The 115,343-nt window shown below is 41.3% G+C and carries 84 protein-coding genes, 2 tRNA genes and 1 pseudogene (2 of these 87 running past the window's edge); 56 read left to right on the top strand and 31 right to left on the bottom strand.

Annotated elements, in window-relative coordinates; all coding sequences use genetic code 11:
* The 7 genes from AK823_RS04435 to carA form a co-directional block, all read right to left on the bottom strand.
* On the bottom strand, positions 1–173 hold the 5' end (the start) of the coding sequence (locus tag AK823_RS04435; protein WP_082785634.1) for a glycosyltransferase family 4 protein. The gene continues 1,168 nt to the left of window position 1, outside the view; only the first 173 of its 1,341 coding nucleotides appear in the window; it begins with the start codon at positions 171–173; its stop codon lies beyond the left edge, outside the window.
* Between the two features lie 149 nt (positions 174–322).
* On the bottom strand, positions 323–1,195 hold the full coding sequence (locus AK823_RS04440; RefSeq protein WP_068326596.1) for a TIGR03915 family putative DNA repair protein: 873 nt from the start codon (positions 1,193–1,195) through the stop codon (positions 323–325).
* Positions 1,196–1,260: 65 nt separating this feature from the next.
* Positions 1,261–2,529, bottom strand: a complete 1,269-nt coding sequence (locus tag AK823_RS04445; protein ID WP_068326599.1) for a putative DNA modification/repair radical SAM protein — start codon at positions 2,527–2,529, stop codon at positions 1,261–1,263.
* Positions 2,530–2,802: 273 nt separating this feature from the next.
* Entirely contained in the window at positions 2,803–3,741 is a 939-nt protein-coding gene (locus tag AK823_RS04450; RefSeq protein WP_068326602.1) for a hypothetical protein, read from the bottom strand.
* A 281-nt stretch (positions 3,742–4,022) separates the two neighbouring features.
* Positions 4,023–4,499, bottom strand: a complete 477-nt coding sequence (greA, locus tag AK823_RS04455; RefSeq protein ID WP_068034942.1) for a transcription elongation factor GreA — start codon at positions 4,497–4,499, stop codon at positions 4,023–4,025.
* Between the two features lie 305 nt (positions 4,500–4,804).
* Positions 4,805–8,068: a carbamoyl-phosphate synthase large subunit gene (gene carB, locus AK823_RS04460; protein ID WP_068326605.1), complete on the bottom strand. Its 3,264-nt coding sequence runs from the start codon at positions 8,066–8,068 to the stop codon at positions 4,805–4,807.
* Between the two features lie 156 nt (positions 8,069–8,224).
* On the bottom strand, positions 8,225–9,457 hold the full coding sequence (gene carA, locus AK823_RS04465; RefSeq protein WP_068326607.1) for a glutamine-hydrolyzing carbamoyl-phosphate synthase small subunit: 1,233 nt from the start codon (positions 9,455–9,457) through the stop codon (positions 8,225–8,227).
* A gap of 408 nt (positions 9,458–9,865) precedes the next feature.
* On the opposite strand from carA, the gene AK823_RS04470 reads away from it, so the two are divergent.
* The 4 genes from AK823_RS04470 to AK823_RS04485 all read left to right on the top strand — a co-directional run bounded on the left by AK823_RS04470 (position 9,866) and on the right by AK823_RS04485 (position 13,062).
* A complete protein-coding gene (locus AK823_RS04470) occupies positions 9,866–10,402 on the top strand; it encodes a gamma carbonic anhydrase family protein (RefSeq protein ID WP_068326610.1) in 537 nt (178 codons plus the stop codon).
* A 261-nt stretch (positions 10,403–10,663) separates the two neighbouring features.
* Positions 10,664–11,371, top strand: a complete 708-nt coding sequence (locus AK823_RS04475) for an HAD family hydrolase (RefSeq protein WP_068326613.1) — start codon at positions 10,664–10,666, stop codon at positions 11,369–11,371.
* 134 nt (positions 11,372–11,505) lie between these two features.
* Positions 11,506–12,601, top strand: a protein-coding gene (prfB, locus tag AK823_RS04480; RefSeq protein ID WP_149031842.1) for a peptide chain release factor 2 whose coding sequence is annotated in 2 segments (ribosomal slippage) — positions 11,506–11,577 and positions 11,579–12,601 — 1,095 coding nt in all. Because the reading frame shifts where the segments join, the coding sequence is not laid out codon by codon here.
* 176 nt (positions 12,602–12,777) lie between these two features.
* The gene (locus AK823_RS04485) at positions 12,778–13,062 is read left to right on the top strand and encodes a pyrimidine/purine nucleoside phosphorylase (RefSeq protein ID WP_068326619.1); all 285 of its coding nucleotides are present in this window, start codon (positions 12,778–12,780) and stop codon (positions 13,060–13,062) included.
* Between the two features lie 114 nt (positions 13,063–13,176).
* Here AK823_RS04485 and AK823_RS04490 read toward each other — a convergent pair whose 3' ends face one another.
* On the bottom strand, positions 13,177–13,632 hold the full coding sequence (locus AK823_RS04490) for a GNAT family N-acetyltransferase (protein WP_068326622.1): 456 nt from the start codon (positions 13,630–13,632) through the stop codon (positions 13,177–13,179).
* A 451-nt stretch (positions 13,633–14,083) separates the two neighbouring features.
* Between AK823_RS04490 and AK823_RS04495 the strand changes: the two genes are divergently transcribed.
* The 11 genes and pseudogenes from AK823_RS04495 (at position 14,084) to AK823_RS04540 (ending at position 31,202) form a co-directional block, all read left to right on the top strand.
* Positions 14,084–15,202: a DNA topoisomerase IB gene (locus tag AK823_RS04495; protein ID WP_068326624.1), complete on the top strand. Its 1,119-nt coding sequence runs from the start codon at positions 14,084–14,086 to the stop codon at positions 15,200–15,202.
* Positions 15,203–15,407: 205 nt separating this feature from the next.
* Complete coding sequence (locus tag AK823_RS04500; RefSeq protein WP_068326627.1) at positions 15,408–17,153, top strand: AMP-binding protein; 1,746 nt, start codon at positions 15,408–15,410, stop codon at positions 17,151–17,153.
* A gap of 95 nt (positions 17,154–17,248) precedes the next feature.
* Positions 17,249–18,040, top strand: coding sequence for an SDR family NAD(P)-dependent oxidoreductase (locus AK823_RS04505; RefSeq protein ID WP_068326631.1), 792 nt, complete (start codon positions 17,249–17,251; stop codon positions 18,038–18,040).
* 159 nt (positions 18,041–18,199) lie between these two features.
* Positions 18,200–18,478, top strand: a complete 279-nt coding sequence (locus AK823_RS14225) for a L,D-transpeptidase (RefSeq protein ID WP_228138911.1) — start codon at positions 18,200–18,202, stop codon at positions 18,476–18,478.
* A gap of 15 nt (positions 18,479–18,493) precedes the next feature.
* Positions 18,494–18,781: pseudogene (locus AK823_RS14230) on the top strand (L,D-transpeptidase family protein); the annotation flags it as partial.
* Positions 18,782–19,037: 256 nt separating this feature from the next.
* Complete coding sequence (locus AK823_RS04515; RefSeq protein ID WP_068326634.1) at positions 19,038–21,011, top strand: acyltransferase family protein; 1,974 nt, start codon at positions 19,038–19,040, stop codon at positions 21,009–21,011.
* Between the two features lie 397 nt (positions 21,012–21,408).
* The gene (gene clpB, locus AK823_RS04520) at positions 21,409–24,006 is read left to right on the top strand and encodes an ATP-dependent chaperone ClpB (RefSeq protein ID WP_068326636.1); all 2,598 of its coding nucleotides are present in this window, start codon (positions 21,409–21,411) and stop codon (positions 24,004–24,006) included.
* Between the two features lie 162 nt (positions 24,007–24,168).
* Positions 24,169–25,404, top strand: a complete 1,236-nt coding sequence (locus AK823_RS04525) for a PQQ-dependent sugar dehydrogenase (protein WP_203226575.1) — start codon at positions 24,169–24,171, stop codon at positions 25,402–25,404.
* A gap of 315 nt (positions 25,405–25,719) precedes the next feature.
* Positions 25,720–27,369, top strand: a complete 1,650-nt coding sequence (locus AK823_RS04530) for a BCCT family transporter (RefSeq protein WP_068326640.1) — start codon at positions 25,720–25,722, stop codon at positions 27,367–27,369.
* A gap of 297 nt (positions 27,370–27,666) precedes the next feature.
* Positions 27,667–29,295, top strand: a complete 1,629-nt coding sequence (locus tag AK823_RS04535; protein ID WP_068326643.1) for a BCCT family transporter — start codon at positions 27,667–27,669, stop codon at positions 29,293–29,295.
* A 248-nt stretch (positions 29,296–29,543) separates the two neighbouring features.
* A complete protein-coding gene (locus AK823_RS04540) occupies positions 29,544–31,202 on the top strand; it encodes a BCCT family transporter (RefSeq protein WP_068034956.1) in 1,659 nt (552 codons plus the stop codon).
* A gap of 125 nt (positions 31,203–31,327) precedes the next feature.
* Here the strand turns inward: AK823_RS04540 and AK823_RS04545 are convergent, their stop codons facing one another.
* The 9 genes from AK823_RS04545 to dnaQ all read right to left on the bottom strand — a co-directional run bounded on the left by AK823_RS04545 (position 31,328) and on the right by dnaQ (position 40,662).
* The gene (locus AK823_RS04545) at positions 31,328–31,669 is read right to left on the bottom strand and encodes a hypothetical protein (protein ID WP_068034957.1); all 342 of its coding nucleotides are present in this window, start codon (positions 31,667–31,669) and stop codon (positions 31,328–31,330) included.
* A 276-nt stretch (positions 31,670–31,945) separates the two neighbouring features.
* On the bottom strand, positions 31,946–32,263 hold the full coding sequence (locus AK823_RS04550) for a DUF3144 domain-containing protein (RefSeq protein ID WP_149031886.1): 318 nt from the start codon (positions 32,261–32,263) through the stop codon (positions 31,946–31,948).
* A 94-nt stretch (positions 32,264–32,357) separates the two neighbouring features.
* Positions 32,358–33,524: a methionine adenosyltransferase gene (metK, locus tag AK823_RS04555; protein ID WP_068034959.1), complete on the bottom strand. Its 1,167-nt coding sequence runs from the start codon at positions 33,522–33,524 to the stop codon at positions 32,358–32,360.
* A 144-nt stretch (positions 33,525–33,668) separates the two neighbouring features.
* Positions 33,669–34,265 (bottom strand): DJ-1/PfpI family protein, encoded by a 597-nt coding sequence (locus tag AK823_RS04560; RefSeq protein ID WP_068326649.1) that lies wholly within the window; start codon positions 34,263–34,265, stop codon positions 33,669–33,671.
* 81 nt (positions 34,266–34,346) lie between these two features.
* A complete protein-coding gene (gene nth, locus AK823_RS04565; protein WP_068034961.1) occupies positions 34,347–35,042 on the bottom strand; it encodes an endonuclease III in 696 nt (231 codons plus the stop codon).
* Positions 35,043–35,129: 87 nt separating this feature from the next.
* Positions 35,130–36,020, bottom strand: a complete 891-nt coding sequence (locus AK823_RS04570; protein ID WP_068326652.1) for an RnfABCDGE type electron transport complex subunit B — start codon at positions 36,018–36,020, stop codon at positions 35,130–35,132.
* Positions 36,021–36,131: 111 nt separating this feature from the next.
* Complete coding sequence (nudC, locus tag AK823_RS04575) at positions 36,132–37,130, bottom strand: NAD(+) diphosphatase (protein ID WP_068326655.1); 999 nt, start codon at positions 37,128–37,130, stop codon at positions 36,132–36,134.
* A gap of 57 nt (positions 37,131–37,187) precedes the next feature.
* Complete coding sequence (locus AK823_RS04580; RefSeq protein ID WP_068326658.1) at positions 37,188–38,870, bottom strand: hypothetical protein; 1,683 nt, start codon at positions 38,868–38,870, stop codon at positions 37,188–37,190.
* A gap of 145 nt (positions 38,871–39,015) precedes the next feature.
* The gene (dnaQ, locus tag AK823_RS04585) at positions 39,016–40,662 is read right to left on the bottom strand and encodes a DNA polymerase III subunit epsilon (RefSeq protein ID WP_068326660.1); all 1,647 of its coding nucleotides are present in this window, start codon (positions 40,660–40,662) and stop codon (positions 39,016–39,018) included.
* 298 nt (positions 40,663–40,960) lie between these two features.
* Between dnaQ and AK823_RS04590 the strand changes: the two genes are divergently transcribed.
* Positions 40,961–41,560 (top strand): hypothetical protein, encoded by a 600-nt coding sequence (locus AK823_RS04590; protein WP_228138912.1) that lies wholly within the window; start codon positions 40,961–40,963, stop codon positions 41,558–41,560.
* Between the two features lie 76 nt (positions 41,561–41,636).
* On the top strand, positions 41,637–41,942 hold the full coding sequence (locus AK823_RS04595; protein WP_068326668.1) for a hypothetical protein: 306 nt from the start codon (positions 41,637–41,639) through the stop codon (positions 41,940–41,942).
* 127 nt (positions 41,943–42,069) lie between these two features.
* Here AK823_RS04595 and AK823_RS04600 read toward each other — a convergent pair whose 3' ends face one another.
* Positions 42,070–42,510, bottom strand: coding sequence for a YkvA family protein (locus AK823_RS04600; RefSeq protein WP_068326671.1), 441 nt, complete (start codon positions 42,508–42,510; stop codon positions 42,070–42,072).
* Between the two features lie 260 nt (positions 42,511–42,770).
* Between AK823_RS04600 and AK823_RS04605 the strand changes: the two genes are divergently transcribed.
* The 4 genes from AK823_RS04605 to AK823_RS13925 all read left to right on the top strand — a co-directional run bounded on the left by AK823_RS04605 (position 42,771) and on the right by AK823_RS13925 (position 46,739).
* Complete coding sequence (locus tag AK823_RS04605; protein ID WP_082785635.1) at positions 42,771–44,030, top strand: LD-carboxypeptidase; 1,260 nt, start codon at positions 42,771–42,773, stop codon at positions 44,028–44,030.
* A 424-nt stretch (positions 44,031–44,454) separates the two neighbouring features.
* Positions 44,455–44,709, top strand: coding sequence for a hypothetical protein (locus AK823_RS04610; RefSeq protein WP_068326674.1), 255 nt, complete (start codon positions 44,455–44,457; stop codon positions 44,707–44,709).
* A 156-nt stretch (positions 44,710–44,865) separates the two neighbouring features.
* On the top strand, positions 44,866–46,494 hold the full coding sequence (locus AK823_RS04615; RefSeq protein ID WP_068326677.1) for a long-chain-fatty-acid--CoA ligase: 1,629 nt from the start codon (positions 44,866–44,868) through the stop codon (positions 46,492–46,494).
* Between the two features lie 14 nt (positions 46,495–46,508).
* Entirely contained in the window at positions 46,509–46,739 is a 231-nt protein-coding gene (locus tag AK823_RS13925; protein WP_082785636.1) for an SDR family NAD(P)-dependent oxidoreductase, read from the top strand.
* Between the two features lie 177 nt (positions 46,740–46,916).
* Here the strand turns inward: AK823_RS13925 and AK823_RS04620 are convergent, their stop codons facing one another.
* On the bottom strand, positions 46,917–48,548 hold the full coding sequence (locus AK823_RS04620; protein ID WP_068326680.1) for a hypothetical protein: 1,632 nt from the start codon (positions 48,546–48,548) through the stop codon (positions 46,917–46,919).
* A gap of 407 nt (positions 48,549–48,955) precedes the next feature.
* Here AK823_RS04620 and AK823_RS04625 point away from each other — a divergent pair, with 407 nt between their 5' ends.
* From AK823_RS04625 to AK823_RS04675, 11 genes are all read left to right on the top strand, one after another.
* Entirely contained in the window at positions 48,956–49,891 is a 936-nt protein-coding gene (locus tag AK823_RS04625) for an inovirus-type Gp2 protein (RefSeq protein ID WP_068326683.1), read from the top strand.
* Between the two features lie 126 nt (positions 49,892–50,017).
* Positions 50,018–50,308 carry a hypothetical protein gene (locus tag AK823_RS04630; protein ID WP_068326686.1) on the top strand — a complete coding sequence of 97 codons (291 nt, stop codon included), beginning with the start codon at positions 50,018–50,020 and terminating at the stop codon, positions 50,306–50,308.
* A 49-nt stretch (positions 50,309–50,357) separates the two neighbouring features.
* A complete protein-coding gene (locus AK823_RS04635) occupies positions 50,358–51,350 on the top strand; it encodes a DUF932 domain-containing protein (protein ID WP_068326689.1) in 993 nt (330 codons plus the stop codon).
* A gap of 109 nt (positions 51,351–51,459) precedes the next feature.
* Complete coding sequence (locus AK823_RS04640; protein ID WP_068326692.1) at positions 51,460–52,557, top strand: lambda-exonuclease family protein; 1,098 nt, start codon at positions 51,460–51,462, stop codon at positions 52,555–52,557.
* A gap of 107 nt (positions 52,558–52,664) precedes the next feature.
* Complete coding sequence (locus AK823_RS04645; protein WP_068326695.1) at positions 52,665–53,576, top strand: hydrolase or metal-binding protein; 912 nt, start codon at positions 52,665–52,667, stop codon at positions 53,574–53,576.
* Positions 53,577–53,762: 186 nt separating this feature from the next.
* Positions 53,763–54,221: a hypothetical protein gene (locus AK823_RS04650; protein ID WP_068326698.1), complete on the top strand. Its 459-nt coding sequence runs from the start codon at positions 53,763–53,765 to the stop codon at positions 54,219–54,221.
* Positions 54,222–54,404: 183 nt separating this feature from the next.
* Complete coding sequence (locus AK823_RS04655; RefSeq protein WP_068326701.1) at positions 54,405–54,656, top strand: AlpA family phage regulatory protein; 252 nt, start codon at positions 54,405–54,407, stop codon at positions 54,654–54,656.
* A 686-nt stretch (positions 54,657–55,342) separates the two neighbouring features.
* A complete protein-coding gene (locus AK823_RS04660; RefSeq protein ID WP_068326704.1) occupies positions 55,343–57,040 on the top strand; it encodes a DUF262 domain-containing protein in 1,698 nt (565 codons plus the stop codon).
* A 36-nt stretch (positions 57,041–57,076) separates the two neighbouring features.
* Positions 57,077–59,929 carry an SNF2-related protein gene (locus AK823_RS04665; RefSeq protein WP_068326707.1) on the top strand — a complete coding sequence of 951 codons (2,853 nt, stop codon included), beginning with the start codon at positions 57,077–57,079 and terminating at the stop codon, positions 59,927–59,929.
* 185 nt (positions 59,930–60,114) lie between these two features.
* Complete coding sequence (locus AK823_RS04670) at positions 60,115–63,243, top strand: site-specific DNA-methyltransferase (RefSeq protein WP_068326710.1); 3,129 nt, start codon at positions 60,115–60,117, stop codon at positions 63,241–63,243.
* Positions 63,244–63,246: 3 nt separating this feature from the next.
* Positions 63,247–66,648 (top strand): DEAD/DEAH box helicase family protein, encoded by a 3,402-nt coding sequence (locus tag AK823_RS04675; RefSeq protein ID WP_068326713.1) that lies wholly within the window; start codon positions 63,247–63,249, stop codon positions 66,646–66,648.
* Positions 66,649–66,774: 126 nt separating this feature from the next.
* On the opposite strand, the gene AK823_RS04680 is transcribed toward AK823_RS04675, so the two are convergent.
* From AK823_RS04680 to AK823_RS04700, 6 genes are all read right to left on the bottom strand, one after another.
* On the bottom strand, positions 66,775–67,110 hold the full coding sequence (locus tag AK823_RS04680; protein WP_068326716.1) for a hypothetical protein: 336 nt from the start codon (positions 67,108–67,110) through the stop codon (positions 66,775–66,777).
* 219 nt (positions 67,111–67,329) lie between these two features.
* Entirely contained in the window at positions 67,330–68,691 is a 1,362-nt protein-coding gene (locus AK823_RS04685; protein WP_068326718.1) for a tyrosine-type recombinase/integrase, read from the bottom strand.
* Between the two features lie 164 nt (positions 68,692–68,855).
* Positions 68,856–68,942, bottom strand: a tRNA-Leu gene (locus tag AK823_RS04690).
* Positions 68,943–69,053: 111 nt separating this feature from the next.
* A tRNA-Cys gene (locus AK823_RS04695) sits at positions 69,054–69,127 on the bottom strand.
* A 296-nt stretch (positions 69,128–69,423) separates the two neighbouring features.
* Positions 69,424–69,558 (bottom strand): putative transporter small subunit, encoded by a 135-nt coding sequence (locus AK823_RS14235; RefSeq protein ID WP_227514116.1) that lies wholly within the window; start codon positions 69,556–69,558, stop codon positions 69,424–69,426.
* Between the two features lie 34 nt (positions 69,559–69,592).
* Positions 69,593–71,242: a sodium:solute symporter family protein gene (locus tag AK823_RS04700; protein WP_203226594.1), complete on the bottom strand. Its 1,650-nt coding sequence runs from the start codon at positions 71,240–71,242 to the stop codon at positions 69,593–69,595.
* Positions 71,243–72,117: 875 nt separating this feature from the next.
* On the opposite strand from AK823_RS04700, the gene folD reads away from it, so the two are divergent.
* Entirely contained in the window at positions 72,118–73,002 is an 885-nt protein-coding gene (gene folD, locus AK823_RS04705) for a bifunctional methylenetetrahydrofolate dehydrogenase/methenyltetrahydrofolate cyclohydrolase FolD (RefSeq protein ID WP_149031887.1), read from the top strand.
* The gene (locus AK823_RS04710) at positions 72,995–73,549 is read left to right on the top strand and encodes a phosphate-starvation-inducible PsiE family protein (RefSeq protein ID WP_228138913.1); all 555 of its coding nucleotides are present in this window, start codon (positions 72,995–72,997) and stop codon (positions 73,547–73,549) included. Before folD ends, AK823_RS04710 begins: the two co-directional genes overlap by 8 nt.
* 129 nt (positions 73,550–73,678) lie before the next feature.
* On the opposite strand, the gene corA is transcribed toward AK823_RS04710, so the two are convergent.
* Positions 73,679–74,893: a magnesium/cobalt transporter CorA gene (gene corA / locus AK823_RS04715; protein ID WP_068034990.1), complete on the bottom strand. Its 1,215-nt coding sequence runs from the start codon at positions 74,891–74,893 to the stop codon at positions 73,679–73,681.
* 182 nt (positions 74,894–75,075) lie between these two features.
* Entirely contained in the window at positions 75,076–75,465 is a 390-nt protein-coding gene (locus AK823_RS04720; RefSeq protein WP_068034991.1) for a DUF2237 domain-containing protein, read from the bottom strand.
* 699 nt (positions 75,466–76,164) lie between these two features.
* Here AK823_RS04720 and AK823_RS04725 point away from each other — a divergent pair.
* The 12 genes from AK823_RS04725 (at position 76,165) to AK823_RS04780 (ending at position 92,164) form a co-directional block, all read left to right on the top strand.
* Complete coding sequence (locus AK823_RS04725) at positions 76,165–77,472, top strand: ATP phosphoribosyltransferase regulatory subunit (protein ID WP_068326726.1); 1,308 nt, start codon at positions 76,165–76,167, stop codon at positions 77,470–77,472.
* Between the two features lie 147 nt (positions 77,473–77,619).
* Positions 77,620–78,909: an adenylosuccinate synthase gene (locus AK823_RS04730; protein ID WP_068326729.1), complete on the top strand. Its 1,290-nt coding sequence runs from the start codon at positions 77,620–77,622 to the stop codon at positions 78,907–78,909.
* A gap of 340 nt (positions 78,910–79,249) precedes the next feature.
* Positions 79,250–79,681 (top strand): nucleoside-diphosphate kinase, encoded by a 432-nt coding sequence (ndk, locus tag AK823_RS04735; protein ID WP_068034994.1) that lies wholly within the window; start codon positions 79,250–79,252, stop codon positions 79,679–79,681.
* Between the two features lie 484 nt (positions 79,682–80,165).
* Positions 80,166–81,410: a 23S rRNA (adenine(2503)-C(2))-methyltransferase RlmN gene (rlmN, locus tag AK823_RS04740; RefSeq protein WP_068326732.1), complete on the top strand. Its 1,245-nt coding sequence runs from the start codon at positions 80,166–80,168 to the stop codon at positions 81,408–81,410.
* 216 nt (positions 81,411–81,626) lie between these two features.
* The gene (gene pilW, locus AK823_RS04745) at positions 81,627–82,583 is read left to right on the top strand and encodes a type IV pilus biogenesis/stability protein PilW (RefSeq protein WP_228138914.1); all 957 of its coding nucleotides are present in this window, start codon (positions 81,627–81,629) and stop codon (positions 82,581–82,583) included.
* Positions 82,574–83,410, top strand: coding sequence for a RodZ domain-containing protein (locus AK823_RS04750; protein ID WP_343286416.1), 837 nt, complete (start codon positions 82,574–82,576; stop codon positions 83,408–83,410). The genes pilW and AK823_RS04750 overlap by 10 nt, the downstream gene beginning before the upstream one ends.
* 112 nt (positions 83,411–83,522) lie before the next feature.
* Positions 83,523–84,638 (top strand): flavodoxin-dependent (E)-4-hydroxy-3-methylbut-2-enyl-diphosphate synthase, encoded by a 1,116-nt coding sequence (gene ispG / locus AK823_RS04755; protein WP_068034998.1) that lies wholly within the window; start codon positions 83,523–83,525, stop codon positions 84,636–84,638.
* Positions 84,639–84,739: 101 nt separating this feature from the next.
* Positions 84,740–86,041 carry a histidine--tRNA ligase gene (hisS, locus tag AK823_RS04760; protein ID WP_068326741.1) on the top strand — a complete coding sequence of 434 codons (1,302 nt, stop codon included), beginning with the start codon at positions 84,740–84,742 and terminating at the stop codon, positions 86,039–86,041.
* Between the two features lie 93 nt (positions 86,042–86,134).
* Positions 86,135–86,953 (top strand): tetratricopeptide repeat protein, encoded by an 819-nt coding sequence (locus tag AK823_RS04765; protein WP_068326744.1) that lies wholly within the window; start codon positions 86,135–86,137, stop codon positions 86,951–86,953.
* Between the two features lie 175 nt (positions 86,954–87,128).
* Entirely contained in the window at positions 87,129–88,277 is a 1,149-nt protein-coding gene (gene bamB / locus AK823_RS04770) for an outer membrane protein assembly factor BamB (protein ID WP_228138915.1), read from the top strand.
* Positions 88,278–88,622: 345 nt separating this feature from the next.
* Positions 88,623–90,053, top strand: a complete 1,431-nt coding sequence (der, locus tag AK823_RS04775; RefSeq protein ID WP_068326750.1) for a ribosome biogenesis GTPase Der — start codon at positions 88,623–88,625, stop codon at positions 90,051–90,053.
* Between the two features lie 164 nt (positions 90,054–90,217).
* Positions 90,218–92,164 (top strand): HAMP domain-containing sensor histidine kinase, encoded by a 1,947-nt coding sequence (locus AK823_RS04780; RefSeq protein ID WP_068326753.1) that lies wholly within the window; start codon positions 90,218–90,220, stop codon positions 92,162–92,164.
* A gap of 135 nt (positions 92,165–92,299) precedes the next feature.
* Here the strand turns inward: AK823_RS04780 and AK823_RS04785 are convergent, their stop codons facing one another.
* Positions 92,300–93,466 (bottom strand): D-alanyl-D-alanine carboxypeptidase family protein, encoded by a 1,167-nt coding sequence (locus AK823_RS04785; protein ID WP_068035003.1) that lies wholly within the window; start codon positions 93,464–93,466, stop codon positions 92,300–92,302.
* A gap of 514 nt (positions 93,467–93,980) precedes the next feature.
* Positions 93,981–94,325 (bottom strand): hypothetical protein, encoded by a 345-nt coding sequence (locus AK823_RS04790; protein WP_227514120.1) that lies wholly within the window; start codon positions 94,323–94,325, stop codon positions 93,981–93,983.
* A gap of 838 nt (positions 94,326–95,163) precedes the next feature.
* Between AK823_RS04790 and surE the strand changes: the two genes are divergently transcribed.
* From surE to AK823_RS04805, 3 genes are all read left to right on the top strand, one after another.
* Positions 95,164–96,069 carry a 5'/3'-nucleotidase SurE gene (gene surE / locus AK823_RS04795; protein WP_068326759.1) on the top strand — a complete coding sequence of 302 codons (906 nt, stop codon included), beginning with the start codon at positions 95,164–95,166 and terminating at the stop codon, positions 96,067–96,069.
* Positions 96,070–96,235: 166 nt separating this feature from the next.
* Positions 96,236–97,033 (top strand): M23 family metallopeptidase, encoded by a 798-nt coding sequence (locus AK823_RS04800; RefSeq protein WP_068326762.1) that lies wholly within the window; start codon positions 96,236–96,238, stop codon positions 97,031–97,033.
* 240 nt (positions 97,034–97,273) lie between these two features.
* Positions 97,274–99,460: a UvrD-helicase domain-containing protein gene (locus AK823_RS04805; RefSeq protein ID WP_068326765.1), complete on the top strand. Its 2,187-nt coding sequence runs from the start codon at positions 97,274–97,276 to the stop codon at positions 99,458–99,460.
* A gap of 53 nt (positions 99,461–99,513) precedes the next feature.
* Here AK823_RS04805 and AK823_RS04810 read toward each other — a convergent pair whose 3' ends face one another.
* Positions 99,514–104,178, bottom strand: a complete 4,665-nt coding sequence (locus tag AK823_RS04810; RefSeq protein ID WP_068326768.1) for an AAA domain-containing protein — start codon at positions 104,176–104,178, stop codon at positions 99,514–99,516.
* 222 nt (positions 104,179–104,400) lie between these two features.
* Between AK823_RS04810 and AK823_RS04815 the strand changes: the two genes are divergently transcribed.
* The 3 genes from AK823_RS04815 (at position 104,401) to AK823_RS04825 (ending at position 108,016) form a co-directional block, all read left to right on the top strand.
* On the top strand, positions 104,401–106,158 hold the full coding sequence (locus tag AK823_RS04815) for a contractile injection system protein, VgrG/Pvc8 family (protein ID WP_228138916.1): 1,758 nt from the start codon (positions 104,401–104,403) through the stop codon (positions 106,156–106,158).
* A 207-nt stretch (positions 106,159–106,365) separates the two neighbouring features.
* Positions 106,366–107,613: an FAD-dependent oxidoreductase gene (locus AK823_RS04820; protein ID WP_068326775.1), complete on the top strand. Its 1,248-nt coding sequence runs from the start codon at positions 106,366–106,368 to the stop codon at positions 107,611–107,613.
* A gap of 64 nt (positions 107,614–107,677) precedes the next feature.
* Positions 107,678–108,016: a RidA family protein gene (locus tag AK823_RS04825; RefSeq protein WP_068035018.1), complete on the top strand. Its 339-nt coding sequence runs from the start codon at positions 107,678–107,680 to the stop codon at positions 108,014–108,016.
* 137 nt (positions 108,017–108,153) lie between these two features.
* On the opposite strand, the gene AK823_RS04830 is transcribed toward AK823_RS04825, so the two are convergent.
* On the bottom strand, positions 108,154–109,068 hold the full coding sequence (locus tag AK823_RS04830; protein ID WP_068326778.1) for a LysR family transcriptional regulator: 915 nt from the start codon (positions 109,066–109,068) through the stop codon (positions 108,154–108,156).
* Between the two features lie 329 nt (positions 109,069–109,397).
* Here AK823_RS04830 and speB point away from each other — a divergent pair, with 329 nt between their 5' ends.
* The 4 genes from speB to AK823_RS04850 form a co-directional block, all read left to right on the top strand.
* The gene (speB, locus tag AK823_RS04835) at positions 109,398–110,366 is read left to right on the top strand and encodes an agmatinase (RefSeq protein ID WP_068035022.1); all 969 of its coding nucleotides are present in this window, start codon (positions 109,398–109,400) and stop codon (positions 110,364–110,366) included.
* 114 nt (positions 110,367–110,480) lie between these two features.
* Positions 110,481–112,214 carry a 5-guanidino-2-oxopentanoate decarboxylase gene (locus AK823_RS04840; RefSeq protein ID WP_068326781.1) on the top strand — a complete coding sequence of 578 codons (1,734 nt, stop codon included), beginning with the start codon at positions 110,481–110,483 and terminating at the stop codon, positions 112,212–112,214.
* Positions 112,215–112,264: 50 nt separating this feature from the next.
* Positions 112,265–114,034, top strand: coding sequence for a D-lactate dehydrogenase (gene dld, locus AK823_RS04845; protein ID WP_068326784.1), 1,770 nt, complete (start codon positions 112,265–112,267; stop codon positions 114,032–114,034).
* On the top strand, positions 114,024–115,343 hold the 5' portion of the coding sequence (locus tag AK823_RS04850) for a YjiH family protein (protein ID WP_068326787.1). It continues 87 nt past the right edge of the window; only the first 1,320 of its 1,407 coding nucleotides appear in the window; the start codon lies at positions 114,024–114,026; the stop codon falls past the right edge of the window. The genes dld and AK823_RS04850 overlap by 11 nt, the downstream gene beginning before the upstream one ends.

The raw sequence follows: 115,343 nt of genomic DNA on the forward strand, positions 1-115,343 counted from the left end.
TGATGGTATATATTGCCATCACGCTCTAAACGTTTGACCAAATCGTTATCATCATTAGCGCTAGAGATAATAATGGAGGTATGTCCATTTTTGACCAAGGCACGCCCAAGATGAAAAATACCGCGTTCGGATTCATCATGCTTTAAAGACGACAGTAAGCGCATAACTTTCATAATAGCGTTGGTCACCAGTTAAAATATCAAGCTGCTATTGTCAGTTAAAAGCGCTAAAAACTCAACCATGAAGGCTAATTAGAGGTTACAAATAATTTTAGCAGTTATGTTTTTATAATAAATGTAATTATAGAATGTTTGATCAAAAGTCAGCGCCGTTTTTGCAGGTGCTCAGCATTAGGCAATACTTGTTTTTCACTTAAATATTTCCAGTAGCGCTGCGGTAAATATTGCTTATGCAAACGCGGGTTTTTACGCTCTTTGATATTGACGTTGGTAAAGTAACCTTGCCAAAATTTCTGATAGCGCTGTTCATCCTCACTATGAATACTGGCAGGATTACGTAGTACGGCATCATCAAGGTCAGTAATGGTCTGCAAGGCTGCAGGGCGCGAAGGTGTACTTTGGCTCTTGTCATAATAAATACCATAACCACGAGCCAAATCATAAATCGCCCAGTGCTGATCTTGGTAACGCTGCCGAAAATGCTCACCAATCAAGGGCAAAACATTAAAATCAGGCTCAACGCGAGCAAAGTAGATATCATCAGTCGTATGCTCAAAACGCACAAACGCTTCCATGCGATGCTTCTCACGACCGACAGACTTTACCGTCTGTACCAACTCCAGCACATCTAAATTACCCAAATCTTCCATAATATGACGGCTAGGGTAATCAATAGCGTATTTAATCACCTGAAATAAAGTGGTGCCGATGTTGTCTTTTTCAGACAAAAATCCCCATAAAATATTGCGCATACCTGAACGACCTAATAGCTTATTCAGTTTTATCAGTACGCGTTCGGCTTTATCTTCATCAATACTAACATTAGCTGCTTGAGCTATTAGTGAAGGTACGTAACAGTCCTGAGCGGTCAGTTGTAACGATTCATCGTCTTGTAATCGGTTGGCATATACGTAAAATACGGCGCTTAGCCAACCCTCAAAACTTGGCTCATAAAGCACAATACTGGGCGTTAAGTGACCGATAGCGTACGTTGTGTGTTGCGCAAGTTGCGACATCGTCTATCCTAAGATAACATTTAGAATGTAGTGGCTTATTTTATAAATAATTTTTAACACTATATTTAAAATAATGCCAACTGCCCACTGCGCTGATCTTTAAACTTGGTCTGCGTTTGGGCAAGTACATATTGGCGGAAGTTGTCACGCGTTAAATGCGCAAGGTGCTCGTTTTTACCTGTAGTAGCAATGAAGTATTTGGCACGATTGACCGCTGCGCCCATCTTTTTTAAATGATAAAGCGTTAACTGATTAAACTTGCGTGCCTTCACTATCTTTTTAGCTGTCTTAGTACCGATACCTGGAATGCGCACAATCATCTCGTAGCTCGCCGTTTGAATATTGACAGGAAAGTGTTCGCGATGGCGAATAGCCCAAGCCAGTTTTGGATCGCAATCTAAATCTAAAAATGGTGATTCAGGTTCAACAATTTCATGTGCGCCAAAACCATAAAAACGCATCAGCCAATCGGCTTGATATAGGCGGTTTTCACGTACCATCGGTACTGGTGTGCCAATCGCTGGCAGGCGACTATCGGATAGCATTGGTACGTAACCAGAATAGTAAACGCGCTTAAGGTCATACTGTTTATAAAAATGACTCGATAACTGGATCACCTGTAAGTCGGTTTCGTTACTAGCACCGACTATCATCTGGCTGGTTTGACCAGCAGGTACAAACTTAGGGGCTTTTTTATGAGTTTTACGGCTTTCACGAATAGTGATGATTTCTTCTTTTACCGTTTCCATCGGTGCTTTTAATTGCTCGTGCGACTTCTCTGGTGCGAGCAAAGCTAGACCAGACTTGGTGGGAATCTCGATATTAACGCTGAGACGGTCTGCATATAATCCAGCTTCTAACAGTAATTCTTTTGAAGCGCCCGGAATGGTTTTTAAGTGAATATAACCGTTAAAGCGCTCACGGGTACGTAATATCTTAGCGACTTCTACCAAGCGCTCCATCGTATGGTCGCCACTTTTAAAGATATCTGAGCTAAGAAACAGCCCTTCGATATAGTTGCGACGATAAAACTGCATGGTTAGATCAACGACTTCCTCGACACTAAAAGCCGCGCGCGGGGTGTCATTGCTTTTGCGGGAGGTGCAGTACGCGCAATCATAGATACAGTGATTGGTCAGCAGAATTTTAAGCAAGCTGACACAGCGACCATCTTCGGTATAGCTGTGACAGATACCTGTTGCTGAGGCGTCACCGAGACCACCGCCTTGGTTTTTGCGAGTGCCAGCGGATGAGGAGCAAGAGACATCATACTTAGCGGCATCCGCTAAAATGTTGAGCTTACCTTGCAGTCGTTCATAATTGATGGTTGCCATAAGTGGTAGTTACCAATGAATTAATGAAAGACTATTTTATCAAATTTGTAGTTAAGTCATTGTATTTATAGGATTATTTATAAAACAACACGACAGGTAGTGTCGTACTGCAAATAAATGATATTACTGGTAAAAACTGCTCAAATGATTGTATGAAAAATTAATTAAAAAATTTCACCAACTAAAAAAGGCCTTGCCAACTATAAAACTAGTCCGCAAGACCTTTTATCAACTTTAGTATTTATTAAGTAATAATACTCTAAAATCTAATTTTTATTGAACCTTAGCGCGTATAACCACGGTTTGTGGAGTATTGGCATCAAGATTGACCAAATTCCATTTTAGACCAGAATAGTTCTCTTTGATAACAACAGTGTTGCCAACTTGTTGAATGGTTTGATAGCTGTCACCGCCAGTAGTAGCGAGCGTCGGTAGTGGGCTATTTAGCGATACTAATTTGACGCCAGTTGGTAATGAAACCATGGCATTAATATCATTCACCGGTTGTGCAGTAGTATTAGTATAAGTGGTGTGATATTCAATGACATCACCGGGTGCAACATGATTAGCAGGCACCGCAAGCTCACGACCATCACTGTTTTTTAGAATTTTCATAATTTTGGTTTGCGCGCCAACGATATCAGGCGTACTAAAAGTCGGTTGTAATTGCAAGGTATCCAAAGATGTCGTTGCAGAGACTATTTGGCTGGTCATCGGTTGGCTGCTAATCACTTGGGTCGTTGCTGTTTGATTGATAACAGGCAGCGATACATTGGTAGCGACAGGCAGCACTTGGGCCACTGTATTTACAGGAGTGGTCAACACACCTGCTCGGGTAACTTGGTTGGTCACCGGTATGGTATTGAGGGGTATGGTATTAACGGGGACTGTAGTGATAGTTGTACTGCCCTGAGTAGTGCCTTGATGAATAGTATAACGTGGCACATTAGAGATTTGAGTGACTGCAAACGGTAGGCCGTCTTGCATCGTAATACTATTAGGCGTGGCAGTGATGGTAGCGGTTTTGCCATCAGAGTACTGCTCAACGACGGTAGTACTACCAGTCGTAGGCTGGCTAATCACAATTTCAGGAGCAGCATTTGCTGTAGAAGTAGCAAGAATACAACCAGTAAGAACACCAATAATAGCAGTGCTAATGCACACCGGTTGAGTTTTGTTAAGTATTTTTGGCATATTAAGATTGATGGTCATAACAGAGTCCTTTCAGATAATGATAAATGAAGCTAAGATAATTAAATACATAGATATAAAAAACCCTCGTGGGTTGACAATCTAAATCATGTCAACCCACGAGGGTAGGAACCTTAATGGAAACCAGCAATTCGACCGACACCATTTACAAGATACGTATTAATTTAAACCCAAACAATTATGCACTAAAAAAATTATATTAGAAAAGCACAATTGTGTAATTTATAAAATATTAAGTAGCTGTAAGAAGGTTCTATAGTCAGTAGCTATAAATATCTATACTAACCGTAGATGATTTTCATCACTTCATACTCAACCACACCTTTTGGTGTTTCAATACGGGCTTCATCACCTTCAAACTTACCGATAAGACCACGAGCGATAGGCGAGTTGACAGAGATTTTGCCTGCTTTAAAGTCAGCCTCGTCATCACCAACGATCTGGTAATGTTTTTCTTCTTCAGTTTCCATGTTTTCAATAACGACGGTCACGCCAAATACTACACGACCTTCTTGTTTTAAAGTCGCAGTATCAATCACTTGTGCTCCACCAAGTTTTGCTTCGATGTCACGAATACGTGCTTCACAAAACCCTTGCTGCTCACGGGCGGCATGGTATTCAGCGTTCTCTTTTAGGTCGCCGTGTTCGCGAGCTTCAGCAATAGAAGCAGTGATGCGCGGACGGTCGATACTTTTTAACTGTTTTAATTCGGCTTCTAAAGCCGCATGTCCTTGCGGAGTCATGGGATAACGTTGCATGTTTTTTTCCTTAAACCAATAACATCACACCACCTCATAAGAGATGGTGTCAGCGTTATTGCAATGAATGTGAATATAAAAAAGGCGGTGTTTGCGTTATGTGATCTTTAGATCGTCAATAATTTATTGGTTTGTTCAGTAGCTCACGATAAGCTTACGTAATAAAAAGCATAGTCGCAGGTAGGCCACTATGCTTTTCAAAATGATTACGACATTAAGGTTACGACTATAATTCTAAACACTGTAATTTTGAACTAAGAAATATGTGTTAAGTCGTCATTACTATTATGCTTAATCTACTGAAGTTATTCAACCAAGTCAATAGACTTTGCTTGCTCATGCAAATCTTGTAGCTTATACACATCAAACGGTAAGTCGATAGCATAAGATTTACAGACTGCATCTGCTGCACCTAAGGTAGTAACGTAGAATACTTTACCTTGTAGCGCACTACGGCGAATAGAAAATGAGTCCTCTTGCGCCTGTTTGCCTTCGGTCGTATTGATAATAAGGTCAATCTTGCCGTTTTTCAAGGCATCAACGATATGCGGGCGACCTTCAGTGACTTTGTTGATTTTCTTACATTCAATACCGTTATCGCTCAGCACTTTTTGCGTACCAGTGGTAGCGACAATGTTAAAGCCAAAGTCTACCAATTGACGAGCGATGGGAGTAACTTGTTCTTTATCGCTATCACGTACTGAGATAAAGACCGTTTTGGTTTCGCCTTCAGTTGGTAAGCCAGGCAAGCGCTCATTGCTACCGATAACCGCTTTATAGAAGGCTTCGCCAAAGGTTTTGCCAACGCCCATGACCTCACCCGTTGATTTCATCTCAGGGCTCAAGATTGGATCGACGCCAGGGAATTTAGCAAATGGGAATACTGCTTCTTTTACGGCATAAAATGCAGGAACAATCTCTTTAGTAAAGCCTTGATCTTTTAGCGAGGTTCCAGCCATACAGCGCGCCGCAATTTGCGCTAATGACGTACCGATACATTTGGAGACAAAAGGCACGGTACGAGCGGCACGAGGGTTGACCTCAAGAATATAAACCGTTTCACCTTTTACCGCGAACTGTACGTTCATCAGACCGATAACGCCAAGCTCTTTTGCCATGGCAACGGTTTGAGCGCGCATCACATCACATAATTCTTTAGATAGTGAGTAAGGTGGTAATGAACACGCTGAGTCACCAGAGTGGACGCCTGCCTGTTCAATATGCTGCATGATACCGCCAATCACCACGTCAGTACCATCGCAGACACAGTCAACATCGACTTCGATGGCATCATCCAAAAAGCGGTCTAACAATACTGGCGCTTCGTTTGAAGCTTGTACCGCTGTGCGCAAGTAATGTCTGAGCTCGTCTTCGTTATAGACGATTTCCATCGCACGGCCACCTAAGACGTATGATGGGCGCACTACCAATGGATAACCAACGTCTTTTGCTTTAACCAAGCCGTCTTCCAAACTAGTTGCTAGAGCGTTTGAAGGTTGAATTAGGTCTAATTGATGAATCATATGTTGGAAGCGTTCACGATCTTCAGCACGATCAATGGCGTCAGGGCTAGTACCAATGATTTTTACGCCAGCAGATTCTAAAGCGCGGGCAAGTTTCAATGGGGTTTGACCGCCGAATTGTACGATAACGCCATCAGGATTTTCGATACGCACGATTTCAAGCACGTCTTCTAAGGTAATTGGTTCAAAATATAGACGGTCTGAGGTGTCATAATCGGTTGAAACTGTTTCAGGGTTACAGTTAACCATGATGGTTTCGTAACCATCTTCGCGCATCGCAAGGGCAGCGTGTACACAGCAATAGTCAAACTCGATACCTTGGCCAATACGGTTAGGACCGCCACCGATCACCATGATTTTCTTGTTATCAGTTGGATTGGCTTCACATTCGCTGTCATACGTTGAGTACATATAAGCGGTGCTAGTGGCAAACTCTGCCGCACAAGTATCGACGCGCTTATAAACGGGGTAAACGTTTAAATCCCAGCGTTTCGTACGTAGCTGCTTTTGTGAGACGCCAAGCAGTTTCGCCAAACGTAAATCTGATAAACCTTTACGTTTAAAGCTACGCAAATTCTGTTCGGTTAGGCCACCGAAGCCTAAGGTTTTAACTTGTGCTTCGGTTTTAACGATGTCTTCGATTTGCACCAAGAACCATGGGTCGATTTTGGTAAAGTTAAACACTTCGTCGACGCTCATCCCAACGCGGAAAGCATCTGCGACATAATAGATACGCTCAGGAGTAGGGATGGTCAAGCGATTGGTAATCTCGCTACGGGCTTTCTCAACGCTGACTTTTGATAAATCAATTTGCTCATCAAAACCATCATTGCCTGTTTCCATGCCGCGCAAGGCTTTTTGCATTGATTCTTGGAAGTTACGGCCAATCGCCATGACTTCGCCGACTGATTTCATCTGCGTCGATAGGATATTGTCCGCTTGCGGGAATTTTTCAAAGTTAAATCTCGGTATCTTAGTAACGACATAATCAAGCGCAGGCTCAAAGCTTGCTGGCGTTTTGCCACCAGTGATGTCGTTTTGCAACTCATCTAACGTATAACCAATAGCAAGTTTTGCCGCGATTTTCGCAATCGGGAAGCCAGTGGCTTTTGATGCTAATGCTGATGAGCGTGATACGCGCGGGTTCATCTCGATGACGACCATACGACCCGTGTCAGGGTTGATACCGAACTGGACGTTTGAGCCGCCTGTTTCCACACCAATCTCACGCAGTACGGCTAATGAAGCATTACGCATGATTTGGTATTCTTTGTCGGTCAAGGTTTGTGCTGGTGCAACCGTGATCGAATCGCCAGTGTGTACGCCCATTGGGTCAAAGTTTTCAATGGTACAGATAATGATGCAGTTGTCGTTTTTGTCACGAACCACTTCCATCTCATATTCTTTCCAACCGATTAGCGATTCATCGATAAGTAATTGATGGTTCGGCGATAAGTCAAAACCGCGCTCACAAATCTCGATAAACTCATCGCGATTATAAGCGATACCGCCGCCTGAGCCGCCCATCGTAAATGATGGACGAATGATACAGGGATAGCCCATTTTCTCTTGGGTCGCAAAAGCTTCTTCCATGGTCTCAGCAGTTTCAGCGCGAGGACATTCAAGGCCGATACGCTTCATGGCTTTATCGAATAAGTTGCGGTCTTCTGCCATCTCAATCGAGTCTTTGGTCGCGCCAATTAGCTCGCAATTGTATTTGGTCAATACGCCGTGTTTGTCTAATTCTAAGGCACAGTTTAGAGCAGTCTGTCCGCCCATAGTTGGCAAGATGGCATCAGGACGTTCTTTGGCAATGATTTGCTCAACCGTCTGCCAAGTAATTGGCTCGATATACGTCGCATCCGCCATGGTAGGGTCGGTCATGATGGTCGCAGGGTTTGAGTTGACCAAGATGACGCGGTAGCCTTCTTCTTTTAGCGCTTTACACGCCTGCGCGCCTGAATAGTCAAACTCACATGCTTGGCCGATGACGATAGGGCCTGCGCCAATGATAAGAATGCTTTTTATGTCGGTACGTTTTGGCATAGTTAGGGCTACCTTCGTTTGGGTGATATTTTAAGTAATCTATATTTTAACAATATTCTAAATAATGCTTATCATATTTGGTATGCTGCAGCTTGAACCACCGCTAGTGATTCAAGCTTTATATTGATTATTTGCTTGCGGTTAATCATGGATAACTTAAGCTTTCACTGCTGCCATCATTTCTGCAAACTTATCAAACAGTGGCGCAGCATCATGCGGGCCAGGGCTGGCTTCTGGGTGACCTTGGAAGCTAAAGACGGGCTTATTGGTCAGCTCAATCCCTTGGTTAGTACCGTCAAATAATGAACGATGGGTAGATTTAACGTTGTCAGGCAGTGTGTCTTCGTCAACGGCAAAACCATGGTTTTGACTGGTAATCATGACCGTACCAGTCGCTAAGTCTTGTACCGGATGATTAGCACCATGATGACCAGTTTTCATTTTAATGGTGTTTGCACCGCTGGCAAGACCAATCAGCTGATGACCTAGGCAAATACCAAAAGTTGGAATCTCTGTTTGTTCAATGATATGACGTACCGCGTCGATAGCGTAATCACAGGCAGCAGGGTCACCAGGGCCATTTGATAAGAAAATACCGTCTGGGTTCATCGCGAGCACGTCTGCGATAGGCGTTTGCGCTGGGACAACGGTCACATGACAGCCACGGTCTACTAGCATACGCAAGATATTGGTCTTGCTACCAAAGTCGTAGGCAACAACGTTAAATTTTGCTTCAACATGCGTACCCAAGTGCTTAAAAAAGCCGCCCGTGCCACTGTCATGACTACCAGGCACGTCACGGTTGAGTAAGGTGTCTGATAAATCCCAGCTACCCGCTGTCCATTCAAAGGTCGTCGGCGTACAGCATTCTTTTGCCAAGTCCATGCCTTCAATACCAGCAAATTCTTGCGCCAATTTAATCGCTTGCTGCTCGTCGTCGCTGCTAATCGTTGCGCCGTTAGAGGCCGTCATGATACAACCGTTCTGAGCCCCTTTATCACGTAGTAGGCGGGTCAACTGGCGCGTATCAATTTCAGCGATGGCAACGGTATCGTGGTTCTGTAGGTAATCGCTTAATGATTCAGAGTTGCGGAAGTTTGAAGTAACCAGCGTTGCATCACGAATGATAAGGCCTTCTGCCCATACTTGATGTCCATTACCAGACTCGACATCTTCAGCGTTGGTACCGGTATTGCCAATGTGTGGATAGGTGAGGGTCACTAGCTGGCGCGCGTAGCTTGGGTCGGTCAGGATTTCTTGATACCCTGTCATGGCTGTATTAAAGACCACCTCACCGACACGATGACCTTCACTACCGATACTAACACCGCGAAAAATCGTACCGTCTGCTAGTGCCAAAATTGCTTGTATTTCTGCCGATGAATTCAAGGGTTGCCTCCGCTATTATTTGTGAGTGCCACGATAATGTGATGGTTCAAATATTGACCTATAATCGCTATCTATACTGTTATAACTGCCGTCAAAACCAGAATAAAAAAGGGCTAAAGCCAAAAATTTTCCACAAAAAAGCGAGAAGACATTATTGATGGAAACTACAAAACTCACTAGGTAGTGAATAGGTAACTTGCATCATGTCCGCTCGCTTAGGCACAGATTTTGCGCATTATATACAATATATGCTGATATAGCCAGCCGATTCTCTAGGTTAATGGCTACACTATAAATTTACTACCAAAACGGCTGGATTTTAAAACATAGCTTTGCCACAATGGACGGCATTTAATTATATCTACTAAATAATAAAGTCAACACGTACAACTAAAACAAGGATTCGTTATGATTTATCAATATTTAGACAAAGTGCCTGAGTTTGCTAGTCCTTTCAACGGTTGGGTCGCAGATTCAGCGCGCGTCATCGGTGATGTTTATTTGGGACATCAAGCCAACGTTTGGTTCGGTGCTGTGCTGCGCGGTGACAATGAGCGCATTTATATTGGTGATTACAGCAACGTGCAAGAAAACAGCGTCATTCATACCGATGAAGGCATTGAAGTCAAAATCGGCAATCATGTCACTATTGGTCATTTAGCCATGTTGCATGGCTGCGAAGTAGGTGATAATAGTCTCATTGGTATCGGTGCAGTTATTTTGAATAATGCCAAAATTGGTAAAAATTGCATCATTGGTGCTAAAGCCTTAGTCACTGAAGGCAAAGGGATTCCAGATAATTCGCTCGTGATGGGTGCCCCTGCAAAAGTGGTCAAAACTCTGACTGATGAGCAAGCGGCTATGATAAAAGAGTCTGCTATGCATTATGCGGCGCGTTGCCAGAAGTTTAAAACTGGTCTAAAAGAGATTAAGCAGCCAGAATAAGATAACTTTAACAACACTGAGTTAATAGCGATAAAAAGCATAGTGAGTTCAATATAAAAAAGATACAGCGGGACTGGGATGCTTAGTTTTTAATGTTGGTTTTTGTATCCTCTGTCGGCGTCGGCACAGCAAGCCAGAAAAACTTATACCAGTCGCGCGTCACAACCTAACGTATCCATTTTATTTAGTATTGGCTATATCAACCAATTCAACGATATAAAAACATCTTAACCAACACTTATTTCTAATGAGCAATTTAATATGAGCACCAAAAACATCGACACTGCTTCCGTAGCACGCACCCTAGCGTTATTTGACTTAGACCACACTTTACTCGATGTCGACAGCGATTACCTATGGGGCGAATATATCGTCAAGCACGACCTCGTCGATGAAGCCGAATATCGGACTGCCAACCAAAAGTTTTATCAGGACTATATCGAAGGCACCCTTGATGCAACGGAGTATAATGAATTTGTTGCGCAGTTTTTGAGCAGCTTGCCGATGGATAGACTCCATGAGTTACGAGAAGATTATATTAAAAGTGAAATCGAGCCTCATATCCGCCCCAAAGCGATGGAAGTACTGTGTCAGCATATTGAACAGGGTCATGATGTCGTGATTATTTCTGCGACCAATGACTTTGTGGTGTCTGCTATTGCTAAGCGGTTTGGCATCACAGAGGCCAATGTGCTTGCTACACCGCTTGAAATCAAAGATGAGCGCTATACTGGCAAATTGACTGATAAGCCAAACTTTCAAGCGGGTAAGATTTATCATCTTGATAAATGGCTTGATAAGCAGCAAATAGCAGGGGTTAAGTTTGAGAAAACTTACGCATATTCAGACTCCAAAAATGACATACCACTATTAAATTGGGCGGATGTGGCTATCTGTGTGTCGCCTGATGATGCACTGCATGCGCATGCGCTCGCCCATCGCTGGGCAGTCGAGGATTGGTCGATTTAGGCTGTGTAAAACTTCTTAATATAAAGACAGTTTAATAGAAAGGTAGTAATAATTAGCCAGACATTGTATTCCAATCTCATTTAATATAACGCCATATCAGTTAGATATTTAATATTAACGAAACAGGAAAACCTATGGAAATCAATCCGTATCAAGAACAAATCAAAGATCTATCTGAGCGTGGACAGGACTTACGGAGGTATCTTTGACTTCGATGGTAAGCAAGAACGCTTAGAAGAAGTCAATTTAGAATTAGAAAATCCCGAGCTATGGAATGATCCAGAGCGTGCGACCAAGATTAATAAAGAAAAAAGCCAGCTTGATGGGGTTATCGACGTAGTCGTCTCGCTTGAGACCACCTTAGAAGATGCGTCTGCCATGCTGGAGCTGGCGGTAGAGGCAGAAGACGAATCGTTGCTTGCTGATGTACAAGCCGAGCTCGACGATGCGGAAAAGCGCGTTGCGGACTTAGAGTTTCGTCGCATGTTTAGCGGTGAGATGGATCCGAACAATTGCTACTTGGATATCCAGTCAGGCAGCGGCGGCACAGAAGCGCAAGATTGGGCAGAAATGCTGCTGCGTATGTATACGCGTTGGGCAGAAGCGCATGGTTTCAAAGTTGAAGTGATTGAAGTATCATCAGGTAGCGTCGCTGGTATCAAATCGGCCACGATTGAGATTAAGGGTGACTATGCTTTTGGCTGGTTACGTACCGAAATTGGTGTGCATCGCCTAGTCCGTAAATCGCCATTTGATAGTAATAATGGCCGTCATACCTCATTTGCGGCCGTTTTTGTCTCGCCTGAAATCGATGATAATATCGAGATTGATATCAATCCAGCGGATTTGCGTATTGATACTTATCGTTCATCGGGCGCGGGTGGTCAGCACGTTAACACGACTGACTCTGCGGTGCGTATTACTCACGAACCAAGTGGCGTGGTGGTAACTTGCCAGAACGAGCGTAGCCAACATGGTAACAAAGCCACTGCAATGAAAATGCTACGTGCTAAGCTTTATGAGCTTGAGATGCAAAAACGTATGGAAAGCCAGCAAGCGGTTGAAGATGGTAAATCTGATGTCGGTTGGGGCAGTCAAATTCGCTCATATGTACTGGATGACTCACGTATCAAAGACTTGCGTACGGGTGTTGAGACCTTTAACACCGGTGCAGTATTAGACGGTGACCTCGATCAATTTATCGAAGCGAGCCTAAAAGCTGGACTGTAGGGGTGTTTTTAAGAATAAATCCCTACTCTTAATTCTTGAATCTTTTTGAAGTAGGCTGTGGCTTTAGCCCAGCTTAAACCTTTGCCGAAGCAAAATGCTGGGCTAAAGCCACAGCCTACAGCAGTCCATAAGGTTGATAGTTGGGTAACAAAGCAAAAATTACTTAAGGAAAAATTATGTTAAGCGTAAATAATTATTTTGATGATAAAGTAACTTCTATTGCTTTTCAGACAGCGACTAAGCCAGCTACTGTCGGTGTCATGAGCATTGGTGAATATGAGTTTGGCACTAGCGAATTTGAAACCATGACAGTCGTTAGTGGAGCGTTAACGGTAAAATTGCCAGAGAGCGATGAATGGCAAACCTTTAATGCTGGCGAGCAATTTACTATTGAAGCCAATAAGAAGTTTAATGTCAAAGTTGACGTAGAAACGGCTTATTTATGCACTTATGGTAAATAGTCGGTTTTAACTTATAGACATATTAGCTAAATTAACGCCAAGTGTTTAACGCTTGGCGTTTTTTTTATAAATGTTTTTTGAATTAGGTATGATTCATAAAATATTTGGCAATCGTTATAAGTTTTTACGATACTGCACCATATCCGTCTGAGTTGCGATTGCTTCATAAAGTTTGCGAGCCGTCGTGTTTCCTTCTTGCGTCGTCCAATAAACACGGTTGCAATCTTTACTACGAGCGAAATCGTATACCTGTTCAATCAGTGCACGTCCTACACCTTGCCCACGAACAGATTCACTAACATACAGATCCTCTAAATAACAACACTCGGTCGTATTCCAAGTATTGAGATGTAGCACCACATGCGTGATACCTACCAAAGTATCGTCTTGCCAAGCTCCAAAGCCATAAATCGGTGCGTTATTATCAAGTAGTTTGTGCCACGTTGTATTAGTCGTACTCAGTGGCAAACTGGTTTCATAAAATGCCAAATAACGTTGCCACAAGTCTAACCAACTATCGTAATCAGTATTGGATAATGTAGCGGTTTTTATCGAAATATTTTTTGTCATATTTGGCTCACTCTTAATGGATATTTAACGTTAGACGAATTTTATAACTTTCGTAGCAGTTTAGGGTCTGTTGAACATTCAAATATTAGGACTGCTGATAGCTAAAATCACCCCAAACATCTTATCAAATCAGGCGTAAACCGACGATAATGTCGAGACCTTAGCTAGGTTTATAACAACGTTTGGGGTGGTTTTAGCATCAGCCTTTCAGGGCAGGGCTATTTTTTGCCAATACATGGCGAAATTGTCTAACCTAGAATGACTAGGCGTCAAAAATTTCACTGCGTATTGTCTAAAAAATAGCCACTGCCAGTACCACATTTGAATAATCAAACAGACCCTAATAAGTTAGATTTTACACAGCATTACACTTTATCTGTGGCAAGTAAACAGCAAAAATAATGACAGTTAATTATGCTAAAACAATAACTTTCAATAGGCGTACTGTTTTATGGCAAAGGCAAATCAGCAAGCAATTACAGAAGATACGCGTCATGATTACGAGCATTTAGCGCGCCGTGCCAATCTACGCTACGTGAGCGACGATGAACCTGGATTTACACGTAGACGTTGGGGGCGCGGGTTTACTTATCGTGATGCGACTGGCAAGACTGTGAAAGATAAAGCTTTGCGCAAGCGTTTTGATGCTTTGGTTATTCCACCGATGTGGTCAGAGGTTTGGATATGCCAAGATGACAAAGGCCACTTGCAGTCAACGGGTCGCGATGACAAAGCACGCAAACAGTATTTGTATCATCCATCATGGAACAATATCCGTGATCAGGCTAAGTTTGATGCCATGATAGGTTTTGCAGAAGCCCTACCAAATCTACGCGCACAAGTCGAAAAAGATTTAGAAGCTGAGTCATTATCGCGTGAAAATGTACTGGCTGCAGTCGTCAAGTTGCTTGAGACTACTTTGATTCGTATTGGTAACAGCCGCTATGCTAAACTCAATAAAAGCTACGGCCTTAGCACTTTAAGAAGCAAACATGTCAGCGAAACAGACAAGGGTTTGGCTTTTGATTTTGTTGGTAAAAGTTCGAAGGAGCATCATACTGAACTGCAGGACAAGCGTTTAATTGACATTGTGCAGGCATGTAGTGAGCTGCCCGGTTATCAGATTTTCAAATATTTGGATGGCAATGGTGACAAGCAAGTCGTTGATAGTGCAGATATTAATGACTATTTGCGAATGCACACTTGCGGCAACGATTGTGAAAGCAAGATGTATAGTGCAAAGGATTTTCGTACATGGATGGCGAGTGTGCTGGCGGCCGGCTACCTCTACGATGAGCTGCAAACGTCAGTAGGGAAAGAGATATTGGCAAGTGCGCCTGAGAGCAACGAGCGCCAACAGCTCATCACGGATATGGTCAAAGATGTAGCAAATGAGCTGGGCAATACACCTGCCGTGTGCCGAGCCTCCTATATTCACCCCGTTATTATTGAGAAGTTCTTAGTAGGTGAGTTTTTTGAGCCTTACAAACAAGCACGTCGTGGACGTACTAAAGAATATCAACGCTGTGAAGAGAAAGCGTTACTTGGGTTTTTAAGCACATTAGAATGAATTTACATCTATGAGAAGATTTGCATTTAACTATAAAAATGATACGTTATGTATTGAAATAAATATAAAAATGCGTTACTAATAGGTTATCTTAAATATAAGAATTTCAAACGGTCTATAGGATATGACCGTTTTGCTATTGAAACTAACACATATCCGACTTGAGCCGTTGCTCTCTATTTATAAAATGCTAAAGGATTAGCTCATGACTATCTCATCTTCAAATACCAATTCATCTCAAAACACCACGCAAACTGCTTCCGATAATTCAAATACTCTAACAAGCTATGCCGATTACTATAATAATTTCGATATGGATGCATTGTTAACAGAGATCTTTGGTGAGCATTTAGATGATCGCCTTAACGCTTATATGGCTTGCTGTGGCCGTCATGTGCGTGACGGTCGTGCTGATAATATCGCGCTGGTACACGAAGATACTGTGGGTAATGTAACGCGTATGAGTTTTGGTGAATTAGATAAAGCCAGCGCACAGGTAGCCAGGTTATTACAGTCTTATGGCGTGCAAGTCGGTGACCAAGTAGCGACCATGCTACCGCGTACGCCTGAGTTATTAATCATTGTATTGGCAACTTGGAGAATTGGAGCGGTTTATCAGCCTTTATTTACCGCTTTTGGCTATGATTCAATCAAGTACCGGATGGACAAAGCTAACACTAAAGTAGTCTTCACTAACCAAGAAAATCGTAGCAAGTTCGAAGATTTGGCTAAGCAAACGAAAATGGTCGTAGTTGGTAGTACAGCGGATGGTGCGGCTTGGGGTGATGACAATTATGCTGAGATGACTGAAAAGATGGCAACGCAAGTGCAGAGTCAACATTCACAAACAATGACGTCAGTACTATTAGACAGTGATTCGTCATTTTTGCAAATGTTTACCTCAGGGACCGTTGGCAAGTCAAAAGGTGTCAGTGTTCCATTAGCTGCGCTGCCAGCTTTTTATCTATATATGCGCTATGCGATTGATCTACGCGAGAGTGATAAGTATTGGAATATGGCAGATCCAGGCTGGGCATACGGTTTATATTATGCGATTACCGGACCTTTATTATTAGGTGTCACGACTTATTTTAATGAAGCGGGTTTTGATGCTACCAACACGCGCGACTTTATGGTGCGTCATAAGATTACCAATTTAGCCTCTTCACCAACGGCATTTCGCATGATGAAATCCAGCGGTGTCTTTGAAGAAATTACTGTAAATACTCCTTCGAAATTATCATTGCGCTGTGCTAATTCAGCAGGTGAAACTTTGAATACTGAAGTAGTAAGCTGGATTGAAAGTCACTTAGGTTGCAAAGTCTGTGATCAGTATGGACAGACAGAGACCGGAATGACCTGCTGTGAGCATCATGCGTTAGAACATGAATGTCCCGTCGGCTCGATGGGCATGGCGTTGCCAGGGCACACCCTCGTCGTATTGGGTGATGATATGCAAGTATTGCCTGATGGCGAGCAAGGCCAGCTGGCAGTTGTAGTCAGTCAATCGCCAGCGTTTTATTTCCGTGGTTATAGCTGGAACGAAAAACAGGCTTTCTTTGAAGATTATTATCTGACAGGAGATGTGGTTGAGCGCCATAGTGACGGCAGTTATTGGTTCTCAGGTCGTGATGATGACATCATTACTACGGCAGGTTACCGTGTCGGTCCAACTGATGTTGAAAACACTGTATTAGAACATGAGGCTGTTGCTGAATCGGCTGCCGTCGGTGTCCCTGACGAGGTGCGCGGACATAATATCAAATCTTATGTGGTGCTAAAAGATGGCATCGAAGGCAGTGACGAGATTGCCCAGCAAATTAAAGACTTGGTACGTAAGCGTTTATCGACCCATGCTTATCCACGCGAGATTGAGTTTGTTGCAGCATTACCAAAGACGCCAAGTGGTAAGATTCAACGCTTTTTATTACGAAGTCTGACGACTGAATAAATAGGCTTAATTGTCAAAATTTTTAATGCTTTCAACTAAAAATTTTCCAACATTTTAACTAAAAATACTAAATCTTAAATGGTTAAGGAATAATCATGCAAATTCAACAACACAGCTTTTTGGTTACCGGTGGTGCATCAGGATTGGGTGAGTCAGTCGTTCGTGCCATCGTTAGTGAAGGCGGCAAAGTCGTCATCGCTGATTTGAATGAGTCAACTGGACAAGCATTGGTCGATGAACTGGGTGACAATGCTCGCTTTGTACGCTGTGATGTCACCAGTGGCAAAGAGGTACAAGCGGCTGTTGATAAGGCTGAAAAAGAGTTTGGCGGTCTGCAAGGTTCAATTAACTGCGCAGGTATCGCTGTCGTACAAAAGCTACTCGATCGCGAAAACAATCCAGCGGACCTTGATGCCTTTAGTCGCGGGGTTAATATTAATCTTGTTGGCTCTTTTAACGTAGCGCGTTTGGTCGCAGCTTCCATTGCTAAGCGCATAGCGAACAACAGTAATACAGAGGGCGCTGCAGAGAAGAACACTGATAATGGTGTCATTATTAACACTGCTTCTATCGCTGCTTTTGATGGGCAAGTAGGACAGGCAAGCTATGCATCGTCCAAAGCTGGCGTGGTCGGTTTAACTTTGCCATTAGCGCGTGAGCTGGCACGTCATGGTATACGCGTCATGACTATCGCACCTGGGGTGTTTGCGACTCCAATGATGGAGACTATCCCTGAAAAAGCTCGTGAGCAGTTAGAGGCTAGCGTTCCTTATCCTAAGCGTTTGGGCAATCCTGATGAATTTGCCAAATTGGTGACTCAGATTATTGATAATGCCTACTTAAATGGAGAAGTCATTCGCCTAGATGGTGCCATTCGTATGGTCTAACTTATACCAGCTAGTTGGAAAATATCTTTAACAATTGAGTCTTATTCATAAAATTTTCACAAAATTTGGCATAGCGCTTTGATACATTAGGCAGATTCATTATCAGATTGGTACATTGTGATTTAGTTCTCCAATAGTCAATCATAAGGATCAAAGCCTATGTCGTTTTCTCCCATGGATTTCAGCAAACATTGGCTAATTATTTCTATTGGACTTGCGATTGCTGTCGTTAGTACAAGTGCGATAGCTCATATAAAAAAAGTATCGGTCGATACGCAAGCTCTCTTTCATAACCCCAAAGCCATTCCTAATACGGTAATTATTGATAAAGTCTTTGTCGATAAATCTGCGCGCGCGTTACAGTTACTCAGCAATAACGAAGTGATTAAATCCTATCGTATTGCGCTAGGAGATAGTCCAGTAGGTCATAAGCAGTAAGAAGGTGATCAGCGTACGCCAGTAGGCATCTATAACTTAGATTATAAGAATGAAAACCCTATCGCCTATCGTTCTATCCATATCAGTTATCCTAATGCCGCTGACAAGGCCCAAGCTGAAGCACTCGGTATTAATCCGAGCGGGGATATTATGATTCATGGGCAAATGAATGGCTTTGGTCATCTAGCGTGGATTAATCAAAAAAGCGACTGGACTGATGGTTGTATCGCTGTCACCAACAATGAGATGGATGAGATTATAGATGCCGTTGCGCTTGGTATTCCGATTGAAATAGTAGAGTAATGAGCACTTTTCTTTTCTGTTGCATTAATAATGAACGTTAATTATAATTTTTCACTCTCAAGCACTAGGGCGTGTCCTCAATTTGAAAGAACCTCTTTACCTATAAAAAGTGAATTGAATATTATTACTAGGTTATAACAACACCGTATATCGTGGTTATAAGACCGTATATCAATTATGTTTTATGTTGCTAGTTTTCTTTTAATGTTTCTATGCTATTGTCTATAATCGTTTATACGAATGTAAGGGGAAAACTGTGTTTGATAAATATACTCACCACGAGTATAGAAATGACATCCAAGGGTTAAGAGCAGTAGGCGCCATTATTATTATGGTTTTCCATATATGGTTCAATAAGGTATCAGGCGGAGTTGATGTCTTTTTCGTCGTTTCTGGGTTTTTGATGGCTTCAATTGTATTGAAGAGTTATTTTTTAAACGGTACATTTAGCCCATTTCCTTTCTGGGGAGGGGTGATAAAGAGAGTGGCACCATCAGCATATATCGTGCTTGCAGCCACATTAATTGCTAGCTACTTTATTTCATCTCCAGTCCTTATATATACTGTGCTACATGAGATAATTGCCAGCGCCTTACATCTTGAAAATATACAACTGATCAGACTTTCTGTCGATTATTTATCTTCTGGTAGTCCGCCTAGTCCTGTACAACAGTTTTGGGCGCTATCTATCCAGATGCAGTTTTATGTGGTTTTCCCGCTAATTCTAATTCCTCTAGCTTATATCGCTAAGAAAAAACAAACCTCAGCGCCTTTATTTTTAGGAGTAATTTTCGTCATATTGGCGTCTTTTGCATATGCTACGGTGTTGGTTAAAGACGATCCAGCGATGAGTTACTTTAATCCGCTATCAAGGATTTGGGAGTTTTTCTTTGGATCACTCGCATTTCTTTTAATCTCAAATGCTAAAAAAATAAAATATAGACAAGCATTGGGGATTGTAGGTATTGCTCTGATTGTTGGTGGAGCTATATTGATTCCTAGAGGGGCAAGTTTTTCAGGTCCTGTATCATTGATTCCGGTACTTGGTGCAGTTTTTATTATCATGTCTGGCATTGGTGGTAAGGGCGTAGTAAACAACCTATTATCAAATAAATTCTTAGTGTTTTTAGGCGGTATATCTTTTACTATTTACCTTTGGCACTGGCCTATCTTAGTATTTTATAAAGAATATTTTGGTTATGAATCTGTTAGTCTGTTGCAAGGACTAATGATTATGATTGCCTCTACAGTTTTGGCATACTTCACCAGTAAAAAAATAGAATCTCCTTTTAGAAAAATACCAAGAGAAAAAGTACTTGTTAACTTCTCAATCGGAGTCCTGTTTTTCTTACCGGTGATGGTAGCGGCTTTCGCATTTAGACATGAAGTAGTATCTACCACCGAAAGTGCAAAGACAGCGTTGGAAAGTAAGTCTGTTGAACCCTTTAAGGGCGACAGTATCTACGTAGAAGATCGAGCCTTCAAACCAGATCGCGATCGGCTGCTTACGATAAAACAAAGAGTTCCTGCTGCCTATGCTCCTGGCTGTAATCAATCTATGGATGGAGAGGAGGTCACTACTTGCGAATTTGGAGACCTGAGTTCTGATAAAGAAATTGTACTAGCAGGAGGATCTCATGCCGTACAATGGATTACAGCGCTAGATACCATTGGACAAGATAATAATTTTAAAGTTATCAATATGACTAAGGCCGGATGCCCTTTAGGAGCACTTGAAGAGTCGAATGAATCTTGTCAAAAATGGAACGAAGCCGCCATTGAAAAAATTATAGATATAAACCCTTATGCAGTCATTACAAACTCTACTAGAGTGAACTTAGAGAAAGGCGAATTTATTCCTCCATCATATGTTGATAGCTGGAAAGTGCTTGCTGATAACAAAATCGATGTTATCGGTATAAGAGATAATCCACGTTTCGACTTTGATGTACCGGACTGTCTACATAGGAATAGAAACGGGTCAGACGCAGATGCTTGTACCATAGATCGTGCAGATGCTTTACTACCGACTGATCCTACTTTAGAGTATCAAGACATTATTACGGGCATTGATATGTCAGATATGTTCTGTACCGCCGAAAAATGTCTGACTACTTTTTCTGAAAAAATAATGTACCGTGATGCTGAACATATCAGCATAGAGTATGCTCATTTTATAAAAGATAAATTTGAGGATAAGCTAAAAGGCGCATTATCCACTCTCAGTTAAATAGAGTTTATAGTCGTATATAAGCAAATCAAGATAGCACCAAAATTAGGAAGTAGGGTAATGGATATACGACAAGTATAACTGTTAGCCTACTTCCTTTTTTGCTTAAAAATATTGTCTTTTGTCTTGAGATTTTGCACTTGAAATATATTCTAAAAATACCAATTAATAGTCAATATTAATATCAATACTAGTGGTAAGGTTTAATCTTTGCAGAGGTTGTAATCAGTCTGTCTTATGTATATACCAGAAAGTCATTATCTATTATTGACACGGTATACTTTTTAGTTGAAATACAATTCAACATACCGCATATATATAACAGTTGAACAAAAGGGTTACACTATAAATCCACTACAAAGACTATTGATAAATACTAATTATAAAAGGTGAGAATATGAGGTTTGAAAAATTTACGCAGAAGCTACAGGCCGCCATTCAAGAGGCGCAAAGTCTAGCACTAGGTCGTGATAATACTGGGATTGATCCGGTGCATTTACTGGCAGTTTTATTACAGGATGAGTCTAACTTGTCTATCTGTCAGCAAGCAGGTGCATCTATTCCAGCATTAAAGAATGGCGTGGCGAAGGCATTGGACAATCAAGCTAAGATTGCTGAACCTACCGGTGATGTAAATCTAAATCCAAACGCAGTTAAAATTCTAAATTTGGCCGATCGCCAAGCGCAAAAAGCTGGTGATGATTTTATTGCAACAGAATGGGTTATATTGGCACTGGCTGAACAAGGCGAGACTAAAAAAATATTTGAAAGTGCAGGAGTGACTGCTGCTAAGTTAAAAGTAGTAATCGAGCAGCTACGTGGTAATGAGAAGGTAGACAATCAAAACGCTGAAGATCAGCGTGATGCACTGAATAAGTATACGATTAACTTAACTGAGCAAGCAGAACTCGGTAAGCTTGATCCAGTCATTGGCCGTGATGAAGAGATTCGCCGTACCATTCAGGTACTGTCACGTCGTACTAAGAATAACCCAGTACTAATTGGTGAGCCAGGTGTTGGTAAGACTGCTATTGTCGAAGGCTTGGCGCAAAAAATTATCAACGGTGATGTACCAGAAGGTCTACGCCGCAAAGAAGTGCTATCGCTAGATTTAGGTGCATTGATTGCCGGTGCAAAATTCCGTGGCGAGTTTGAAGAGCGTCTCAAAAGTGTGCTTAGTGATTTAGCCAAGCAAGAAGGTAATGTCATCTTATTCATTGATGAGCTGCATACCATGGTTGGGGCGGGTAAATCGGAAGGTGCGATGGATGCAGGTAACATGTTAAAACCTGCGCTGGCACGTGGTGAGCTACATTGCGTCGGTGCCACTACTTTGGATGAGTATCGTCAGTATATCGAAAAGGATGCGGCGCTTGAGCGTCGTTTCCAAAAAGTCTTGGTCGATGAGCCGACAGTTGAAGATACTATTGCTATTCTGCGTGGTCTCAAAGACCGTTATGAGCTGCATCATGGGGTCGTTATTCAAGATAGCGCTATCATTGCGGCTGCGCGTATGAGTCATCGCTATATTACTGATCGTAAACTGCCGGATAAGGCGATTGATCTCATTGACGAAGCAGCCAGTCGTCTGCGGATGGAGATGGACAGTAAGCCTGAGGCATTAGGTAAGCTCGATAGCCGTCTGATTCAGTTAAAAATGCAGCGCGAAGTGTTGAAAAACGAAGAAGATGCGGGTGCGAAAGCAGAGCTCAAAATACTAGATACACAGATTGAAGAAGTTGAAAAAGAGTCTGCTGACCTCAATGAGATTTGGCAGGCTGAAAAGGCTTTAGTTGAAGGTAGTAAACAACATAAAGAAAACTTGGATAAAGCACGTATTCAGCTAGAAAAAGCCTCGCGTGATGGCGATTATGCAGAAATGTCTCGATTACAATATGGTGTGATACCCGAACTTGAAAAACAAATTGCCGAGATTGATTTGGCTGAGCAAAAGGAGCAAGCAGGCGAGCCAATATCCGTCAAATTATTGCGGAATAAAGTAACTGACAATGAGGTTGCAGAAGTCGTTGCGGCAGCCACAGGGATTCCTGTCAGTAAAATGATGCAAGGTGAACGCGATAAGATGCTGGCGATGGAAGACAAGCTCCACGAACGCGTCATTGGTCAAGATGAAGCAGTTGAGTCGGTTGCCAATGCGGTGCGCCGTAGTCGTGCAGGCTTATCTGACCCGAATCGTCCTTCTGGCTCGTTCTTATTTCTAGGGCCAACAGGCGTAGGTAAGACTGAGCTGACCAAATCTTTGGCAAACTTCTTGTTTGATAGTGAAGATGCGATGGTGCGTATCGACATGAGTGAGTTCATGGAAAAGCACAGTGTCAGTCGCTTGGTAGGTGCGCCTCCTGGTTATGTCGGCTACGAAGAGGGTGGTACATTGACAGAAGCGGTACGCCGCAAGCCTTATAGTGTCGTGCTGTTCGATGAGGTAGAAAAAGCGCACCCTGATGTGTTCAATATCTTGTTGCAAGTATTGGACGATGGGCGCTTGACTGACTCGCAAGGTCGCGTAGTAGACTTTAAGAATACCGTTATCATTATGACCAGTAACTTGGGTTCACATAAAATCCAAGAAATGGTTGGCGACGATTACAAAGACATCAAAGCGGCAGTGATGGATTCAGTTGGCGAGCATTTCCGTCCTGAGTTTGTGAACCGTATTGATGAGATTGTAGTGTTCCATGCGCTGGGTCAAGAACAAATGGCCGGTATTGCTGATATTCAGCTAGAGCGTCTGCGCCATCGCTTGCAAGAGCGTGAGCTAGACATTACGCTATCTGATGAAGCAATGAGTCAGCTGGTCGCAGTTGGTTATGATCCTGTATACGGTGCGCGTCCGCTCAAGCGTGCTATCCAACAAGAGATTGAAAACCCGCTATCATTGAAATTGCTGGCAGGTGACTTTGTCGCGGGTGACATCATTAAAGTCGATGTTGGCCTAGATGATAAGCTGACTTTCGATAAGCTTAGAATGAGCTAATAAAGTCAAAATGATCCTATATTAGAATATTAGTTTGGCAATAAACCAACCCCTTATTTGCAATAGCAGGTAAGGGGTTTTTCTATACAAAAACATAATCTGTACCAGAGCGTGCGTTATGCTTGTTATATTAGAGGAAAGCGGACTTAAAGGAATAATATTATGATAACGAATACTAAGCTTATAAAAGTACCTTTGACCATAATAGCGCTATTATTTAGCGCCTCTGCTTGCTCTAATCCATCTACAGTGAATAATGACACAGCCACTGTGCAATCAGAAGCGTCCGACAGCTCTGCTACCGAGGTAAAAGCCGATGGCGACGAACCTGAATTCACGACTAAGACTCTAACCAGCTTTGATGAGCCATGGGCGATGACAGCGCTACCTAAAAGCGATAATGAGTCACGTAAACTACTAGTGACTCAAAAAGCAGGTGAGCTGTTTATTGTCGATACCGCAACAGGGAACAAGACAAAAGTAAACGATGTACCCAAGGTCGCTTATGGTGGGCAGGGGGGACTCGGTGATTTAATTCTTGCGCCAGACTTTGCTACTACCAACATGGTATATCTTAGCTACGTTGAAGCAGGAAGTGGCGCAGATAGCAATCAATTTGGGGCTAAGGTTATCAAAGCCAAACTTGCAGGATTAGATACTGATGCGCCAAGCTTGCAAGATATTACGCCAATTTGGCAGCAAACGCCAAAAGTTAAAGGTCAAGGCCATTATAGCCATCGTTTACTATTCTCTCCTGATGGACAGTACTTATATATCAGCTCAGGTGAACGTCAGAAAAAAGACCCTGCACAAGATATGACGGTCAATTTGGGCAAGATAATACGGCTAAACGCTGATGGCTCTGTACCAAAAGACAATCCATTTGTAGGCAATGCTAACGATATCGCCTCGCAGTTTTGGACGATAGGTCATCGTAACGTACTCGGTATGACGTTTGATGATAGTGGTAGACTCTGGGCGCACGAGATGGGTCCAAAAGGCGGTGATGAATTTAACCTGATTAAAAAAGGTAGCAATTATGGTTGGCCTATCGTCTCTAATGGGCGTAACTATTCAGGCACTGATATTCCTGATCATAATACTCGTCATGAATTTGAAGCGCCTAAAATCACTTGGACACCAGTGATATCACCGTCGTCTATGAGTATATATTCTTCTGGTACTCAAAACGATTTTCCAGCATGGCAAAGCAGTGCACTTATCAGTGGTCTATCATCCAAAGCATTGATAGTGGTAAGTTTGGATGAGAATGACGCAGCTCATGAACGTTACCGTTATGATATGGGTGAGCGTATTCGTAGCGTGCTGGCAGTAGATGGAGAAGTATGGCTACTAGAAGATGGTGATAATGGTAAGTTGCTAAAATTGCTACCTTAATCGGGTGATTGCATTAGACAGCATTGATAGATGAGCTGACTAATTATTCTATACCTCAACCTCACATTTGTACGAAATGTGAGGTTTTTCAACATTTGACTATTAAAAATATTGAGTAAAAATATTGGTTTTTTTAAATCAATTTGGATTAGAGCGAGTGGTTTATCTAATGATACATTGGCATTAAGACAAACTTAGTAGTAGTTAAACACAGAGATAACGGAAGTATTTTTATTGAGTTTTATTTTGTAATTAATTGATAATTAAGGATTAGTTTGTTAAGGTGACATTCCTTAGATTACGAGATTTTAACCCATGAACGAAGTAAAAGTAGAAAGATTGGGTCCATTCCCAAGGGTTAATAAGCCTGTTTTTATTACCTCAGGTGTTTTAATTGTTGGTTTCATTATTTTTGGTGCTTTTTTTACTGAAACTGCATCCGCACTTTTTAGTTTTTTACAAAGTTTTATTGCTGATAAGTTTGGCTGGCTGTTCATTATATTAATGAACGTGGCATTAGTCTTTTGTATCTATCTAGCAGCGAGTCGCTACGGTGACATTCGTTTAGGTAAACAGACAGAGCGACCACAATATAGTCTTGTCTCTTGGATAGGTATGTTGTTCTCAGCTGGTATTGGTATTGGGCTGGTATACTGGGGCACAGCGGAGCCCTTGTACCACTTCATGGCACCACCAATGGGTGAAGCAGAAACAGTAGAAGCCGCCAAACAAGCGATGAATATCTCATTTGTACATTGGGGATTGCATGCTTGGGCAATTTATACCATCGTAGCGCTCTCCTTAGCTTATTTTCATTTTCGCCGTGGTCTGCCTCTATCCATTCGCTCAACACTATATCCATTATTGGGTCAAAGGATTTATGGCGGTTGGGGACATACTGTCGATATTTTGGCGGTATTTGGTACGATGTTTGGTGTCGTAACTTCGCTAGGTTTGGGAGTTATGCAGATCAACTCAGGCCTTGAGGGTTTGTTTGGCATACCAAACAGCTTACCTGTGCAGTTTCTCATTATTGCCTTTGTGACTGCATTAGCCTGCGTATCTCTTATGTTGGGTCTTGATAAAGGTATCAAGCGCTTAAGTGATATCAATATGGGCCTTACTGGTGTGCTGTTAGCCTTTATAGTGATTTTAGGTCCAACACTATTTATTTTTGATAGTTTCATTGAAAATATTGGTAACTATCTAATGTCTGTCATTCCATTAGGTTTTTGGGGTGAGGCTTACAGTAATACCGATTGGCAGTCGTCATGGACAATTTTCTATTGGGCATGGTGGGTAAGTTGGGCGCCATTTGTAGGTGTATTTATTGCCCGTATTAGCCGTGGTCGTACCATCCGTGAGTTTGTATTGGGTGTGCTATTAATCCCAATGACCATTTTATTCTTCTGGTTTACTGCCTTCGGTGGTGTTGCTATTCATATGGAGCTGTTGGCAGCTCTTGATCCAGCCTTGGTTAGCCCAGGATTGGTCGAAGCCGTACAAGCAGATACTGGTAGCGCAATCTTTAAATTGGTCGAGTACTATCCACTTACCAAACCTATTACTTTGTTGATCGTCATTATGATTGTACTTTGGTTTGTGACCTCATCAGACTCCGCAAGCTTTGTTATCGATATGTTGACGGCTGGTGGTGATACCAATCCACCAAAGATTCAGCGTTTATTTTGGGCAACGATGGAAGGTCTGATTGCGGCTATATTATTAGCAGCAGGTGGATTAGGTGCACTGCAAGCAGCAGCTATTGTGGCAGGACTACCGTTTGCCTTAGTGATATTTGTAATGATGTATGCACTTTTACGTGGTCTGGGTCGAGATCGTTTGATACTTTATCGCGCTCAACAACAATTTATTACTGATGAATCTGCGGATCATAACTCAGCCAATGAATTTATTGATGAAAAACTGCTAAAGGGACCACCTAAAATTGTAAAAGGTGACTAATTTTTAGTGTTTAAGTTCTAGTGATTAAGTTCTATAAGAAAGCCCAACTCTGTATGAGTTGGGCTTTTTTTGAGAGCGAGTTTGTAATGATAAAGGCTTAGCGATATATGTACTCTGAAGGTAGCTTTTTAATCATTCATATTTAAAATCAATACGTTACTTAAGCAAAAAATAAACTATAACTTAAATCAATAACTCCTTTTTTATTGCAAACTTTTTTTACAATAAAATCCCATTAAATTGATAATTGGGTAACATCTTGTTATGGTAGCAACCCCTTAGATTTTGGAAAGCATAATGAGCGAACTCAAAATTGGCCGTTTAGGGCCTTTTCCACGAGTAAACAAACCTGTATTTATTGCTTCAGCAGTACTGATCTTAGGTTTTATTATATTTGGTGCTTTGTTTCAAGAGCTGGCAAGCACTCTATTTAGTACCATGCAGACTTTTATTACCCAACGTTTTGGCTGGCTATTTGTCATACTGATGAACGTTGCCGTATTTTTATGTTTGTATTTAATATTTAGTAAATATGGTGATATCCGTTTAGGTCATCAAACCGAAACGCCGCAATACAGTTTGCCCTCTTGGATTGGCATGTTGTTTTCAGCCGGTATTGGTATTGGCATTATGTATTGGGGTACAGCTGAGCCTGTTTATCACTTTATGTCACCGCCACTGGGTGAAGCGGAAACAGTAGAAGCTGCCAAACAAGCGATGAATATCTCCTTTTTACATTATGGGATACACGCTTGGGCAATTTATGCTGTGGTTGCATTGTCATTAGCCTATTTTCATTTTCGCCGTGGCTTACCTCTCGCTATTCGTTCTAGCCTATATCCGATATTAGGTCAGAAGATTTATGGCAAATGGGGACATACTGTTGATACGTTGGCAGTATTTGGTACGATGTTTGGTGTGGTGACCACGTTAGGTTTTGGCGTGTTGCAGATTAACTCTGGATTAGAAGGGTTGTTTGGACTGCCTAATACAGTAACGATGCAAGTTATCTTAATCGCTTTGATTACTATGCTTGCGTGTGGCTCATTAATGATGGGTTTAGATAAAGGTATCAAGCGCTTAAGTGATACTAATATTATTTTGACATTTGTGTTGTTGGGCTTTGCCTTTATCATGGGTCCTACTCAATACATCATGGATAGTTTGGTAGAAAATACTGGTAACTATCTACAAAACCTTGTCCAGCTTGGTTTTTGGAGTGAGGCTTATAGCAAAGGTGATTGGCAGTCATCATGGACGATATTTTACTGGGCATGGTGGGTCAGTTGGTCACCATTTGTAGGTGTATTCATCGCCCGCATTAGCCGTGGTCGTACTATCCGTGAATTTTTGCTAGGTGTTTTATTTGTACCTATGATTATTCTGTTTTTCTGGTTCACGACCTTTGGTGGTGTGGCAGTAAATATGGAATTAATTGGTAATCCTGGATTTATCGAAGTAGTACAGAATGATTATGGTAGTGCTATCTTTAAGTTGATGGAGTTCTATCCATTGACCAAAGCCACTACGATGTTGATTGTCATTATGATTGTACTGTGGTTTGTGACTTCATCAGATTCAGCCAGTTTTGTCATCGATATGTTGACGTCTGGCGGTGAAACCAACCCACCTAAAATTCAGCGTTTATTTTGGGCTATTCTGCAGGGTTTGGTTGCAGCTATCTTGTTGGCGGCTGGTGGCTTAGGTGCTCTACAGGCGGCAGCTATCGTCGCTGGATTTCCATTCGCTATCGTTGTCTTCGTCATGCTATACGCTATGTTGCGAGGGTTTAGTCGTGATGAGCTGATACTGTATCGAGCAGAACAACGATTTATCACTGATGAGTCAGTTCAGCACAATACGGCCAATGAATTCACTGATGAAGAGTTTTTAGAAGGCCCCCCTGAAGTTGCCAAAGGTGACTAAAAAACAGCGTTAAATCTATGGTTGATAAACGAACCCCCAGTCTCTTCGTAGACTGGGGTTTTACTTATTAAGATAGTTAATAAAGTAACGAACGTAAAAAAGCTATTCCAAAGAAGTACTTATAAACAAAAAATAGTCCCAAAATTTTTAGGTTCGTTTCTTATATTAGAGTTAAGCATAACGACTTTATATTTGATAATTGATTGATATCTTGATATTGTGACGCTATTTTGTCTCTAGGAAGCTCTATGGATCATGTCAAAGTTGGCAGAGTGGGCCCTTTTCCACGGGTAAGTAAACCGGTTTTTTTAACCTCGGTAATTTTGATTACCTTGTTTATTATCTTTGGCGCTTTTTTTAATGAACAAGCAGAAATAGTATTTGGCCAAGCAAAAGAATTTGTTTCTTTGCGCTTTGGCTGGTTCTTTATTGTGGTTATTAATGCCACCGTGATGATGAGTATCTATATGATATTTAGTCGTTACGGCGATATCAGGCTTGGTCATCAGACAGAAAAACCTGAATATAAATTGCTTTCTTGGATTGGTATGCTGTTCTCCGCCGGTATCGGTATCGGACTGTTGTACTGGGGAACGGCTGAGCCGCTTTATCACTATATGGCACCGCCACTTGGTGAGGGAGAGACTGTCGCATCTGCTAAGCTTGCGATGAACATCTCATTCTTGCATTATGGTTTCCATGTGTGGGCACTGTATGGCATGGTCGCTTTGGCTTTGGCCTACTTTCACTATCGCCGTGGTTTGCCACTAGCTATTCGCTCAACGCTATATCCCATATTAGGTAAAAAGATATACGGTGGTTGGGGTCATACGGTCGATACGCTAGCGGTATTTGGTACGATGTTTGGGGTGGTGACCACCTTAGGTCTTGGGGTGTTACAGATTAACTCTGGTCTTGAGAGTGTATTCGGTATCCCTAACAATATTACCGTGCAGATTATCTTGATTGCATTTATCACTGTGCTGGCAGGATTGTCCTTGTTTATGGGACTAGATAAAGGTATCAAGCGCTTAAGCGATATCAATATCTTTTTGACTATTGTGCTATTGAGCTTTGTGATTATTTTGGGCCCTACGCAGTTTATTTTTAATAGCTTTGTAGAAAACATTGGTAATTATCTACATCAAGTGATTCCTTTAGGTACGTGGACAGAGTCTTATGAAGGTCAAGAAAACTGGCAGTCATCGTGGACTATTTTCTATTGGGCATGGTGGATTAGCTGGTCACCATTCGTTGGGGTATTCGTGGCCCGTATCTCTCGTGGTCGTACCATTCGTGAGTTCACGTTAGGGGTGTTATTAATCCCTATTACTATTTTATTCTTATGGTTTACTGCTTTTGGTGGATCAGCTGTACATATGGAACTCATGGCTGCAGCTGATCCAAATATGGCAAGTCCTGGGTTGGTTGAAGCTGTTAGAGCAGATACGGGTAGTGCTATCTTTAAGCTGATGGAGTCTTATCCATTAACGACCGTATTCAACTTGCTGATTGTGCTGATGATTGTGCTTTGGTTCGTCACCTCATCAGATTCTGCTAGTTTTGTTATTGATATGCTGACCTCAGGTGGTGATACTGATCCACCAAAGATTCAGCGTCTATTCTGGGCAGGAACTGAAGGCGTCATTGCTGCAGTACTATTAGCAGCAGGCGGGTTAGGGGCATTGCAGGCAGCTTCTATTGTGTCGGGCTTTCCCTTCGCTGTTGTGATACTAGTGATGATGTATTCTCTATTACGGGGTTTGAGTCGAGATCACTTGATCCTTTATCGTCAGCAGCAATGGTTTACGACTGAAGAGTCAGCAGAGCATAACTCAGCAAACGAGTTCCGCGATGAGGATCTGTTAGAGGGTCCGCCTGATATCGTTGTAAAACCTAACAAGTAAAAACCTAGTAAGTAAATAGACAGAATATCTTTAAAAAGCAATATTGATAAAAACCCCAACTGATATCAAGTTGGGGTTTTTTATTATTAGGATATTAAATGTTTTTGGTTCGAGCTATTGAAAGATTAGATACATTTGCCTGGTACATAACCTATTGCTGCAGTGGTGCCACAGGCTGAGCAGGCATTACCCGCCGTACGATAACTCACTACCGAACCAACTTTAGTAGTAACGCAAACAGGGTCATATTGCATAGTACACATGTTTTGCTCTGGATTGTGAGGCGGGCACTTAGTAAACAAATTATCACTGGGTGCTGGTTGATTAGTGGCTGGTGTGTGAATCGGAGTGGTATCAGGCTCGGTACCACTCGGTATATTACTACAGCCTGCTAACGTCATTGCTACGGATATTCCTAGTAACGACAAGCATGAACGCCAAGATGTCCAAAAATTATTGTTAAACATAAGATGTCCTTATCTATTAGAGTCACGATTTATGAAGGTCGCAATTTATGAAAACTATAACGTCCTATTGTAGGGAATGAGCTAATAATCGGTTGCGTAGCAGACTCTTCTGCTATATCTGCTTTTGTAAGTTAATGATAGCCTAAGCTCGAAGAGCTTGAACTTCTTTTAATATCAATCTAATTGTAGTCAGTCATCTGCTAAAAAGATAGCCAATAAAAAACCCCAGTCTATGAATAGGCTGAGGTTTTGTTTTAAGACTGAATAATAAAGCACTTATTTAGCCGGTTTATCATCTTGATTAAGCTGAACATATTTATCGAAGTTCTGTGCATAATCGGTTAAATTGTCACTCAGCATCTGACGGTACTGCTTAACGTAAAACTCTACGATATCGTCTTTTTCTTTTGCAAAGTCATCACCCTTTATGAAGCCAATAGAGGCAACCGAAGCGCTATAACGAGCTGCAGCATAAAGTAGTGAAGCACCGACTTGCCCTGAATGAGCATCAGGACCTAATTGGCTATTCGCGATACCAATGATAGCATCGGCACGCTGATAAAACGCCTGCATTTCAGGGGTGATTTCAGCCATTGCTTCAGCATTGTCGTTTACGTTAGCGTTAACATTGTTATCGATATTGTCTTGAGACATAAGCTACTCCTATTGAGTGTATTTGAATATAGATTTATAGACCTGCATCTGCTTTTAAAATCTCAGCTTTGTCTGTTTTTTCCCAAGTAAAGGCAGTTTCAGAACCTTCGCGACCAAAGTGTCCAAAGGTCGCCGTTCGTTGATACATAGGCTGGAGTAAGTTGAGCATTTGCGTAATGCCATAAGGACGCAGGTCAAAATGAGTGCGAATCAGGCGAATGATTTCTTCAGAGCTGATTTTACTCGTACCAAAAGTATTGACCGAAATAGAGGTTGGTTCAGCGACCCCAATTGCGTAGCTAACTTGCACTTCACAGCGCTCAGCCAATCCAGCTGCGACGATGTTTTTGGCGACATAACGTACCGCGTAAGCAGCGCTACGGTCAACTTTTGAGGGATCTTTACCACTGAATGCGCCGCCACCATGACGAGCCATACCGCCGTAAGTGTCGACAATGATTTTACGTCCGGTTAAGCCTGCATCACCAACGGGACCACCAATGACAAACTTGCCAGTTGGGTTGATGTGGTAGCGAGTACCAGCATGTAACAGATCGGCTGGCAGTACTTCTTTAATGATAGATTCCATAATCGCTTCTTGCAGATCTTTCTGCGAGATACTGGGATCATGTTGAGTAGAGAGCACCACTGCATCAATCGCAGTTGGACGATTGCCATCATATCTTAGTGTCACTTGCGCTTTGGCATCTGGACGTAACCAAGGTAGATCGCCTGCACGGCGCAGCTCAGACTGGCGCTCCATAAGACGATGTGCAAACTCGATAGGGGCAGGCATCAAGACTTCTGTTTCATTACTAGCATAGCCAAACATCAAGCCTTGGTCACCAGCGCCTTGCTCTTCTGGACTACTGCGATCAACGCCTTGAGCAATCTCAGGTGATTGTTTGCCAAGCATATTAATAACCGCGCAAGTCTCGCCATCAAAGCCGAGATCTGAATGATGATAGCCGATACCGTTGACTGTATCACGTACAATGCGTTCTACGTCGATGTTAGCAGTAGTTGTCACTTCGCCTGCTAGTATGACTGCACCAGTTTTAACCAGCGTTTCACACGCTACACGTGCTTGTAGGTCTTCACGTAAGATGGCATCAAGGATAGCGTCTGAGATTTGGTCAGCCATTTTATCAGGATGGCCTTCGCTCACGGATTCAGATGTAAATAAGTTGTATTCACGCATAGTTGGATCGCTTAATTGCAAGGACTGTTATTAATAAAATCAGTCATAATTGAATGTTAACGGAAAATAAGAGGCAAAAGTGAATCAAAAAATTAGCACATTTTACCGTGAATCGAGTTAAAACTCTAGTGTCAGCTATTGTTGCTAACAATCGTAGAAATCATCAAGCTGGCTATCTTCTTGCCAGCGATACTCTGTATAGTTAGCGATTTGTCGCACAGTAGCAATATCATGTCTATCAGCAATAAAACCAAGCGTCATATCCATTCCAGCACTGACGCCTGAGGAAGTATAGAACTTGCTGTCTACTACCCAGCGTGCTTGCTGTACCCAATTAACTTTGTCTGATTGCTCAATAACCCATTGCCAAGAAAGCTTATTAGAAGTTGCGCGCTTACCATCCAAGATATTAGCCTTGGCTAATAACGCACTGCCAGTACAGACGCTGAGCACCCAGTCAGCGTTATCAGAGAGTTTGGTAAGAGTCTGCAAAAACTGGCTGTCCTCGATTACTTGACGCGTACCTTTACCACCGACAATTAATAAAATATTAGTTTGATGCTCTAACTCTGCTACTGCAACAGTTTGCAACGCGACACCATGATGATTATGAATAATACCACCTGCTATAGAAGCAAATTGGATACTATAATGCTCAGGTAGGCAGCCGAACATCTCTATTGGTCCAAACAGGTCTAGCGTCTCAAAATTATCAAATACTAGGGCAGTGAGCGTTTGCATTATTTTTCCTCAAGTTGAGACAGCTATAATCAGATAGCTATTAAGGTAGCTATAAAAGGTCGTGCTAACTGTATAGAATTTTTAAATCTCTACAAACGCTGCTTTATCTTTAAACATGCATTCTTCATAGACTGGACAGGCACCGCATTTGGGGGTGCGCGCTTGACAAGTATAGCGCCCATGCAAAATTAGATAGTGATGAGCGTCAACTAAGAGATCTTCTGGAATACGCTCGACCAAATTTTTTTCTACTATTAATACGTTCTTACCAGTGGCCAGCCCCGTGCGATTGCCTACACGGAAGATATGCGTATCAACAGCCATTGTTGGTTGTCCAAAGGCAGTGTTCAAGACCACATTAGCGGTTTTGCGTCCGACCCCAGCGAGCGACTCTAAGTCTTTACGGTTATCGGGTACGATGCTATCAAACTTTTCTATTAAGTCGCGACAGGTTTTGATTACATTTTTGGCTTTGGCATTATATAAGCCAATATTTTTGATATAGGATTTCAGCCCTTCTTCACCTAATGCCAATATAGCCTCAGGGGTGTTCGCGACTGGATACAGCTGCTGAGTGGCAATGTTGACGCTCACATCAGTCGCTTGTGCCGAGAGTATTACTGCAATAAGCAGCTCAAAGTTACTACTATAGTTTAATTCAGTGACAGGCTCGTCAATAGTAGCAGCCAGCTTTTCAAAGAACGGTCGCACGTCACGATTGGGCATGCGTCTTGATGGTGGCGTATTGGCAGTTTTATGTTTAACAGTTTTACTCATGGTATTCAGGTAATCATTTCAGCTGTTGATGTTAGTGAGAGCAGATATTGAGTTAGATTGAATCAAACAGTGAAGCACTCTCTAAAACTATATCTGAGACAGTTGTGCTTGTAATGCGGCTAATTCAGCACTTTTTTCTGGATTAGGACGGACGCTTAGCCGTTTTTCTAGCTTTTTAATTTTACTACGTAGTTTGGCGGCAGCAATAGTATCTTTTGCTTGCTGCTCATTGATATCAATAGTTTGGGCACTGGCATTATTGAGCTTGGCTTCTACCATACTCACGACAGGTCTGCTATTGCTGCTATCTGAAAGCTGTTCGGTGACGCGTCTAAGGTGAGTATGATAACGTTGGCGTAGCTCGTTTTGCTCTTGAACGCGCTCAGCGGCTGACAATTCACGCTCAATAGGAACAAGATCAATGCAATCAACAGGGCAAGGCGCAATGCATAGCTCACAACCTGTACATAGGTCGGTAAAAATCGTATGCATATGCTTGCCCGTACCGACGATGGCATCGACTGGGCAGGCTGGGATACATTTTGTGCAACCAATACAATCATCTTCCTGAATAATAGCACGTACTTCATGCGGACGTTCGGTCACAGGGTCTATCGACCACTTTGATGGTACGGCAATCAGCCCTCCATGATCATTACTGGATGCTATACTTTCTGAGAAAACATTATCTAAAGTGACATTATCTGCGCTCAAAATAAGGGCAATCGCATCACTGACAGGTTGACCACCAGGCACACACTTATTATACGGCTCACCGTCTACAACGATAGCAGTGGCGTAGGGTAAACAACCATCTGGATGCTCGCAGAGACCACATTGAGTCTGAGGCAGGCACGAATCGACATATGCAATCCGCTGTTGTATATCAGCAGATTGCGTCTCTAAGGTTAACGTATCAAATAGTATAGGCAGATTCGTTAAACGGGCATGGGTAAGGGAATGGACATTACTGGGCATTTAATTCATGGCCTTAAAACTGGCTTAAAAAATTGGAGATAAATAATAGTCGGTGTAAAAAGTTATATATAGCGGAAAACTATACTTTAAACGCTAACATATCATATAAAGCTAAAGTATTATGCCTTGCTCATGAGCAATCTGTGCGATTAAATCGTAAGCAATACTGCCTTTAAAAGGTATCTTCGGTAAGTTTGAGATATCAAAAAAGTCAGCGTGTGATAACTCATCTTCTTGTATGACTATCTCGCCGCTTGCATAAGAGGCTCGAAATCCTAACATCAAATTAGAGGGAAATGGCCATGGCTGACTACTAACATAGCGAATATCAGTCAAACGAATACCGACTTCCTCTTCTACTTCACGCACTACCGCATGCTCCAAGCTTTCACCTACTTCTACAAAGCCTGCAATCAGTCCATATAGTAGCTGCGTGCTTGGCTGACCATAGCGATGGTGATGCGCTAATAGTATTTGCATCTCACCTGTTTGCGGGTTTGGGCGAGTGATCGCTGTGATGACACAAGGTTGCACACGTGGATATTGACGCAAACGGCAGACCGGACAGACCATCGCTCGCTCACCGAATTTAGTAGTGGTCACTGATGCACTGCAACGACTACAAAACTGAGTATCTGCCTGCCAGCGCAGCAATTGAATAGCTTGGCTCAGCTGCGTGGAAAGGGCAGCAGGAAGTTGTGTTATAAGCTGTCGATAAGTGATGAAATCAACGTTTTCAGTATGTTCGGATGATGAAAGTAACGTGGCTAACTCATGAGAGTTTTTAGTCAACTCAGGGGTAGCAATGCCATGAGTTTGTGCATAATGATAAGTGATAGCATTGTTAACTGGTACATCATCATTGTTTGTAGGCTCCTGATGGGTAGCAAATGCTTGCGACTCATCAGGCTTCCAATGGCTTGCTGCTAAGCTTGCCAGCAACTTAACACGTCCGACTTGATACATATCATCTGATAAGTCTTCTTCCGCTACGCCTTGCTCAACTATATTATTTTCAATAGCTGAAAGGGAGACTTGTAAGGGCCACCAGCCCTTTGCTGTATAGCGGCAGAGTATCGTTTCATTATCAAGTACAAACGCGGTGGTCATAAATGGCTATCCAAAGCAGCAATAAGCTTGCTTAAAAGTTGTTTATATTAATCTTATTTAAGCGGCAATTAATTGACTTAGACTATGTTGACCGGCATCAAGTGACTGTTTGCTTACAGGGTGATTATTCTCAAAACCCTCTAAGCGATAGTCTACTGCCATTAACACATCAGCAATATGAGCAAGCGTGCGATCATCTATATTTCGACCACTTGCAAGGCGCTCTTGCATATTAGTAGTCAATTGGCTAAGCATATTGGCAGCGGTAGGTAATTGTAAAAAACGGACTGCCCCAGCGACTTGGTGCATCATATCAGGTATGTTCTGAATATTGAGTAGGTCGCGCTTGTCATCTGCTAAATAGTCGTTAATCGCTTGCTCTGCACTCGATATCGCCATACGGCTTTCTTGTACTAAAGTGTTGTAGGCAGTATCAATTTGGTGTAGTGAGATATGTTGACTATGCGCAGATAGATGAATGGCACCTGGGGTATGCATTTTTGCCATCGCAATTGAAGCGTTCTCTGCATGCATAAGTGCTAATAATAGACTATCGAATTCTTCAGGTGTTGGGGTCTGCCAAGTTAATACGGCATCTGCGGCAGTTTTTAATGACGCTGCAGCATCTGTTAAGCATAATAACCGTAATACTGAGCTAAGTTCTGTGAGGTCAGCGGCTATTGAGTTCACTTGCAGAGCAGTAGAGCTAAGCGTATCACCACGTGCATAACTATCGACTTTTTCTTTAATTGTGCTAATTTGATTTTGAATAATATCGTTTAGAGTATCAGTAATGGCGCGGTTTGGACCAAATAAGAAGCGTTGCATTTGTTCGCGTTGTGGCGAATCTATCTGATTGCTCGCATATTGGATGCGTAGCTTTTGCGCTTGTTCGTTATCACGCTGGCAGGCAAAACTCACTAAGTCAGCAAAACGTGCATCCATCACTGGAAGGTAGCTATGGAACTGCTGTTCTAAGTAAATAAGGGTATGCTTTTGACTAAGGCTCAATGGCAAAATAGTTTGGATATCTGTAACAGCGGCGGTTGCTGCTTGCCAAAATAGGCTACTAGTATGCGCGGCAATCATCGCACAGGCAGCACTCATAGCATCAAGCTTCTGCTGATCATCTGCTGTTAGTGGGGCATTTTGTTGGGTAAGTACCACACTCAGACCACTACGGTAAGCATTGGTCAGTAACTTACTATCCAGATTTAACTCACTTAATGGCTGAAAGTTTTGTTCAGGATTAGCGATAATCACGCTGCTGCTACCAAAATCGGAGAAGTAACTGGCATCGATTGCATCTTGCTGACTATAAGCATGCAGTTTATTAATGATTGGCAGTAGCAGTGTAGGCTCTACCGTCTCAGTTAATAGTACGAATTCAATATAGCGATCAAGCGTCATGATTGCTTCTGATAAATCCATAATCAGCGCTGTATCGTTATTATTGCTATCATCATGAAGCTGTTGTAAGCCTTGTGCGATAGCGGCGCTCAATAATTGGCCACCAGCCAATGCAATTAGCTCAAAAATACGAGACAGTTGGGTTAAGACGCTGATGGAATCTAATAATAAAGGTGCTTGCTCTTTATCGTCGTTGAATTCACTCAGATGGTTTTCAGTATCTTTGAGAATAACAGTGATTTCATTATGAAGCAGATGCAACGAAGGTAGTTTAAAGTTAGTAATACTAAGGGTAGGAGTGGTTAACGTTGTTTGCTCAGATTGGCTCATAGTTATTTTTCCATAAATAAAGTATTGATAGAGTCGACTCTAACAGCAGATATTGATTTATAAAAGTTGGTATTTTAATATATTGTTAGACTTTTCAATGTATTACACTAAGTTAAGTCAACTTAGTTATGCACTTTAATGTGTTTTACCACTGCGATAGTCTGGTTTTCAAATCAGGATAATCTTCTGCTAAACCTGCGAACCAATTTTGATTGGCTTGGTTATCTACGGTTGACTCTAGCAATAAAGATGCCAAATTAGCAAAATTAGCATGAGCGGTATGCCCGCCATCTGCTTGGCTGTCCTCTTCGATCGCTAGCGTCACCTGTCCACCGGTCATTGCCAGATAAACTTCCGCTAAAATCTCCGAATCTAGTAATGCTCCGTGAAAAGTACGATCTTGTTTACCAACATCTAATCGGCGAACCAAAGCATCCAAGGTATTCTTTTGCCCAGGATATTGCTGCTTTGCCATTACTAATGAGTCGGTGACTTGAACACGTTCCGCAAAGTCTGTCATACCAACTTTGCTAAATTCCATATTTAAAAAGTTCATATCAAACGTGGCGTTGTGAGCGATGATTTCTGCACCATCCATGAACTCATATAGCGACTGAGCAACCTGATCAAAGGTAGGTTTATCTGTCAAAAAGGCCTCAGAGATACCGTGAATACGGATGACTTCTTCATCCATGCCGCGCTGCGGGTTGATATAAACGTGCAGCTTTTCACCGGTGAATTTACGACCGATCATCTCAACGATACCGACTTCAATGATTCGATCGCCTTTTAGTGGATCAAGTCCCGTAGTCTCCGTATCCATAATCAGCTGGCGATTAGGTTCATGCCGATGGATAGGCTTGGGTAACAAAGGACGAAAGTGTGGGTTCGCACGACTGGTATCGCCATCGAATTTTGGTAATTCTGCAGATGCGTCTAGTGTATTGCTGTCTGCCGTCGTCTCGTTTACTGTCATGTCATCTGATATCATGGCATTGGTACTCATAGGGTGTGTAGCATTATTCGGTTTGCTGCTGACTTGAATAGGAATTGAATCATCATTATCTGGCGTTTCATCTAAATCGCTTTCATCTAATAACTCTTCATCGAAATCTTCATCCATCATGTTAAAGCCTAATGGATCGTCATTTAGCCAGTCATTAGCGGCTATTTTATCTTTTTTTTTAGCAATATCAGTGTTAATAGTGGCAGGACTATCTACAGAGTTAGATGCAGATAGATGCTCGCTACTAGAAGTCACGCCTAGATTGGCCAGCTCATCAGCTTTTTCGTTGCCTGCGTGCCCAGCATGACCTTTAACCCAATGCCAATCAACGTCGCGTGCTTGACGAAGCTCATCCAATTGTTGCCATAAGTCTTGATTGGCAACAGGCTTTTTGCTGGCAGTTTTCCAGCCACGTTTTTTCCAATTGGCAATCCATTCGGTAATGCCATTTTTAACGTAGCTGGAGTCAGTCCAAATCTCAAGCTTCAAGTCGCGTGGACTGTACTCTAGGGCTTTTATTGCGCCCGTTAGCTCCATACGATTATTGGTGGTTTCTTTATCACTACCGTACAAATCTTGCGTACGTCCATCACTGAATATCAGATGTGCGCCCCAACCACCAGCGCCAGGATTACCTTTACAAGCACCATCAGTATAAGCGACGGTAGTATTTGCTTTCACTGCTAGCGGATCAGCTGCATTTTGCTGACTTGCGCTAAAAACATTTGCAGTTGTGCCAACAGATGCACTAGAAGTATGGAATGATAGAGCAGGGTTGTCTGACATAAAAATCTAATGGCCTAATAGATAGTTAACGTACGATAAACAGATATATTATTCGCTTCGCAAGCTCATTTCTGTAGAGCCTCTGCGCTATTTATTTATATCTATACTATCGATATTGACTATAGTGTAACTGAAAGTTTAACTGGAATTAATGCGCTTGATTATAGCAAATCCATTGGCAACATGCGCCATCGCTAAGCACAAAACTGTAAAACTAAATATCAAAACAGAAAGGGGATTGTTTTCTGTTAAAATGAGCCTGATGAGAGCACAGGTTTTCAGTTGAAACTGATTGCACATGCCTCAGTCCCTTTTAACGCAGGATGACATTATCATGCTCAAGCGCTCAGACGTTATTTGCAAAAGACTTACCTTGTTAGCAGTTAGCGGTATCACTTGTAGTGCGCTATTGCTAGCAGGTTGTGATGATAGCAGCACGACCGCGGTAGAAGATGTGGCGAAGACCGAGACGGATTTATCCATATTTGAAGGTTGCTATACGGTTAGTAATGACGAGCCTGCGCAGATCAAAGTTAGTCAGCAGGCAGGTAAGTGGGTCATGCAGATGAAAGAGCCGGCAAGTGCCAAGCGTGTCTGGGATACTGCTGAGCCATTAGAAGTGCTTGATAACAGTGAGATACCCAATTTTTTCTCTATCGATCCTGACAATGTCGATGCAGTTATTGGACGTCCTGATAGAGTGCTGGTCATGGCGCATGTCAAACCTGTTTACGCCAATATCGATCCACTACTTGATAGTGAGTATTTGTCTTATATCTATAAAGGCGCAAATACTATTTATCGGGTAGAGTGTGATGAGGTCAATACTGATATTTTGGCCAATCCACATGCCAGTATTATTATTGATAATGTTGGGCCGAGTAATGAAAGTCTTTGATAGAAAACAGTATTTATTATAGGTTTATTGGACAGCAATATGTTCTGCCAGTCATTTAGTAATAGAGTCAGATAATATGAATTTTTTGAGTTATGTCGTGTTAGGCGGATTATCCTATGCAGCTGGTTGGGCCATACGTATGTACGTGCTCGACAAGCAACCTGCACCAGAGCAACCTTATAACTTAAAGCATCCTGCCATCCTAGGATATTTAGGCGCATTTTTCATTATTATGCTCATTATTTCATGGTTGATTGGACGCTATTTACTTGGGCACGTCACCATTGATTTACCGTTTATTATCATTAACAGTATCGTTGCGACCTTTGTTTATTCATTCGGTCTGAACCCAGAAAAAGCGCGTTATGATGTGCCTGATTGATTGCTAGTTATCATTTACTAATGATGGTTTACTAATTTTTAGCTTAATGCGCACAAAAACACGGTCATGATGAACTCATTGACCGTGTTTTTGTGATTAAAGATATTATTAACGACTATTTTAGTCATTAAGGTTTTTTCTTAGCTTTGGCATTTTTGTCTTCAGTATCAGAAGCTTTATCTTCAGACTTTGCATCATCTTTAGACGTTGACTGCTCGTTTTTCCAAGTTTTATACTTGTTTAAGTCTTTTTCCATCAGTTTTAAGCAAAACCCTAGTACCAAGGCATCATCAACTTGACCAATAAAGGGTATAAAATCTGGAATAATATCAATAGGGTTTAATACGTACAACAACCCAACCACTGCCGCTGAAATGGTTTTGTAAGGTATATTGCGATAATTACCTTGGTAATAATCTTTTACCAAACTCATAAGCAACATCAAGTCTTTAGCGTAACGCTCAAGACCGCGATCCTTGTCGACTTGATTCTTTATTCTGTCTTCTTTGCTTAAGATGAGTTTGATATTGTCTAGAAGAGACTTATCATCTTTTTCTTTATCAGCCATACTAGCGTTCCTTTCATTATTAGTGAATCATTCATTACTATTTACTATAACAAGAGTAATGGTAAGTACCAAACATGGTTGTTTAACAATTTGTTGTCGTTGTAATAAGCAATAGTTATAAGGTTATGCAATCATTATCGTAATAGAAGGCGAAACACTGTGATGTCTCTATCAAACTACGATGCTTGTATAAAGTTAATGTTAAAAACGTTGATAATTAAATCATTATTCTAAAATAAGTTTTGAGGTAATAGTTCAGTATGCTTACAAAAAATCCGACTCTTTTACAGCAAGCTGATATAAACACTGCGGCTAATAAGGAGCTTAATCGTCGCCAATTCTTATGTCGACTAGGGGTGAGTACAGGTGCTGGACTACTTGCAACTCAAGGTATTGCTCAAGGCTTGACCGTTAAAACTAACGGTAAAAATCATAGCATGCAGTTGACCAAAGATGATCTGCCAACTGCGCTGACAGACAGTAATCAGTCAATAGCGTCCAACTCACGTTGCATTAATCCTACTATTGAGACGCGTCTATTCGCCAGCTCCAACGTTGGCGGTAGTAACGAGCGTAACCAATTGGCATTAGAGCGTATGGCTTGCGCAGGTTTTGAAGTGCAGAATCCTACTATTACTGAGCGACAATATTTGCGCTTTGCAGGAACGGACACGCAGCGGGCGAGTGATCTACAAAATATCGCGACTGGCGCGATTGCTGCACCCAAACTGTTTATGGGTGTACGCGGTGGCTATGGCGCAATGCGTCTATTGCCGCTGATTGATTGGCAAACGCTGGGACGCATTATGAACGAGCGGGGCACGATATTGACAGGCTTTAGTGACGTCACTGCCATTCAATGTGCACTGCTGGCGAAAGGGCAAATGAGTTCGCTCGCTGGCCCCATGCTCTATAGCGAATTTGGTAAAACGACCCCTGATGAGATTAGTTGTAGGCAGTTTGCAGAAGCGCTTACTAACCCTAATTTGAGCATTGCTGTTCAAAATGCCGATTTGACCAGTAAGCAATTACCAGCGATTCTAGCGACTGATAATACTCAAACAGTCACGGGAACGATTTGGGGCGGTAATCTGAGTGTGGTATCAGCGCTGGCAGGTAGCGAGTATTTGCCGAGTATTGATGGTGGCATTGTGTTTTTAGAAGATGTGGGTGAGCAGGCTTATCGTATTGAGCGCATGCTTTATGATTTATATTTGGCAGGTGTGTTCAAGCGTCAGCAAGCAATTGTGTTTGGCTCACTGTCTGGCACGGGTGAAGATAGCTACGATAAGCGTTACGATGTCGCGATGGTCATTCGCCAGTTGCATAAGCTGACTGGATTATCTATCTATAATGGCATGAGCTTTGGGCATATCAGTAAAAAACATAGCTTTCCACTGGGTGCGACCTGTCAGATTACACCAGCCAGTAATGCAGAAGACGGCTATACATTGAACTTTACGGATTATCCGACTATTGAGGCAAATAAGATGAATGTCGAAGGGTTGTGGCAGGGGTAATGTAGGGTAATTAAAATGCTTTAAGCTATTGAATTAACAATTAAATTACGGAAGATATGATTAATATCTGCCAAGATTGATTACTAATCGTTCTATTATGAATAAGGATTTATTATGATGTTGACCTCTAAAAAAACGAAATTATCATTACCTTCTATTCATTGTAATTCTAGCTGCAGCTGCAAGAAATGTGGATGTACGAGTCCTTCCACTTGTGAAAAATGTGACATGTGCTCAAAGTGTTGCCAATGTGACCAAACTTAATAAGACCGAGCTTAACAAACAGCTGCTAATTAATTAATAGTTACTTAAAAGAAGCCTTCTAAATTTTTCTAGAAGGCTTCTTTTTTGGTTCTGATATATCGATGCGCGTTTAATACATTGGTCTCAGTAATTTTGATAGTACCTTCCTCATTATTAGATCGTGACTTATCAAGTAGTTGAGCATTATTCCCATAATAATTTTTTGCATAGCAAGTATGCTTATAAGCATGGTGCTGAAGGCGCGAATATTAACTTTAATGAAGATGGTTCACTGATGTTCATTATGGACTCAGGGTGGATTGAACAAACGCTACATGCGGTAGCGAAAGCCACTGGTCAAAAGATGCCTCGCTATATCAAGCCAAACGCTAATAATGACTTTAGTGAGAAAGCCAGTAATAATCCTACGGTTTAAGAGTCAGTTTATGTTATTTTAAAATTAACTCAGACAAACTCAATAGCTTGTCTGAATTAATAATTCTTATTATTCATAGCCGTAGCAGGTGCTTGGCATTCAAGGATACTTTAAATAAGAATAATCTTACTTTTAAATAAATACAGGGAATGTATTATGTTAGGAAAAATGATGTATCAGCCATTGCTGATTAGTAGCCTCATCGAGCATGCTGCTCGCTATCATGGCGACACCGCTGTGTTGTCTAAAGAAGTCGATGGGCAAATTACCCATAGTGATTGGCTTACCATCTCTAACAATTCAAAACGTTTGGCAAATGCATTAGCATCTCTAGGTTTAAAATCATCAGAGCGTATAGCTACATTGGCTTGGAATAACCGTCGCCACTTAGAAGCTTGGTACGCTATTTCAGGCAGTGGCATGATTTGTCATACCATCAATCCGCGTCTGTTTCCTGAGCAGCTCAGCTACATTATTAATGATGCTGATGATCGAGTATTATTTTTTGATGTGACCTTCCTACCACTGATTCTGGCAATTAAAGATCAAATCGATAATATTAAGCATTTCATCTGTTTGGGCGCTCGAGAAAATAAAGTATTAGAACAACTGCCTGAGGTTTTGTTTTTTGATGAATTACTAGCAGATCATTCTACTGACTTTGAGTGGCCTCAATTTGATGAAACGACGGCCAGCTCCTTATGCTATACCTCGGGAACGACTGGCAACCCCAAAGGAATTTTATACACTCATCGTTCCTCTGTGCTTCATGCCATTGCATTATCCATGCCTGACATCTCAGCACTATCCGCAAAAGACGTTTTGCTACCGGTAGTGCCTATGTTCCATGTCAATGCATGGGGTACGCCCTATGCTGCTGCCCTGACAGGTTGCTCTTTGATATTACCTGGCCCTAATCTTGATGGTGACAGCTTAGTGTCTTTAATTGATGATTATAAGGTCACTGTTGCTTTAGGTGTTCCTACGATTTGGCAAAGCCTACTAACGGCTGCCAAAGCTCGTGGCAGCAAACTTGAGAGCATGACTCGAACCATTGTCGGTGGCGCTGCTTGTCCGCCATCGGTGATCAAAACCTTTAGAGAGGATTTTGATTGCGATGCGATACACGGTTGGGGTATGACGGAGACCAGTCCGCTTGGCACGATGAATCAGATCAAGGCCAAGCACAAATCGCTTAGCAAAGATGAGATTAACGAATTGCGCAAATCTCAAGGTCGTCCACCTTACGGCGTTGAGATACGGCTTATGGACACCGATCAACCACTGGAGCCAGTTGAAGAGGATGGGGTATCTCAGGGACGTCTACAAATTCGGGGTCACTGGATTATTAACGACTATTACAATCATAATCCTGACGCTATTACTGAAGACGGTTGGTTTGATACCGGTGATATAGCCACCATCGATTCAGATGGCTATATGAATATTCGTGATCGCTCAAAAGACTTGATTAAATCTGGTGGCGAATGGATATCTTCAGTGGAGCTTGAGAATATTGCCGCCGCGCATCCACAGATAACAATGGCAGCTGCCATTGCTGCAGCCCATAAGAAATGGGGCGAGCGCCCAGTGTTGATTGTGGTTAAAGAGCAAAATTCAGAACTGACTGAGGCACAAGTGCTTGCATTTTACGAAGAGAAAATTGCCAGTTGGCAAATACCTGATAAAGTTATTTTTGTAGAAAGTATCTTGTTAAATGGGGCGGGGAAAATGGTGAAAAAGGATTTACGTGATGAATATGGCGATGTGCTGCTGAGTGCCTGATATTATATTTGAAAATGAGTACCACACCTTACTTAAAGGATACTAGAAACAAACAGCATCCTAAATTGGTACTGATATCTTCCATGGCTGGATTAATGGGGTGCTACGGATACGCAGGATATTGTGCTTCCAAGTTTGGTGTTGTTGGTTTAGCAGATGTACTTGGGATAGATAGAACAGGACAGAATATCAGACATAAAAAAACCGCAAATCATTATGATTTGCGGTTTTTCGTACTACTGTAATGGTACCCGGAGCCGGAACGGTTAATTATTGTTAAGTATTTGATATATATGGATAAATATATAAGATTATAATTCGGTACACTTGTGAGTATACTTAAGATTTGTTTTTCAGTTTTATGGTAATTTGGTAACAGAGAACTGATAGCTTCAATCAGTACTGAGCTACCAGTTGGTTTTTTATGCTCTTCCAACCTTTTGCTTTATCAGCTTGGCATTTATCGAAAAAGGATCGTCATCAACTATTTTATCATCAATGTTGTGAAGATTCTCATCTGTAGCTAAAGTACCTTCAATAGCATGCGAGCTAACCACAGGTTTTACATTTTCAATCGTAATGATGTCTACAGTTGTATCAATGTTTTTGCGGGGAGTCATAGCAAGAATGAGTTCATCTGTTAAGTTGCCACTAGCGCTATTATCAGCGTCTTCCAAGTTTTTACATCGATTATCAAACTCTTTTGGTTCAGTATTTTTGACTTGCTCATCATTCTCGATTTGCTCATCATTCTTAATGCATTCGTCGGTCTCAGTATATTCAACACATTTACGGTTTTCACATTCAAAGCCTGTTGCTGGTTCTAATATATCAGTTCCAGAAACTACATCTGTATCCTCCTCACTATCAACCAGCATAGTCTCAGAGCTAGCCTGTTTAGCTTTAAAGCTTTGCTGCGTTTCAAATGTATCTATATACGGTTTTCCATAATCACCCACTATATAAGTACCAGTAGCTGTAGTGGTTTTAGGTACTTCGGAGAAAAAAGTTTGATTGTAGCTGGCAACGATATCGTTAAGCATTTGCGTACGAGTTTTACCCTGTCTTTTAGCAATCAGACTGAGGGTTTTCTTGTTTGCACTGGTAAGTACTAGACCTTTTTCTTTTATGTTTTTATTACTAAGACGGTTAGCCTTTGAATTTGAGACGTTCTTCATCATCTCTATAAATGTAATTCTATTATTGGCTTTGTCTCCTTTTACCGCCACACCCTCTCCATCAAACCAATAAGTATCAAACATCCAATAATCGAGTGAAGCCAGCATATGGTTAAGCCTACTGACCCTATCTGATTCTTTTATGACAATAGTATCAGCACAAATCAAAGCTTGATTAGGATTAGACGTAACGCCCTCCAGCTTAATAAGGGTATTAGCTTTTTTATTTATTTTATTTACATAAAGGTTATTAAGATCGCAAGGTTTTTGCATATATTGGTATAAGTGATTAACCTGAATATTATTGCGACTATCCAGCCATTTTGTTTTCCCTAAGCCAACCTTACTACGAACGTAAGCTTGTTCTAAAAAACCTAAAACTTGTTTTTTATTCAGTACTAAAGAGTCGTTGTAAGAATCAGATCCTATGTGAATATTTTTTCCTGAAATACGAATATTTGCATTGAAAATAAGGTTATGAGCAAAAATCGTGATGTCTGATTTCGTTTGTATATAATCGCTTGCTACATTATATTTTTTCAAAACCATATTTATCCACAAAGCCGCTCTATCGTCTTCATAAAACCATCTAACGTAGGATAGAGGTACGCTTTCGTCAGCACTTATCTGTAAGATTTCATCCAAATTCTTAGGGCTATAATTTACCTTTTTTAAGATACGAATCAACTTTGATTTAACGTTAGTGTCGTCTCTTAAAATCTGTCTATCAAGGAATTTATTTAGAGATCGCAATGTAAATAAACACCAATAAGCGCTATACACACTAAGACTGTTGATCTTCTTTTCGATATATTCTGCATTTTTTTGAGTCTGACTTAACTGATTAAATTCAGTTCGGGCCTCAGCTTCACTCATCTTTATATCTCCAAAATTAAAAAAACAGACTTAAGTTTGCTAAATAATCATGATAAAAACGTTATTAAAACGTTATTAAAACGTATTTAATTATCTGAGTATACTACCACATAATGAGACATGAGCTTACGAAATACACTCAAATTATTGTAGATATCAAAGTGCTAACTCCACTTTAACCATTTGTCTTTAAAGTCCTATAATCCACTGCTACCTATCACCATAATTTCTAGAGCGCGCCTACACAAAGCTGCACTACGGCAGCTCATCCTTAGTGGGTTATTTATATTATTATTTAAACACAGCAGCTACATGTTCTACTGCTGAGGGCATAACCCTCAGCGACCATTATTATAAAAATACGGACTGATCCCACCCTATGAAACTAACTTCATAGGAATACCATAATGTCTTACTCACACTTAAACCAACCGCTAGCTGCTGCAAACGTCCATAGTCTGGTTACGGATATACTAGCGAACACTATCTGTTTTAATGAGGTCTTAAATAAACTGAACGGATTTTATTATCCGTTCATGAATCATCTTAATACAGAGTTATCTTATTCAGAGCCAGCTTTAGCATTTTTTAATAGCACTCAAGCAATCGTTGGTGACATCTATCCAGAAAATGTGATTTGGGATCATGATAAAACTCAGCGTTTTATCGACATACTGCCATGCTATAAAAATGATATTGAAAATGAACGTAATGCATTCATTTACCAAGAATCTCAAAATAAAAATGAACTAGGGTGCTATATTAATAATCTAATCGGGCATTATTCAAGACTGCTCTTTATTCGTGTGGACTTAAAATACGCTCAAGAAATGAGTCACCTTGTTAGTATTGAAGATTTTTATAATCATATGAGCAAGCTTCGAGGTTTGATTGGTAAAGCGAATGATCCTAAAATAAAGAACTGCTTTGATGATTTGCAAGGTAATGCTTGGGCTATTGAGCAAGGAGGGGTCAACGGTGGATTACACTGCCATTTACTGCTTATGTATGATGGAGCGAGGCGACAGAATGATTGGTATATTGCTAAAGAGGTGGGTGAGAAATGGAAAATGATTACTGGAGGCTTAGGCGAGTACTATAGCTACCACGATAAAGAACGCAAGCAGCAGTATAGTCAATACGGTAAATTGGGTATCGGTATGATTCATCGAAATAATCCACAAGAAGTGGAAAATGCAGTGCGCTCAGCTTTATACTTAACCGATCCCAATAAACATGAGCAGCAGCTCAAATTATGGATATCTGGTAAACGTACTTTTGGTCATGGTAAGTTTCGTACAGAAAACCGTAGAGGCCTACCGCCTATATCAAAACAATTTTAGATATACAGTATCATCATGAGATAAAACAGGAAGCCTAGCTACCTGTCTACTAACCTCGATCCACACTAATTAAAGGTCTGCTTAATCGCAGGCCTTTTTTATGCGCAATCGAAAAAGGAGCAATTTATGAGACCGATCTGCCCACACTGTCATTCAGCGAACGTAAAAAGCAATACCGATACTGACAGCCCCTTTAATATCTTCGAGCAACTGTGTTCACAATCTGCCTTATCAGGTCTTGGTGTGAGTATCTGTAAGTACTACAAAATCAATTCAGCAATCGGTGTGGTGGTAGGAACGGCACTGGCTTCTGCGATTAGCTTGGCTAAAGACAAACTACAACAGCCACCCTTACTCGTTTTGGCAGCAAAGCCCAGTTATACCTGCAATACCTGCTCAAGAACTTTCAGCATTTAACCTATCCATATAACCCATAATTCTAATCAAATCTAAAAGGACAATGATCATGGCACATTTAATCGAATCAATGGCATACGTTGGCGAAACCCCTTGGCATGGCTTAGGTAATGAGCTGGCTCCCAAGCAGCCTATCGAGATCTGGGCAAAGCAAGCGGGTATGGATTGGCGTATAGAATCCTCAGACGTTAGCTACATGGCGAATAATGATAAAGGGCACAATCTGATTTTGCCCTTTGCTGAGCAAAAGGTGTTGTACCGTAGCGATAACTTTGAGCCGCTATCGGTGGTCAGTCAACGCTATCAGGAAGTACAGCCGCGTGAGATCTTAGAATTCTATCGTGATCTTACCGAGCAATCCGACTTTGAATTAGAGACCGCAGGCGTCTTAAAAGGAGGGCGTAAGCTATGGGCATTGGCTCGTACAGGGCAGTCAGCAACGCTTAAGGGTAAAGATGTCAGTAATGGCTACTTGCTTCTTGCAACCGCTTGTGATGGCACGCTAGCGACCACAGCACAGTTCACATCAATCCGTGTGGTCTGTAATAACACGCTTGCTATTAGCTTAGCTAACGGAAGCGGAGGCGTAGTAAAAGTACCGCACAGCACATCCTTTGATGCTGACAAAGTCAAGCAGCAATTAGGTGTATCCGTCAAACAATGGGATGAGCACAGCTATGAGATGAAGCAGCTATCAGAGCGCCGTGTCACCCAAGCAGAAGCAGCCAATTATTTAAGCCGTGTATTCAATGATCAGGACAATGACATCATTCTGTTTAACAGCGCTAAGAAAGAGAAAGACGCTGTGCCCAATGCTCGTGCCATGAATCAGGTCATGAACATGTTTAACGGTCAAGGTCGCGGAGCCGATCTAGATGCTGCCAAAGATACTGCTTACGGTCTGCTGTGCAGTATTACTGAATACGTCGATCACGAACGTAGGGCGATGTCTAGAGACCATCGATTAGATGGCGCTTGGTTTGGCTCTGGCGCTAAGCTTAAACAAAAGGGTTTAGAAGAATCGCTACTGATGCTGGCTTAACTAGCCACATTTAAAACCTGACAATACAATCAACCACGCCTTCGAGCGTGGTTTTTTATGCCGCTTATTTCATTTAATACCAATAATCAATTTATCGAAGGAGTTTGTCATGAACATGATCGCATTAAACAGCACTACTCAGCCGAGACAAACCAAACGTGCAACCGTTAGGCTTAAACCATCAGTAGTGAAAACCAAGCAAAATGATACTGCTGATAAACCTGCCCAATCTAATACTTCAAAGACTGCCAAGCGTTTAATTAATACTAAAGATTTAAGCCGTGAGGACTGGCTACAAGTACGCAAGCAAGGCATTGGCAGCTCTGACGCAGCAGCTGCTTGTGGTATTCATCCGTATCTCTCTATGCTGGAATTATGGATGATTAAGACAGGACGCATGAGCTCCGACATCGATGAGAGCATTGAGGGTTATTCACCCCTCTATTGGGGCAATACCTTAGAGCCGATGGTCGCTAAATACTATCAAGAACATACCGGCAATAAGGTACGCCGCGTGAATGCTATCTTACAGCATCCTGAGCAGCCATTCATGCTAGCAAATTTAGACTATGCCATTACTGGTAGTGGTGAGGTACAGATTTTAGAGTGCAAAACCGCTGGTGAACATGGTGCCAAGCTCTGGAAGCATGGCGTGCCGTTATACGTCACCTGCCAAGTGCAGCATCAGCTGGCGGTCACTGGTAAAACTGCTGCGCACATCTGTGTCCTGCTTTGTGGACACGAGGCTAAGATATACAAGGTTGAGCGGGATGAGCGCTTGATTGAGTCCATCATGGAGCATGAGCGTCTGTTCTGGCAATACGTGCAGACCGACACCCCACCAACGCCTGATCATTCAGAATCCGCAGCTCGAGCATTAAAGCAGCTTTATCCAACGCCCAAACCCTCAAGCAAGGTTGATCTACGAGATGACGATGGTGCCAATAAGTTATTTGAGCAACTACTGAGTTATCGTGATTACATGCAAGAGTTAGAGCAGCGCCATGATCAGGTTAAGCACCAGCTGCAAACACTGATTGCCGATAATGAAGTCGCTGTGTTTGAAAAAGGCGCAATTTCTTGGAAGCGCTCGAAAGATAGTATCGGTCTGGATAGCAAAGCCGTTATCAAAGCGCATCCTGAGCTGTTAGCTAAATTTAGTAAAACCAAGCAAGGTAGTCGCCGCTTCGTCATCTTAAACGACTAAGCCGAAACCTACTACACTTAACCAAAACAAGCGCATAACTGCCCACCCTAATCGGTGGGCTTTTTTATGGCTAAACACATTTTATTAAACCCATAAGGAATATCACCATGATTAAAGGTCTAACCATAACCCCACCAGTTTTAGGTCGTATCAGTATTGGACGTGTCATTCAAAAAGATGGCAAGCGTTTGCCTGCTAAAGACGATCAATTCACTATCACCAGCCAAGTTCAAAATAAGGATGGCTGGATTAACCATCCACTCGATGCAAAGCTACGCGAAAAGAATGACGGTAAGCTGAGACACATACCGGTACGCATGTTGTTTAACGATCCTGAGCTAAACCTGCGAGCTGAGTACACCTTGTTCGATAGACAAACCGGACGGCCACTATGCGTGGGTGACGGTGAGCAGTGTCAACGCCGTACAAACAATGGCGTGGAAACGTTGCTTTGCCCGTCACCTGATCGTTGCCCATTAGCGCAAGGCGGTGCTTGTAAGCCGTATGGCAGACTTTACGCAAATCTGAGTGAAGACGACGAGTTAGGCACGTTTATCTTTCGCACCACAGGCTTTAACAGTATTCGCACGCTTGCCGCACGGCTGAGCTACTTTGCTGCGGTATCAGGCAATAAGCTGTCCTGCTTACCACTGCAATTAACCCTAAGAGGCAAAAGCACCACGCAAAGCTATCGTACGCCGATTTACTTTGTGGATTTGACACTACGTGATGGGGTGACACTAAAGCAAGCAGTGCAAGATGCGCAGGCAATTGATGCGGAGCTTAGCGAACACGGCTTTGATCAAGCAGCGCTAGAAGAGGCTGCAAAACAGGGTTACGTCAATTCATCCTTTGAAATTGATAACGATGGTTTGTTAGACGTGGCTGAAGAGTTTTATCCCATGGAGACAGATGACGTTAGCAATAGTCAGCAGGGGAATTATCAGAACGGGTTAGCCACTCATAACGTGACTAGCATAGAGCAAGGGCTACGGCAAAGCGTGACGGCGGTGAGCTAAAGTAATTGAGGAAGATATGCGGCGTAAATTAGTTAGGTTGAAACAAGCGATTTTAGGTCGCTTGTTTTATTTCTTATCGGTTTATTTTTAGTGGCTTAATACCTAGGTTAAGTCTTACAATGTGCTAGTTCTTCATAACGGCATATTAAAAACAGATTATTACTGTTTAACGTAAGGATAGCTAAAATGGATTTAGAAAAGACAATGGCATTAAGTAATTCAGTACAACTGTCTAAGAAAATATCTAAAAGAATTGCCAATCAGACTGAACGTTATTTACAGAGCTTTGGTGAAGATACGGTAACCACAAAACCTCTTAAAAATGTATGGGATGATATTTGCTATAAGTTCCAAACAGAAGAATTTTGCGGCAAGGTTTACGAGTCCATGGTTGTAGAATATGTTGGTTCACTGGTCGATGCTTTAGAAGACTATGAATTTAATGCCCTCTACCTTCAAATTGAAAGCCTGCGTACGATCCTAGCTGATTCAGCTAAGAGTACGCCATCAGATATAGATGAACACAGTCTTATCAGCATGCGTTTTTTCAAAGATCGAGTTATTTTATATCTCATTGAAGAGTATATTTATAAACGGGCTAAAGGCTACACAAACAAAAGGCTTAGGAAAGCTCTAAATAGTTAAGATAGTCGTGTATGTAACTTATTATTAAAAGTATTTTTAACACAGAAAAAGGAGCTGATGATTCAGCTCCTTTTTATTACTCTATGCATAAGGTCTATCGGACGATATAAGTCTCATAAAAAAATACAGGACTCCCTGACTGTATGAGAACAGATGTTCCCATACAATAATTCGGAGATAATCATGGAAAATTCAAACGCAGCACAGCCAGTAATTGAGCAATGTAATCACATACCACAGCTATTGAGTATTAAAGATGTTGGTAGCTATACTGGTCTTAGTCGTTCTACGATTTATGAGATGGTTAATGAAAATTCTGATCGTTATGATCCAACATTCCCTAAGAAGGTACAACTGACACAGGTAAGGGTGGTGTGGGTAGCAAGCGAGATTGCAGAATGGATTAATACGAAGATTGCAGAACGTTCAGTATAGATTTATCTGACCGTCCTAACTTTAAAAGTAGGGCGGTTTATTTTTTTTGTATTATGAGAGGTTTCTTAATCTAATACACTAAGTAATATACTTTAGGCAGAAGAAAAGGCCTCAGCCACTTTGTGTTTACAATCAAAGTTTTATCGCAATTAAAAGGCTATTTCATGCGCAAAATCTTGTTAGGGAAAAATTGTGTAGGGTGGTACTTGGCGTTCATAGAAATAGGCAAATAGTCTTTCGAATAAAAGACTATTTAAACAGGCTAAAAGACTATTTAAAGATTCTTTAAAGGCTATTTTTCACTATTAAACATATATAAAACAAGGGCTTAAGGGTCTCTCCAGAGAAATGATAAAAGTATTTATCTTGTTAATAATCATCTATCACTATCTTGATCAAAAGCAGCCGCTAGTAGGGCGCTGTAAGGGGTCGCCTCATTCTCATGCATATAGATTTAATAGGATGACGTTGAATGGCTATATCTAAGCTTAGCAGGCTATCCGACAGATTACAGCTTAAACGTTTGGAAGTAGGGCAATATCAAGAATCGTGAGCTGTTAAATATGTCAGACAGAAGTATATCCTTAGAAGGATATTTCAAGCTCGTATGGTAGACTACTTCGAATAATATAATCACAAAACAATAATCATCATGTATAAGTTAATCTTTAATAGAGAGTTTACGAATGAGCAAAAACCTTAGCGGTGCGGACTACCCTTTATCAAAAATATTTAGCTCAGATTTTGAATACGTTATTCCACCTTATCAAAGACCATATGCATGGACGATAGATCAGGCATCCGAGTTATTTGAAGATTTACATAGTTTCTATCAATATGAACCTGATGAGGAATATTTTCTTGGTAGTATTGTTCTGATTAAGGAGGAAAATAAGCCTCATTCTGAAGTAATTGATGGTCAGCAAAGATTGACCACTTTAACAATCCTACTAGCTGTGCTATCAAATAAACTACAGGGTGATGATAGGAAGGCACTACTGCAATACATACTAGAGCCAGGGAATAAATTTGAAGGATTAGAGAGTAAGCCACGATTGACTGTTCGCAGTCGAGATCGAGATTTTTTTGCATCTTACGTTCAAGGCCTAAAGTTTGATGAACTTTTCGCAATGGATGAAAAAGCGCTTGAGAATGAATCACGTCTAAATATCAAACGCAATAGTCAGCTTCTAGATAAGTACGTTTCAGAAAAGCTTGGTGATGATGTAGAGCAAATTGAGAGTTTTACAGCTTTCCTACTTCGAAAGTGTTATTTAGTAGCGGTATCAACCCCTAATCAAAAATCAGCCTTTAGAATATTTTCAGTAATGAATAGCCGAGGGTTAGACTTGCAGCCAACTGATATCATTAAGGCCGATACGATTGGCATGGTTGAATTAGAGGCCCAAAGAGAAAAATATAATGAACGTTGGGAAGAGATGGAGGTCGAGCTTGGACGGAGTCGTTTCAATGATTTGTTTTCTTATATTCGTATGATTCATGCTAAAGAAAAGGCAAAACGTTCGTTGCTAGAAGAGTTTAGAGAACACGTATTAAGTAAAGGTATTAGTCCTGAAGATCTAATTTCAGCAGTATTAGAGCCTTATGCAGAAGCATTGTTGATTGCAAAAAATAGTGATTATGTAGCGGTAGCCTATGCCGAAGAAGTTAACAGGTATTTAAAATGGTTAAATAGAATTGATAACTCTGATTGGGTGCCAACAGCAATCGAATTTATAAAGAATAATAAAGCTAAGCCTGAGTACATGGCTTGGTTTTTTGAAAGATTAGAGCGACTGGCAGCATTTATGCATATTTGTGCCTATAACATAAACCAACGCATCGAACGTTATAACAAGGTGCTTAGCGCACTTGAAAACAATCATTCTCTTACTAATCCTATAAACGAGGTAGAATTAACAGATGATGAAAAGCATAAAATGATTAAGGTGCTTGATAGTGATATTTACGATCTAACATCAAGAAGAAGAAACTACTTAATATTGCGATTAGATGCATTTATATCAGATGGGGGAGCAACTTATGATCCTACTATCTTAACTATTGAGCACGTTTTACCCCAGACAGTAGACAAGGAAAGTGAATGGGCCCAATGGTGGCCTGTAGCAGAAGAAAGAAAAATATGGGTACATAGATTAGCTAATTTAGTACCATTAAATAAGAGACGCAATTCAAGTGCTAGAAACTTCGATTTTGATAAAAAGAAAAATGCTTACTTTTTAGGTCGAAAAGGAGTTTCTTCGTATGCACTGACTACACAAGTCATTGGCTATGCTCAGTGGAAGCCAGAGGATTTGCCTAAACGTCAAATGGAGCTTATGGACATTCTAGCTGATAACTGGCGATTGAAGATCGACGCATAAAAATTCTATGTTGCGACTAATAATAAGATTTGAATTATGAATAAGGTAACCAACCACCAATTAAAGTATTTTGCTTGGGAAATTACTAAGCAGCGTAGTAGCTCCGACGACGCACGTATTGCGCAGTCGCTATTCGATGCTCAGGTTGACGTAAACCCACACCAGATTGAAGCGGCATTATTTGCGTTGAGTAATCCTTTAAGTCGAGGTGTTGTCTTAGCCGACGAAGTAGGTTTAGGTAAAACTATCGAAGCGGCTTTAGTGCTTTGCCAATACTGGGCAGAGTATAGAAGAAATTTATTAGTTATCTGCCCTGCGTCGTTACGTAAGCAATGGGCATTGGAATTACAAGATAAATTCAACCTACCTGTACAAGTACTAGACTCGTTTACTTGGAAGAAGTTACGTCAAGAAGGTGTCTACAATCCTTTTGAAAATAAAAAGATCACTGTTATATCCTATCCATTTGCAACCAGAATGGAGCATGAGCTGGCTAAAATACCTTGGGATATGGTTGTAATTGATGAGGCGCATCGGCTGCGTAATGCCCATCGTCCCAGTAATAAAACAGGCAATAGCTTTAAAAAGTCTCTAGTTGCTCGTAATAAACTGCTACTGACAGCCACTCCACTACAAAACTCATTAATGGAGCTATATGGGCTTAGTACTATTATAGATGAGCATTTATTTGGTGACGATAAGGCGTTCCGCCGTCAATATGTTAACGAAGATAACTTGCCAGCCCTTAAGCGCCGATTGGATCAGTTTATCCATCGTACGTTACGTAAGGATGTTTTGGAGTATATTCCATATACAAGACGCCATGCTTTAACGGTACCATTTACACCTAGCGATGTTGAACAGCGTTTGTATGATCAAATTAATAGCTACTTACAAAGAGAGTTTAGCTATGCCTTTCCTGTACAGCAGCGCCACCTAATCACCATTGTTTTACGTAAGCTATTGGCGTCTTCTACTTCTGCTGTTATAGCAACATTAGAATCGATTCGTAACCGTCTCCAAGCTCTTTTAGACAATCAAACCATTGATGCAGAATGGATAGAGCATTTTATTGCTGATGAAGATATAGATGAAGAGCTTATCGAAGAAGACGAGGACGAGTATAGCGAATATGAAACTCGTGGCGTTGATGCAGATTTACTTAAATCTGAAATTAAAGAGGTCGATCAGTATCTTGCTTTAGCTCATGAAATTGATGAAGACCGTAAGTCTTATGCGCTATTAACAGCATTGGAGCGTGGGTTTGCCCGTATGTTTGAAATGGGGGCACCAAAGAAGGCCGTGATATTCACTGAGTCACGCCGTACTCAAACCTATCTTGTAGAGTTTTTGCAGTCTCATGGTTTCAATGGCAAGGTAGTCGCTTTTAATGGTAGTAATAATAGCCCAGTCAATACTGGCATCTATCACAGATGGTTAGCTAAACACGTAGGTAGCGACAGAGTTACTGGCTCATCGTCAATAGATAGACGTACAGCGCTCATTGATTATTTCAGAGATGACGTTGAAATTATGATTGCTACCGAAGCCGCTGCTGAGGGTGTCAACTTACAATTCTGCTCCTTAGTGGTTAACTATGATTTACCTTGGAATCCACAAAGAGTCGAGCAGCGTATTGGTCGCTGTCATCGCTACGGCCAAGCTTTTGATGTGGTTGTAGTCAACTTTGTCAACGAGCGTAATGCAGCTGATCAAAGAGTGATGGAGCTACTGAGTGAAAAGTTTGATCTGTTTGAAGGTGTGTTTGGCGCTTCGAACGAAATACTAGGATCGATAGAAAGTGGTATTGATTTCGAGAAACGTATTTTAGAGATTTACGATAAATGCCGTACAAATCAGGAGATTCAAGAAAGCTTTAATAAACTACAGTCTGAGCTTGAGGCTCAAATCAATCAAAAAATGCTACAAACTCGTGACCTTCTACTAAAGCATTTTGATGCAGATATTCATGAGCTGCTCAAGATTCATAAGCAACGAGCTGAAGAGCAGCTTGATCGTATTAGTAATTTCTTTTGGGCGATTAGCCGAGCACTACTAGCGCCCTATGCTGACTTCCATCCTAATCAGTTAAATTTTACGCTGCATAAGTCGCCTACAGTAGATATAAAGGTTGGTAGCTATCAGCTGATCAGAAAGGGCGAATCTGTACCTGATAATACCTACATATATCGTCTAACGCATCCACTCGGTGAGTATGTACTAAATAAGGCAAAGTACCTACCTACTGAGACTGCGCAGATAAACTTTGATTACAGCAATTATGATAAAAAAGTATCCAGCCTTGAGCCATTAGTAGGGCAGTCAGGATGGTTGTCGCTTAGTTTATTATCACTAGACTCGTTTGCAAAAGAAGAGCATTTAATATTGACAGGAATGACTGATAATAATACTGTCTTAGATGCTGATATCTGTGAGCGTATTTTACGTTTAGAAGGGGTAGTGGTTGAAGATAAAATAACGAAAGCTATTCCGAAACTATTCACTGATACAATCGAGTTTCAGCATAAAAACAAACTGAGTGAGGCGCTTGATAGTAATCAGGTGTTTTTCAAACGTGAGCAAGAAAAGATTGAAAGTTGGGCAGATGACCATATGGCATCAGCTGAGTCAGCGCTTGATGACATTAAGCTCAAAATACGTAGCCTAAAGCGAGAAGCTCGCCAAGCCAGTACTATCGATGAGCAAAAGCAAAAGCAAGAGCAGCTCAAAAAGGCAGAACGTGAACAGCGTAAACTTCGTCAAAATATCTTTGATGTGACTGATGAGATTGAGGAAAGGCGCGATACATTAATTGAAAACTTAGAACAGATGATGCATAAAAAAAGCCAGTTTGAAACGCTTTATCATATTCGTTGGCACGTAAAATGAGTTGATAAATTTTATAATGGAGCAAGCGTTTTTTAGCTATTGAAGCACTGATCTGATATAATGTTTGGCTGATTTTTTTCTATTTTAGAGCTAGGTTTGGTTTCATTAATTGAGACTAGCCTAGCTCGTTTTGTCATAAGCCTATGACAAAATGCTGCTATAAAAACCCTGTCGAAGGACTCACCATGAGCCAATATGCCAATCTTAATCAAAAACTAAAAAATATCTTTCAAATTGATCGTCCTGATCTAGATTTTGGTATTTATCGCATTTTGAACGCGCGTCGTAATGAAATTAGCGACTATCTAGATAATCGTCTCAGAGCCAAAGTAGAGACGTATCTGACGGACGCCAAAAGCGATGTTCATGACAGCCAGCTTGAGAGTATCACTAATCAAATTAAGGACGAGTTTGGTAAGCGTGCGTTCGATGAGGCAGGCAAATTAGTCAATGAAACCGCTATCGAAAGCTCACTTGGACAGCAGTACCAAGAGCTACGCGATCATGCTGATAGCAGCTTTGATCAAGCGCAAGTGTTTAGCCATTTGTACACCTTTTTTAGTCGCTATTATGATGAGGGCGACTTTATCAGTCAGCGCCGTTATAAAGGCGACACCTATGCCATTCCTTATTCTGGCGAAGAGGTGATGCTGCATTGGGCGAATAAAGACCAGTACTATACCAAGTCAGGTGAGATGTTTAGCAACTACCGTATTCGCTTCAATTCGATAGGTGAGTCAGACAAATCCGTCTTATTCCGTTTGTTATCTGCTGATACGGCGAAGGATAATCAAAAAGACAATGATAAAAACCGTCGCTTCGTTATTCTCTCTAAGCCAAAGACGGTAACTCGTACCGATGAAGAAGGCGAGGAATATGAAGAAACCGTACATCCTATAGAGCTTAATGACGCTGGCGATGAGCTGACGGTATGGTTTGAATACGCGGTAATGGACAGCAAGGCCAGACAAGATAAGCTCAATACAGAAGCTCATGACGATATATTGGCAAATACCACAGTCAGTACAGCATGGGCAACCTTACTCAAGCATCCAGCACCAACCGAAAAACAGGCTGATCGTGACTTACTGCGTAAGCATCTAGATACTTATACACAAAAAAACACAGCTGATTATTTCATCCATAAAGACTTAGGTAAATTCTTAAATAATGAGCTGGACTTCTATATCAAAAACGAAGTCATGCATTTAGACGATGTGGTTAATAGCTCAGGCTTTATAGAGATAGAGCGCCAGCTTGCGCTGATTAAATGCTTACGCAAAATTGGCCGTGAGTTAATTGACTTTTTAGCGTCGCTAGAAAACTTTCAAAAGAAGCTGTGGCTTAAAAAGAAGTTTGTGGTGTCGAGCCATTATTGTATTACGCTTGATCGTGTCGATGAAGCGCTGTATAGCGAAATTGCTGATAATGAGGCTCAGTGGCAGCAGTGGGAGAGCTTAGGGTTTAAAGTAACTGATGATAGCCTACCGCATTGGGGTAGCAGCCAGTATTTAAAAGCACATCCGTATCTCATGGTAGATACCAGCTTGTTTGAGTTGGGCTTTAAAGCTAAGCTATTAAATAGCATTGATGATTTGGATGAGCAGACGGATGGTCTCGTAATCAATGGTGATAATTTTCAGGCATTGAATTTAATGCAAGAGAAATACCAAGAAAAGATTAATTGTGTCTATATTGACCCTCCTTACAATACAGGTAGTGATACGGAAAACAATACTTTTTTGTATAAAGACAGCTATAAACATTCATCTTGGGCAACGATGCTTGAAAGCCGCTTGATTTTAAGTCGTGAGTTGATTAATGATTTCGGGGGTATTTGGGTTAGTACTGATGATGGTGAGTATGCTCGTCTAAACTTAATTTTAGAAGGTATGTTTGGGGCCGATAACTTTATTGCAGATGTAATCTGGAAAAGTCGTTCGTCTGTTTCAAGTGATACTATAATTTCTGGCTCGATTAACCATACAACTTTTTATTCAAAAAATAAGAGCTATCTCAATACTCACAAAGGTGATTTTAGACTCCCTGAATCTTTGGACGGTTTTATCAATCCAGATAATGACTCAAGAGGTCCATGGAAGCTAGATCCAATGGATGCTCCTGATATTCGTGAAAACTTGAGTTATGCTATAACTAACCCTGATACTGAAGAAGTTTTTTATCCTCCTGAAGGAAGACATTGGCGTTTTGAAGAAAAAGATGTCATTGATTTACTAAAGGAAGGCACAATCATATTCGGCAAGTCAGGTAAATCAAGACCTGCGTTTAAGCGCTTTTATAGCGATGCTCAAGGTAAAGGAAGAACAACAACTACGCTGTGGGATGATGTGAAAACAACTAGCCATGCAACTAAAGGCTTATACGATTTATTTAGCAATATATCTAAAGAAACATTAAACAGAATAAAGCCAAAACCAATTGAGCTAGTAAAAAGAATATTGGTACTGTATAGCAAAGTTCAAAAAGACACAATCAACTTAGATTACTTTGCAGGAAGTGGAACAACTGCACACGCAGCAATAAATTTAAATCGTGAAGATGGTGGTAATCGTAAATATATTCTAGTTGAGCAAGGTGAGTATTTTGATACTGTACTCAAGCCACGTATTCAAAAAGTAGTCTATAGCGAAGGTTGGAAAGGCGGTAAGCCTTTATTGCCTAAAAGTAAGAGTAGCGGAAGTACAGAAAACCCTTATAAAGGCATCAGTCATTGTCTAAAAGTCGTCAAGCTTGAAAGCTATGAAGACACTTTAAATAACCTGGAGCTTAACCGTAGTCCCGCTCAGAACGATTTGTTTGGTGATTTAACACCTGCTCAGCAAGACGACTATCTCATGCATTATATGCTCGATATCGAGAGTAAGGAATCACTACTAAACGTTGCTGATTTTGCTAATCCATTTGATTATCAGCTAAAGATAACCGCCGATAGCGCTGGTGCTTATACGGTACAAAACGTCGATCTTATCGATACTTTTAACTATCTCATAGGGTTAAAGGTTAGAAATATAGACTATCAGCTAGATCGAGGATTTGTACAGGTAGATGGGCACTTGCGCACAGGTGAGCTAGTTACCGTGTTTTGGCGTGACTGTGAACAGATTGGTTATGATGAGCTGGATAAGACGCTTCAAAAGCTGCGTATCAATGCCTTAGATAGCGAGTATCAGCAGATATATGTCAATGGTGATCATAACATCAACACCAAGCTTACCAGTACTGATGGTAATGAGAGACAACTAAAAGTCCGCTCGATAGAGCAGGTATTCCTTGAGCGCATGTTTGCAGAGTAAGTTATGGCTAATCCCAGTAAAAAGAAAAGCAAAAAGATAAACTTTCATGAGCAGCTGGTACTTACGCAGTGGCTATGGTCAAAGTTCAATCCTGACAATATCAAAGGTATGCATACGCTATTGGATTTGCCTGTTCATGAAGGTGTTGAACACGAAGGTGAGGACGCAGGTCAAACCAAGTTTTTCACTGAGCTTACCAGAGACTTAGTCGGTAAGCAGACTTTAGATATCGATACCTTAAGACGCTATGATAGAAATATCGTGCGTTACTGGCTACAGATTAGTGAGGCTCGCAATGAGCAAGCTAATAGTGAGTTGAATCTAAAATACTTTCAGTATTTGTCACTGCTGTTTACGGAGTATTACTTAGATCAATACTTCAATAATTCTGAGCAGATGCTAGAGGAGCTAAACGCTACCGTAGTTGCCTATAACGAGGACAAAAGCGATAGCGAGATATTACAACCGTATGTAGCCAATGACTTAAACAAAGTTGCGTACTGGAGTGCCACAGGTAGCGGTAAGACGCTATTGATGCATATTAATATTTTGCAGTATCAGTACTACACTGAGCATGCCAGCCACAATGATAAAATAGAGCAGATAATTCTACTGACTCCTAATGATGGGCTTAGTAATCAGCACCTTGAAGAGTTCAAGATGTCTGGTATCGAAGCTATGATATTCCAAAAAAACAAATCCCGTGACCAGTTTTTAAAATATGTGCAAATTATTGATATCCATAAGCTGGCTGAGAGGGATGGTGATAAGACGATAGCGGTAGAGTCACTAGAAGGTCAGAACCTTGTACTAATCGATGAAGGTCATCGTGGCACAAGTAGTGCTGGTGTATGGATGAGCTATCGTGACACGCTGACAAAAGATGGCTTTAGCTTTGAATATTCAGCGACCTTTGGTCAAGCGATTAATAAATCTAACAACGTCATCAAGCAAGAAGAAGAAGAGATAAAAACCAAAGCAAAAATGCACTTTGGTACTAAGGCGTTAACTAAACTAGACGATACTCAGTTGAAGGCTCTAAGTTTAGATGAGCTGGAAAAGCAAAAAGCAAGGCGCGAAGCCTTGCGTGAAGTCTATGCAAAAAACATCTTGTTTGACTACTCGTACAAGTATTTTTATGATGATGGCTATGGTAAAGAAGTCAATATTCTCAATATGAAAAAAGGTGAGACGCAGGATAATCAGCAGCTATATCTAACCGCCTGCTTATTGGCTTTTTACCAGCAGCAGCACCTTTATCAAAATAACGTCGGACGTCTTAAGCAGTTCAAAGTTGAAAACCCCCTTTGGGTATTTGTCGGTAATAAAGTAAATGATGATGATTCAGATATTTTGACCATCATCAAATTTTTAGCTGACTTTTTAGACAGTCGTCATAAAGCAGAAACTATCAACTGGATTCATGACTTTATTACCAATAAGTCACGTTTGGTCGATAGCAAAGGTAACAATATTTTTGTTAATCGTTTTGCTCCATTGCATGGTAGAGACGCTGAAGCTATTTATCAAGATATACTCAGCCAGTTCTTTAATGCAGGGAGTAACCAGCGTCTAAACGTCATACGGATCACTCAAAACACAGGTGAGCTACGCCTACAAATTGGTGAGAATACACCGTTTGGTGTGATAAACGTAGGCGATGAAAAAGGCTTGTTTGATCACTGTGAAAAGCTAAGTGATAGCCATTATCTTAATACGCGTACAGATGAATTTACCCCGACGCTGTTTGATACCATCAACGACGATAATAGCAAAACCAATCTGTTAATTGGCTCACGTAAATTTACCGAAGGGTGGAGTAGTTGGCGCGTCTCGACTATGGGTCTGTTGAACATGGGTTCTGGTGAAGGCTCACAAATCATTCAATTGTTCGGACGAGGTGTACGTTTAAAAGGTGAGGGCTTCTCACTTAAACGAACGCCGCACAATATTTATAGTAAAGCTGAATATAAAGATCTGTATCTAGATTTGCTACAAACCATTAATATCTTTGGCTTACATGCTGACTATATGGAAAAATTCCGTGATTATCTAAACGATGAAGGGATCGTCCTTAACCAAGATTTAGTCACTTTAGATTTCAATACCAATCGTATAGCAGCGCCACATAGACTCAAGACTTTGACGCTTAAAGATGGTTACAAAGATAATCAGCCAAATGGCTTCAAGGCACAGGTTAAGCTGTCGCTATTTGAAATTCCTGATAAGTATCAGGGGAAAATTAAAAAGCCGTTTGTGATTTTAGACTTATACCCACGACTCCAAGCCTATCATACCGATAAGCGCAAGCGTAATAATGACTTAAAAGACAAGCGTCAAGAGCATGAAATATCGCCTGATATCATGCCGTTCTTTGATTTTGACAGTTTATATTTACAATTACAGCAGTATAAGATGCAACGTGGCTATACCAATATACGTCTTGGTATCGACGAGCTTAGAGCGTTCTGCTGTAAGCCAATTAAGAATACCCATGATGACTGGTATAGGCTATTGGTCGATAGCGAAAAGCTGACGAAAGATGTAGAGGGTATTCGCTTTCAGCAAAGCGTCTTATTAGAGCTGCTACAAGCGTACATGGACAGATTTTACAAAACCATGAAAAACGCATACGAAGGTCAGTACTATGAAGTGACAGAGTTTAATGTCGGTGACGATGATCTGCCTATTCACATGTGCGACAAATATGTATTTACATCAAAAGAAGGGTTTAATGGTGAGGCAGAAGAGTACTTTAAACGCCTTACCAAGTTACAAGATATAGTCAATGATGGAAAGCTAGAGAAGACAGTCAACTGGCAGGATGGTAGCTTACGTACAGTCGTATTTGACAAGCATCTGTATTATCCATTGTTCAGCAAAAATGATGATAGCTTGCCATTTACTTGGTCGCCTTCAGTATTTGATTATGACAGTAAGGGTGAGAGTAGCGAAGTCAAATTCGTCGATGATCTACAGCACTATATCAATTCTGATAAACAGATTGATGCGCTTAAAGATTACCATATCTATTTACTTCGTAATCCTGATAACCGTTACAAAGGATTAGGTTTTGCACTAGCAGGTAATTTTTATCCAGACTTTTTATTGTGGTTAGTACACAAAGAGACGGGTGAGCAGTACCTGACCTTGATTGATCCTAAGGGTATCCGCAACATGAATACTGATGATGCCAAAATTAATCTATATAAAGAAATAAAAACCCTTGAGAGCCGCTTAGAAGATAAGCTGATACTAAATAGCTTTATTTTGACCACGACGCCAATGAAAGAGTTGATAAATAACTCATTGAGCGAAGATGAGCTTAAAGAGCGAAATGTGTTGTTTATGGTAGGTAATCAAACCGCTTATTTAAATGATATGTTTGAGGGGATTTTGAGCTGAAGGCATCTTTAGTTATAGGTAATTAACATAATGGCCGACATGGTAGTTATTACTATGTCGGCCATTATGTTTAATAAATAAAGAATACCTATAAACTGAGCATAATTTTCTTATAAATAATAATGGTTAAGATTTAAGAATATCTTGATCTGCAAAGCCCAAATCTTTCAAAAAAGAAGTAGCTTCATCATCATTCCTAAAAATCATTGCTTTAGACAAGTCGGAAGAATGACATAAAAAGTGTGGCTTACCTTCATATAGTGGCTCTCCGTTAGAACCGTTAAATAAAATAGTGACACCATCTCCGGCTGTAAGTAAAGTAGCTTGTTGAATTATACCAGCTTCATATCTTATTCTAGCTAAAGATGATATTACAGAATCGCCACCATTCATGCCGCCGAATTTAATCTTACCTGCCCCAGTTTTATTAGCTGAAGACTTTTTGTTCAAATTATCTATCATAATAAATTCTCTTAAATTATTGTTATGTGGTAGTTTTACACGCTATTTATAAACACTTATATTTATATACTACACATAAATAATCATGAGATACAAATCTGTCTAAAGGCTGTGTTACAAAAGCTTTTATAGCTAACAAAATAATTCATGAATTAAAAATGTTTCTATTAATAATATATATTTGACTAATGTTAATAATACAGCTGGCTTTACCTATATTCACATTACATCAGCTTGAAGTATCCTTAAAACCTTATCCTCTCCCAGCTGGTCAATCAACGCTTGCAGATGGGTAGTAGAATCAGACTTGTTTTGGGCATCTGCTCTAAATTCTGCCGTATCTCTACCTTCACGCAAAGCATCTAAATAGTCCGCCCACTTCTGCATCATATTACTACGATCATCAATGTATTCAAATCGACCATAGGCGGTTCCATTAGGATCTTTCGTCGTATGACCCAATGCCATCTCTACAAGCACAAGTGGATACTTTAACTGCTCTTGTAGGATGGTCTTCGCTGTCGCTCTAAAGCCATGAGCACAATGTATATCTTTATAGCCTAAATCCTTTAACCGCTTATTCGCTGTCGCATCTGATATGATCTGATGCTTTTTTGCCGTTTCGCTAAAAAAGACATATTCGGTGTGACCATTAATCTTTTGCTGCTTACGTAATATTGCTACCGCTTGACGCGGTAGGGGAACGACCATGTCTTTGACCATGTTTACCTTGCCTTGCCCCTTCAATGGCTTTAATCGCCATCTGCCAGTTTCTAGGTCTAGATCAGCCCAGCGCATACGTCTTAAATCACCATTGCGAACAAACAGAAGCGCTAATAGCCTAAGGGAATTTATGGTGTTTGGGTCACCTTCTATTGTCTCGATAGCTTTAAGTAATTTAGCCAAGTCCTTCGGTTTAGTAACCGCAGGACGATGACCGTAACTTGACTTAGCCAACTGGCTCTTAATGAGCGCCGCAGGATCACTCGTACAGAAACCTCGTGCCCCAGCATAGACAAACACATCACTGGCAATGCCAGCACAGCGTTCAGCCTTGTCTGTGGGCTTACCATCCTTGTTTAATGACTTAGCTTGGATGTCTAATAGCACTTCAAGCATTTTAGGTGAGGTGATATCGCTGATTGGCTCGTCACCAATATATTTGCATATAAGATCAAGACGACCTTTCTTACGAATGAGGGTGTTACTTTTCTGAGTCTGATCTAAGCTATCAAAATACTCCCAAGCAAAATGATTAAAAGAGTTTTTAGTTTTACTAATAATAATTTTCTTTATTTCTTCACGATGAAATTTTGGGTCAATACCTTTGCTTAACAGGTCTTCATATTCACGCCAAACCTCACACGCACGTGCATACGAGATACTTGGATATATACCAATGGATATAATACTTTGCTTAGAATTTGAAGGAGGGTAGTAGCGGTACATCCATGACTTAGTCTCAGTAGGACGTACCATTAAGAATAGTTTGGGATGATTTTTGACAGCAACGAAGTACTTCTTATCTTCAGGCTTATGGCTGCTGATGCTTCTGTCTGAACTGATCGCTTTTCTTTCCATATCCTAGATCTCTATGAGTAGACTCAAAACTCGGTATACTTGACAGTATACTCAAAGTGCATGGATTAGGATAGATTCATAGGACAGTATAGAACGCCAGATACAACAAAGCCCCTGATATCAGGGGCTTTAGCTGTTCTATAAGATAGTATAGGACTATGTAATGGTACCCGGAGCCGGACTTGAACCGGCACGCTATTGCTAGCGAGGGATTTTAAATCCCTTGTGTCTACCAATTTCACCACCCGGGCAAAACTTGTAATATCTATTCAGTAAGCTTTCTACTTCTTAGATAAGTGGTCGCATTATAAACGGTTGTACTAATAATGCAAGCCAAAATTAACATAAAGTTAATAAATAATTGGAGGCTGGAGTCGGAATCGAACCGGCGTTAACGGAGTTGCAGTCCGCTGCATGACCACTCTGCCATCCAGCCAATCAAGGAGGACTATATTAGCAAAAATATTTTAAATTACAAGACATTTTTTAACCAAACTGATTTTAATTCATTTAATGATGGTGTTTTACAAGATTTGGCTGAGTATGTAGGCGTAAAATCATTAAGCCCTACCTATTATTAAGCCTGATTTATAGAGTCATCGCTGATCTTATTTGATGACAATAAAAAAGCCACACCGTTTTTACTAAGTGCGGCCTTTCATTAATGATATCACCATCAAGACTAAGCTTAATGATGACAATTATTTAAAATTAGATAATTGAACGGAAAGTTTATACGATATCTTTGTTATTACGGCGTGATTTTTTCAGATCGCGATAAGTCGCAGTACAGATCAGTACGAGCACTGCAAGGGTAATCACGGGCCAAATTAAAATATATAAGCCGTAGATAAATGTATTGTCCATAATAGCTCCTTAAAGTAATTATTAAGTCGTGTACTTAAGCGTCTGTTACCGGTTTTACGTTTACTTTAGGCTTGTCATAATCACCAACTCGTTGTTTGATTAAATCAAAGTCAAAGTGTTCATTGCCCATCAAGCTAATCGCTATACAGACCACAGTACTCACACCGTAAGCCGTTAATGAAGCGACCAATATCATATATTGACGTAGGAAGCCTGTTGCATATATAAGCATCAGTATGAGCGTAATAACGGCAGCACCCATACCCATCTTACGGCCTAAGAAACCAAAGACCATAAGACCGATCACCACTGCACCCCCGACACTTGCCATCACTTCAAAGAAGAGCGCAGTCACGCCAGTAATCGGTATTAGCTCAAAGCGCGCAATACAGAAGAAAATAAGCGCGGCAATGACAGAAGTGGTGAAGGCAACATTAGTCACGCGATTCCAGAACACACTGGCAATCACAGGGAATACTATCGCACCCCATAGCGCCCCAACGAAGACGAGCATCACGAGGATATCAAGCTTAAAGCTGGCAAAGATAAGTCCTGCTGCCGTGGCAACAATCATCGTCGAACGACCAACAAGCATCATTGTTTTTGGCTTTACGCGACCTTTGGCGATATTCTTTGCATAAATATCGGCCATCATAATAGTCGATAACGCTGACAAATCAGAATCGGCAGTCGAGGACAATGCGCCAATAACCAAAATGAAGAACAGTGCAATAAATACTGGATGCAGATACATACTAACCATCTGCGGAATTAAGTTATTCATGTTGCCATCTAATGGCTCAACACCAACGGTTAGCGCCATAAGTCCAATCATACCCAGACCAATGACAATACCGGCATAACCAACAGTGGCAGTAATAAAGGTCGCTTTAATCTTAGTCTTATCAATTGCAAATAGCCGCTGAGTAATCGTTTGATTACCAATGGCATAAGCTAACACTGCTACAAAATAAGGCGCACCTTGCTGAAAAAACGCTTCAGATGAAAATATATCTTGCTGCTGTAAAGTCAGGTTTGATAATCCGCTGACCATTGCCTCGGGCCCACCCATTGAAAATAGTATCGCAGGAATAATAACGACACCAATCGCCATTAACGCGATTAATTGGGCAAAATCAGTAAAGACCGATGCTCGAAACCCTGAGGTTAAAGTGTAGCTTAGGACACCGACACCAGCGATCATTACACCTGTCTGAAAGGACAGTGGTGACAATACTGATACTAATGCACCGGCTGCCGTGAAGTTGACCATCAAGCTAATTAAGCTGCCCATAAGGTTAGATATGGCTAAAATTAATTGGCTTGATGCGCCATGACGGGCATTAATAAGCTCGCCTAAAGTGTGTCCATTGGGCGCCAGTTCACGAAAGCGCATACCAAAGGGGTAGATGAACAAAATCATTAATGCGCCCCAAAAGCCATAATGTAGTGGCCCTGATACGCCATATTTATAGCCGGATGTAGCAGCGGCATAAAACGATGCCGCCCAAATCCACGTGGCGGTCATACTTGCCGCGCCCATCCCGAAGCCAACACCGTGGCCTGCAACCATAAATCCTGTGGTAGATTCTTTGTCTTTCTTAATCAACAAAGACAGCAGATACGTACCACCATAAAACGCCACCAATAATAAAATGATGGTAAGTGCCGAAAATTGGAACAATGACTCAGTTTTCAAATTCATACCTCGCAATTGTTTTAGATAAAAAAAAGCTGGTACTATAATTTATAGTCCCAACTATGATGAATTTAATAAGCAGCCCAACACCATTCGTGCTATTGATACACAGGGCCGTTGCTTTATTAACAGTCGGTCAGCAGAACATACTACGAAAGCGTTATATACGAAGAGTGGAGGCGTGACTCATGACTTGCGTCTGATAATGGAATCACGTTAATAGCGTATAAACTTGCATTTCTTAGTAGTTACTACGAATAAGTATTTATTAGATAAGCACTTATTATTTGTGATAGGCAAGTTGGTAGCATAGAAATACTAACCAATTGCATGTGATACATAGAAAATAGTAGAGTTGTTATTTAGCGTAACGTACGTTTTACATGCATATGCATCTTAGTATTGATAAATAAAACTACATCTAAGTTAAGGATAAGTAACATTTGCGTGTCAACAGAGTAACACTATTGAGTATTAAATCCCAAATTTTCGAGAGATTTAACAATTAAAAGTCGATAATTAACTGTTTTCAATCGCTAATATTAATAGGGTTTACATTAGTTTTTTTATAAAAAAATCTTTAGATTTTGCATTAATTTTGACCTAAGTTATGTTGGTGGCTGGGCTTTTGGTCGCAAAATAGGTACAATGCCCAGCTTAATACAGTCGCTATTTTTTGATATGTTTATCAGCATGATTATCACCTCAATATTGTATAAAGTGTGAGACACATATGCTTACAGTTTGCGAGCGCTAATCTACGGTTACCGAGCAAAATAGTGGCCGACGCTGTTATCATCTTCCTTATTGCTTTATCTATTGGAGTTACTATGTCAAATGCCTCGCCAACTGAAACGACGATGACGTCTGATCACGAGTCTGCCATATTATTAGACGGCAAAGCACTTGCTAAACAAATAGAGCAAGAACTGCGTACTCGTGTCGATGCTATTAAAGATAAGACTGGACGTACACCAAGCTTAGCGACGATATTGGTCGGTGATGATCCTGCTTCTGCCACTTACGTGCGTATGAAAGGCAATGCCTGTAAGCGTGTCGGCATGGATTCTATCCGAGTAGAGATGCCAAGTGTGACTACCACATCTCAGCTTATGGCTAAGATAGACGAGCTCAATAGCAACCCAGATGTACATGGCATCTTACTGCAACATCCTGTACCTAGCCATATTGATGAGCGTGCATGTTTTGAGCAGATAGATCTTGCGAAGGATGTGGATGGGGTGACCTGTCTTGGCTTTGGACGTATGAGTATGCAAGAGTCAGCCTATGGCTCATGTACACCGCAAGGTATCATGCACTTGTTAAGCCATTATGATATTGAGCTTGCAGGCAAAGAAGCGGTGGTAGTAGGGCGTAGTGCTATCTTGGGTAAGCCGATGGCGATGATGCTATTGAATGCCAACTGTACGGTGACTATTTGCCATTCAAAGACAGAAAATCTAGCTGCTCATATTAATCGTGCTGATATTGTCGTTGGCGCAGTAGGCGTGCCTGAGCTGATCAAAGCGGAATGGATAAAGAAGGGTGCTGTCGTCATTGATGCAGGCTTCCATCCCACTGACAATGGCGGCGTAGGGGATATCGAGATGCACGGCGTCGAGAATATCGCTAGTGCTTATACACCAGTACCGGGTGGTGTCGGTCCGATGACTATCAATACGCTCATCCGTCAAACAGTCGATGCTGCTGAAAAGTCAGCTGGTTTAGTATCAGCTGATGCGTGAATCTTCCGAGCCACAACCGTCATTAAGCAAAGATCCTGAACCTAAAATGGCGAAGACGAATGTAGATATTCATGAGCGTCTGCAATATATCGGTAGAGAGTTTGTTGATATTTGCCACTACATTATCCTATTTTTAATCAGTGTGGTGGTAGTTTGGACGGCTGGTAAAGAGTTCTTGGTGATTGTGCAAAAAGGCTCAGCAGATTTAAAAGATATCTTGATGCTGTTTATCTATCTTGAACTACTGGCGATGATTGGTATTTATTTTAAGACTCATCGTCTGCCAGTACAGTTTTTGATATTTATTGCCATTACCGCGCTGTCACGACATTTGGTCGTTGATGTACAGGCGGTATCAGACTATTTTCATCTATGGTTATTGGCGACTATTTCTGTCGCTATCATGGTTTTAAGTGCCTCTGTTGTTATCCTTACTTGGACGGCAAAAATGTTTGGTCGTCCTGAAGATTATTTAGATGATCATCAGAGCACCAGTACCGAGCATCACTTGCCTAGTGTTGAGAGTGCAAAAAATCGTCATAAATAGTCATTGATAGATGATTTATCAATAAAAAAGGGCTAACCTGAACCGACCCCCATAAGTTGGACACAACTTATGGGGTATTTTTATGCTTAAAATTCTTGTGCCTGCCATTCGTGTACTTGGCAGTGCAAGCTATAACCATTTTAATCTTTTAAAGTTATAGTATAGATAACTACATAATGACAGGATAAATAGCATAATTATTAAATAAGAGTACTGCCAGTGTAGCTCAGGCATAAAGTCAAAGTTCATCCCATATATACCAGCGATTGCCGTTGGTACTGCCAAGATACCTGCCCATGCAGCAAGCTTACGTACGACCTCGTTCTGCCCCATATTGACCATAGCTAAATAGGTGTTCATCACTACATTGAGCATCTCGTTCAGACCGTTGATAGCATCTAAAGAGTGTAATAAATGGTCATTAACGTCGCGGAAATAGGGTTTAGCCGCTTGAGAAAATGCTGAAACTAAATCGCTTTTTTTATGATTAATAAAGAAGCTACAGATATCTTGTACTGGCAAAATAACTGCACGCATATGGACCAGTTGCGACTTAAGCTCATATAGGTTTTTTAGGGTGCTTTTATTAAATTCATAGGTAAATACATAGCGTTCTTGCTCACGCAAATAACTGCCTAAGCGATCAGTGACCGGCATATAGTTATCAACGATAAAATCGAGGACAGCATGGAGTACAAATATGGGTCCCATCCGTAGCTTTTCAGGCCGACGGTTACAGTGTTCACGTACCGGCGCATAAGAGTTAGAAGGGCCGTTACGAATGGTAATCAGATAGTTTTTGCCCATGAATATTGCTGTAGTGCCGTAGCGAATAATATTGTTTTCAAGTTTAGCCGTACGTAGCACTACAAAGATCATATCGTTATCGTAGTTTTCGACTTTGGCGCGCTGATGGTCTGCAAAGGCATCTTCAATCGCCAACTCATGCAAGTCAAAGGCATTTTGGACTTTTACCATGGTTTCTAAGCTTGGATCATAAAGACCAAGCCAAATAAACTGACCACTGTTACTCAGGGATTTATTGACATCATTAAGTGCTACCTGATCAAGCTGCTCGCCCGTTTTACGAGAATAGGCATAGCAATTGACTACCTCGTCAGCACTAGATAAATCTATATCCTCATAGCGTTCAGAGTCAGGATCGTAAACAGTCATCGTTTCAATAGTATCTTCGGCAGTCGCATCGACATCACCGTAGATATAGCTGTCATAACTATTTAGATAAGGATGCTCGTCGCTGACATCAGAATAAATACGGCTGACATTAGAGTCAGGTGTGATACGAGTATTCGTCCTGACTAGTAGATCGTCATTGCGGTTCATACACCCTCCCTTAATATCGTCATAAGAACCCAGTAGAAAATTAACAATAAAGACTATGTTTATAAAACGCTTATAAAGTTTTCATAACAATATCTTGATTAAAGAATGTCTAGAATATGACGTAACGACGTAAATTAGTCAGCCTAAACAAACTTAATCAGTCTCAATAGATAATGTTGAATTTATAGTGCGTAGCGTTTTAAGGTTTCAATATCGACTAGGGTCAATAGACTTTCATGACAGCCTTCTAGTTTTAATTTTGGCGCGATATCAAAATCTAATGCCTCAACCCAACGTAGCGCACAGATACACCAGTAATCACCAGGTTTTAGGCCAGGAAAATTATACTCTGGTAGAGGCGTAATCAAGTCATTGCCCCGACTCGAGGAAAAGTTAAGAAATTCACTGGTCATTTTGGCACAAACAGTATGCTGACCGACATCATGATTGCCAGTATGACAAAATCCATTACGATAGTAGCCAGTAATAGGGTCAAAGCAGCAGCTGGCGAGGGCAGTACCTAATACATTGGTTTGATTAATAGCAGGGTTAGGATGGTAGTCAGATGACATAAGGTCTCCGAAATTAAGTGGTTTTATAGGGGTTGGTAAATTGCTTTTTTGCAATGAGTTGCTTGTGCAGTTGGTTATTCATTGCAAAAATACTTTATAAAGTGGCCTTTTATTGATAACCAATTATATATAGCGTATTGCCAAATCGTAGTAATGCTATCAGTGGCTGTTATTCATGAATAAACTGTAGTATTACAATGCTTACTGACAGCATCGAACGTGCGCCAGTGTAACATGAGTCTATCAAGAAGACGTCAATCAAATAACCCGTATAATGACGTGTAGAGCATAGATGATAACTTTTTCTTACTATTTATCAGTAGCGGAAACCATAAAAAATGACGACTATAGCTTAGAGTAAATGGTATCGAGACTACCAGATATTTATGACCATTCAGAACACATTGATTTGAATTGTGACTAGGCGAACCCTAGCTGCTATGATAAACTAAAACATAAAGTGCCCTGATGATTTATCATATTTTATTAGCGCACAAAGATACTCGTCTTATCATCCTAACTAATACTTATTACTCACCCTTTTTGCGGTTACCTAGTTTGTTTATAAATAATTGGGTCAATGATGTTGCGCGTTAAAAAACTGTCAAAAATTTACAGTATTCATCGTTGATATGTTCGTAAATATAACCTTATCATGCCGCGTTTTTTGGTAAGCGATACGCCAAACAAGGATTTATTGTGTCTGCCAGTTCTGATTCAGCTGTACCCGTCCAATCACGCCCTGAAAATAATGCCACTACTCAGCATGCTGATAACAGTAGCGTACCCAATCATCTACCTTATCTAAGTAATTTTACTGCAGAAGTCGCCAATAGCTGGCTGCTACCTGACGGTGTGGTTGATGTGTTATTTGAGGATGCACAAAAGCAAGAAGTGCTTCGCCATCAACTAACCCAGCAGCTCATCACTCATGGCTATCAGCTCGTATGTCCGCCGATGATTGAGTTCACTGAGTCACTACTTAGTGATGCATCAGAAGATCTAAAGCGCCAGACGTTTAAGATTATCGACCAGCTCACAGGTCGTTTGATGGGAGTACGTGCGGATATCACGCCGCAGATTTTGCGTATTGATGCGCATCATGGTGGCAACGGTATTGCGCGTTATTGTTATGCAGGCGATGTCATTCATACATTGCCATCAGGACTGTTTGGGTCGCGTACGCCATTACAATTGGGTGCTGAGATCTTTGGTTGTGCCTCACTCAGTGCAGATTTTGAGCTGATAGACGTTCTGTTTACGATGATTAATGATTTAAACATGAGTGCAGCCTTGCATATTGATTTAGGTCATGTAGCCATATTTAAACGTTTAGCCATATTAGCAGATCTGCCAGAGAATGATACCAAGCAGCTGATGCACCTATATGCAAATAAGAATTTGCCAGAGCTCAAGCGCGTCTGCCAAGCACTGCCAATGGGTAGTGACTTTTATGCATTAGCGCGCTTTGGTCATGATATGACACAGCTATTGGCTAAGCTTTCAGATACCGCTCAACAAGATGTTGATATTGCTACGGCGGTCGATGAGCTTCAACGCTTAAAAACGCATCTGCAAGAGCAATGGAATTGCGATGTCAGTATCGATGTCACTGAACTTTCAGGCTATCATTATCATACAGGTATCGTATTCAACGGCTACATCAATAGTGAAACCCAACCATTAGTACGCGGTGGGCGTTTTGATGGTATGCAGAGCGGTGATCACTTAACAGGTAGCCAGCTGCGCGAAGCCACTGGCTTTAGTATGGATGTCAGCCGCTTATTAGCACATGTTCAACTAGACGCTCCGATGGTCGTTATCGTTGATTATGATACCGTCAGTAATACGGACAGCGCACAAAAACAGACATTACAACAGCAAGTTGATAGCTTGCGCCAGCAGGGTTATCGCGTGACTGTACCGCTAGATGCGCACGATTGTCCTCAGGGTATCACGCATCGCTTAAGCATCGTTAATAACCAATGGCAATTAACCGCTATTTAATTAAGCTGTTCGTCAAAAAATAATTTTATCAAAAGATAATGTTGTCAAAAAAAGCACTACTTTTCGCTTAGTTTTTTAAATTGTTACCGTATAGCTGTTCGATAATAGACAGGCTATGCATCTAATAAATCATTGTAAGGATTAATCATGGGTCAGAATGTCGTAGTTTTAGGTAGCCAATGGGGCGATGAAGGTAAGGGTAAAATCGTTGATTTACTTACTGAAAAAGCCTCAGCAGTAGCGCGTTTTCAAGGTGGCCACAATGCAGGTCATACCTTGGTTGTCGATGGCAAAACCACTATCTTGCACTTGATTCCATCAGGTATCCTACGCGAAGGCGTCACCTGCTTCATCGGTAACGGTGTGGTGTTAGCACCTGACGCATTGTTAAAAGAGATGAAAGAGCTAGAAGACAACAACGTACCAGTACGTGAGCGTCTGCGTATCTCACCGAATTGCCCACTAATCATGCCTTACCATGTGGCACTAGATCAAGCTCGTGAAGCCAAGCGCGGCACGGGTAAAATCGGTACGACAGGTCGTGGTATCGGTCCTGCTTACGAAGATAAAGTGGCGCGCCGTGCTATCAAGCTTGCTGACTTATTCCGTGATGACCTAGAAGAGAAACTACGTAACTTAATCGAATATCATAACTTCCAATTGACTCAATATTATAAAGTTGATGCGATTGATTTTGATGAGACGTTCAAGCTTTGCCAAGAGTGGAAAGAAGAGATTAGAGGTATGGTTACTGATGTGACCGAAGACCTTAATCAATTGCGTTTGGCTGGCAAAAACTTAATGTTTGAAGGTGCACAAGGTACGCTACTTGATATCGACCATGGTACTTATCCGTTCGTGACCAGCTCAAGCGTCACGGCAGGCGGCGTATCTACTGGTACGGGTATCGGTCCATTATATTTAGATTATGTACTTGGTATCACTAAAGCCTACACCACACGTGTTGGTAGCGGTCCGTTCCCAACAGAATTGTTTGATGATGTTGGTGCCCACTTAGCCAAAGTTGGTCATGAGTTTGGCGCAACCACTGGTCGTGCGCGTCGCTGTGGTTGGTTCGATGCAGAAGCGCTACGCCGTGCTGTCGTACTGAACTCTATGTCGGGTATCTGCTTGACCAAGCTTGACGTATTAGATGGTCTTGAAGAGTTACTAATCGGTGTAGGTTATAACTTACCTGAGACTGAATGTGCTGGCGCGCATGATGCTGAGTTTTATGAGTCAGTGACACCAAAGTATGAGACCTTAGAAGGCTGGAGCGAATCTACCGTTGGTATCACTAACTATGACGACTTACCAGAGAACGCTAAAAAATACATCAAGCGTATCGAAGCGCTAATTGACTGTCCTATCGATATTATCTCAACCGGTCCTGACCGCGAAGAGACTATCGTATTACGTGACCCGTATGATGCGTAAGTAAATAGACTGAATTATCGAACAATAAAACCCTGATGCATAAGTGTTGGGGTTTTTTTATTTATAAGACATTAAAGGTATAGGTAAATGTTTGGCACACCATGCAAGTGTTAACGTTTAATAAATGCTAAGTTTACGTTTAAGTAAGCTGCATTTATAAATTGCCTCTATCATTTATAGCGTCAATCATTATAATAGTCAGCAATCCTGTGTTGACGCTTGTGTTTTTGTATTGATAAACCATGAGTAATCTAAGTCAGACCAAGTCAACGTTGTGATCAAAGAATAAATTAATTGCGATTTCATTTTTATTTAACTTATCATTTATTAGGAGCTTTTCATGGCTAACGAACGTACTTTATCTATCATCAAACCTGACGCTGTTGCTGGCAACCACATCGGCGCTATCTATGACCGTTTTGAACAAGCTGGTCTAAAAATTGTTGCTGCTAAAATGATGCAACTTGATGATGAAAAAGCAGGCGGTTTCTACGCTGAGCATGCTGAGCGTCCATTTTACAATGACCTAAAATCTTTCATGATGTCAGGTCCAGTATTGGTATCAGTACTAGAAGGCGAAAATGCTATCGCTAAACACCGCGAAATCATGGGTGCAACTAACCCAAAAGATGCAGACAAAGGCACTATCCGTGCTGATTTTGCTAGCAGCATCGATGAAAACGCGGTTCATGGTTCAGATTCAGCTGAATCAGCAGCACGTGAAATCAGCTATTTTTTCAATGATAATGAAGTTTGTGCACGTACGCGTTAATATAGTAAACCAACTATAAACTGCTACGTTGTCAGACTCGCTTAATGTACTAAATGTACAATTTGCTCTCGTCTTTCTAGTATCAGTCTTATATTTGATTCACTATAGCTGAGCGTTGTTAAGCTGTAAGCCTAAGCATTAACAACGATCAGTATTAATCAGTAGTGTAGCAAAGCGGCTTATACTCAATAGGGTATAAGCCGTTTCATCTATTATCAATAATTTAGATATTTTATCAACGGCGCTGTTATTTATCGAAGCATTATTAAGCTTATCGGTTGTTTTTATTGAAATTTATCGCTATGTCCCTCATTATTGATAATTAATCATTTAATTAGCGTTATCAATCCCTTATCAGCACATTGTCGCTATAGATAATTATTTGCATTCTATATAGGACAGGTTCTGCGCTCATAACGGATTGCTCAATGCATCATTTAATTGTAAAACTACGCTCATGGCTTATGCCAAAAGGTTACCTATTATGTCAACGATTCAAACACCCACTCAGCACGTGCCCAACAAGCTTACTGGTAGCATTAAGCTAGTAGATGAAGCGCAGGCAAGAACCAATTTATTGGGAATGACGCAAGCCCAACTTGCTGATTACTTTAAGAGCATCGGTGAAAAGCCTTTCCGTGCCACTCAAGTGGTTAAGTGGATATATCAGCAAGGTGTTACTGACTTTGAGCAGATGACTAATCTGAGTAAATCATTGCGCGATAAGCTGTCTATGCATGCCTGTGTGACCCCGCCAAAAGTTATTCATCGTCAATATAGTGAGGATGGTACGCGTAAATGGGTCTTTGAAGTGACAGGTGGCTCATTGGTTGAGACGGTGCTAATTCCAGCAGATGATAGCAAGGTAAATGGCCGCAAGACTTTATGTGTATCTTCACAAGTGGGCTGTGCACTTGATTGTAGCTTTTGTAGTACTGGTAAACAGGGCTTTGAGCGTGATTTAAGTGCTGCTGAGATTATCGGGCAGCTATGGGTGGCCAATGCTTCTTATATGACGGATGAAAATGACAGTCTAGAAAATGTTGACCATAGCTTGTGGGAAAACAACGTGACCAACGTAGTCATGATGGGCATGGGTGAGCCGCTATTAAATTATAAACCAGTGGTTGGCTCAATGGAGCTAATGCTCAGCGACCACGCTTATGGTTTATCAAAACGTCGAGTGACTTTGTCAACCTCAGGCGTGGTACCTAAAATGTACCAATTAGCACAAGATATTGACGTAGCACTGGCTATCTCGTTACATGCGCCAAATGATGAGCTGCGTAATGAGCTTGTGCCAATCAATAAAAAGTATCCTTTGAGTGAGCTAATCGCTGCTGCAAAAAACTATGTTTATGATGTTAATCCGCGTCATAAAAAACACGTGACCATCGAATACGTCATGTTAGATGGTGTTAACGATAGCAATGAGCACGCTGAACAAATGGTTAAGCTATTAGAAGGCTTGCCAAGTAAGATTAACCTTATTCCGTTCAATCCGTTCCCGCATGCGCCTTACGATAAATCAAGTAACAACCGCATTCACGCTTTTAGCAATATTCTTAGCGAAGCGGGTTTTGTCTGTACTATTCGCCAGACGCGTGGTGATGATATTGATGCGGCCTGTGGTCAGTTAGTGGGACAAGTGGCAGATCGAACCAGACGCTCGGCAGCATGGCAGCAAAGTATTAAAGATCGCGGTATTAAAGACGATGCAACTGTTTGATAAATAGCAGATATATGGCGAATGAAGGCTTAACCGCAGATAAGGGCTAAGCTTTCTTTTCATTTTATAGATCGCATTAAATAGCCTTCATAACAATAAAAATGTAGTCATAGTAACTAAATTGTACTTAAGGGGTCTAAATCCATTAAACTAATGGCTGTTTGAAACCCTAGTGCTAAACTCACAGTACTGAAACTTAGTTTTATGATGGCGGCTATGATGATTTCTAAATACTCTTGTCAACTCAAGACTCAGCGCAAAATTCCTTTATTAATGAATGAGTCCGCAACAGTGATCACGTATCAAGAAACACTTCATACTGCGCTTAGCAGACCAAAATGTCTGCTAGTTGCTAGTGCCATTATGGCGTTATTGCTAACAGGTTGCCAAAGTACGCCAACAGATGGTTTGAGTGGCAGTACCCGTTATCAAACTTCAACGCAGCCAAGTGATAACCGCAACCTTGATAAGCAAGAGATTGCTCGCGTGCGTACTTCACTTGCCGCACAATATATTCGTAAAAATGAGCTTGATACTGCTCAGCGTCAACTTGAAAAAGCTTTTGCTGCTGATAGCCGATATGCGCCAGCCTATGATATGATGGGCGTTTTGTTGCAGCAAGAAGGCAGCCGCCTTAATCTTGAAAAAGCCGATCAATACTTCAAAAAAGCGATTGCGCTTGATAAAGATTTTGATCAAGTGCGTAATAACTATGGCGTATATCTATCACAGATGAAGCGTTATACTGAGGCCGCAGAACAGTTTGAAATTGCAGGTGCAGCACTTGGTTATGAAGGGCGTATTGGCGCACTTGAGAACCTAGGACGTACTTACTTACAGCTTAATAACAATCCAGCCGCAGCCAAAGCATTTTTACGTGCCTTAGATGGTAATCGTAATAGCTTGATTGCTCATATTGAGCTGGTTGACTTATTGCTTGAGCAGCAACGTGTGCAGCAAGCACAAAGACTCTATGATGAGACTTTATTGCTTGTGCAAGGCCAAGGTATTAGCCCGCGTTTGTTATTGCAAGGTATCAAACTTGCCGCCGCTCAAAATGACAGAACCACGCGCCAACAATTGGCACAGCAGCTGCTATCCGCTTATCCATTAAGTGATGAAGCAAAACAACTTAAGACTTGGCTTAACAATCCAGAGGCACCATGGAAATGAACAACCCATCATCAAATCATCAATCTAACGCTCAGGGATCATTTGGTGCCATGTTGCAGCAAGCCCGTAAAGCTAAGCAAATTAGTTTAAAAGAAGTAGCAAGTGAGTTGTTCATCTTAGAGCGTCATCTGCAAGCGCTAGAAGACGAAAACTTTGCCGCTTTACCACAGGTGACTTTTGCACGTGGTTTTGCAATCAACTATGCAAAATTTTTAGATCTAGACCCTACAAAAATTGCGACAAGTTTTGATGCTTCTTATCCAAATGAGCTTAAAGCTCGATCGGTCAATAATATTGATACTCCATTGCGCCCAATGGGAACGTTGCAGCGTGATAGTCGTAGCCGTATTCGCTTTAACCCATTACTTATTCTTGCAGTAATAGGTCTTATTATCTTAGCGGTATTTTTATTCCGCATGGTGACCAATGCCAGCCAAGATAACCGCACGCCTGTGACGGAAGTTGAGGACTTATCTGCATCGGAACAAGCGCAAGGGGCAGCGGTTAATAGCCAGTTCGATAGTACTGGTCTAGATGATGTCGGGGCGTCAGGTTCAGCACTTAATTTAGATAGTGCTAATGATATGAGTAAAGTCTCATTAGACGTTGACATCACAGATGATGCTAATGTAACTATTACTGATGCGTCTGGGAACAGTCTCATGACAGGTAGCCAAGCTCGTGGCAATTATAAGCTGCTAGGTACACCGCCATTCAATATTCAAATTGATAACACTGATAATGTAAGCTTATTACTTAATCAAGAATCTGTTGCGTTAAATGAATATGCCACTAACAAGCAAGCAAGTTTTGCACTGTCGCCTTAATAGGTGACTTACTATCAGTTTTTAGCGCTATTATTAGTTTTTTATAACAAGTTTATTAAAAGTTTAGACTGCTAATATTCTCTTATCTTTTGCTCTGATTGAAGGATTTTATATGTCAACGTCATCGCCTATTACTCGCCGTCCTACCAAAAAGATTTATGTCGGTGATGTCGCGATTGGCGGCGATGCACCGATTAGTGTGCAAAGCATGACCAATACCGATACTTGTGATGTAGCAGCGACAGTCGCACAGATTGAGCGCTGTGTTGAGGCAGGCGCAGATTTTATGCGGGTATCTACGCCAACGATGGAGACGGTCGAAGCGTTCGGTAAGATTCGCAAGCTGGTTAGCGTACCATTGGTCGCTGATGTGCATTTTGATCATAAGATTGCACTTGCGGTTGCTGAAGCTGGCGCAGATTGTCTACGTATCAATCCGGGCAACATCGGTAGTGATGCTAAAGTACGCGAAGTGGTAGCTTGTGCTAAGCATCATAATATTCCTATTCGTATTGGGGTCAATGCAGGTTCTTTAGAGAAAGATATTCAGCGCAAATATACTGAACCAACTGGTGCGGCGATGCTTGAATCTGCCATGCGTCATATTGACATATTGGAGCGTTTAAACTTCGACCAATATAAAGTATCAGTCAAAGCAAGCAACGTGTTTTTAACTTTGGATGCCTATCGTTTAATATCAGCACAGATTGATAATCCGCTACATTTGGGTGTGACTGAAGCTGGTGTATACCGTACTGGCGCAGTCAAATCTGCTATTGCCCTTGGTGGTTTATTATTAGACGGCATTGGCGATACTATTCGTATCTCCTTGGCAGCAGAGCCAGAAGAAGAGATTAAAATCGGCTTTGATATCTTAAAGTCGCTTAATATTCGCTCTAATGGCGTAAACTTTATTGCTTGTCCAAGCTGCTCACGTCAAGAGTTTGATGTGATTAGAGTAATGACTGCTTTAGAAGCGCGTTTAGAAGATGTACGCGAGCCGATGAACTTGTCCGTAATTGGCTGTAAAGTGAATGGTCCAGGAGAGGCAAAAGAGTCTGATATTGGTATCGTCGGCGCATCACCAAAGTCATTAGTATACCGAATGGGTCAAAAGAGCCATCTTATCGACACCGACAATCTTGTTGATGAAATAGAAAGCATGGTACGCGCTCATGCAAGAGAGCTTGAGAAATCGCGTGAGAATGAGATTATTAGAGTAAAGTAGGGCGAAGCGTAAAATACTTACTATTATAAATGGTGGTAAATAGTAACGACAAGAATAACAATAGAGACAATTGTTGTAATATTTAAGGATACAACCGAATCATGATCAAAGCTATTAAAGGTTTTAATGATATTCTGCCGGAGCAGGCAGCAAAATGGCTTCAATTAGAAGCAGTGTTGGCAAACGTGTTGGCTAGATACGGTTACGAGAATATTCGCTTACCTATCGTTGAACAGACTGATTTATTTGCTCGTGCTATTGGCGGTGCTACGGATATCGTCGAAAAAGAGATGTATAGCTTCGCTGATAAGTCCGAGCCACCAACACCTTTGACCTTGCGCCCAGAAGGTACAGCGGGTGCAGTACGTGCAGTCATTGAACACAATTTGCTGCGCGGTGATACACCAAAGCTTTGGTATATCGGTCCTATGTTTCGCTATGAGCGCCCGCAAAAAGGTCGCTACCGTCAGTTTCATCAGATAGGGGTCGAGAGCTTTGGCAGTGCATTACCAGATGCTGATGCTGAGCTGATTGCGATGACGCAGCTGATGTGGCAAGAGCTGGGTCTTAAAGATGAGATGCGCTTGCAGCTAAATAGTTTGGGTGAGATTGATGAGCGTCACGCTTATCGCGATGCTCTGGTTGCTTATTTAACAGACAAGCAAGATCAGCTTGATGATGATAGTAAGCGCCGCTTGACCACCAATCCGCTACGAATTTTAGATAGTAAAGAAGCAAGCACACAGGCGCTGCTCACTGACGCACCCAAACTTGCTGATTTTTTGGGAGCTGAGAGTAAAGCGCACTTTGAGCAGGTTCAAGCTTATTTGACGACGCTAGGCATAGATTATGAAATCAATCCGCATTTAGTACGCGGTCTCGATTACTATAACAAAACAGTTTTTGAATGGGTGACTGATAAGCTTGGTAGTCAAGCGACTGTCTGTGCAGGTGGACGTTATGACGGCTTAGTCGGTCAGCTAAAATCAATAGATGCTCATGATGACAAGGATAATAAAAAACCTGTTAAATCTGAACCTGCTGTTGGTTTTGCGATGGGGCTTGAGCGCTTATTGCTACTCATTGATGCTGTTAACCCTATGCCACCTACATCAGCATGCGATGTTTTTGTCGTTGCCCATCCAGAAGTATATAGCTCGGGTCTCAGTTATGCACAAGACTTACGCCATAGCCGTCCAGATTTACGAGTTAAGATGGCGAGTGCGACCAGTATGAAAGCACAAATGAAAAAGGCTGATAAGTCAGGTGCAGCATTGACTGTTATTATTGCGCAGCAGGAGCTTGATGATAATACGATTAGCATTAAAAATATGCAGACCGGTGATCAGCAATCAGTGGCACAGGATTGGCTGGCGACAGCAGAGAATTTTACGCGTCTGTAATAGTCTCACTAGTAAAGTGCAGCGATGTAATAGACAACCACTTGCTGTTATGCAATTAGATTTTAGCAACTAGATTTTATCAGGTAAATAACCATGGCTCAGAATACCCAGTCGCCAAATACAGACAACTCGATGCAAGCGCTTAAGCAATATGGTAGCTATATCTTCACAGCTATATTATTAGCATTAGCAGGCTATTTTGGCTGGACATACTGGCAAGATAACCATGCACGGGTAGATACCGTTGCCGCTGATCATTATGCGGATATTCAAAGGCTCAATGAAGAAGTTAGTCTAGCAGCACAAAACCCAGATTTAGAGGCTGAGGCATTGACTGCACTTGCTGCTAGTCGTACCCAGCTCAATAAAGATATCGATGCACTAGTTAGCACGCATGGGGACTCAGTCTATGCTTGGCAAGCATTAATGATTAAAGCTCGTCAGCAGGTCGATAGCGATGATTTTGCTGGTGCTACCGAAACTTTAAAAAAGGCTCTAGCAATAGATTTGGGTGATGCAGGCTTAAGTGCTATTACGCGCTTGCGTTATGCAGAGACGCTATTATCCGCAGGTGATGCAGATGCAGCTTTAGCAGAAGCTAACAATGATATGCCAAGCTCGTTTGAGGCCAGCCAACAAGAGTTGCTAGGTGATATTTACTTAGCAAAAAATGATGAAGATGCTGCTATCAAAGCTTATACTAATGCTTGGAATCTCATCAGTAAACGTCAAGAAACTCGAGCAGTATTGGCATTAAAGATGGAGAGTCTTGGTATCGTTCCTGAACCAATTAGCGAGCCAGCTAGCCTTATTCAAGCAGCTGCTATACCTGAGACAGCAACACAAAATCCTAATGTTAACGTTAATGATAGCGTTAACAATAGTAACGTTTCTGACCAAGCAGCGCAGTAAGTCAGCAGTATAATAAGTAATGTATATTACAGACAATTATGGTGCTATTTATTCGCAGCTTCTCAATTTATAGCCCGTTTATCGATAGTTAATTTATTCGTAGTGAGAACATACAATGACCCGATCTATTCGCTTCAGCAAAACGATAAAAAATAAGACCATAAAGTCGACTGTCATGAATGTGGCAGTCTTGGCGCTGATGACGACTGCTGTCGTTGGGTGTAACCGTGGTATCAAGCCAGTGGTACATGATCCAGTCAAACTGGTGCAAATTGCACAACCTGTTAGTGTGCTTCAGCCTGTATTTAGCGTTGATGTTGGTAATAAAAAAGCCAGTAAAAAAGACCCTCTTGCTCTACAAGTTGGCTATAGCAATGCACAGATTGTCACGGCATCACGTGGTGGTGAGGTGACAGGTTTTGATAGTACTGGTCAGCGTTTATGGTCAATGAATGTTGGCAATCAAATCACGGGCGGTGTGGCACTAGATCCATTAAGTCAAACCGCTATTGTTAGTACACGTAATGGCTTAGTAATGGCGTTCGATAGCGCTACGGGTGCTAAGCGCTGGGAGCATCAATTATCGGGTTCTGTGCTCACGCCTGCACTGATTAGTAATAACCGTGTGGTATTATCTGCTAATGATGGCTTTTTACATGGCTTATCTTTACAGACTGGTCAATCGATATGGCAGTTTGCGACTCAAGTCCCAGCTATTAGTGTCCGCGGTAGCGCAGCGCCAACCTTATTAGATGACAAAACGGCATTACTGGCTACTGCTGATGGCCGCCTGCACGCTATCACGACCGATAGTGGTTTACCACAGTGGTCAAGACGTGTCGGTGTAGGTACTGGTAGTAGTGAAGTTGAACGTATGAGCGATGTCGATGGCATGCCTATCGTTGATAATAATCAGTTATATGCAATTAGCTATAGTGGTCAGTTGCTTGGGATTGATTTAACGTCACGTCAGGTCATGTTTGTTAACGAACTTGCTAGCCTAAAAGCACTTGCGGTGAATAACAAACAAGTCATTGCAACCAGCTTAGAAGGTAAGGTCGTTGCATACGATCGTATTAATGGTAACGTGTTGTGGGAAAGTGAGGCACTTGCTTATCGCGATTTGACCAACCCTGTCATGATTGGAAACTATATCGCTGTTGGTGACCTTGAAGGGGTAGTGCATTTATTTAATCCTGCAACTGGCGATATTATTAGCCGAGTACAGACTAAAGGTGCGTTAACTAACTTGCAAGTACAGGGTAGTCGTTTAATGACTCAAAGTGTCTCTGGTCAAGTAGCAATATGGCAGTTAGCACGTTAAATACTTAAATCTATTGTTGTTTTAACTTATTGTTTGTAACTTATTAGATTGCGTTACTCAGTTATTTTTCTTAGTAAGAGTATCTAATAATAGCTTTATATAATTTAAACGCTGCCTTGTCAGCGTTTAATGCCTTGTATAGACAGTACGTTTCGCGTAATCTATGCGCCCTTATATAGGTGCAGTTATTTATAACTAGCGGACTGTCTCATACGATTAATGCATTATCTATCCAATCACAGACTGTTATCCCTTATTATTATTTTTTATCTTTATCATTCATTTAAGTTTGCGGTAATATGACACGTATTTGTTGTCATTATTGTCCGTCATTGAGAGTAACGCATGAGTATCAAGCCCGTGGTCGCCCTAATTGGCCGTCCCAATGTAGGTAAATCTACTTTATTTAATCAATTTACCAAGAGTCGTCAGGCTTTGGTTGCCGACCTATCAGGTCTGACTCGTGATCGCCAGTATGGTGATGCTGCCTATGAAGGCAAGTCATTTATCGTTGTGGACACTGGTGGTATCGGTGAAGCAGACGATGGCAGAGGTGATATTGATGACTATATGTCTGAGCAGTCACATACCGCGATCCATGAAGCTGACATTATTGTCTTTGTAGTTGATGCGCGCGTAGGCATGATTGGTGCCGATGCAGAAATCGGTAAGTTCTTGCATAGCTTAGGCAAGCCTGTATATGTTGTCGCCAATAAAGTCGATGGCGCTCATGATGCTGCGCCTGCAGAATTTTATGCACTAGGATTGGGTGAACCTTATCCAATGGCTGCCAGCCATGGTCGCGGTGTCGGCAATCTTTTAGAAGTAATTACTGCTGATATGCCTGAAGACGTAGATGCTGGAGAGCCAGATGGTCTAAAGCTCGCTATTATTGGTCGTCCAAATGTAGGTAAATCTACGCTTGTGAATCGTCTATTAGGTGAGGATCGGGTCGTTGTGTTCGATATGCCTGGTACCACGCGAGATAGTATCTATATTCCTTATAAGCGCGATGGTAAAAACTACGTATTGATTGATACTGCTGGTGTACGTCGCCGTGGCCGTATTGATGAAAAAGTAGAAAAATTCTCTGTTATTAAAACCTTACAAGCTATCGAAGACTCTAACGTTACTGTCATCGTTATCGATGCGCAAGAAGGTATCGTGGATCAAGATCTGCATATGATTGGTTATGCACTTGATGCAGGCCGAGCATTAGTAGTCGCCATTAATAAGTGGGATGGTTTAACTCATGATCAAAGAGACTATATAAAAATCGAGATGGATCGTCGTTTTAATTTCATACCGTATGTAAAAGTGCATTTGATATCAGCATTGCATGGTACGGGTGTGGGTAATCTTTATCCATCCATTTTACGTGCCTATCAGTCTTCTATGTTTGAAGTGTCTACCAATCGTTTGACGCAGATTTTAGAAGATGCTGTTACTGCGAACCCGCCACCAACCGTTGCAGGCCGCCGTATTAAACTGCGTTATGCTCATATTGGTGGCCATAATCCACCGGTAATTGTTATTCATGGTAATCAAACTGGCTCATTACCTAAGAGTTATCAGCGCTACCTCGAAAACCAATTCCGTGAAGTGTTTAAACTTGAAGGTACACCGCTTAACGTGGTCTTTAAGCTCAACGAAAATCCATATGCTAATAAGAGTGATACGCCAACCAAGGCTAAAGCACAACAATTGCTTCAGCGCCAGCGTAATCGTAAGCAAAAGTATTCAAAGAATAATAAAAGCACTGATAAAAAACGATAAGAAATATGTTTAGAGACCTCTGCAATAGAGGTCTTTAGGCCAAATAAATTGAGAAGATGGTACTAGTATAAGTACTTTCTATCCTTACCACGCATCCTAAAACAAACGATCCATACACTTATGAGGTACTATAAGTAATAGCCGCCATGAGTTGATTGATTAACATGAGTACAAGTCTTCCTACAAACATACCCACGATTATACGTCGTTCCGTATTGCAAGCTATCATTGTGGCAGTTTTGGCAGGCTTCTTATTGTCTTTCGTCTATGCCTTTGTTTATAGCTATCAACAAAAACGTCTCCATGTTCAGCAATTGGGTGAGATGCTTGCAAATAGTGCTTCAATCCCTGATGGTGCTAATCTTGTTGCCAGACAAGTAAGTACATTGTTAGATAGTGACCCGACTCTACAAAGTATTCTGTTTTATTCGACTGATGATCCTATTGATTCCTTGGGTCAAGATGATATCGATAGCGTGAGCAACAATTGGTATAACGCCTTGATTGCTGATACGGTCAGCTTTAACTATCCAGTTACTAGTTGCTACCTTAGTGGCAATAGTATTCAGCGTGCTAACTCCAGTCAACAACTTGCTAGTACATTATCTGTTGAAGCTGAAGATACAACTATGTCAACGACTCAACTGGCAGCTCGTAATACCTTAGTTGGCTATATCAATATTACCTTGGATATCAATAAGCTGCGTTGGTACTGGATACGCATTAATTTGTTATCGTGGTTTGCGACCATTGTTCTGGCTATCTCTATTGTTTGGTTTGTCTTGCGTAAACTTAATTGGCCGACCAAAGATATTATTGAGCTGGCAAAAGTATGCGAAACGGCAGCCAACAACCCTGAGCTTGAACAACTACCAACTATTCAACAGCGTTTTGGATTTGAAGAGCTGATACGTATAAAAAAAGCCTTTATTATTTTATTTGATCGACTAAGAGCCGCACAGCAAGACTACCGCGACCTTGCAGATTTTGAGCAGCAGTTACATAACAAGGATTTGTCTCTTGATATGCAGCGCTCCAATTTTCAAAACATGATTACTCATGAGCTAAAGACGTCACTGAATGCTATTACAGGTGGTTTACAGTTATTGGATAATCAATATCTCAACGATGAACAAAAAGACACCTTAGCCATCATTCATAAAGGAAGTCATCACTTAGAATTAACGCTTGAGCAGATTATCCAGCTAAATAGGATAGAAAAAGGCCAAATGATCGTCAGTTTAAGTGAGTTTAATCCATTACAAATGATTGCCGACTTAATAGAAAAATTCGAGCCCGCAGCGAGGCAAAAAGATCTAGAGTTAATTAGCCGTATTCATCACGTAGAATATACCCTTGAAGGGGACGTGACTAAGATTCAGCAAATCTTAACCACTTTGATAGACAATGCGATTAAATTTACTTATACAGGCCAAGTTGTTATTGATTCTCAGCTGACACATTTTAATGAGAGTATTCGCTGGCAAATTAAAGTTACTGATACAGGTATTGGTATTGATAAAACTTACTTAGAAGATATTTTCACTCCATTTTTCCAAGTTGATTCGTCAGATACTCGTGAGCATGAAGGGGTAGGAATAGGACTGTCAGTTATTAAACAAATTATCCAACTACTTGGTGCAGAAATTGAAGTTGATAGTGAGCTCGGTACAGGTAGTAAGTTCATTGTTACCATGCCCCTGCGTTATAGAAGTCAGACTCAACACCAGAATCTCTTAAAAGGAATGGATATTGTTTACTACCATCACGATGAAACGGGCTTTATGGTACAGACATTGAAGCAGCTTGGGGCTAATGTCAAATCCCAGCGTAACGGACAATCGATGATGGATTACATTTTGAAAGCAAAAGTAAATACGATTATGTTTGCAGAAGAGGTATTACCCGAACAGGTCGCTCAATTAGCCAAGTGTATTCGTGAACGGGAAACTACTTCTCGCTCACTATTAATTTATTGGTATCCGCCGCATAAAGAGCGTTATGTAGAAAGTTTTGAATACGATTTAAAAGCCGCAGGGGTAGATTACTGTCATAGTACGGTACAAGATCCTAAAGTATTAACTATTTTATTGAAAAAATGGTTAGCCTAGTTTTTAACTATTAACTATCAAGTTTTGCAGTAACAAGCTTTATATCTGGAATAAAAAAAGACGCTTGATTAGAAGCGTCTTTTTTATGTTTATAAGCTTATCAAAAATAATTGACTGGCTATTATTCTAATAAACTTAGAACAAGTTCTGTGCCCAGCGTACCACATGCTGCCACATCCGGCTCATAAAGCCTGATTGTTCGACATCATTGGTCGCTACGATAGGCACTGAAGCTACTGCTTTACCATCAATTACTGCCAACATTTTACCGATTTGTTGACCCTTTTTGATAGGTGCTTCTATGCTGTCAGGGATATCAACAACAGTAGTGATTTTGTTTTTTTGAGTTTTGCTGGTTAGAATTTGTAGAGTATCGCCTGTTGCCAACTCTACCTCATCTGCCTCTCCAAACCATACTGGTAGCTTGCTAACAAACTGACCAGACGGTGCTTTAGTCACGGTAGTAAAGTGTCCAAAACCCCAGTTAAGCAGCTCTCGCGACTGATCAGCACGCGCTTGCTGGCTTTCTGTACCCATAATGACAGAAATCAGACGCATATCATCACGGTTACTTGAGGCAACCAGACAGTAGCCTGCTGCATCAGTATGACCCGTTTTTAAACCATCTACGGTAGGATCGGTGGCAAGTAAAGCATTACGATTGCCTTGAGTGATACCATTGTAGGTGAATTCTTTTTCAGCATAGATGTCATAGTACTCACCGCTATTTTTAATGATAGCGCGCGCAAGCTTTGCTAAATCAAGTGCTGATGCTTGGTGACCTTCATCAGGCATGCCCGTTGCATTCACAAAGTGCGTATTATCCATTCCAAGCTTTTTGGCTTGTTCATTCATTAATATTGCAAATGACGCTTCGCTACCTGCAATATGCTCAGCCATTGCTTTTGATGCGTCATTACCTGACTGAATGATGATACCGCGTAGCATATCGATGACACTGGCGGTTTTGTTCACTGGCACATACATACAAGACTGGCTACTGCTACCGCGACACCACGCGTTTTTGCTCATCAGTACTTGCTCATCTTCGGTCAAGTCGCCTGAGCTTAAACGCTGCTCGATGATATAACTGGTCATCATTTTGGTTAATGAGGCTGGTGGTAGAGGCTGGTTAGCGTTTTTTTGCGCTAGTATTTCACCAGTATTATAGTCCATCAATACATAGGCGGTATTATCCATCTCCGGTGGTTGAATGGCGGCATTTGCCATTACTGCACTTAAAGATAAGCTAACACCAACTACCAGCTGTACGAGCTGTTGTTTTACAAGCTTTACTGTCATAGATTGTTACACCACATCATGAAACCCAATGCGTCTACCGCCAACTATACTGATACAAGCATTTGAAGCTGACGGTGGACATAAAATTAAGGCCTTATCTTAGCAAAATGCTACCCGATGGGGAAACAATAAATACGATAAAATAAGACGTCGACAATGTGGGCAAGAATAGTCTAAAAAACAGTCTACAGCAACAGCTATGATGACTATCATTTAGATTTAATTTGTTAAAAGATGCGAGAAACTATTTAGGATAGTGATGGCTTTACTATACGCAGGTTATATAGAGGTTTTAAACTTGTACAAATGTCTTATAAAGATTTAATACAAAAAAGCTTGCTACCCTTTACTCTTAGCTTTCAGAGTGAGGGGTAGCAAGCTCAGTTTGGGTTAAAGCGATTATGCAGTGAGTTATTATGTATAAAAAAGCTCTTATAATTGTTTTATTAGTAGCTTACTTATAGCTAAATTACCATTAAAACTTGTTTTTACTAGGTTGGCAGTATGCCAGTCATTAGTACTCTGCGTTCGCTAAGTCTTCACAAAGCGCTTTGTTGTCTTGTTTAGAGAATCCAAGAGTCCAACTACGAATGCTTTGTAGAATTTGACGATAATCTTGCTGCGTTGACAAATACTGTATAGCCGCTTTAGGGTCTTCTAAAGAAGGCATAAGTTCATGTAGCTGTGTATTATAAGACTTGTAAAACCGTTGTTTTTGTCTTTTGTTTAGCATCGGTGGGCAAATCTCAGACAGTACCTGCATAACAGCAATCTCATGTTTAGTAATACTAACACCAGACATATCAAGAGGAATGGTAGAGACATTACCATTAGCTGCATTAGACGTTTGTGCTAACATGGTAACAGAGGCTATCAATCCAACAAGGCCAACTTTTGAGGCTATTTTCGAAACTGTTTTTGTCGTTATAGAAATCATAGCTAATATCGATTGATTCTTCATTCGGTATCACACTCGCTTTGCGTTATTTAATGGTGTTATGGTAATCGGAAAAAAAATAAAAGTCACATAAAATATTGGCTTATGTGTAGATGTCTTGTGACCTGATGGCGATTCGTAGCAACATATCAGTAGCATCTGCCCATAAGTTACATTAGCCTTAATAGATAATTGTCTATTGTTGTTCGTTGTTGCCTATTGTAACGAAAAAATAAGCTAAATGGTGACCAATCAGTATCAGTATATACATCCACAAAGGTGGATTTTGTAATGTTAAAGGAGTCATCAAGCATTTGTAGGTGCAATTGCAACTGATTGATTATACTTGACTTTAAGGTAAGAAGTTAAGTGTTAGTTTATGAATGTCCACTATTAAGTTATAATCGCTTTCAAGGTTATATAGTGATTCTATATATCAAGTGATTCTATGCACATAGACTCGCTATTGACTTACTTATCTATGAATAGGTATTCATTAAATATAACTATTATTACGCTGATAACTGTATTTCAAATGACATTGTATTTATACGACGTTTTTATTTTTTACTTTTTTATATCTATATTTATCTGCTGCGCTTTAGCTCACCAAAACTATCTTTTACATCAAAGCATTGCTACATTGTGCTGTCTATATTGATAAGTCATATGAACAGTAGCAATGAAACTATAGTAAGCGAGTAAGCGGCTAGAAAATAATAAGCAGCTAGAAAATAAGATATGATTATATTGAGCTGATATGAAGTTTTTAATTAGTAATGATGATGGGATACATGCGCCAGGATTATTAGCGTTATATCAAGCACTCTCTAAAGTAGGAGAGGTAATGGTCGTTGCACCAAATGCAGAAGAGAGCGGTAGCGCAAGCTCGCTCCATATCTCACAGCCATTATATACCCACGAGCTGCCATCAGGGTTTATTGCCGTTAATGGCTCACCTGCAGATTGTGTTTATCTTGCCCTACATCAGCTTTATTCAGATATTCAGTTTGACTGTGTGATTACAGGTATTAATTCTGGAGACAATTTAGGGCAAAAGGTATTTTTTTCAGGTACTTTTGGTGCGGCGTTGACTGCCCAACTCTTTGGCGTACCAGCGATTGCAACCTCGTTAGTAGGCGGTAAAATCAAGGGTAACGGAGAGGATAAAATCAGTCATTATCAAATGGCAGCAGAAGAAATCGTTAAACTATTGACTGAAACCCCTATATTGGAAGAAATCACGCGTTTGCCCTATCATGTACTAAACGTCAATATTCCTAATGTAGACACGGCTGAGGCTATTAATGGACGTAAGGTCACGACTCTAGAACATAGTCTACTGGCAAACCCTGTACATCAGATAGTGGATCCACGTGGCCGTGATGCCTATTGGTTGTGTTTAAAAAACTGCCAAAATCCGAAAACCGAAGAGTATAGCGGCGCTTCTATCGATACGTTTAATGATGATCCTATAAATGGATATAAGCCTCTAGGTATAAACAGCCTTGAGCTTAAAAATCAATCGATAACAGATAATAACGATAGCGTAGTTGTCTATACTGATGCTCAAGCCGTCGCAGCAGGCTACATTAGCTTATCACCTGTTCGTCTGCATCATACGCCGACTTATGCGCTTGATCGACTCTCGACCTTAGCCTTGTAAGGCGCTCATATATTGATATTTAATATTAGAAGTACTGTTTTTATAAATAGAGTCAAATTCTATAAATAGAGCGATATTATGGTTATAATAGCGGCGGTATAACTCTATAAACTGTAAAGATAACAACACGATAATCGTGAGTAATATAAAGAATAGGAAACCTTGTATGAAAAAGCTTATTTCTAAGTCGCAGCTGGCGACTGCTGCTTTAGTCGGAACTCTAGCGGTTGCGATGACAGGCTGTGCGACTAAGCCTACTTATCAAAATTCTGCACAATCAGGTCCTAAAATCATCACCAATAGCCAAGGTGTACCTAACTATCATCTTGTCAGACGTGGCGATACTGTTAGTCAAATTGCTTCACGTTATCGCTTAAATTATCGTCAAATCGGTGCACTTAACGGTCTTGATAGTAAATATACTATCTATAGTGGTCAATGGCTCAAGCTTTGGCACGGTGAGCAAAGCGCGCCTGTACGTCCTACTAGTAACAACAACTATAACGTTGCTGCTACACCATCGACTCCGCAGCCGCAGTACACACCACCGCCTACGACTGGCTCAACTCCTGCTTATGAGGTAACTGCTAACTCGACAGCAGGGTACGAGTATCCTAGCCGTAACCAAGTAATCCGCAATTTTGATGCTTCATCTGGCAACATGGGCATGTGGTTTGCTGGTAAAGAAGGTGATCCAGTACTTGCTAGCCAAAGTGGAACGGTACTGTATTCTGGCGATGGGCTAACAGAATATGGCAATCTTATTATGATTCGTCATAGTGGCAATTACATTACCGCTTATGCGCACAACAGCCAGCTACTCGTCAAAGAAGGCGAAGCAGTACAGCTCGGTCAACGTATTGCCAGTATGGGTAGCAGCGGCCAGACCAACCAAGTAGCACTGCAATTCCAAGTGCGCTTGAATGGTAATCCTATCGATCCGCGTGCAGTCTTAGGTCGTTAAATATTGCTTAACTTAGGTGTCATTTAGTCTAAGCTGAGTAATAGGAGCTCAAAGCCTATTGCATATCTATAACCTGTCACTACTTTTCATATCGTTGCAAAGCCTTATGAAAAATAGTGACAGGTTTTTTTATAGGTCGTTAAAAGTGACTTAATATACAACCTATTAACGAAGTACCATTTTTAATTCAATAATTTTAAATAGACAGTTTTTACCCAAAATTAAAGGCAATATCCTGCAATGACTACCACGATTTTTGATACTCACCGCTATAATTATCCGCAGAACTTTATGGAGATTAAGCCTAAGCTTACGCGTCTTGAAAAGGCGATAAAGAAGCTCGAGGCCAATCTAATCGACGCTGATGACGATGCAAATATCGAGCTGCTTAAGCAAAGATTGAATGGTGAATTAGAGTTAAAAGTAGACTATGCCAGTGAGCTAAATCCTGACCAATTGTTAGCAGCCACTACTATCGATGGCAAGGTATTGGTCATCGCAGGTGCTGGCTCTGGTAAGACCAAAACGTTGACTTATCGCACCAGCTATTTGTTAGAAAATGGGGTGACACCCAAAAGCATTTTGCTACTAACCTTTACTCGTAAAGCGGCGAATGAGATTAAGAGTCGCGCTAAGACGCTGCTAAATAATACTTTGTCTGATGATGAATTATCAGAAGATATACTACCAACTAGTAAAGCGTTAAATGATATCACCAGTGGAACCTTTCACTCATTCTGCAATATGCTATTGCGCCAGTATTCAGGGCTGCTTGGTATTAATCCGCGATTTACTATCTTGGATACAGGCGATAGCGAGGATGCGATCGATTTAATTCATAAAGAAAAAAAGTATCCTGCGCAAACCAAAAGCCAAGCCTTTCCTCGTAAAAAGACCTTGCAAAATATCATCTCCACCTCTAGAAATAGACGCATTCATATCCGCGATTTAATCGAAAGTAATTATCCTGATATCGCCGTACATATTCCCATTATCGAGCAATTAGCAATCGATTTTCATGAGTATAAGCGTGCCAATCATCTCTATGATTTTGATGACATCATTAGCCAAGTCGTGCGCCATTTAAAGACCAATGACACATTTAGACAATTACTACAAAACCAATATCGCTACATCATGGTCGATGAATATCAAGATACTAATATCCCGCAAAAGCAGCTGATAGATTTGATTTGCGAGCCTGAATCGGTATCGTTGATGGTGGTCGGGGATGACAACCAAAGTATTTATGCTTTTCGCGGCGCAAATTACGAAAATATTCTACTGTTCGGTGAGACCTATCCTGAGGCGAGTCTCATTAAGCTGGAGCAAAACTATCGCAGTACGCCTGCTGTTTTAAATTATATCAATGCCTTGTCCGCACAAATCACCTTGGGGTATCAAAAACAGCTCTATTCAAACGCTACTATAACGGGCGAAAAGCCGATATTTAGCCGCCTGAGTGATGAAACGAAAGAAGCTAAGTTTATTGCCGATAAGATTATCGAGTTAAAGCCAGATCAGGATTACAATGATTTTGCGGTACTGTGCCGTACGTCTTTTCAGTCCAATTATGTACAGTTAGAATTTATGGAGCGTCATATTCCATTTATCGTGGTAGGGGGTATTAAGTTCGTTGAGCGCCGTCATATCAAGGATGTGTTGGCCTTTATTAAAATTCTTTATAACCCCAATGATACGATTGCATGGCACCGAATTTTGACCTTGTTCCAAGGAGTTGGGGCAGTCACTGCGACGCGTTTGACTCAAGCAATTAATTCTGATAATAATTCTTTTGAGCCATTGCTGACGGCAAAGTTTGCCAAAAAAAGTGAGCAACTTGAGCTTTTGTATCATACTCTGACTAAGGCAAGTCAGGAAGAATCAGTCGAGACTATTATTGAGCGTATTTTAGAGTTTTATGTTCCTATTTTAAAGACGATTGAAGAGAACTGGCGTGAGCGTAGCGAGGACTTTCGCGTTCTCAAAAACTTGGCAACAGAGCATAGCAGTCTTGATAATTTCTTAGAAAATTTGGCATTAGATCCGCCCAATGACTCAGTGGCAACGACCAGTCAGCCTGAGGAAAACGATAAAGACAAAGTTACTATCTCGACCATTCATAGTGCCAAAGGGCTAGAGTGGCCAGTGGTGTTCGTCAATTCATTAGTCGATGGTATCACGCCGCATCATCGCTCTTTAGATGACTTTGAGGAATTAGAAGAGGAGCGAAAATTATTCTATGTTGCCTGTAGCCGTGCTAAGAGCAGACTGTATCTAACCGCGCCAGATTATTTTGCCAGTTATTCAGGGTATTTTGACAAGCCCTCACGATTTATCGCTGAGTTGTCTGCAGATGAAGTTGAGGTTAAGCGTTCTAGGAAGTCCTTAGAGATGCTGGCGAGTGATGATCCGGTGTGGTGGTGACCGTTAAGGTTATACAGCCACCATTTTTAGTATTTGAACTGAGCATTATATGCCTAAGCATCAGCTTCGATATCAATGGTTGGTTCTTTAACAGTAGTGACGACTCTAGATTCAACATATGAGCTACTATATAAAGAATCAGTAGCGATTGGATAAATCTCTAAACGCTTCAATTCTGCTAGTAAGTCTTGTATGACTTCATCTTTACGGGTTACAAAAGTGGAAGCAAAGCAGCGCCAGAATTTCCAGCCAGCACGTTCAAGAATACGCTGACGCTGCATATCACTATCCCATTTATCAGGCCCATGATATCTATCACCATCACATTCGATGGCGAGGCTATTGTCCTCTTCACCTTCGACAACCATATCGATTCGGTAGGCGCCAGCTTTAACCTGCGGAATAACTCGGTAGCCTCTCTCGGTGAGAAGATCAAAGACTTCTGTTTCAAAAGGCGACTCACACTTATCGCGCAAATCAACGACTTCTTCTTCATGTTGCATAAATGGTGCTTGAAAGTATTTGATGAGTTCTGCTCGATAATGATCAGCTTGGCTAAGCTCATCCAACTCAATACTGCGTACCAAATACATTCTATCGCGTGCTCTTGAAGCAGCGACATTCATCCGCTGGGCAAAAGTGTCTCTCGTTTGTGCATGGGCAGCTCCGGGTGCCACTACCAACGACAAAAACATGATATCGCGCTCTTTACCCTGAAAGGTTCTCGCATCACCGCAGGCAATATCAAAAGTGGTCATGAGAGTCTCATCCAATTCTTTATTGAGTATCTCCATAATACTATGCGCTTGCTTATTGCCTAATAATGAGACGACGCCGATGGTTTTACCTTTGTAAGCTGGGTCAGAAACGATGGTTTTGATTTCATCGACAATAAACCTGACTTCTGAAGGGTTGATATTAGAGCCTTCAATGCGATAGCCGTCGGTAACGTATACATCAATCAGTGGTGGATCTAAGCGCTCTGAAGGTTTGGCTTTACGTAACGGTATCAGCTCATGATTATAAAATTCACGTTTTGAGAACTCAATAATAGGCGCAACACTACGAAAGTGCTCTTTTAACATGACGCTGCTATCGGCAAAAACGACTTTGAATAAATCATATATTGAACGATCAGGTGACATCTGTGAGCGGTAAACAGGCACTTGATTGCTGAGATACTGTGCCATCAAATTACGAATTTTTTCGATATCGAGACCAACGCCTTCTGGTGACACTTGCTTATCGTCACCAACGATTAGAACTTTCTTCGCTCTCATGATGGCTGGTAACGCTGTTAAATCAGATTGGGACGCTTCGTCGATGATAACCAAGTCAAAACTACCAAACTCTGCTGGCAAGGATTCAGAAATACGATAATGCGGCATAATCCAACAAGGGATAGCCGCACTTGCTCCCGCAGAGGCTTCGCGCGCTTCTCGGCGATAATAATGTGCGCCTTTGCCTGTCCCTTTACCAATACGCATAATGGCAGAGCGGTATTTCTCTAAAGACGCCCTAACGTTTGGCGTCGCATTCTCAGCGACTTTTAGCCATGCTCTTTTGGTGATTGCTTCTTGATAGAGTCTTGCCAAATCTGACTCTAAGTGGCTACGAGTTTTGGTGAGATCAACCAACTCTTTGCGACCATCTATACTGTCTATAAAGCCCATCAATCGGCTAAGACGCCAAATCTGCTGCCAGTTATCAGGCAGCAAGTCATCAGATGACAGTGTATCAAATGACAACGTATCTTGAGAATTAAGACAAGGCTCATGGCGTAATTGATTTGCCCAGAGTAGTGCGCCACTGTCGTCGATAAGCTGAGTAACGGCAGTGACCGTCTGTAAGTCTGTTGCAAGATTATTTACTCGCTGTAGCTCATTGAGTAGCTCTTCCCACTCCGTACTTAAGGCCTCATCTGACAACGACAAATTACCGATTTTCTGATTTAAAAAGAGCGTTATTTGTTCACTAATGACGCCATTACAGTCAGCAAGCTTATTAAGTGAATTTTCTTTTAGCGTGAGACTTTCTGCTAAACCATGTCTCTTCAAATGTTGTTTAAGAATACCTTCAATTTTAACTAAAACATCCTTATTATAAGGTGCGGTAGAAATAATATCCCAGTCCAAGAAAATAGCATGTAACGCTTGTTTAATAATGTGTTGTAGGTTGTTGCTATCGACAATGTCTCTATATAAATGAACGGCTGAATTTAAATTAGACAAGTTATCAGGTGCTACATCGAATATTGGTAGGGGTAGGTCATTCGATAATGAATTCCAACGAATAATGAGCGCCTGAGATTTTTTTCTAAAGTCTATATAGCTAGATATATATTGCCAGTCTTCTACAGTTGAGGGTTGCGAAGAGACAATCGTGATAGCTTCAAGGATTTTCTTCTCAGCAGACTTACCAAAAGTCCCAGCGATACCAAATGGTTTCTTGCCTTCGGATAAGTTTTTGACCGCGTCAACAAGCTCTGGATTTTTATCAAAACCATCAGCCATCGTGATAGGTTTGGTTAAATAAATGGTTCTCTCATTAAAAAGCGACTTAATCTCATCGTTGAGTACAGTTAGATGAGCGATGATGTCTTGCTTAGTCTCATCAGCTAAGTGCTGCTGAATATGAGTCGTCCAATCCTGCCCAGCCACTGCAATCTTTTGAAGAAGATCAATTAAACGAGAGGTATTAGAAGCAGCATCGTGAGCCATGCTGATAGTGCTATCGTTTTCGTTTACTAAGCTTGGTAGCGCTCCTTGCTTTTCAGCTGCTTGCGACTCATTGAGATAACTCAAATCTTTGTGCAGTTGTTTTACGGTATTGATAGAAGGGAAGTCTGCAACAGCAGGTATTTCTTTATCAAGATAATCTAAATCGCTTCCGAGCTTTATTCTCATTTTTCTTAGTTCAGTCATATCGGCATGAGTAAATCGAGGCCTAAACGTCTCTTCTATGCCTAATGTATCTGAAAAGCTTTCGATAAGCTGCCTGTTTTGAGCAACCTCAGTCGCTGCATCTATGGGCTTGATGGTTTCGCTATCCATAACGATATCATCAAGATTTAAGCGCGCCCAAGCCGTAATCTTATTGTCAGTATGAGCCATTTGCGCATGAATGGTATCGATTTGATTATCAAGCATGACGATTTCTTTTTTGTAGGCATCTCGATTGATACTCGCAACTTCACTTGATATTTTTTTAATCGTATATTCGAACTGTTTTAAACCCTCATTTTCACTGGTCAGTAGACTAACCGCTAGCGGGCGAATGGATTCAGGCAGTTTTTCTTGCAGCACCTTTAATGCAGGATCTTTCATCGACGTGACTAACACGCGTTTACCCAGCGCTAAGTAATGACAAATAACGTTGGCAATGGTATGAGTTTTTCCTGTACCAGGAGGACCTTGAACGACAACGCCATCGTGGACATTTAGTTGCTGTACGATTTGTACTTGTTCGTCATTGAATGCTTTAGGAAAATATAGCTCAGCTGGCGTGCCTGTATAATTTTCACTGCCGCTGACCATAGATAAACCACGATAAGCAGGTAGTATGATTTCTTTATTTTCTGTAGCAGGTTCGGTCAACATTGCTATAAGCGCACTTGGTAAAGGAAGGTCATCGCTATTTTCAAGCTGAATGGCGAATTTATCTAAATCTTGCAAAAATATATTATTGCTTCTAGGACGCGCCATAATGACCCATGTATCAGTGACGATAAGGTAATTTTGCGCCTTAGGTATTTTTCGCTCATCTGCAATGGTATGGTCAGGCCAATAAACGCCGGAAGCATCAAGCAAGGTCACTGCTGATTTTAAAATAGGCTCATAGCTACTTGGCAAAAACGGATTTAGTAAAACATCCTCTGATTCATAAAATTGTTTACTATCTTTTAATAGATTGGCCAAACCTTGATTTTCATCCATGGAGAAAGGTTCAGTCTCAAGCGTAGAAGGAGAGGGATTAGGCTTTATAAGTAGAGCCATTGTCTTTTGATCTAAGACAATTTCTACAGATTGTGTTAGTAATGGATACTTGATTTGCTCGCTATTCTGTCCATTATCAGTATTTTTTCTTACAGCAACACCGACACCCCAAACCAGCTCAAGCGATTCATCAGCTAGGTTGCCTTGTAGCATTTGATTGAGCTTAAATAACTTTGCATATAAAGCAATACTTTGGCGTACAAGCTTCTCTTGCACTAGCCAAGGCTTCCAAATATTTTTGAGATAATCGTTAAATTCATTTTTTAAAGATTCTCTTTCAGGAAAATCTTTTAGATAAACTTCTTTTTCTGATAACTTTTCTTCTACTTCTAATGTCTTATCCTGATGGCTATCCTCGACTTCAAACGGGGTGAATACTTCTTCATAAGCGATAACACCATCATCTATTAAATTTTGTACATTGATTTTTTCTTTCAATAAAGGCTGATCGCTAAATTTGATTGGAAATGTTAACCAATGTGCTAATAGTGAGCTGTTGGGTTTAGGTGCTGAGTTTTCACGCAATCGCTCTAAATGAAGCCAAACGTCCTCGGAGGTATCGTCGGTGAGGTTCAGACTGATACCTGGCAAGCCTATCGTTTGTTCTTCAGTACAAGTGAAATCACTGTGTTTAGCAAAATCTTGAGTAGGCGTTTTTTTCATCAAAGCACACTGTTTAATGAATTCAGTTTGAGAGGCCAGTCTTTGTGCGTAAATACTCATTTATTAAATCTTCCAAATCATCAAAAATATTAGCGATTACTTCACTGAAAACACAAAGACCAAACTATAGCATAGAAATTAAAATCAAAATTTTATGTCCTAATGAGTGTGTCCATCGTTACTAATACTTGACAATATTTCAATAAACCCTATACTTTTTTCATAGGATATTTTAGTAGCTTTTGTTGGTAATCTATCAGTTTTGTTCTTAATATCGCAATGATGAGAATCCATTTTAAGCCCTCACAAACTGGTCGTCTCCACCAACTCAGTGTTGGCAGTGACATTTTAGCAACTACTTCCCTTTATCCAAATGCCTTTTTCTGGACAAGTAGCCTCAATCAAAGCTCCTTTAGTCACATACTAGTGTTCAGTCATAATTTCTTAGATGTCGACGCATGTTTATCTTTAATAAGCACACCTATCTGCTTAACCACGCTATCTGCAGATCGGATGCCTACTTGTCGGACAGGCGTCATTCAGGCAATTCGTTATCAGCACTCAGACGGCGCCATGCACTTTTACACCCTCGATATCGTCACCCCTAACTGGCAATTGACCCAGTCCATCCATACCCGCAGCTTTGTCAATCAATCTACCCTTGATATCCTCACCATTCTCCTTAGCGATTACGACTTCGACTGGCAGCTCTCAGAGCAGCTACTCTCATCAGAGCAACTAACCACTCAGCTTGCCATGCGCACCCAATCTGATGTCAGCGATTATGACTTTATTACCAACTTACTTGCTGATATTGGAGTCTCTACGTTGTGGGTATCAGGTGACTCAGTGGATGAGCTGGGCTATTGGTCTTTAGTCAGTGCGCTAGACGAGAATGAGTTATCACCACTTGACTATCGCTACGAGAAGTCCTCAGTACAGTCCGGTACAGACAGCGTCGATGAGCTACAAATGAGCGCCAAGCAATTAGGCACTCGAACAGTGGTGGTACGCGCAGATGGACTCGCTACTGATAGTATCTATGAAGGCGTGGCAGATGATGACTCGCCCTTAGCGTTTGATGACACTGCGGTACTACTTGGAGCGCCGTCTCGGGTGTATAGCGATGCGTCTGCCACCAGCTTAGCTGAGCAATGGGTACGTGCCAATGGTTGCAATAGAGAATACTATAGCGCCACAGGTGCCATGCGTGGCCTAAGCATCGGTAGCAGGGTTAGCATCAACAACCTACCTTCTATCGGCCATTTATCTACATACTGTACCAGCATGACCATCGTCGGTATCGAACCTAACAGTGATAGCGTCTCCTACCACAACCAAGTGCTGATAAAAGACTGGCTAGCGCGTACCGCAAAGCAAACAGCGCAAACAGCACTTAGCGCCATACCCGAGCACGGCTACGACATCGCTCGAGACACCGGCATCTGGGTAACCGCCACGCTATTAGACTCCGCTATTCCTTACTGTCCCTATCCAAGCCAGCAGTCCTTTGTCAGCAGTAGCTACAACGGTCTGACCCAAGCTCGTATAGGCGATACCAGTACTTCATCCTCGCCAAGTTACGACTCTAGTGTCACAGATGAGGGTCTACAACAAACCATCACCACCCCGGTCTGGGCAGGTATCAGCCCGCATGATGATGGAACGACACCACCGCTGCGTAGCCTGCAGTTGTCCTCAGGTGCAACTCACGGCTGGCAGTTTGCCCCAAGGCTTGGACAATCCGTCCTTTTAAACCACTGGTATGGTGATATCGACAGCCCCGTGATTAGTCGCGCTCTCTATGACGGTATCGGCATGGGCGATAGTGACGACAATGACATCACTACCCGTGACGCTGGATTATCCAACAGACATAACCTACAAGGGGGATCCTCGCCAAGATGGCATGGTGGCGGGATGGGTCACTCGCAAGTTAATGACGACGATAGTCACCAAGGCTGGCTATCCGGTATTGCTCAATACGGACTGACCTCTGATACCGAGGAAGTAATAAGAAAGGCGCAATTAGTTAACTAACTTCATAGTTTGAAAGTCTAATTCCGTATTAAATGTTCTTTTAATGACCATATTATTCCTACCAATTTACCTCTTATTAGATGCCTATAACCAAAAGTATCTGATAACGAAAAAATCCGTCAGATATGGGTTTATTAATTGTCAGGTTCGCGTTATTATCACCCCCTATTAAGCAAGACTCTACTACCTATCAGGAAAGGATATTCTATGCGCTATGAGGTTATTGTTATTGGTGCTGGTATGGTTGGCACATCGATTGCGTGGCATCTACAAAATAACGGTTCGCAGGTGTTGTTGTTAGATAAAAAACTACCAGGGTCAGAGACCTCATATGGTAATGCTGGCTTGATCCAGCGCGAAGCAATTCATACGCATCCTTTCCCACGCCAAATTACTGAAATGATTAGAGTATTACCCAACCAAGGGACTGATATTCGCTATCGTATACCAGCAATTTTGCGTTATCATCAAGCGTTATTGCAGTATTGGAAATACTCTGCACCCGCGACTGTTAAGCAGATCGAAGCAGAGTGGCAGACGCTGATTGCGCATTGTACCAGCGAGCATCAGACCATGATTACGGCGTCTGGCGCTGATGAACTTATCACCCGTGATGGTTGGTTACAGCTACATCGTTCTGAAGACACCTTTAAAGAGGCCATTGCTTCAGCCATCGCTGCGCGTGAGAAAGGGGTTGAGCATAACGTATTGAACGTTGAAGAATTAAAAGTGATGGAGCCTAGCGCTAATTTTGATGGTTTTGTCGGTGCGATTCATTGGTTGAATTCATGGCAAGTATCAAACCCAAGCGCCTTGGTAAAAGCATATGCAAAAAACTTCCAAGATATGCAGGGTACGATTAAAGAAAGCAATGTAAAAGAAATCGTCCAAGATGGTGAAGGCTGGAAAGTCATCACGGATAACGATACTTATTATAGTGATAAGTTAGTCATCGCTGCCGGACCTTGGTCTAATGATTTGATCAGACCACTTGGCTATAATTTGCCATTGTTCCCAATGCGCGGCTATCATCAGCACTTTAAAGTGACTGATAAAAATAATATCAATCACAGTATGTTTGATATGGATAAAGGCTTTGTCATGGGGCCAATGCAGCAAGGTATCCGTATTACCACTGGTGCTGAGATGACAACGATGGATGCGCCAAAGAATTTTGGACAGTTGAAGACAGTACTAAAATTTGCTAGAAAAATTCTACCATTAGAAGATGCGGTAGAGAGTGAAGCGTGGGCAGGATCACGTCCTTGTATGCCTGATATGAAGCCGGTCATTGGGCCTGCACATAAACATGAAAAACTATGGTTTGCATTTGGTCACAGTCATCAAGGCTTCACTCTAGGGCCTATGACGGGGCGTATCGTTGAAGAGCTGATACATAACAAACCTGTCGTGGTTGATGTTGAGCCGTTTAGCGCCCAGCGTTTTTCTAACTAAGCTATTGTTTCTTAACTGAGTCATCACTGATTCAAATATTTTAATAAATTAAGGATGAAATACGATGAAAAAGCTACATAGCAATCAACGTATGAGTAAAATTGTTGTCCATAACCAGACCGTTTATTTATGTGGTCAAGTGGGCAATGCGGAAGATGATATCAAAGCGCAAACACTGACTTGTTTAGAGAAAATACAAACACTGTTAGAAGAGGTGGGCAGTGATAAATCAAAGTTACTATCAGTGACGGTCTGGATAAAAGATATGTCAGACTTTGCCGCGATGAATGAAGTATGGGATAAATGGTTTGAAGGCATACAGCCACCAGCTCGTGCTTGTGGTGAGTCCGCATTGGCACGTCCTGAGCTATTGGTTGAGATGATAGCCATCGCAGCTGAATAATTGACTGGTTATGAAGTTTGTATAAAAAAAGGAGATGATAATAATATCGTCTCCTTTTTCTATGGGCTTTTATATGCCAATTTTTTATAAAATAATAGGGTTATCGAAGTAGTTTTAAAAAAAGCGAGCTCACTAAACTAATGTGTTTGCTCAGTTAATAGCCTAAGCATCTGCTCCAAAAAAGTACCGACTTGTTTATGTAGGTTTTCTCGATAGGCCCAGTGGTGACTCACCTCATAACTTGCTTCTTCAGGTAATAAGATTTTCATCAGTCCCATTCCCTCATAACGCTTTGCCAAATCGTTTGGTAAGTAACCCACGTGATGTCCTGCGAGAATCAGCTGCGCTGTTGCTTCCATATGGTAAGTGGTGGCACTTAACGTCTTAGGTCGAATATGGTTAATACTGTGCTCGGTAATATATCCTCTTTTAATCCATGGGTAGTTTTGTTCTAAAGACTTGAAAGTCAGACCCTCTGATTCATGAAATAATATATGCTCGCGTCCACAGCAGACTACTTGCTCTTCAATAAAGGCATGTTTAAAAGTTAATAAAGGCGGAAAACTGCCAAAATAGCCCACGCCAATATCACTTTCATTACTCAAAAGCTTGTCGAGCATACTCTCAGGGCTCTGCACATCGATAGAGAAATGTATCAATGGATTATCACGATAGCTAGCAGCGAGACACTGGCGTAAGGCGTCATAAAAAATCGTTGGCATCTGATCTATCAAACATAAGCGAATATGGCCACCACGAACAGAATCTAATTGACGAATATAATGCAATTGATGTTGGAAGCTGGCAACTGCCTCAGTAAAGCTCAAGCACGCCTCGTAGACGGCAATACCATCTTCTGTAAGCTTAAATCCAGCACGGCCACGATGACAGAGTTTCATCTCCAGTCTGTCTTCTAGATGTGCCAAGTGACCGCTAATAACAGAGGGGGTAACGTTTAACCGTGATTGAGCGGCCGTCACACCCTGACACTCTACGATAGCCATAAAGCTACGTAGGGTTTTTATGTCTATTTTTATAAGTTCATCGAGCATTTATATTCACGCTATATAAAAATTAAGTGTATAGGAATGGGAGTATTTTAAAGGTCAGGTAGTTTTAGAACACCTATTACATATTACTGATGCTCACTGCACATTAACGAATAAATGGTATTCTTATCAAATGTTTAGATTTCATCATCGTTTTTAAAAGTAATTTTATATTCACCAAACTTCTAATAATAACGGTTAAATCTTCTTTACTACGAAATTTTAGAAGTTTACTTCTGAATTTTACCATGGTCTACGCTGATATATTTAGGTATTGTCGAAGCATATAAAAAATTGCCTATTCTAAACAAACTGAAACAAGGATGTGATTTATGAAATTCAATCAACCACTAAGTGGCAATGATATGCCAAGATTTGGCGGCTTTGCTTCTATGATGCGCCTGCCGACTCAAGCTGATGCTGAAGGGCTGGATGTGGCTTTTGTTGGAGTGCCTTTAGACATTGGCGCATCAAACCGCAGCGGTGCAAGATTAGGTCCTAGACAAATTCGTGATGAATCACGCATGATTCGCCCTTATAATGTTGCCACTCGCGCTGCTCCTTTTGAATCTTTACAAGTCGCTGATATTGGTGATGTACCTATCAATACCTTTAACTTGCTAAAAAGCGTCGATATTATCGAAAAGTTCTATACAGAAAAAGTGGTGAATCATGGCGCTATTCCATTAACCTTGGGCGGCGATCATACGATTGCACTGCCTATTTTACGTGCGCTTGCCAAAAAACATGGCCCTGTCGGTATGGTGCATATCGATGCTCATGCTGATATCAATGATGATATGTTTGGCGAAAAAATTGCTCATGGTACACCGTTCCGCCGTGCTGTTGAGGAAAACTTAATCGATGGCAACCGTGTGGTACAGATTGGCTTGCGCGGTACTGGCTATAGTGCCGAAGAGTTCGACTGGTCAACCCAACAAGGCTTTCGTGTTGTGCCTGCTGAAGAATGCTGGTATAAGTCGCTGACGCCATTGATGGCAGAGGTGCGTGAAAAGTTAGGTGACGGTCCTGTTTATTTGAGTTTCGATATTGATGGTATTGATCCAGCATTTGCGCCTGGTACGGGCACTGCTGAAATTGGGGGCTTGACGTCAACTCAAGGTATCGAGATTATTCGTGGTATGCGTGGCCTTGACGTGGTTGGTGGGGATTTAGTAGAAGTGTCACCGCCATATGACCCGTTTGGTAACACCTCTGTGCTAGCAGCGAACTTGTTATTCGAAATGTTATGTATCTTGCCAGGCGTACGTTATGACGACAAAGTCAAAGCAGTCTACTAATCGCAACTCAAGATATAGATAATAAATCACCCTTTATGAGAATAAAGGGGATTTTTGCTATGCCGCTGAACGAATTATTTAACTGCTATTGAACTTTTTTAGGATGATCTACTCATGACGCAATCAACGCAAGCGCCTTCTTCATTGCCAATCACTTCGCCTCTGACCTGCGGTGAGCTACTGGTGCAATGGCTAGAGTATTATGGAGTTGAGACCGTATTTGGTATTCCAGGTGTACACACGGTAGAGTTATATCGTGGTCTGCCTAATACTAATATTCGCCACGTGACACCGCGTCACGAGCAAGGTGCAGGTTTTATGGCCGACGGCTATTACCGTGCCTCTGGTAAAGTCGGGGTGTGCTTTATTATTACCGGCCCTGGTATGACCAACATCATGACTGCTATGGCGCAAGCGTTAGCAGATTCTATACCGATGCTAGTGATATCTAGTGTCAATAAAGTTAAAGATACGGGTAGCGGTGAAGGGCACTTGCATGAATTGCACGACCAACAAGGCATGGTTAGCAAGGTTGCGCTCATGAGTAAAACTATCTGGCAACCTGAGTCATTACCTAAGGTCATCGCTGAAGCTTTTGCGTTATTTAATGGGGCGCGTCCAGGACCGGTCCATATCCAGCTGCCTATCGATGTGATTACCGCAGATGCTAGTCATGTCGCTAAGCCATCTGATTTAACACCTTATTTAAATGGCTCTGCAAAAAGCCAAGCTGATTCTCAAGGTTTAACACGACCACAAGTCATGAGACCGCTGCCTAATCCTGCACAATTGGATTTGATTGTTGAGCAGTTAAAAAGTGCAAAAAATCCAGTTGTATTGTACGGTGGCGGCTGCGTTGATGTTGATCATGAGGCGCAAAAATTGGCAGAGCTTATCGATGCACCGACATTTTTGACCATTAATGCCAAAGGTTTATTGCCACCTGGTCATCCTTTGAGTTTGGGTAGCAATCAGTCATTAGACGCCGGTCGCGCCGTTATTAGCGAGGCGGACTTGGTATTGGCGATTGGTACTGAGCTTGGTGAGACCGATTACGATGTGTTCTTTAATGGCGAGTTCCAAATAAACGGCACACTCATTCGTATTGACTGCGATGCCCAGCAGTTGCAGCGTCCTTTTAGAGCGGATATCGCCGTATTATCTGATGCGCAAATGGCTATTAGCGGTCTTTGTACGCGTTTAGAAAGTCATCAGCTTAATCATCAAGCAGCGTCACGAGTAGCTGAGGCAAAGCAGGCGTTAATAGAAGCTATGACGCCAGACTTTGCTGGACAAAATGCACTGCTTCAACTAATTAGAGATGAAGTAAAAGACGTCATCTTCGTTGGTGATTCGACCCAACCGGTCTATAGTGGCAATCTTGGCTTTGAGGCGCTGGCGACCCGTAAGTGGTTTAACTCATCGACTGGATTTGGCACTTTAGGTTATGGTTTGCCTGCCGCAATTGGCGCAATGATTGGCTCGAAGCTGCCGGTTGTGAGTCTAATCGGTGATGGGGGTATTCAGTTTACCATTGCAGAACTTATCTGCGCGGCCGAGCTTGAGCTACCATTGATTGTCTTACTATGGAACAACCAAGGTTACGGTGAGATTCGCCGCTATATGGAAGAAGGCGGTTTGCCATTGATTGGGGTGAATATTAAGACACCTAACTTTGAGCCGCTAGCAGCAGGGTTTGGTGCTGGTTATCGTAGAATTACAGACAAACAGCAACTGCTAGACGCATTGCAAGAAGACATCAAAGGTAAACAACCTGTCATTTATGAGATTGATGAGGCTGATGATTTTCTTTTTGAAATGGGTAAGACCTTCACCTGCTTTAGTTAATGAGCTGATGCTAGTTATGCAAAAGTCTGGTCGCTCAAGGAAGAACGTCTATGGTGTTAAATTCTAATCGCTCGTCTAGTAAGTTGTCTGAGCTGTTAGATGGCTTATTAGCTGATTTGACGGCTGTTATTGGGGCGACTAATGTACTGACCAAGCCCAGCCAGCAGCAAGCCTATGTGTACGGAGCGATTAAGTCTGTTGCTTCTACTACAGTAGCAGTAGTGACACCAGATTCTTTAATCGCACTATGGCGTGTCATCAACCTTTGCGCGGCGGCAGATGTCATTATTATTGCTCAAGCTGCCAATACCGGACTGACTGGAGGATCAACGCCATACGGTGAGTATGATCGGCCTGTGGTAGTGATTTCGATGCAGTCGCTCAGTGGTATTTATCTACTCAATGATGCGACGGAGGTTATTGCCTTACCAGCTGCGACCCTGCAACAACTGGAGTCTAATCTTGCACCGTTAGGGCGTGAACCACATTCAGTATTAGGCTCTAGCTGTGTTGGTGCTTCGGTCATCGGCGGTATTTGTAATAGTTCTGGTGGGATGTTGGTGCAGCGTGGCCCTGCTTATACTGAGATGGCACTGTTTGCCAGACGCAATGCCTTAGGTGAGTTTGAGTTAATCAATCACTTAGGAGTTGATTTAGGCACGCATCCAGAAGAGATGCTTAATAATTTACAAGCTGGCACGTTCGATAAAGATTTGGCTAGGCCTAATAAAGCATGCGCAAACCATCAGTATCAAACCAAAGTACGCGATTGCGAGGCTAAGACGCCAGCTAGATTCAATAATGATCCTAATGGATTATATGAAGCGTCAGGTTCAGCAGGTAAAGTAATTGTATTTGCTGTAAGAGTAGCGACTTATCCTAAACCTAAGCAAGAGCAAGCGTTTTATATCTCGACCGATGATGCTGATACCTTGACCACGCTGAGACAGCATTGGCTTAAAAGTGAATTACATCTGCCTATTTTGGCAGAATATATGCATAAAGATTACAATGACATCACGCTACGCTACGGCCGTGATACTTGTTTGAGTATGCGCAAGCTGCCTGCTAGTAAGATAGGAGCGTTGTATCGACTACAAGCAAAGATTGGTTATTATCTGGATAAATGGAGATTACCAAAAACTTTGCCAGATCGCGTGCTACAGATAGCATCTACCTTTATGCCAGCATCATTACCGAAAGTTTTAGCCGAGCAAGCAGTATCATACCGTTATCATTTAGTTATAAAAGTAGCGAATGTTTGTGCAAGTGACAGTCATATCGCATCTGCTCAAGAATTTTTGCAGTCTCATATGCAGCAGCATCAAGGTGTACTACATACATGCACAGAAGAAGAAGCACAGGCATTATTAGTATTTCGCAGTGCGGCAACGGCTGCTATGTTTCGTTATCACAATCTAAATCATAGTGAATTTGGCGAGCTAGTATCTACAGATATCGCCTTGCCAAGGAACGCTGTAGATTGGGATGAATCGCTACCTCTTAACTTGCAAAGACAAGTAAGCAAAACCTTTTATTTGGGACATTTTTTTTGTTATGTCATGCATCAAGACTACTTACTAAATCCTACTATTGACTCAAAAACGTTCAAGGATGAATTGTTGGCATTTTATGACCAGCGTCATATTGAATATCCCGCTGAACACAATGTGGGTCATGTTTATACCGCTAAGTCTGAATTACATTCGTTTTATAAAAAACTAGACCCGACTAATTCGCTAAATCCGGGAATTGGTCAGACAGCGAAATGGAAAAATTGGCGATTGTCGCCCATCATGGAGGAATTAAATGACGGTTAATATAAATAAGTCGCAGCAGCCTGTTCTAGGCAATAATGCTGTCGATCCAAAAACGCCGCAAGGAGAGCAATGGCGCGCGTCATTGTGGAAATTTTTATTATTTTCAGCGCTTGGTATTGCGCTATTTATCATTCCATTTCAATGGGATGGTAAAGTTACCATTTTACTTGGCGTATTAACCGATGCTTTGCAAGCTATTTTAGGTGGTTACGTCGCTTATATTACACTGGCGATAGTTACGACCTCTTTTATCGGGGCACTGGCAGTAAAAGTGTTGCGACCTGACTTGCATGCAGACTCTTTATTAAGAAAACTATTCGATGTCGATTGGTTTTGGCTCGCTGCACGTTTTTTAGGCGCCTTGTTCATTTGGATGATTTTTTTACAGATTGGCCCTGAGTTTATTATCAACCGTAATACTGGCGGTGTTATTTTTGAAGATCTTATCCCAATTCTGATTCCTTTGTTTTTCTTTGCCATCTTGTCCTTACCATTTTTGACTGATTTTGGCTTGATGGAGTTTTTGGGAACGTTAGCCAGTAAAGTATTTATCAAACTATTTAAACTCCCAGGACGCTCGGCAGTAGATGCCATGTCCTCTTGGTTTGGTGCAGCTTCCATTGGCCTACTAGTCACCATGCAAGAGTACGATAAAAGTTATTATAGCCAGCGTGAAGCGGCGATTATTGCTACGACCTTTTCGGTAACTTCAATTGCTTTTACTTACGTCGTTGCCAAGACTATTGGCGTAGACAACAATTTTGTTTTCTTTTATCTGACCATCGCTCTGACGGGTTTTATAGCTGCTATTATTATGCCGCGTATACCACCGTTGTCATTGAAGCCTGATACTTACCATTCTGGCAAATGTATGTTAGATGAAGAAATTCCTGCTCAATATAGTATGCCGCAGTGGGCGTTGAATCGTGCTGTGACTCGCGCGCATTCTATGCCAAGCTTGGGTAGCGTGTTTAAGCATAGCGTCAAGAATTTATTTGATATTTATCTTGGACTCATTCCGGTTATTTTCGCTATCGGTACCATTGGTCTTGGCTTAGCAGAGTACACGCCTGTGTTTAAATGGTTGTCTGCACCGTTAGTGCCAGTCCTTGAATTGTTACAGATTCCAGAGGCTGCCGAAGCTGCACCAGCGATGATCATGGGCTTTGCTGATATGTATCTACCAGCGTTGGTCGGTAAGAGTATTGAAAGTGAGATGACGCGCTTTATCGTCGGTGCTGCATCTATTACCCAGATTATTTATATGTCTGAAGTTGGTGCACTAATTTTGAAGTCAAATATTAAGCTC

This window comes from Psychrobacter sp. P2G3 (genome assembly GCF_001593285.1).
Lineage (GTDB): Bacteria > Pseudomonadota > Gammaproteobacteria > Pseudomonadales > Moraxellaceae > Psychrobacter.

Bases quoted from the DNA above. Each gene is read 5' to 3' on its own strand.
- AK823_RS04440 (WP_068326596.1), bottom strand. From the start codon at position 1,195: ATGTCGCAACTTGCGCAACACACAACGTACGCTATCGGTCACTTAACG.
- AK823_RS04445 (WP_068326599.1), bottom strand. From the start codon at position 2,529: ATGGCAACCATCAATTATGAACGACTGCAAGGTAAGCTCAACATTTTA.
- AK823_RS04450 (WP_068326602.1), bottom strand. From the start codon at position 3,741: ATGACCATCAATCTTAATATGCCAAAAATACTTAACAAAACTCAACCG.
- greA (WP_068034942.1), bottom strand. From the start codon at position 4,499: ATGCAACGTTATCCCATGACTCCGCAAGGACATGCGGCTTTAGAAGCC.
- carB (WP_068326605.1), bottom strand. From the start codon at position 8,068: ATGCCAAAACGTACCGACATAAAAAGCATTCTTATCATTGGCGCAGGC.
- AK823_RS04470 (WP_068326610.1), top strand. From the start codon at position 9,866: ATGATTTATCAATATTTAGACAAAGTGCCTGAGTTTGCTAGTCCTTTC.
- AK823_RS04475 (WP_068326613.1), top strand. From the start codon at position 10,664: ATGAGCACCAAAAACATCGACACTGCTTCCGTAGCACGCACCCTAGCG.
- AK823_RS04485 (WP_068326619.1), top strand. From the start codon at position 12,778: ATGTTAAGCGTAAATAATTATTTTGATGATAAAGTAACTTCTATTGCT.
- AK823_RS04490 (WP_068326622.1), bottom strand. From the start codon at position 13,632: ATGACAAAAAATATTTCGATAAAAACCGCTACATTATCCAATACTGAT.
- AK823_RS04495 (WP_068326624.1), top strand. From the start codon at position 14,084: ATGGCAAAGGCAAATCAGCAAGCAATTACAGAAGATACGCGTCATGAT.
- AK823_RS04500 (WP_068326627.1), top strand. From the start codon at position 15,408: ATGACTATCTCATCTTCAAATACCAATTCATCTCAAAACACCACGCAA.
- AK823_RS04505 (WP_068326631.1), top strand. From the start codon at position 17,249: ATGCAAATTCAACAACACAGCTTTTTGGTTACCGGTGGTGCATCAGGA.
- AK823_RS14225 (WP_228138911.1), top strand. From the start codon at position 18,200: ATGTCGTTTTCTCCCATGGATTTCAGCAAACATTGGCTAATTATTTCT.
- clpB (WP_068326636.1), top strand. From the start codon at position 21,409: ATGAGGTTTGAAAAATTTACGCAGAAGCTACAGGCCGCCATTCAAGAG.
- AK823_RS04525 (WP_203226575.1), top strand. From the start codon at position 24,169: ATGATAACGAATACTAAGCTTATAAAAGTACCTTTGACCATAATAGCG.
- AK823_RS04530 (WP_068326640.1), top strand. From the start codon at position 25,720: ATGAACGAAGTAAAAGTAGAAAGATTGGGTCCATTCCCAAGGGTTAAT.
- AK823_RS04535 (WP_068326643.1), top strand. From the start codon at position 27,667: ATGAGCGAACTCAAAATTGGCCGTTTAGGGCCTTTTCCACGAGTAAAC.
- AK823_RS04540 (WP_068034956.1), top strand. From the start codon at position 29,544: ATGGATCATGTCAAAGTTGGCAGAGTGGGCCCTTTTCCACGGGTAAGT.
- AK823_RS04545 (WP_068034957.1), bottom strand. From the start codon at position 31,669: ATGTTTAACAATAATTTTTGGACATCTTGGCGTTCATGCTTGTCGTTA.
- AK823_RS04550 (WP_149031886.1), bottom strand. From the start codon at position 32,263: ATGGCTGAAATCACCCCTGAAATGCAGGCGTTTTATCAGCGTGCCGAT.
- metK (WP_068034959.1), bottom strand. From the start codon at position 33,524: ATGCGTGAATACAACTTATTTACATCTGAATCCGTGAGCGAAGGCCAT.
- AK823_RS04560 (WP_068326649.1), bottom strand. From the start codon at position 34,265: ATGCAAACGCTCACTGCCCTAGTATTTGATAATTTTGAGACGCTAGAC.
- nth (WP_068034961.1), bottom strand. From the start codon at position 35,042: ATGAGTAAAACTGTTAAACATAAAACTGCCAATACGCCACCATCAAGA.
- AK823_RS04570 (WP_068326652.1), bottom strand. From the start codon at position 36,020: ATGCCCAGTAATGTCCATTCCCTTACCCATGCCCGTTTAACGAATCTG.
- nudC (WP_068326655.1), bottom strand. From the start codon at position 37,130: ATGACCACCGCGTTTGTACTTGATAATGAAACGATACTCTGCCGCTAT.
- AK823_RS04580 (WP_068326658.1), bottom strand. From the start codon at position 38,870: ATGAGCCAATCTGAGCAAACAACGTTAACCACTCCTACCCTTAGTATT.
- dnaQ (WP_068326660.1), bottom strand. From the start codon at position 40,662: ATGTCAGACAACCCTGCTCTATCATTCCATACTTCTAGTGCATCTGTT.
- AK823_RS04590 (WP_228138912.1), top strand. From the start codon at position 40,961: ATGCCTCAGTCCCTTTTAACGCAGGATGACATTATCATGCTCAAGCGC.
- AK823_RS04595 (WP_068326668.1), top strand. From the start codon at position 41,637: ATGAATTTTTTGAGTTATGTCGTGTTAGGCGGATTATCCTATGCAGCT.
- AK823_RS04600 (WP_068326671.1), bottom strand. From the start codon at position 42,510: ATGGCTGATAAAGAAAAAGATGATAAGTCTCTTCTAGACAATATCAAA.
- AK823_RS04605 (WP_082785635.1), top strand. From the start codon at position 42,771: ATGCTTACAAAAAATCCGACTCTTTTACAGCAAGCTGATATAAACACT.
- AK823_RS04615 (WP_068326677.1), top strand. From the start codon at position 44,866: ATGTTAGGAAAAATGATGTATCAGCCATTGCTGATTAGTAGCCTCATC.
- AK823_RS13925 (WP_082785636.1), top strand. From the start codon at position 46,509: ATGAGTACCACACCTTACTTAAAGGATACTAGAAACAAACAGCATCCT.
- AK823_RS04620 (WP_068326680.1), bottom strand. From the start codon at position 48,548: ATGAGTGAAGCTGAGGCCCGAACTGAATTTAATCAGTTAAGTCAGACT.
- AK823_RS04625 (WP_068326683.1), top strand. From the start codon at position 48,956: ATGTCTTACTCACACTTAAACCAACCGCTAGCTGCTGCAAACGTCCAT.
- AK823_RS04630 (WP_068326686.1), top strand. From the start codon at position 50,018: ATGAGACCGATCTGCCCACACTGTCATTCAGCGAACGTAAAAAGCAAT.
- AK823_RS04635 (WP_068326689.1), top strand. From the start codon at position 50,358: ATGGCACATTTAATCGAATCAATGGCATACGTTGGCGAAACCCCTTGG.
- AK823_RS04640 (WP_068326692.1), top strand. From the start codon at position 51,460: ATGAACATGATCGCATTAAACAGCACTACTCAGCCGAGACAAACCAAA.
- AK823_RS04645 (WP_068326695.1), top strand. From the start codon at position 52,665: ATGATTAAAGGTCTAACCATAACCCCACCAGTTTTAGGTCGTATCAGT.
- AK823_RS04650 (WP_068326698.1), top strand. From the start codon at position 53,763: ATGGATTTAGAAAAGACAATGGCATTAAGTAATTCAGTACAACTGTCT.
- AK823_RS04655 (WP_068326701.1), top strand. From the start codon at position 54,405: ATGGAAAATTCAAACGCAGCACAGCCAGTAATTGAGCAATGTAATCAC.
- AK823_RS04660 (WP_068326704.1), top strand. From the start codon at position 55,343: ATGAGCAAAAACCTTAGCGGTGCGGACTACCCTTTATCAAAAATATTT.
- AK823_RS04665 (WP_068326707.1), top strand. From the start codon at position 57,077: ATGAATAAGGTAACCAACCACCAATTAAAGTATTTTGCTTGGGAAATT.
- AK823_RS04670 (WP_068326710.1), top strand. From the start codon at position 60,115: ATGAGCCAATATGCCAATCTTAATCAAAAACTAAAAAATATCTTTCAA.
- AK823_RS04675 (WP_068326713.1), top strand. From the start codon at position 63,247: ATGGCTAATCCCAGTAAAAAGAAAAGCAAAAAGATAAACTTTCATGAG.
- AK823_RS04680 (WP_068326716.1), bottom strand. From the start codon at position 67,110: ATGATAGATAATTTGAACAAAAAGTCTTCAGCTAATAAAACTGGGGCA.
- AK823_RS04685 (WP_068326718.1), bottom strand. From the start codon at position 68,691: ATGGAAAGAAAAGCGATCAGTTCAGACAGAAGCATCAGCAGCCATAAG.
- AK823_RS14235 (WP_227514116.1), bottom strand. From the start codon at position 69,558: ATGGACAATACATTTATCTACGGCTTATATATTTTAATTTGGCCCGTG.
- folD (WP_149031887.1), top strand. From the start codon at position 72,118: ATGACGTCTGATCACGAGTCTGCCATATTATTAGACGGCAAAGCACTT.
- AK823_RS04710 (WP_228138913.1), top strand. From the start codon at position 72,995: ATGCGTGAATCTTCCGAGCCACAACCGTCATTAAGCAAAGATCCTGAA.
- corA (WP_068034990.1), bottom strand. From the start codon at position 74,893: ATGAACCGCAATGACGATCTACTAGTCAGGACGAATACTCGTATCACA.
- AK823_RS04720 (WP_068034991.1), bottom strand. From the start codon at position 75,465: ATGTCATCTGACTACCATCCTAACCCTGCTATTAATCAAACCAATGTA.
- AK823_RS04730 (WP_068326729.1), top strand. From the start codon at position 77,620: ATGGGTCAGAATGTCGTAGTTTTAGGTAGCCAATGGGGCGATGAAGGT.
- ndk (WP_068034994.1), top strand. From the start codon at position 79,250: ATGGCTAACGAACGTACTTTATCTATCATCAAACCTGACGCTGTTGCT.
- rlmN (WP_068326732.1), top strand. From the start codon at position 80,166: ATGTCAACGATTCAAACACCCACTCAGCACGTGCCCAACAAGCTTACT.
- pilW (WP_228138914.1), top strand. From the start codon at position 81,627: ATGATGATTTCTAAATACTCTTGTCAACTCAAGACTCAGCGCAAAATT.
- AK823_RS04750 (WP_343286416.1), top strand. From the start codon at position 82,574: ATGGAAATGAACAACCCATCATCAAATCATCAATCTAACGCTCAGGGA.
- ispG (WP_068034998.1), top strand. From the start codon at position 83,523: ATGTCAACGTCATCGCCTATTACTCGCCGTCCTACCAAAAAGATTTAT.
- hisS (WP_068326741.1), top strand. From the start codon at position 84,740: ATGATCAAAGCTATTAAAGGTTTTAATGATATTCTGCCGGAGCAGGCA.
- AK823_RS04765 (WP_068326744.1), top strand. From the start codon at position 86,135: ATGGCTCAGAATACCCAGTCGCCAAATACAGACAACTCGATGCAAGCG.
- bamB (WP_228138915.1), top strand. From the start codon at position 87,129: ATGAATGTGGCAGTCTTGGCGCTGATGACGACTGCTGTCGTTGGGTGT.
- der (WP_068326750.1), top strand. From the start codon at position 88,623: ATGAGTATCAAGCCCGTGGTCGCCCTAATTGGCCGTCCCAATGTAGGT.
- AK823_RS04780 (WP_068326753.1), top strand. From the start codon at position 90,218: ATGAGTACAAGTCTTCCTACAAACATACCCACGATTATACGTCGTTCC.
- AK823_RS04785 (WP_068035003.1), bottom strand. From the start codon at position 93,466: ATGACAGTAAAGCTTGTAAAACAACAGCTCGTACAGCTGGTAGTTGGT.
- AK823_RS04790 (WP_227514120.1), bottom strand. From the start codon at position 94,325: ATGTTAGCACAAACGTCTAATGCAGCTAATGGTAATGTCTCTACCATT.
- surE (WP_068326759.1), top strand. From the start codon at position 95,164: ATGAAGTTTTTAATTAGTAATGATGATGGGATACATGCGCCAGGATTA.
- AK823_RS04800 (WP_068326762.1), top strand. From the start codon at position 96,236: ATGAAAAAGCTTATTTCTAAGTCGCAGCTGGCGACTGCTGCTTTAGTC.
- AK823_RS04805 (WP_068326765.1), top strand. From the start codon at position 97,274: ATGACTACCACGATTTTTGATACTCACCGCTATAATTATCCGCAGAAC.
- AK823_RS04810 (WP_068326768.1), bottom strand. From the start codon at position 104,178: ATGAGTATTTACGCACAAAGACTGGCCTCTCAAACTGAATTCATTAAA.
- AK823_RS04815 (WP_228138916.1), top strand. From the start codon at position 104,401: ATGAGAATCCATTTTAAGCCCTCACAAACTGGTCGTCTCCACCAACTC.
- AK823_RS04820 (WP_068326775.1), top strand. From the start codon at position 106,366: ATGCGCTATGAGGTTATTGTTATTGGTGCTGGTATGGTTGGCACATCG.
- AK823_RS04825 (WP_068035018.1), top strand. From the start codon at position 107,678: ATGAAAAAGCTACATAGCAATCAACGTATGAGTAAAATTGTTGTCCAT.
- AK823_RS04830 (WP_068326778.1), bottom strand. From the start codon at position 109,068: ATGCTCGATGAACTTATAAAAATAGACATAAAAACCCTACGTAGCTTT.
- speB (WP_068035022.1), top strand. From the start codon at position 109,398: ATGAAATTCAATCAACCACTAAGTGGCAATGATATGCCAAGATTTGGC.
- AK823_RS04840 (WP_068326781.1), top strand. From the start codon at position 110,481: ATGACGCAATCAACGCAAGCGCCTTCTTCATTGCCAATCACTTCGCCT.
- dld (WP_068326784.1), top strand. From the start codon at position 112,265: ATGGTGTTAAATTCTAATCGCTCGTCTAGTAAGTTGTCTGAGCTGTTA.